Genomic DNA, 115343 nt, shown 5'->3' with positions numbered 1-115343 from the left:
CGCCTGATCCGCCGCGGCGACACCGCCGACGAGGTGATCGCCAAGCGGATGAAGACGGCGCGGGAAGAGGTCGCGCAGGCGAAACACTTCGATTTCGTGGTCATCAATGCCGTGTTCGAGACCGCGATTTTCGACTTGAAGTCGATTGTCCAGGCGCAGCGGCTAAAATACGCGACCCAACGCCGCAACCGGTCGACCGTCTTCCGCGCGCTCGACCTCATCACCGACGTTACCGAATAACCCCGACTCTCAGGAACCAGCATGGCCCGCATCACTGTCGAAGACTGCCTGACCAAGATCCCGAACCGTTTCCAGCTGGTGCTTGCCGCGACCTACCGCGCCCGCATGCTGAGCCAAGGCCACGCGCCCAAGCTGGAGTCGAAGAACAAGCCCGGCGTGACGGCGCTGCGCGAAGTCGCCAACGGCGACGTCGGCGTGGAAATGCTGCGCCGCGTGCCGGTCTGATCGTCGGTTGAACGGCGGCGGCTCCGGCCCCGCCCTCGCCCAGGAACGCCCCGCTCTGCGGGGCGTTTGCTTTTGCGGCGCTCATTTCTGGCGCCAGAACTCAGCGTCGATGACGACCTCGTTGCCGCTCTTCTCGTTGATGATCCAGAAGCGCGCGCCGTCGGGCGCGATGCGGTCCACCTCGCCGACGAGCCGCCCTGCTGCGACACGCAGCCCGCGCGTGTTGAAGGGAAAGTCCGGCGCCTTCGCCAGCGACAGCAGCGGCACGGCCTCGCGCGGATCGCCGGCCAGGCGCATGCGGTGCACGATGGGCGCGAGCACCTCGTTGGTCAGGTCCGCCGACGAGAGGCAGATCACCACCTTCGCCTGCGCACGGCTCAGCGCGACGTTGAGCAGCCGGCGCGCTTCCTCCGTCTTCAGGAAGGGCTGTGTGCCGTCGGCCGGGTCGAAGAACACCACGGGCGCCTCGCTGCCCTGCGCGCGGTGCACGGTGCTGACCTTGACGCGATCGTCGACGCCGAGCGCATCCAGCCGCTGCCGGAGCAGCGCCCGCTGCGCGCGGAACGGCGTCAGCACGATGAACTCGTGCGGCGCCCAGTCGCGGCTCGCGAGGGCCTGGGCGATCAGGGCCGCGATCGCATCGGCGGACTCGCGCCGGATCGGGCCGCGGTCCTTCGCGGACCAGAAGCCTTCGCGCGTGATGCGATGGACCTTCACGTGGACGTCCGCCGGGATGTCGCCGAGCGCGCGCTCGCGCGAGCGCCGCCAGTCCTCCGACGCCAGCGCCTCCGCGGCGACGCGCAGCGCGCCGTCGTAGAACAGGTCGCTCACCAGCGCGCCGATCGGCGCGGCCATGCGGGACTGCTCGTCGAGCATCGCCACAGCGGATCCGCCCTGCCCGCCGCGCGGCATCGCCGCGAAGGGCGAGCGCCCCAGCCAGTGGCGCGCGAGACGGTCCTCGCTGCGCAACACCGGCGAGAGCTGCTGCGGATCACCGGCGAAGAGCCGCGCGCGCCCGAGCGGCATCAGCGCGAGCGCGTGGGCCAGGCTCACCTGGCTGGCTTCGTCGAAGACGACGAGGTCGAACGGCGGCTCGCCATCGGGCGAAAGCTCGCGCAACGTCTTCAGCGTGAAGGCGGCGCGGGTCGTCGTCATCGTGGCGAGCCGGCATTGCGCCAGCACCTGCGGCGACGGCATGCCCGATGGCGGGATCAGATGCCCGCGATCTGCGTAGGCATCGGCATCGAAGCGCGAGCCGAGCCGCTGGACGGCCGGTCTGAGGTGCTCGCGGCGGCCCTTCTGCAGCGCCTTGTCGACGGCGATCGTCGCGAGGTCGACCGCATGATTCGTCGTCGACAGCAGCAGCACGCGCGCGCCGGGACGGCGGTCGAGGTACTCGGCGAGCAGCACGCCGAGCGTCGTCGTCTTGCCGGTGCCGGGTGGCCCCCAGAGGAAGGCGTCGTGAAAGCCGACGAGCTTCAGCGCCTCGCGCTGCGCCGGCCGCAGCCAGCGGAACGGCGAACCATCGAGCAGCGGCGCATCGGCCCTCGGTCTCGGCGCCGAGAGCCCCGGCCAGCAGCCGGCGGCGCGATGCGCCCAGGTGTCGTCGCCCCACGCATCGGCGACGGCATTGAGGAAACGCGGCGGGTAGATGCGGAGCAGATGGCCCTCGCCCGGCGGCGGGGCGCTCGCGTTCTGCAGCACGAGCTGGTCGTCCTCGACGACGACGGCGCGCACGCTGGCACTGCCCTTGGCCGGCGCGCCCCACCAGGCGGAGGCGCCTTCGAGGCGCTCGTCGAGCAGCGTGTGCGCGGACGCCTGCCCGGGCCGCTGGCCTTCGGCGTAGACGTAGTCGGGCTCGAGCGTCACGCGCCAGAGCGCGCCGTCGGCCGCGCTGCGGAGCACGCGGAAATCGTAGAACTCGGGCGTCGCGGCCAGCTCGGCGGCAATCGCCGCGCGGATGTCGGCCAGGGGCATGGATCGCGACGGAACAAGGCGGGAATGCGAAGGAGGCGGGACTATAGCGGCCGGCGCTGGTGCACCGCATCGGCGAGCCTGAGCGCGATGACCGGCCATTGACGCGCGGCCACGCCGCCGTCGCCGAGTCCGCAGAGAATCCGCCCCATGCTCGGCTTGCCCACCACCGCCACCGCCCCGTTCTGCCCCTCCGAGGTCCACGGCTCGATCGATCTGCGCGAGGGCGCGCCACTGTGGAAGCGGTTGTTGCGCGTGGCGGGGCCGGGCCTGCTGGTGTCGGTCGGCTACATGGACCCGGGCAACTGGGCCACGGACATCGAGGCCGGCTCGCGCTTCGGCCACGCCCTGCTGTGGGTGGTGCTGGCCTCGAGCCTGGCGGCGATGCTGCTGCAGACATTGTCACTGCGGCTGGGGCTGGTGTCAGGTCTTGACCTCGCGCAGGCCTGCCGCGAGCGCTACCGGCCCGCGGTGCGCCTGCCGCTGTGGGTGATGGCCGAGCTCGCGATCGTCGCCTGCGACGTGGCCGAGGTGCTGGGCACGGCACTGGCGCTGCACCTGCTGTTCGGGATGTCGCTGCTGGCGGGCGTCGGCATCGCGGCGCTGGACACGGTGATCGTGCTCGGGCTGAAGGGCCGGGGCTTCCGGCAGGTGGAGGCGATCATCCTCGGCCTGGTGATGACCATCGGCGTCTGCTACGCGGTGCAGCTGTTCCTGATCGGGCCGGACTGGGCGGCGGTGGCGCGGGGCTTCGTGCCCAACGGCGTCGCGGTGCAGGATCCGAAGGCGCTGCTGCTGGCCATCGGCATCCTGGGCGCGACGGTGATGCCGCACAACCTCTACCTGCACTCGTCGATCGTGCAGACGCGGCGCGTGGGGCGCACGGCGTCGGCCAAGCGCGACGCGATCAAGCTGTCGACGATCGACACGCTGGTGTCGCTGACGCTGGCCTTGATGGTGAACGCCGCGATCCTGATCCTGGCCGCGACAGCCTTCCACGCGCACGGGCACACCGAGGTAACGGAGATCCAGGACGCGTACCACCTGCTGGATCCGCTGGTGGGCGGCTCCATCGCGTCGGTGCTGTTCGGGGTGGCGCTGCTGGCGGCGGGTCAGAGCTCGACCTTCACCGGCACGATCGCGGGTCAGGTCTTGATGGAGGGTTTCCTCCGGCTGAAGATCCCGTGCTGGCAGCGCCGGCTGGCGACGCGCTTCCTGGCGCTGGTGCCGGCCTTCCTCGGGCTTCTGTGGTTCGGCGAGGCGGCGGTCGGACAGCTGCTGGTCGCCAGCCAGGTGGTGCTGAGCCTGCAGCTGCCCTTCGCGATGTGGCCGCTGATCCGGCTGACCGGCGACCGCGCGGTGATGGGCGAGTTCGCGAACGGGCCGGTGGTGCGCGTGCTGAGCTGGGGGCTCTTCGCGCTGGTGACCGGGGCGAATGCGGCGCTGCTGTGGTCGCTGGTCGGTTGAAGCGGAAGGCCGTGTCGAAAACGGCGCGGACCGATCGTCGTGGGGATGAGGTCAGGCACTGACCCGACGATCACCATCCAACAAGGAGCGAATCATGACCACCGAAGAGAAAGTCAAAGGACCCGCGTCGTACTTCCCGTCCATCGAGAAGAAGTACGGACAGCCCATCGATCACTGGATGGGCGTGCTGAAGAAGGCGGGGCCGATGAAGCACATGGAGCTGGTCGCGCTGCTGAAGTCGGAACACGAGATGGGCCACGGGCATGCGAATGCGTTGGTGGCGGTGTTTCTGGCGAAGCAGGGTTGACCTCATGCGCGCAGACACCACTGATGCGACGTGTCGGTTCTGCGCGTCACCCCTCGCGGTCGAAGGATTTGCGCCGCCCTATCCTGCTCTGCATGAACCTGACCGTCTTGATCGAACGCGACGAGCACAGCGAGATGCTCGTCGGCAGCGTGCCCGGCGTCCGCAGCGCCTACACCCAAGGCACGAGCACCGCTGAAGTGCTGGAACACATGCGCGAGGTGCTGGAGATGCTCGCGGAGGAAGGAATGATCGACGCCGAGGGTGGCTTCACGCTCAGCGTCGAGTACGCAGCAACAGTCGCGTAGCGCCGGTCACCTGGACGGCACGAGCGCGTAAGGACCACCGCGCTCCAGCGCGCGCTGATACGCGGGCCGCGCGTGGATGCGCTTCAGGAATTCCGTGATGCGCGGCTGGCGCGCCGCGGCGCCGCCGCGCTGCACGGCGGCTTCGAGCGGGAAGCTCATCTGCACGTCCGCGGCGCTGAACTCCTGCCCGGCGAACCACGGGCTCTTGCCGAGCTCGCCTTCCAGGTAGTTCATGTGGTTGTCGATCTGCGGCTGCACGAAGGTCGCCTTGGCCTTCGCGGCGATGCCCTTGGCGATCGGCTTCACGAAGAACGGCACGGGCGCGCGCTCGATGCGGTCGAAGACCAGCTTGAGCAGCAGCGGCGGCATCGCCGAGCCCTCGGCGTAGTGCATCCAGTAACGGTAGCGCAGCGCATCGGGCGTGCCGACGGCGGGCTTGAAGCGGCCCTCGCCATAGCGGTCGACGAGGTACTCCAGGATCGCGCCGGATTCGGCGATCACCAGCCCGTCGTCGCTGATCACCGGGGACTTGCCGAGCGGGTGCACGACGCGCAACTCGGGCGGCGCGAGCATCGTCTTCGGGTCGCGCTGGTAGTGCTTGATCTCGTACGGGAGACCGAGTTCTTCAAGCAGCCACAGGACCCGCTGCGAGCGGGAGTTGTTGAGGTGATGGACGGTGAGCATCGGGGGAGTCTATGCGGGGCGCTGTGATGGGACGTGTCCCCCATGCGCGTCGCGCTGGAGTGCCCACTCCAATCACTGCGCCCGCAACTCAGACGCCGCAGAACGCGCGCGTTCATTCAACAAATGCAGCAGGTCAGCGTCGCCTTTCACCCAGAATTTCTCCAACCTTGGGAAACGACTTTCATCGAATTCCGTAGAGAAATCAACGAATTTTCCAGACCAACCGTCAGGGATGTACCTCTCCATTGGCCCACCGTTCGCATAGAAAGCCGCGACGTCCTTGCGGTCGAAGTCCACCAGCATTATCGGGAAGAGATCCGAAACATCCCACCAAGACTTTGCGCCCGAAAACCGTTGTGCCAACTCAATCGAAAGTGACGTAGCCGTCACTTCGTAAATTCGCATTGCCTCCAGGAATGCAGAAGCATTTCGTTCACTGACCTGTCGAAATCCAAATCGAAACGAGGAATTGAAATCGGGCACTTCATAACCAGCGGCAATAAACTCGTTTCGCCACTTATCTACATCCAAGACCCATAGATCGCGCTCGCTTCGATACCAATGAAATTTACCATTGTGCTTGGCAACCACGACCACCGAATCGTCATTCAAATCGCTCATGGACCGCTGGCGCTCCCGCGTTGGTGAAATCGACCGAGCCTATTTCCTTGCATCTTCACTCAAAAGATGGACGCACGTCAGTTTGAGTGCCTCGCCCATGGCACGATCTGTAGCGTCAATCGGCAGCACAACGAATGACGCCCAAGCAGAGCGTTCCTCGTCATAAATCTGAAAATCTATTCGATCATCAAAAAGCTTGACATTAAAGCCAATCGAGTTCTTCTGAAAAACCTTATCAGATTCCACACCCCGATCTTCCACGGAGGCTTTTCGACGAGCAAGATATGCTTGGCGTTCCTTATACATGTGAGGCACATGATGCCCCTCATTTCGATCGAATACCCGACCTTTTAGCGCTGCGCCAATCAGTTCATCCTCCGCATCGATCGAAAGCTTCTCATACCGCCCGTGTCCGGATGCCATACCCTCCGAGCTTTTCGAAAAGCTTAGGATGAGAATATTGATTCTTTTGTAAATGAATACAAAAGCACCTTGAAAGCTAGTCTCCATGGGGCAAGAAATTTGGCCAACCCACCTTGGGCATATAGTCATACAGACCGAGGACAAGGCGAAAGGAATCCTCAGAGCCCTCCTCTGCACTGGTCCGACACTGATCCAGAACCAACTTCCACATTAGCGCAGTCTTATATTGACCGCGACCAAGCCATTCTGATTCAACACTTTTCCTAAGCACCTTCTCGCCAATACTCAAATACTCTTGAGCATTCCATGTGCCGCTTGTTTTCGGCCTACATATGGAGTACACCCAGTCGCTAGGGCCAAGCTTCGTCGCTCGCTGCAGATCATGGCCGCGGTAGAACTCATAAGTTTGCCTCCCGAAATCAAACGCACCACTCAACACGCAGTAGGCCATGAAATCATCGAGCCCCGCTCGAACGACTTCCTTCGCATCCATAGAATCCGCGACTTCCCAGTACGCCTTTAGATTAATCGCAGCTAGTCGCCAATCTTCCGGATCGAACCTCCCCTCGATCATCCATTGAGCCATTGCTTTTGATGAATAGAGCACGCTCCGATGGAATTCTTGGCTTTCTCCAAATTCCTCACCGCTCGATAGCGCCCGCTGCAACCAAGAGAAACGAAGCGCGAGGTAGGAACTAACTTCTTCAGCGTACCCAACCAACCACGCTGAAATGATCGTCCCCAAATCTAGCGAAGCAAAGTTTCCTATTGGATCAGCGGCCTCGGGCGAGACATCAAGAAACGTCGAAATCCCGCGCCGCTCAGCGCTTGCCGTTTCTTATATGGATCGAAAAGCATCTACATTTTCCTCAGCGCAACACCAGGCGCCAACTGGCGCTCCTCGGCCAAGGCCATGCAATCTGCCAACGGCCCGCGGTATTGGGCATGGCTATCTCGGCTTCACTTCGGCTCATGGTTGATCCGAAACAAATCATCCCGAAAGAGATTTCGAAGTTCACTTCGCCGGCGAGAGAAGTGAGCGAAGTCATCTTCAATGGCGAGAATATCATCAGTCACGCGCAGAAGAATTCCATCACCGAATCGCTCAATAGAAAATCCAGCATTTCGAATGGCATTCTCCTGCACCTCTTCCTTCAATCCGGGGCCAAAATAGTTCGCCCAGGCAAGATTTGCAAGACCCTTCTCTTTCAGCCTGTTCGGCGGAACACCATTCAAATGATCATTCGTTCCATACGACGCATCTGCAGCTGCCCCGAAAGAGTTTGGCACATCCTCAGTTTGAGTCACCAGATGCAGGGTTGCATAATCCGGAACGAGCACACCGCAGAATCGACCAAATAAGCCTATCCAGTCTACTGTCCTGTCGATCGAAGCTTCAAAGACAAACCATGCGGCCCGAACATCCCCATGAATGTTCCTGAACTTGTGCATCATGTGCCCATAAGACTTGATCGCACGAGCTCGCTTCCAAATAAATCCATCTGCATTGCGCTCCATACCCGGCTTGCTGGGGTCATGCAGCACTGCCCAGAAAGGCTGGCACCCCTGAACGTCGGAGACGATGTTCTTCAGCGGCTCAAACGTACCGACTTTTTCAGGTAGAAAACGAGCATCCGTATGGATCAGCGCGTTCAATAACGAACGCCCGATCTCCCAATCAGAGGTCTCCAAGGAAGATATTACTGAAATCCTAATATAAGACTTCTTAATATTCATCACTTAGGCTTCTTAGTAATCAATTTAGATTTCGACGTCGGTCAATCGTGCTCTTCAAATCGATGATGCACATATCTTGATTTCCGGCCACCGAGGTGCCGTCATGCAAGCGCTCAGACGCTATGGCTCACCTGAGGTCATCGAAAACGACGTATAGCCAAACGCCGCCGGCATCGACACGATGGGCACCCAGCGCGTCTGACATCTGGGCGCCTGTCGCTGCCCAACTCCAAACCCTCAATTCGTCGACCTTGACGATGGTCTCAATGAATTCTGGAGCTTTCCGGCCAGTTCCCCAATCGCGGAATAGCCTAGCGGTTTTCTGGAACTGTTCGGAAATCGTGTCGTCAAGTTCCTGTAATTTTCATTCTCTTAGGTTCATGGTTTATGCGAAACAATCCATTTCGAAAATATTTTCGAAGTTCGCTGCGCCGCTGGGAAAATTCATCAAAATCATCCTCCACGGTCAATATGTCTTTCGTGACATACAGTAAAACTCCGTCTTCATGACGTCGAACATTGAATCCCGCGCCTTGAATTTCATCGTCCCGGACCTCCGAAGCGAACTTGGGCCCGAAGAAATTCCCCCACGATAGATTCGACAACCCTCGAGAGTTAAGCGCGAGGGGTGCAATTCCATTTAGATAATCATTTGTCGCATACGACGCGTCTGCCTCATCACCGAATGCCTTTGGCGCATCCTCAATTGAAGTCACAAGGTTGAGCGTCGCGTATTCCGCCTGTAAAACGGAACAGAACTTCTCAAATAGACCTTGCCAATCCACCCCCCGTTGCAAAGAGGCCCGAAAAATGAACCAAGCCGGCTTCACATTCCCATGAATGCTCCTTGACTTGTGCATCATTTGCCCAGAAGACGAAATTGATTTTGAACGCTTCCACAAGAAGGCATCGGCATTCGCTTCGACTCCCGACTGAGCGGGCTCGTTCCGCACTGCCCAAAAAGGAGCGCAGTCGTCCACATTAGAAACTTGGTTTTTGAGTGGTTCAAAGGTTCCAACTTTTTCAGGAAACAGCCGAAGGTCCGTATCAAGAATTGCTTTGAGGATTGATTGACCGACGTCCCAGCGAGCAGTTTCCAGATTTGAAATCACTGATATTCGGATATAGGATTTTGCAACCTGCTTCATTTGGGCCTCACGGTGATAGGAACAGAAATCTTCTTTACCGGATCATACATAACAACCTTCCCACCAATATCTTCGATTGCTAACCAGAGACCTTCAGAGATGGATTTATTAGTTGGACTAATGACCAAGGTGTATGGAATTTCGTTTTTTAGCGCATATTTCAACTGAGCTCGAAATTGATCTGACATATCAATTTTCTGCTCATTCTTGATTTCCACAACTCCGGTTGGCTTGCCATTCGCGTCCGGGATCGTATTTACAATCTTCCCATTCCCGAGATCGACCTCCCTCATAACCGTATTTCTCTGGAGTTCCATCCCGGCGATTACTTCGTCTTGAAACTTCACGCCCTTGGCGTAGTTCTCTGCAATCTGCGCACCAGCATCGCTCACCTTATCCCATTTGATACCGCTTGACGTATCACCGCGCAGCACCGTGACCTGCGTTCCCGTGGCCTCATCGATCTTGAGGTACTCGCCACTCGCTCGTTGGAAGATCGGTTGACCGCTCTCCGTTTCCCCAACTTTCGCCAAGACGCCGCCGTTAGGGCCGACAAAAACCCCATCAGGCTTCGCGATGTAGCCGGGTGGCAGCTTGTCGGCAGCATGAGAAATATCTCCCCCAGCTTGCTGGGCCGACGAAGCAGACGTCGGAGTGCCACCACCTCCGCAGCAAGGTGCGTTGTGAACAAAGATCCCGAGGTCGCCGACGTGATAGGTGTGATGCTCCTGAACCTCGATGTTGTAGACCGTCGCTGTCCAATCGGCCTCGCTCTGCGACTGTACGGTCAGCGTCTGACCCCTGAGGTCAATCAACGCCATCCCCGCCACCAGTGACGCCGCGCGGACCCACTGCTCATGCGCCCCGGCCGGATCTATCCCGCTCGCGTCGCCCGCCACGTTGGTCACCCAGAACGGGTGCTCCGCCGTCGTGTGCAAGGTCTCGCGGTCTCCCTGGGCGTTAACGACCACCACTTCGAAGATCGGTTGATCTTCGGCAGCCGTCGTCGCCACCACAGGCCGCAGACCTGGCTCCAAGGTGAACTCGTCGCGAGAGAACACGAGCTCGCCGCCGACAAAGGTTTCGATGGGTTTGGGACCGTCCGCAGTGTGGATCAGCGTGCCCGCGACAAAACAGTTCGGCGGCGCCAGGCAAGTGGCAGCGGCGTCATCGAGAGTCTTTCCAGCCGCACTGTCGAGTGAGCCCTCGCCCTTCTCGGGGGAACCCTTGACCTCGGTAGCGCCGTCTCCCACCTTCGGCGTGGAGCCGCCGCCAGAACCCACAGACACTGCATCGGCTGACCCTGCCGCCTTGGTTGCCGCGCCGGCCTCAGACTCCAACTTGGCAATGGCCTTAGCTTCGATTTCCGCGAGAACGCTGTTGGCGAGCTTGGTGCCGACACTCACGCTCACTTCCACGGTCTTGCCGGCAAGGAATCCTCCAATCAGGAACGCCCCCTCAGTTCCCGCCGCCTTGGTCTTCTCCGGATCGTTGGAACTGACCTTCTCCAGCTGGCTGAACATAGAGCCAACTGGGGAGAAGTCGAAGAGCGCCTTTGCCACATCCCCGCTGGTGATATCCAAGGCCTTCCCGCTCATCAACCACTGCATGCTCTTGGAGTCGTACGCACTTTGCGCGTCGCCCAGAGATCCCGTGTTCCAGAGATTGGTGACGGCATTCCCGACATTCAACGCCAGGTTCACGTTCAGATCCCTGTCGAGCGCCTGCGCTTCCTTGGCCAATGCGACGGCAGCATCCTTCGCCTTGCCCGGCATCTCCTTCATGCCCTCGACGTAGTAATGCGTTTGCAGGGCGGCGAGCGTTGTCTGCTGTTCCTTGTTGGCCTGGTACGTCTGGAAGCTGCCGTCAGGCTGCGGGACCCGCACGTAGGCGACATCACTTCCCTCGATGAAGAGATACGTGCACGGCCCCGCGGGGGCGTTGCATCCCGGCACGGGGAAGGTGGTCGGCTTTCTCCAACCGTCGGACATCGGCACCGTGCCTGGCTCGGTTCCAAGCCACGTACCGTCAGCTTGCTCGATGCCACCCGACGGCGTCTGTCCCACGAGCTTGTAGCTACCGATGGTCTTGTTCAGAAGCTCGGTGTTGCCGGTGTGGTCGTCATACGCGGCCGTGTTCCGAGCATCCATGCTCACGCCGGATTCGCGCGCAAGGTCCGCCAGGATCTGCTCCGCCACGGGATCGTTGCTCTGGCCTCCAAATCTCGTCGAGTAGGCGCTGTCGTTCTGATGCAGCAACTGCTGCGTCAGCCGCTGCTCCCAGTCGGCTTCGTCCATTCCTTGCGTGCCGGCCAGCTTCTTGGCTTGCTCTTTGAGGAGGGCGAGCTGGTCTGGGTGCAATTGGCGGTTGTTGTAATCCTGATTCAACCCCGCTGCCGCACCGTCGAAACCACCTCCAGCGGTTGCACCGATCCCGGTTGCCAGAGCCCCTGTCGCGAGCTTCGAGAGCGCGGTCGACCAGTCATTCACGCCGTCCTTGCTACCCAGATCTGCCTTGTCCAGCGAGGCCTTCAGACTCTTCTGAAGCGTATTCAACTCGTCGGCCATCTTTGCACTGGCGGCCGCACCCAGCGCCCCACTGAGGTCGCCCGTGATGGCTCCAATCGCCGCGTGCATCGCCACACGGTAGTCGCCGCCTTCCTCCCACTTGGCGGCCTCTTTGCCCAGAGCCTCGGCGGCGTCCTTGTCTCCGCGCGCCTTGGCCTCCTCCTCCTGCTTGCGCAGCCCGGTGGCTTTGTCGCCGGCAAACGTACCAACCTCCTTCGCCGCCTGCGCCCCGAACTCCGCCACGATCTGCGCATTCACCTTCGCCTGCTGCGCCAGCTGCTGCCCGTCCCAACCCTGAGCCAGCTTGCCCGCCGTCGCATCGTTGGTCGCGCCGCGGTCCAGCTTCTCCATCGCGGCCTGGCTCGCCGCATCGCCAGTGGTGATCGTCGTGTTCCCCGCGCTGATCGTGCTGCGCGTCGTGCTGCGGTCATCGCCGCTGTCCTTGTACGCACCGGCCATGCCGCCGCTCGTACCCGCGCTCACGGTCACCGCGCTCGCGCTGAACTGGCTGCGATTGTCGATGTCGCTCGACGTCAGCGTCCCCGTGCTGAACGTGTTCTTGCCCGCATCGATCGCCACCTGGCTGCTCGTGATCGCGCCACCCTTGAGATCGGTGTTGCCCTTCACGTCGACCTGGAAGCCGCCATCGCCCGCGCGGATCCCCGCCTGCTCGCCGACCGCCGCGTAGTCCGCGTTGACCTTCGATTGGCTGAAGTTCGCGCTCGCGCCCGCGCCATACCCGAAGGTCGCGCTGCCGCCCGCACTCATGCTCTTGCTGTCGAACTTCGCCGTGTCCTGCAGGCTTTCGATCTTCAGGTTGCCACCGACATCCGCAGTCACCTTGGGCGCCGTCACCACCGCGCCTTGTAGCGTCGTGTCCCCGCCAGACACCAGATTCACCGAGCTGCCGCCCGTGACCTGCGTCGTGGTGTAGTTGGTATCCGTACCGTCCGAATTTCCCTTGGATACGCTGCCGCTGACGGTGACGCCCAGGTTGGTCTTCTGTCCCAGCGAGAACCCGATGCCGACCGACGCACTGCTGCTCGAGTCCTTGCTGTGCTGCTCGCTCGTGTTCTGCGCAGCCAGCAGGTTGATCGCGTTGTCCGCCTTGATCAGGACGTCCTGACCAGCAAGCGAGCTCCCCCGTACCGTGACATTGGAATCCTTGCCGCCTCCCGTGGCGATCAGGCTGAGCTTCCCGTCGGCCAGCACAGCGCTGCCTGAGGCCTGATCCGACTCGCTGTGCTGCGTGCTCTTGCTCTGCGTGCTGCCCACCGAGATGCTCACGCGGATGCTCTGGTCCTTCTCGGCGTCAGCCAGCCTGTTGAACTTCTCGATCTCTTCCATCGCCTGCTTGGCCTTGGAGATCGCCGTCGCCGCCGCCAGCGCCTTCATCCGGTCGTCCTGCGTCTGCGTGACATGCTCGCCGGCCTTGATCGCGCCCAGCGCCGCGTCGACACCCGGCGCACTCAGCGACAGCGACAAGCCGCTCTGCTTGAAGCGGGTCTCCGAGTCCTGGGCCGACTGGTTGCGGGCCTCGAGGATGTCAATCGACTTCGCCTCGATCGTCACGTCGCCCGCGGGCGCCTGGACCTGCGAACCGATCTGCACGTACTTGCCGCCCGCGGAGATGTCCACGTCGCCATTGACGCTGGCCACGGTCGATCCCTGCGAGGTCTCCTGCCGCGTCTTCGTCGCCTGCGACAGCTCCTGCTTGCCGATCGTCACGCCGATCCCGCCGCCGCTGAACAGCCCCGACTTCACCGTCTTCTTGAACTGCTCGGTGTCCACCGAGTTCGTCACCCCGTCGATGGTGATGTCGCGATCCGCGATCAGCTTCGTGCCGTTGTCCGATACCGCCTGCGCCGCGGCCAGCGTGATGTCGCGGCCCGCCACGATGTTCACCGTGTCGCCCGACACCGTCGTGCCGATCGCCGTCGTCTCGTCGGTCTTGTTGTAGGTCGTGACCGTCTTCTTCTTGAACAGGCTCTTCTTCGTCTTCTGCGTCATCTCCTCGACGACCGAGTTCGCCTCGCCCGCGAGCAGCTGCACGTCGCGCCCCGCGCCCAGCGTCACTTCGCCCTGCGCGCTCGCGATTTGCGCCGCCGTCGCCGTCAGGTCCTGCCCCGCCTTGAGCACGATCGCGCCCTCGGCTTGCACCGCCGTGCCCACGTCCTGGTGCTGGCTCTCCTTCTTGTAGTTGTTGGCGTTCTTGATCTCGTCGCGCGCGCTGGCCGTCGTCACCGTCGTCAGCGACAGATCGCGTCCGGCCTGGATCAGCACGCCGCCGTCCGCGCCCGCGCCGTCCGCCCCGCCCTGCGTGATCTGCACCGCCTGCATCGCCACGTCGCGACCGGCCTGCACCACCATCACGCCGCCCGCGCTCAGCGAGGCCACCTGATCCAGCACCGTCGCCTTCGTCGTCACGTTGCCGCGCTGCGTGCCGCCGCTCGCGGTGGTCGTCTCCATCACGATGTCGCGGCCCGCCTTCAGGCTCATGTCGCCCGTGGCGTCCAGTGCGCCGCCGATGTTGCGCAGGTCGTCCCGCGCGCTCAGCGCCAGCGACGTGCCGCGCATGTCGCCGGTGTTGGCGATGTTCTGCGCCGTGATGCTCACGTCCCCGCCGCGCACGTCACCGCCGTTGGTGAAGTCGCCGCTCAGCGCCATCTCGATGCGGCCGCCCGCGATGAGCGAGCCGCTGGGCAGCAGGTCGCCGTCGCGCGGCACCAGGTACACCTGCGGCACCAGCACGCGCTGCGTCGTGCCGTCCGCCAGCGTCACCGTCTGCTCCACCAGCCACACCAGGTCGCTGGTGAGCTGCGACATCTGCTCGGCCGACAGCGCAACACCTGGCACCAGCTGGTGCTCCTTGGCGAAGGTCGCGCCGTTGGTCAGCAGCGCGCGGTACTGGGACTCGTCGTCCGCGTAGCCCGACAGGTAGCCCGTGCCGGTCAGCTGGCCGATCTGCTCGCGCACCAGGCGCTGCTCGTAGAAGCCGTCGCCCAGCCGCTTCTGCGTCACCGCCGGGTCCAGCGCCATCGCCTCCAGCAGGAAGTCGCTGGACAGCCAGTCGCGGTAGTTGGCGAAGCGCGGGTCGGTCTCGACCAGGTACTTCGACGTCGGCTCCTTGTGCGTCTTGAACAGGCTGTTGGACGGCGGCGTCAGGTTGACCTGCACGCTCAGCGCCAGCGGCTTGCCGTTGAAGGTCGCGCCCGAGCCGCGCACCGTCACGCCCTGCGCCGCGCCCGGACGCTGCGAGGCGGAGGCCGACGCGGCGATCACCTTGCCGATCTGCGTCGTCGCCTTGCCGTCGGCCTGCGCCGAACCGTCTGCCTGTGCGGCCGCGGCCGCGCGCAAGGCCTGCGCCACGGCCGAACGGCCCGTCTGCGCGCCGCCCTGCACCAGCGTGCCGAGCTCGCTGGCCTGCGCGTCGCCGACGGAACGGATGATCGACGCATTGGCGCCGCGCAGCGTGAGTTCCGAACTGGCGACATGGCCCGCGCCGTCGCCCGCATCGACCGCCTGCGCGATCAGCTGGCCACCGCTGCGCCATTGCGCGCCGCCCTGCGCGCCGGTCTGCGCCGCATTGCCCTGGTTGATCTGCTGCGTGATGCGGTTGAACAGGCCGCTCAGCCCGTTGCCGCCGCCTGCGGTCGCGCGGCCGGAACCGCTCGCCGTCTGCTGCGAAGCGCCGCCATCGGTGCTCACGCCGCCCGCCTGCTGTCGACCGTCAGCGCCCCGCGCATCGGGAATGAACGACTGCGCCTGCGACGGCAGCACCAGCGTCGCCTGTCGCGTCACGCCTTGCGCGTCCACGACGTCCACCTTGTGCTCGACGTTGTTCACCTGCCCGCCGGAGATGGCGACCCCGGTGTACCCCACGACGCGGCTCATGTCGTTCCGGATCGAGGTCGCGCCCAGCACCGTCAACTGCCCGCCCACGATGATGTTGGCCGCGAGCGACTGCGTCACCGTCGCCGGGTCGCCACCGCCGATCTCGACCGAATTCGTCACGCGCATGTTCCGGTGGCCGTTCTGCCAGTCCCGGAGCGCCTGATCCGCCGTCTTGCCGTTGAGCTGGATGGTGGTCGTGTATTCCTCGTAGATGCCGGTGGCCGGCGAGTAGTCGATCCTCAGCGACGACGGGGCGCCCGCGTTCGGATTGGTCTGCCACGCCAGATACGGGTTGAGGTTGTCGATCGTGCCGGCCTGCAGCAGCAGGTTGCCCCGCGCCTCGATGTTGGCACCGCTGTTGAGCAGCGTCGCGCCGGTCAGGCTCATGTTGCCGCCGCTGCGGATGAAGGCCTTGGTGTCGAGGAAGCTCACGCCGCCGCCGCCCGTGCCCGCGGACACGTCGCTGCCGCCGGCGGGCTCTTCGGGCGCCGTCTCCGTCAACTCTCCGTTGCCCGGCTTGCCGCCGCTGCCGCCGCCGCTGCTTCCCCCGGCACCGCCCGACGCCGCGCCTGCGACCTGCCCCGTGCTCACGCCCGTCAGCACCGTCCGGTTGACGATGCCACCGGTCATCTGCAGGCCCAGCGCGCTGCTCGCCTCGATGATCGAGTTCTCGTTGAGCAGGTTCGCCCCCGTCATCGTCAAGGTGCCGTCTGCGAAGATCAGCGCGCCTCCGGTGTTGGCGATGTCCCTGGTCAACGCCGCGTCGATCGTGCGCCGGCCCGCGATCACCGCCGACACGCCGCCCTCCGCGCCGTTGGTCAGCTGGCCGCCGTCGATGACGATGTCGCCGCCGTAGAGGCGGCCCGTGCCGACGTTGACGATCCGGTCCGCCGTCAGCATGACGCCGTCGCCGTCGATCAGCCCGCGGTTGGTGAGCTGGCCCGCCGCCGTGAGGATCGTGTAGACACCGCTGAGTTCGCCGCTGGCGGCGTTGTCGATGTTGGCCGCCTGGATGCCCAGCGCCCCGCCGCTGCGCAGCGTGCCCTGGTTGCTGAAGTTGCCCGAGACGTTGAGCGTCATGTCGCCCGCCGCCTGGAACTGGCTGCCCGCGCCGTAGCTGAAGTCGCCCGCCAGCTTCACGGTCATGCCCGCGCCGCTGCTGATCTGTCCGCCGACACCGCCGGCGAGCTCGCGCAGGTTCAGGCCCATCGCGTCGCCCGACCAGATGCGGCCGCCCGCGTTGTTCAGCGACAGCGCCGAGGCCTGGGCCCCGTCGCCGATCGTCTGCGTGCCCGACGCGCCCAAGGCACCGCTGGCGTTGTTCAGCGCCTGCGTGATCGTCAGCCCGAGGTTGCCGCTGGCCAGCACCTGGCCGCCGACGTTGTCGAGCTGCTGCGCCTGCAGCGAGACGTTGCCGCCCTGGATGCCCTGGCCGCCGCCGGACGTGCCGGTGTTGTCGATGCGGCCGGCAGCGCTCAGCGTCAGCGTGTTGCCGCCGTAGATCAGGCCGCCCTGGTTCAGCACCTGCTGCGCGGAGGCATTCAGCGACTGCGCGCCGATCACGCGACCGCCCTGGTTGTCCAGCGTGCCGCCGACCGTCAGGCCCAGCGCCGAGGCCGACAGCTCCGCGCGGTTCGTCAGCCCGCTCACCGTCACCTGCGCGGTGGTGCCCGCGCTGATGCCGTTCTCGTTGGTCAGCGTGCCGGCGGCGATCGTCATCGCGCCCTGCGCGTGGAGGCCGGTGGGCGTCGAGACGGACCCGTCGCGCGTGTTGTTCAACGCCGCGCCGTGCGTCTGCACCGACAGCGAGCCGAGCGACTGCAGCAGGCCGCCGCGGTTCTCCAGCGTGCCGCTGTCCGTCGTCAGCGACTGCGACGCGAGCAGGCGTCCGCCGGTGTTGTCCAAGGTCTGGCCGCGCGTGTCGATCGCGACCGTCGCGCCGGAGATCTCGCCCTGACGGTTGATCAGCGAGGTCGACAGCAGGTCCGCCGTCTGCGCCGCCTGGATCGCGCCTTGCGTGTTGTCGAGCGCGCCCTGCGCGCGCACCGTCACGCCGCCCTGCAGGCTAGCGATGCGGCCCTGCTGGTTGCCGACGGAAGCCGCGTTCAGCGTCACGCCCTGTTGCGCCAGCAGGTTGCCGCTGGCGTTGAGCAACGCGCCGCCCGTGGTGACCGTCAGCGCGCCGTCGCTGCCGGCCGAGCCGCCGCGGTTGTCCACGGTGCCGGCGTTCAAGGTCATCGTCGAGCCGCTGCGCAGCCGGCCGCCCTGGTTGTCCAGGGTGCCGACGATCGTCGCCTGCAGCGTCGCGTCGCTCTGCAGCAGGCCGTTGCCGCCGTTGGCGAGGCTGGCGCCGCGCACGTCGAGCGCGCCCGCGCTGGCCAGCGTCCCGCCGGTGTTGTCGATGGCGCCGTCGATGCTCACCTGCGCCGTGCCGGTGCTCACCAGATTGCCGCCGCGGTGGTCGAGGCTGCTGCCCGTCACCGTCACGCCCGCGCCTTGCGTCTGTGCATTCGTCAGCGTCACCGCGCCGGTGGCGCCGATGGTCAGCGCGCCGTTGCTCAGGATCTGGCCGTTGGCGCCGTTCAGCGTGCCGGTCGACAGCGTCAGCGGCCCCGTCCCCGCCTGCACGAGCGCGCCACGCACGTTGTCGATCGCCTGCGCTTGCAGGCGCAACAGCGAACCGCTGGCCTGGATGCGGCCGTCGGTGTTGGTGATCTGGCCACCGACCGTTGCGGTCAGCTGGCCCGTCGAACCGATCTGCGTCAGCGAGCCGCCGACGTTGCGCCAGTCGCTCGCCGTCAGGCCGACGTTCGCGCCGCTCAGCGTCGCGCCGTCGGTGGACAGCAGACCCGCGCTCGCGAGCATCAGGTCCCCTGCACTGGCCAGCGCCGCGCGGTCAAGCCGCAGCGGACCCGCGTTCGACGTCAACGAGGCGGACGCCGCTTGCAGGCGGCTGTCCTGCAGTTGGAGCTCTCGGCCGCTGACCGTCAGGCGCCCCGCCGACAGCATCGCGCCACCGGACTGCAACGTGCCGGTCGTGCGCACCGTGAGGTCGCCCTGCGCGGCCAGCGTGTTGTCCGGACGCAGGCCCGCTGCCAAGGAGCCGGTCCCCGACAGGGACGCGGCATCGAGGGTCAGCGCGCCCTGTGCGCCGATCGAGCCTGTGTTGGCGAGCGCGTTGCCCACGTTCAGGACGGCATTGCCCTGCGCGTAGACGGCGCCGCTGTTGACCAAGACGCCGCTCACCGTCAGACGCGTGTCCGTGCCGGACTGCAGCGCGCCCGCGTTGCTCAGCTGGTTCGCGCCGATCGTCAAAGCGCCTTGCGCATTGATCAGGCCTTGCGCGCCGTTGGTCAGCGTGCCCACCGTCAGGTCGATGGCACGAGCGCCGATCTGACCGCCGGTGTTGTCGAGCACGTTGGCCTGCGCACGCAGATCGCCGCCCGCGACGATCGCGCCGCCCGCGTTGTCGAGCGCACCCGTGACGCGCAGTTGCGCGTCGCCGGTGCTCAGCAGCTCGCCGCCCCGATGGCTCAGGCTGCCCGCCTCGATCGTGACTTGCGCGCCTTGCGTCTTCGCCTGACTCAGATCGGCCGCGCCGGTCACCGCCAGCGTCACCGCGTGCGCGCCGAGGATCTCGCCGCCCACGCCGTTCAGCGAGGCCGCGTCGATCCGCATGCCGTCGGCGCCCGCGTGCACGATGCGGCCCTGCGTGTTGTCCATCGCGCCGGCAGCGATCGTCAGCGCGCGACCCGCCGCGGCGATCTCGCCGCGCGTGTTGTCGAGCGCACCTTGCAGCGTCGCGCTGAAGGCGGCGCCCTGCCCGGTCTGCGTCACCGTGCCGTCGACGTTGGACCAGCGTCGCGCAGTGACGGCAATGCCGTCGCCGGAGACCGTCGCCGCGCCGGTGTCGAGCGCGCCGCTGCTGGTCAGCGCCAGCGCTCCGGCGGCAGCCAGCATCGCGCGATTCAGTTGGAGGTCACCCGCCGTGGCCGTCAGGCCGACGGCCTGCGCCTGGAGCTTGGCGTCCTGCAGTTGCAGCGCCGCGCCGCTCAGCGACATCGCGCCTGCGGCGAGGGTCTGGCCACTCTGCTGCAGCACGCCCGCCGTGCGCAGCGTCAGGTCGCCTTGCGCGGCGAGCGTGTTGTCCGGATTCAGACCGGCGAAGAAGCCACCGCTGCTCGCGATGCTGTCGGCCTGTGCCGACAGCGCGCCTTGCGCGGCCAGCGTGCCGGTGTTGCCCAGCACGCTGCCGGTCGTGATCGTCAGCGGGCCACGCGCATACACGGTGCCGGCATTGGAGAACGCGCCGTGGACCGTCAGATCCATCGCCGCCTGCGACTGCAGGCTGCCGGCGTTGTCGAGCCGGCCGGCATCGACGGTCATCGCCTGCGTCGAGGTGATCAGGCCCTGGGCGCCGTTGTTCAGCGCGCCGGTCGTCGACAGCCGCACGGCGCGGCCGCCGATCTGGCCACCGGTGTTGTCGAGCGAGGCCGCATCGACGCGCAGGTCCTCCGCGGTCTGGATCACGCCGCGCGTGTTGTCGATCGCACCGGACACCGTCAGCGCCGCACCGGTCTGGCTGACGAGCTGACCGTCGCGGTGGCTGAGGCTGCCCGCCGTCACGTCGACGCGATGCGCCTGCGTCAGCGCGTCATCGAGCGACACCGCGCCGTCGGCGCGCAGCGCCAGCGCGCCCTTGGCGAGGATCTCGCCCTCGGCGCCGTCCAGGCGCGACACCGTCATCGCCAGCGTGCCCTCGCCCGCGTGGACGATCGATCCTTGCCGGTTGTCCAGCACGCCGGCACCGATCGCCAGATCGCGCGCGTTGCCCGCGATCGCACCGCGCTGGTTGTCCAGCGTGCGAGCAACCGAGATCTCCAGCGTGCCGTCCGAAGCGGTCTGCGCCAGGTCGCCGGCGGTGTTGCGCCAGTCGTTCGCCGTGATCGACACCGAGCCCGCGCTCACTGCCGCCGACGACGTGTCCAGCGACCCCGCCGCGGCGAGCACCAGCCGTTCGCCGCCTGACAGCGCCGCACCGTCCAGGCGCAGGTCGCCGGTCAGCGCATTCAGGGTCACGCGCTGCGCCTGGAAGCGCCCGCCCTGCAGCGCCAGCTCGGCGCCGGTCAGCGTCATCGCACCGCCCGCGAGCGTCGTACCGCTCTGGCGCAGTGTCTCCGTCGCGTTCACCGTCAGATCGCCCGCGGCGGCGACGGTGTTGTCCTCCTTCAGACCCGCGGCCAGGGCGCCGCTGCTGGTGATCGTGCGCGCCGCGACGCTGAGCGATCCCTGGGCCGCGATGGTGCCGGTGTGCGTCAGCGCATCGGCCTGCACCTGGCCGTTGCCATAGGCGCGGACCATGCCGCTGTTGTCGAACTGGCCCGTCGCACGCAGGTCGACATCGCCGCCCGCCCGCAGCGTGCCCGCGTTGCCGAGGCTGCCCACATCGACCGACAGCCGGCGCTGCGCCGCGATCAGGCCGAGCGCGCCGTTGTCCACCGTGCCGCCGGTCAGCGTCACATCGACGCCGCCGAGCTGGCCGTTGCGGTTGATCAGCGAACCCGCCGCCGCCGAGACATTCCCACCGGACTGGATCAGGCCGCCGGTGTTGTCCAGCTCACCGGCGACGCTGAGTTGCGCCGCGTTCTGCGCAAGGAGCTTCGCGTCGCGCGTGCTGAGGCTGCCGGCGGTGAGGGTCACGCGGTCCGCCTGCGTGAGCGCCTGCGCGCCGCCCAGGTCGGCATGACCGCCGATGTTGAGCGTCAAACCACCGGCCCCGGCGATCGTGCCGTTGGCACCGTTGAGCGTGGTGGCATCGAGGCGCAGTTCACCGCTCGCGCCGCCGGCATGGATCAACTGACCGGAGACGTTGTCGATGCGCTGCGCGCTCAACGACAGCGCCGAGCCGTTGCCGGCGATGCGTCCGCCCGTGTTGTCCAGCGTGCCGCTCACCGACGCCGTCAGGCGGCCGGTCGCGCCGGTCTGGCCGATGTCGCCGCCCGCGTTGCGCCAGTCGGCCGCGGCAATGTTCACCGTGCCGCCGCTCACCTGCGCGTTGTCGGTGACGAGCGCCGCCCCCGCGCGCAGGTCCAGGCCGTCGGCCGAGACCATCACCGCGCGGTCCAGGCGCAGGTCGCCGGCTTGCGACTGCGCAATGATGGTCGTGGCTTGTGTCTGGCTGCCCTGCAGCTGCAGATCGCCGCCCTCCAGACGCGCGATCCCGCCGGCCAGGGTCGTGCCCGCGTGCTTCAGCGTGCGACCGGCATTCAGCGTCAGGTCACCCGACGCGCCGATCGTGTTGTCGTCCCGCAGTCCCGCGGCCAAGGTGCCGCGGCTGTCGATCGCGCCGGCGCGCACGCCCAGCGCGCCACCGGCCGCGAGCGTGCCCGTATGCGTCAGCGTGTCCGCCTCGATCGACGCCGCGCCGGTCGCGCGGATCAGCCCGCTGTTGGTCAGCGCGCCGACGCTCGTGATCGTTGCGTCCCCCTGCGCCTGCAGCGTGCCTTCGTTCATCAGCGCGTCGGCGCGCACGTTCAAGCTGCGCGACGCGGCGATCAGGCCATGGCCGGTGTTGTCGAACTGCTGGCTCGCGACATCGACCGCCCGTCCGCTCAGTTCGCCATCGCGGTTGTCGATCCGGCGCGCGTCGACCGCCAGGTCGCCTGCCGTCGTCAAGGTGCCACCCTGGTTCGCGAGCGACTGCGCGCGCAGTGCCAGCGTGTCGCCGCCGGCGACGATCTGGCCGGCGGTGTTGTCGATGGTCTGCGCCGTCAGCGAGACGTGCTTCGCATTCGTCTGGATCACGCCCTGGCGGTTGTCCAGCCGGCCGGTCAGCGCGACGGTCAGGTCGCCGGTGCCGCTCAGCGCCAGTTGCCCGCCGGCGTGACGCCAGTCCTGCGCCTGCAGCGACAGCGACGAGGCGCTCAGTTGCGCGCCTTCGGTGACCAGCTCGCCAGCGGTCTTCACGCTCAGCGCGTTGACCGCCTGGACCTGCGCGCCGGTGAGGTCGAAGCCTGCGGCCTCGAGACTCGTGTCGACTGCCAGCAGTTGGCCGCGCAGCCTCATTTCCGAACCCGCCGTCATCGCCAGCGCGCCTTGTCCGCCGATGCGGCCGTCGGTGCCGAGGCCTGCCGCGACGGTGGTGCCACTGAAGGTCTGCAGACGCTGCGCCGCCAAGGCGCTCAATCGACCTTGCGACGCCAGGAGACCGGAGACGCTCAGGTCGCCGCCCGAGGCCGCCGTCACCTGGCCGCCATAGACCGAGCCGCCCAGCGCCGCGTTCTCCTGCGCCGACACCGTCAGCGCCCCACCCGCGCGGAGCTGGCCCTCGCTGTTGATCGTGCGAGCGTCGATGCCGAGTCCGTTCGCCGCCGACACCGTCGACGACGCGTCCTGACGGAACTCGCCCTGCAGCGTCGCCGTCACGTCCCGGCCGCCGATCGCGGCGCCCTGCTCCTGAATGAGCGAACGCGCGTGCACCGACACGCCGTCGCGCGCGGCGATCAGGCCGGCGGTGTTGGCGATGTCGGCCTGGCCGGCGATCGCGATGCTGCCCGAGGCGGCCTGCAGCTCGCCCCGGTCGTTGCGCAGCTCGGATCCGACCTGGATCGACAAGCCGCCATCGGCGGCGACGCGCGCGTCGCGGTTGTCGATGCGGGCCGCGCTCAAGGTCGCGGTGCCGGTGGTGCGCAGCGTCGCGCGCTGCTGGCTCAGCGTGCCGTCCGCCTTCAGCGCGATCGAACGCGCCTGCACGTCCGCACCGTCCAGCGTCAACTGCGCCGCGGTCGCCGACAGCGCGCCGTTGGACCACAAGGTCGCCCCATTCAGCGTCAACGACTGACCCTCGACGCTCAACGCGCCGCTGCCGTATTGCTCCAGGCTCGCGCCGATCGCGCTGAAGGCGTTCGCCGCGATCGACAGCGACGCGCCGTTGCTGGCGATGCGCGCGCCGTCGGCGGTCATCGTGCCGTCGACGCGCAGCGAGAGCGCGTCGGTGCCGACCTGCAGCCACTCCGCCTGGCGCAGGTTGGCATCGTGCGCCGCGATCGAGAGCTTCCCGCCCGCGAGGCTTGCCGCCTGCGTGCTCAGCGTGCCGTCCGCCTTCAGGCTCAGCGTGCCGCCGGCCGACAGCTGCGCGCCGTCGGCGGTCAGCGTCGGCGCGCTGGCGGCGATGGTGCCCGCCTGTGCTTGCGTGCGCGTCAGATCGACGGACGTCGTGCCGGTGACCTCGACGCCGTTGCTGGCGATGAGCAGCGCCTCGCGCGCCGCCACCGCATCGCCGCCGAGCGCGATCGTGCCGGCCTGCGCCTGCGCGCCACCGACATCGAGCGCGGGGGCCTGCACCGTCAGCCGATCCGCGGCCAGCAACTGCCCGGCCTGCTTCGCCGACTGCGACGCGGTCAACGACAGGCTGCCGCCGCCGGCCACGATCGTGCCGTCCGACGCCATGCCCGCCGCGGTCACGCTGCCCGCTTCGCCGGTCAGTTGCGGCGCGCGGACCTCCGCCGAGCCGCGCGACGCCAGCCAGCCGGCGTTGCGCACGCCGGCGTTGGATTGCACGGTCAGCGCCGGCGTGCCGTTGGCATCGGCCTCCTGCGCGTAGACGGTGCCGGTGTTGTCCAGCCAGCCGTCCGCACGCAGCGTCAGTTGCCCGCCGACGACCTGACCGGCCTGGCGCACGCCGAGGCCCGCTTCCGTCCCCACCAGCGTGATGCGCTGCGCGTAGATGCCGCCGAGCGCGGTGCTGTCCAGCGCGTAGCGCGGGCGCTCGCCAGTCGGCGCAAGCGACTCACCGCCGGCGACGCCGTTCTCGTCCACCGTCATGACCTGCGTGCCGGTCTGGATGCGGGCATCCTTGGCCCAGATCCCGGCGTTGATCTCGACCGCGCGCGCCAGCAGCGCGGTGTAGTCGGTCGACGAGCCGTCCAGGCCCTGGCCGTCCACGCGGATCAGGCCGCCCTGCACGCCGTACCCGGCGATGCTGCCATCGGCGTTGAAGCGCGGCGTGCCGGTGGTCAGCACGGCCGCGCTGGCGTTGATGAAGCCGGCGCCGTCGACCTGGATGCCAGCGGGGTTGGCGATGACGACTTCGGCGCGCTGGCCGGCCACTTCGACGTAGCCTTTCAGCTGACTGGGCGCGCTGCTGTTGACCTCGTTGAGGATCACGCGCGCGCTGCCCTTGGCCAGCCACGGGTTGCCCTGCACGTAGCCGCCGAGCTGCGTGCTGACATCGGTGCGCGAGTTGTTCAGGATCACCCCGCGCTTGTCGACGTCGAACTGGCTGTAGGTGTTGCGCGAGACGCCCGAAGCACTCGGCGTCTGGATGTTGACCTGCACCGTGCCGTTGGCGCTGTTGACCACCGTCGGCTGCTGGCCCTTGGGCGCGTTCGGGTCCGCCTTCACCTGAGCGAGCGCGTCCGGCGCCAGCGTGATCACTGCGCCCATCGCGAACGCGGCCGCCAGTGCGAGCAACGATGGCGGACCGCGCGACGCTGCGGGCACAGCTTCCGCGGAACCCAGCGCGCGGCGCGACGGCGCGTCGCTCTCTCCGCTCGTGCCGCCCTTGCTGTGGCTCAGGGCGGTTTCCGCCACGGCCATCAATTGGCCGCGTTGCTTGTTGAAGACGATTCGGTACTGAAGACGGTTCATCGTGATCTCAACGGAAAGGGTTCGGGGCCGGGCTCAATGAAGCGCTCAGCGGGAACGGGTCAACGGGAATAGGTCAGGTTGAAGCCCGCGACGACGCGGGCCTCCGGGAAGCGGGAGGGCTGCCACAGCGGCGCGCCGGCGAACACCTCGAGCGAGAAGCCCTGCGTGCGCACGCGCGAGCCGATGACGGCCCCGGTCAGGTGACGGCCGGCGAGGCGCTCGGCGCCGTAACCGCCCACCAGGCCGGCGTCGACGCCCAGGTACAGGGACACGGCCGGCGACTGCTGCGCCGCGGACAGCGGCAGCTCGGCCTCGTTGCGCCACAGCAGGCCGTTGTCGGCGGACAGCGACGCGTCGCTGCCGAAGCCGCGCACGGTGTAGCGGCCACCGATCGAGAAGCGGTCCTGGGGCGTGAGCCGGTTCAGCGCGTACTGGCCACGCAGCGAGGTGCTCAGCTGCAGTTGCCGGCTGCCGAGCGCCAGCGCGCCGTTGACGCTGTAGCTGCCCTGCAGCAGGCGCACGCGCGACTCGGCTTCACCGAAGCTTTCCTCCGGCGCCTGCAGCGCGTGGAAGGCGCCGGTGCCGCGCTTCAGGCTCAGTTCGGCCTCGCTGCCGACGCCGCCCGCGTTGCGCTTCAGGTTGATGCCGGCTTCCCAGCCGCCGGTGCGGCGGCGCTGCACCTCGACCTCGGTGTCGTCGATGTAGTTGCGCGAGCCGCGGCCGAACAGCTTCACGTAGCCGCTGAACTTGTACTGGCCGTCGCGCCAGAGCATGCGGGACAGCTTCAGCTCGCCGTTGCTGCTGGCGCCGCGGTAGACGTAGGTCTGGTTGGCGCCGATGACGACCTGGCGGTAGCCGCTGCGGCTCATCGTGATGCTGATCAGCGAATGCCCCCACGGCAGCGAGTAGTGCAGGACGTGGCCGCCGGTGCCCTTGTGCGGACCGTCGCGGTGATCGACGCGGCGCGCGAGCCAGTCGGCGTCCCGGTTCAGCGTCACGTAGAACAGGTCGTTGAGCGTCAGCGCGTGGTCCAGCGACGCGGTCAGCGCGAGCGGGTAACGGCCGGTGGCCTCGCTGCCGCTGTCGTCGAGCGACACCTGCCAGCGCCACTGGCGGCCGCCCTGGTAGCTGACGGCGAGGTCGCTGTAGCCGGGTTCGCCGGTGCCCTGCGCAGGTTCGACCTGGATGTCGGCCTGCGCGCCGGGGACGCGCTGCAGGTTCTCGAGCGCCTGCTCCATGTCGCGCAGGTTGAGCACGTCACCGGGTTTCACGGGCAATGCGTTGGCGAGCCGCACCTGCGGCGACGTGCCCTCGCGCAGGCGGATCGCATGGACGCGGCCCGGCACGACGGTGAGCACCAGCCGTCCGGTGGACAGATCCTGCGGCGCCGCCAGGACACGCGTGGTGATGAAGCCTTCCTCGATCAGCGCGTCCTGCAGACGCGTCACGAGCGTGGCGATGCTGCCGGCACCGAGACAGCGGCCGATCGGCGCGTCGTCGCCCAGGGGACCGTCGAGCGCGCCGATCTGGCGCGCCATGCGGGGCTGGTCCTCGACGCCGCGCAGCTCGATCTGCGTGATCTGGAAGCACGGGGATTCGTCGTCGCGCAGGCGGGGACGCGCCTGCGGCGCGCTGGCGCGCAGGCGGACGTCCGGCTCGCGTTCGAGCGACTGGCGCTGCTGCGCCTCGCGCTGCTGCTGGAGCTGGCGCTGCGCATCGGGGTCGACGGTGCCCGGGGGCAAGGCCTGACCCCGGGCGGTTTCGTAGCCGGCGCACAAGGCGGCGGCGATCGCGATCGTGGCGACCGTCGGCACGCCGACGGCCGGACGCCGCCGCGCGGGCGTCCGCTGTTCATACTTCTCTTGCATCCCTGCCTGCCGCTTCTCTGGCGTTGTTTTTTCAACCCAGGACGGGCCAGGCGAGCGGCGATGCGTCACGAACCGGTCGAGTCCGGTCCGGCAACCCCGCTATCTCGAGCCGTGACATCTGTCGGATGTCGGCGCCGAGACCGGAGGCTTTGCGTCGCCGGCTCGCGCCGGTTTTGCCCTGGTCAGCCCCCTGGGTGTGACATCCCTCACGGAATGCGCAGCCTCAAGGGGGACTGAGGTAAGTGACTGTATCGGACGGCAACAGCACAGATACATCGCCACCCGGGGGTGGTTGACGGGCAGTGGGCGGATGCGGTAGCCGCGTCACCCATCCGGCGGATGCGTCACCAGGCAGTCCGAGGCACCCTCCTACAATCCGCGCGCCTTGACAGGAGCCCGCATGCCCGCACCGATCGACTTCTATTTCGACTTCGCCTCGCCCTACGGCTACATCGCCGCGCAGAGCATCGACGAACTCGCGGCCAAGTACGGCCGCACCGTCAACTGGCACGCCATCGTGCTGGATGCCAACTTCCAGTCGCTCGAACGCATCCGCGTGCCCAACAGCGTCATGCGCAGCGACTACGTCCGCCGCGACGTCACCCGGCTCGCCGCGTTCATGAAGGTGCCGTACAACACGCCGACCTCGCTGGGCCTGCACACCGAGATGGCAGCGCGCCTGTTCCACTGGTTCAACGACCGCGATCCCGAGCAGGGCCGCAAGTTCGCGCAGGACGTCTACAAGGCCTACTTCGTCGGCGACCGCAACATCGCCCAGGGCGAGGTGCTCCAGGACCTCTGCGCCACGCAGCACGTCTCGCCCGACCAGCTCCAGGCCATCGCCAACGACACGGCCGCGCGCGCCCGCCTGAAGGCGGAGATCGACCTCGCCGAAGCCCGCGGCGTGTTCGGATCGCCGTTCTTCATCGTCGAGGGCGAACGCTTCTGGGGCAACGACCGTCTGCCGCAGCTCGAACACTGGCTGGCGAACGGTCCGTATTGATCGGGCTGAGCGGCCCCTACTTGCGGTTACTCCTTGTCCGCCGGGTAATGTCCGGCGCCGCCGGTCATCGACGACCTCCAGGACCGCGTTGTTGACGCATGTTGTCCCCTTCCTGGAGGTCCCACATGCGAACGCTTCGTCCCCTGCTACTCGCGCTGGTCGCGGCTCCGCTGGTCGCGACATTGACCGGCTGCGTGGTGGTCCCCGCCCATCGATATCACGGCTACGACCGCGGCTACGGCGATGGTGGCGGTGGCGGCTACGGCGCCGGCTATTCGGATGGCGGCCCGGTCGTCACCGGCACCATCTGGATCGACGGCTATTGGGACAGCCGCGGCGGCGGTCGCCGCTGGATCCCGGGCCATTACGGCCCGCGGCGCTGAGCGGGCCTCCCGACACGCCCTCGGCCCTCCCCCTCCCCTGAAACGACGAAGCCGGCCTCGGCCGGCTTCTTCGAGGGCGCGGCCGGCGCTCAGCTCGCCTGCTTGAAAGCCATCACGGCCTGGTTGCGCAGCGTGCGCAGCAGCGACAGCTGCTTCTCGTCGAGCACGACGCTGCCCGCCTCCGTCTTGTCCGCGTAGATCATCGCGAACGGCGCGCCGCGCAGCGCCATCGGCAGGATCAGGAAGCTGTGCGCCTTGGCCCCGCTGAGGAACCACGGCGGCAGCCGCTCGGCGATCTTGGGCTGCGAGGCGTCGGCGATCAGCGTGTCCACGCCCTTCGTGCAGATCGCCGTGAACAGGTCCGCCGGCATCCCCGGCATCACCCGCAGCGGCACGCGGAACAGCGGCACCACCGCCTCCACCCCGTCGCCCAGGCCGAAGCGGCCGGTGAGCGTCTCGGTCTTGGGATCACGCAGGCAGAAGATCACCCGGCGGAAGCCCAGCCCGCGGTACATCGTCTCGAGGATCATCCGCAGGATCTCGTTGAGCTTGAAGCTCTCGACCATCGCGTTGGTGATGTCCTGGATGCCAGCGGCCAGCGTCGCCGCCGCCTGCTCGGGCGGGATGACGCCGGCCGGCGGCTGCCCTTCCACCATCGTCGCCTGCAGCTGGTGCGGCGACAGCGTGTCCTCCGCCGACGGCGTCAGCGGCGCCAGCAGGCGCTGCGCCGGCGAGTTCTTCGCCAGCTTGATGTCCATCGCCTGCGCCAGCTGCGTCAGCCGCTGCCGCGCCTGGTCCGCCGCGGCCTCGAAGGCCTTGGCCTCGACGCCCAGCGCGCGCGCGTAACGCTGCGCCATCGCCCGCACTTTGGCATGCGCTTCGGCGGGATCGCTGTTCAGGATCACGTCCGCGACGTCGTTGCTCGCGCGGCCCAGCCAGCGCATGCGGTCGGTCGAGTGCTCCACCAGCCGCGCCGGCGCGTCGCCGTCGGGCCGCTGCATGCTGCGCTGCAAGGTGTCCGGGAACCCCCACTGCCGGGCCACGCCCAGGCCGAGGCTTTCATAGCTCAGCCCCAGCACCTGTGCCGATGCGGCTGCTTCGCTGAGCGGCGGCGCGGCCTGCTCGCCCATGCCGCGCTCGGGGCGCACGACGCGGCGCACCTGCTGGGCTTCCTCGGGCAGGTAGAACTCGGCCAGCAGCCTACCCAGGCCCTGGAACATGGTGGCGAGGAAGGACTCCTCGTTCTCGCGCGGCACCAGGCACAGCTCGCGCGCCAGCGAGCCCGCCATCAGCGAGCGGAGGAACTCCTCCTTCAGGCGCTGCGCGTGACTCTTGTTCTCCATGCGCTCCAGCAGCACCAGCGACAGCGCCAGGTTGCGGATGCCGCCGAAACCCACCAGCGCCACCGCGCGCGACACCGTGCTGATGTGCCCGCCGCCGGCATGGCTGAACTGCACCGTGTTGACGAGCCGCAGCAGCTTGTTGGTGAGCGCGACGTCCTTGAGGATCTCGTTGGAGAGCGAGGTGAGGCTCTCGTTCTCGGACTGCGTCATCCGCTGGATGCGCGTCACCGAATCGGCCATCGCGGGGAAGTCGCTGCGGTGCCGCATGCGGCGCAGCAGGAACTCCAACGTGGCGTTGCCGCCCTCGCCGGCCTCGGGCGCCTCGCTGGCCGGATGCAGCCACGCGGCGAGCGCGTCGTGGAAGGCCTTGGCATCGGACCAGCGCTGCGGCGACTCGCGCGACAGGCCGCGCATCAGCACCGCGCGCAAGGCGTCGTCGCTGTCCGGTCCGAGGTCCGCCGGCGGATCCAGCGTCTGCTCCATCGCGCGGCGCACCGCGCGCCACGGATCGGGGTCGTAGTTGAGGCGCTGGCCGGACAGCATCTCGCTGAGCATCACCGCGGCGGCGAAGACGTCCATCACCGGTGACGCGGCGTCGCCCTTGGCCGCCTCCGGCGAGATGTAGCCCGGCGTGCCGACGATGCGGTTGGGACGGGCGGCCGCGCCGGCCGTGCCGGCCATGCCAGGGGCAGAGGCCGCCCCGGACGGGATGCGCCCCGCGATGCCGAAGTCCATCACCTTGGGCCGGCCCGTCGAATCGATCAGGATGTTGGACGGCTTCAGGTCGCGGTGCACGACGCCCGCCTGGTGCGCCGCGTGCAGCCCGTCGAGGATGCCCAGCATCATCGCGACGGCCTCGCGCGCCGGCAGCCGGCCGCGCTGGCGCAAACGCTCGGTCAGCGTGCCGCCGGGCACGTACTCGAAGACCATGTAGGCCTGGCCGGCCTCGATGTCGGCCTCGAAGACCGGCACGATGTTCGGATGCGTCAGCCGGCTGACCGCGCGCGCCTCATGCAGCCAGGCATCGACGCTGGCGCGGTCCACCGCCTGCGTCAGCACCTTCAGCGCGACCTCGCGGTCCAGCCGCGGATCGTGGGCGAGCCACACCACCGCCTGGGCACCCTGCCCAAGACTGCGCAGCGGCTTGAATCGCCCGACGGCGGGCGGCATGGCGGTCATGGTCGGTCCTTGCCGGGCTGAGGTGCGCCGGCGGGCGACCCTGGCTGGGCGGTACTGTTCGTGTTGTTGGTGGCGGTGTTCGTCGCCATGTTCGTGGCGGGGGCCGGCGCGCCGGACTCGGCGCGCTCGCGCAGCCGGGAGCGCGGTGCCGCGGTCGCGGCCGCGCCGACGGCCGGGTCGCTCATCGCGCCGAGGCCACTGTCGCCGGCATCGGCGATCGCGCCGCTGGTGCCGAGCGCGTCGTAGATCTCGCGCAGGCCGAGCCCCAGCGCGCGCGCATACCGGCGCGTCGCCAGCTCGATCGCCGCCTGGCGCTTGCGCTCCGGCAATGCGAGCGCATCCACCAGTTCGTTGGCCAGGCTGCAGGTGAGCCGCAGCAGTTCGGTGTCGCCATCGGCGTGGCGCACCGGCGCTTCCTGCGGCTGGCGGCGCATCATGTGCTGCAGCTCGTCGCCCAGGCCCCAGTACTTCGCCACCGCCAGACCCAGGCTCTCCAGGTCGCAGCCCAGCACGGCGTAGGCGGCGGACTGCTCGTTCATGCCGCGCGGATTGGGGTTGTCCTCGGTCGCCTCCGGCGCGACCTGCAGCTGGCGGATCTGCTGCGCGTCATCCGGGAAGTGGTACTGCACCAGCAGCCGCCCCAGGTTCTGCATCAGCGAGATGAGGTAGATCACCTCGCCGTCGTAGCCGGCCGGCCGCAGCGCCTGCGCCACCTGGCCGGCGCGCTGCACCCGGCGCATCACGCTCTGCATGAACTGCGCCTGGCCTTCGTTCATCGGACCGGGCCAGGGCTTGAGCGCCCGCGCCGCGTCCTCGAGCCCGTTCAGGCCCAGCATCGCGATCGCGCGCTGCAGGTTGAGCACCGTGCCGCCGCTGGTCGGCCCCTGCTGGCGCAGCGCGTTGTTGACGCGCCGGATCAGCTCCAGCGCCAGCGCCATGTCCTTCAGCGCCATGGACGCCAGTTGGCTGCCGTGCTGCCCCGCCATCGCCGACGACGACACCGTCGTCACCAGCCGGGTCGAGGTGCTCGGCAGGTGGCCGAAGCGCTGCATCTTGTCCTTCAGCAGCGCGATCGGGCCGCCGTCGTCCTGCTCCGCCGACAGGCGCCAGCCGTCGAGCGCGCGCCAGAAGCTGCGGGCCAGGTGGTAGCGCTGGCGCGTCTGCCGGTCGCTGGCGCGGTTGACGATGGCGCGCAGCGGCTCGGGGATCGCATATGGGGTTTCCCAGCCCAGGCGCACGAGGTCGTGCCCCTGCGGCTGCATGCGTTGCAGCACGACCTGGAGGTCGGACTCCTCCAGCACCGGCTTGCCGCTGAGCAGGCGGTGCAGCACGAGGCCGACGCAGACGACGTCCTCCTCGGCGGCCTCGCGCGCGGCGCGGCGGGTGGTGGTGTTGAAGTCGGCGTTGGGCGGCACGACTTCCTGCGCGACTTCGAGCCCCAGCACGCGGACGTGGTTGGCGCCGTCGACGACGATGTGGGCGAGCTGGATGTCGCGGTGCGCGTGGCCGGCCTCGTGCGCGAAGGCCAGCCCTTCGAGCGCCTGCGCGGCCCAGCCGGCGGCGTCCAGCGGCAGCGGCGGCGCGCCGCGGGCGATGCGTTCCTCCAGCGTCTCGCCCAGCGCGCGGTCGTAGGCGACGTAGGGCCAGGGATCGACGCGGCCGGTCTCGATGACGTGCGCCAGGTTCGGGTGATGGATGCGCGACGCGCCGTCGACCGTCTTCAGCCAGTGCAGCATCGCCGCCTCGCTGTTGGGCTTCTCGCGCGGCATCATCAGGAACATCTCCTGGCCGCTCTGCGGGTCGAAGACGACCCACAGCATCGAGCGCAGGCTCTTGTGCAGCAGCGCGCGCAGCTCGAAGCGGCCGAAACGCCGCATCGGGGCGGCGGAGGATGTTGTGGTGTTGTCAGACACGAGCGATATGCGGCACCCGACGGTGCAGGGCCACGGACCTTTTGTAGCTTGGATTGGACCGAAAACCCGAAGTCCTCGCCTGAAGAACTGAGGGGGATTCTCCGCTCAGTTCTGTAACTGCGCCCACACCTTTTCCAGGCGCTTGACGCTGACGGGCTGAGGCGTCCTCAGTTCCTGCGCGAAGAGACTGACCCGCAATTCCTCGAGCTGCCAGCGGAAATCGTCGACCCGCGCGTCCGACGTGCCCTTGAGATCCGCGACCCGGCGCGACCAGCGCTGCTCCAGCGGACGGAGCTCCGAGAGCAGCTTCGCGTCGCGCGGCGCGTCGGCGCGCAGCTTGTCCAGGCGCAGCGTGATCGCCTTCAGGTAGCGCGGGAAATGCTGCAGCTGGCTCCACGGGGTCTGCAGGACGAAGCGCTTGGGCATCAGCCGTTGCAGTTGCGCCTGGAGGTCATCGACGACGTCCTTGGGGGCCGTGCGGGCGTCCTTGAGCTTGCGCAACGCGGCCTGGTACTCGATCAGCACGTTGAAGGCGAGGCGCGCCACTTCCTGCGCGATCAGGTTGAGCCGCGCGCGGCCTTCCTCGAGGCGGGTCTTGAAGCTGAACTCGTCCACCGGCAGCGGATCGGCCAGGAAGGCGCGCTCCAGCGCGACCGCGATGATCTGGTCGCGCAGTTCCTCGGCGGTGCCCAGGCTCATGTAGGCGACCGACATCTGCGTCAGGTCGGGGATGTTCTTCTCGAGGTACTTCAGCGGTTCCTTGAGCTGCAGCGCGATCAGGCGGCGCAGGCCGGCGCGGTGCTTCGCGGCGGCGAGCTCGGGCTCGTCGAAGACTTCGATCTCGACGTGCTGGCCCTTGTCGATCAGCGCGGGGAAACCGATCAGGGTCTGCGGGCCGCGCTTGATCTCCATCAGCTCGGGGAGCTCGCCGAAGGTCCAGGCGGTGTAGGTCTTCGTGGCTTCGACGGCGGGTTTCTGCGGCGGGATGACCGTCGCCTTGATGCCGCGGGAGGGCTTGCCGTCGCTTGACGTCGTCCGTCCTTCGTCGACCGCAGCCCTCACCCCTGCCCTCTCCCGCGAGCGGGAGAGGGAGTCGTCCGAGCCTTGCCGCCCGCGAGCGCCATCGGCGCCTTGTCGATCCTGGGAATCGCCCGGAGCTTGTCGGATCTGGGCGTCGTCCGAGCCGTGCAGCTTCAACGCCGCCAGCGCCTGGAAGGCAGAGCGCGCTTGCGTGCCAAGTTCTGCCTTCAGCGTTGCGAGGTTGCGGCCCTGGCCCAGTTGGCGGCCATGCTCGTCCACGACGCGGATGTTCATGAACAGGTGCGGGGGCAGCTGTTCAAGCTTGAAGTCGTTGCGCTGCACGGCGACCTGCGAGCGCTCCTTCACCGCCTTGAGCAGCACGTCGACCAGGCCGCCCTGCGCGAACGGGTTCAGCTCGACGAACTCGGCGACGAACTCGGGCAGCGGCGTCAGCCGGTTGCGCGGCTTCTGATGCAGGCTCTTGAGCAGCGCCGTGACCTTGGCCTCGAGCATGCCCGGCACCAGCCAGTCGACGCGCTCGTCGCTGACCTGGTTGAGCGCGTAGATCGGCACGGTGACCGTCAGGCCGTCGCGCGCGTCGCCGGGTTCATGCAGGTAGGTCGCGGTGCAGTCCACGCCGCCCAGGCGGATCGTCTTCGGGAACGCGTTGCTGGTGACGCCGGCAGCCTCGTGCCGCATCAGCTCGTCGCGGCTCAATTGCAGCAGGCGCGGGTTGGCCTTGCTCGCTTCGCGGAACCACTTCTCCAGCGTCACGCCGGAGTACACGTCGGCCGGCAACTGCTGGTCGTAGAAGGCGTAGATCAGCTCGTCGTCGACCAGCACGTCCTGGCGGCGCGACTTGTGCTCGAGCTCTTCGACCTTGGCGATCTGCTTCTGGTTGTGGGCCAGGAACGGGAGCCGCGTCTCCCAGTCGCCGTTGACCAGCGCCTCGCGGATGAAGATCTCGCGCGCAGCGACGGCGTCGACGCGGCCGAAGTTCACCCGCTTGTTGTTGTAGAGCACGATGCCGTAGAGCGTCGCGCGCTCCAGCGCGACGACCTCGGCGGCCTTCTTCTCCCAGTGCGGCTCCAGCAGCTGGGTCTTGATCAGGTGGCCGGCGATGCCGGGCAGCCATTGCGGCTCGATCGCCGCGATGCCGCGGCCGAACAGCCGCGTCGTGTCGACCAGTTCGGCCGCGACGATCCAGCGGCCCGGCTTCTTGCTCAGGTGCGCGCCGGGATGGCGCCAGAACTTGATGCCGCGCGCGCCCAGGTACCAGTCGTCGTCATCGGCCTTCACGCCGATGTTGCCCAGCAGGCCGGCCAGCATCGACAGGTGGACCTGCTCGTAGGTCGCGGGCGCGCCGTTCAGGCGCCAGCCGTGCTCGGCGATCACCGTGTGCAGCTGCGAGTAGATGTCGCGCCACTCGCGCACGCGGCGCGGGTTGACGAAGTTGTCGCGCAGCAGCTGTTCCTGCTTGCGGTTGGAGAGTTTGTGTTCGCCCTCCCCGCCCTTCGATTCGCCGAGCCATTTCCAGAGCTTCAAGTAGCCCATGAACTCCGACTTCTCGTCGTCGAACTTCTTGTGCTTCTCGTCGGCCTGCTGTTGCTGCTCCATCGGCCGGTCGCGCACATCCTGGCCGGACAGCGCGCTGGCAATGACCAGCACCTCGCTGAGCGCATCGCGCTGGCGGGCCTCCAGGATCATCCGGCCGACGCGCGGATCCAGTGGCAGCTTGGACAGCTCGTGACCCATGGGCGTGAGCTCGTTGCGCTCGTCGACGGCGCCCAGTTCGTTGAGCAGCTGGTAGCCGTCGGCCACCGCCTTGCGCGGCGGCGGCTCGATGAAGGGGAAGTCCTCGACCTGGCCCAGGTGCAGCGACTTCATCCGCAGGATCACGCCCGCAAGCGAGCTGCGCAGGATCTCGGGGTCCGTGAAGCGCGGCCGCGAGAGGTAGTCCTTCTCGTCGTAGAGCCGGATGCAGGTGCCGTTGCTGACACGGCCGCAGCGGCCGGCACGCTGGTTGGCGGCGGCCTGACTGATGTTCTCGATCTGCAGCTGCTCGACCTTGTTGCGGTAGCTGTAGCGCTTGACGCGTGCCAGGCCGGGGTCGATCACATAGCGGATGCCGGGCACCGTCAGCGAAGTCTCGGCGACGTTGGTCGCCAGCACGATGCGCGGCTGGCCGTGCGGCTGGAAGACGCGGTTCTGCTCCTGCTCGGACAGGCGCGCGAACAGCGGCAGCACCTCGACGCCGGGCGGGTGATGCTTGCGCAGCGCCTCGGCGGCCTCGCGGATCTCGCGCTCGCCGGGCAGGAAGACCAGCACGTCGCCGCGACCGTGGCGCCAGAGTTCGTCGACGGCGTCGCAGATGGCGTCGTTGACGTCGTACTCGCGCGATTCCTCGAAGGGCCGGTAGAGCTGCTCGACCGGGAACAGCCGGCCCGAGACCATCAGCACTGGCGCGGGTCCCTTCGCCGAGGCGAAGTGCTGCGCGAAGCGGTCGGCGTCGATGGTCGCCGAGGTCACGACGACCTTCAGGTCCGGACGGCGCGGCAGGATCTCGCGCAGGTAGCCGAGCAGGAAATCGATGTTGAGGCTGCGTTCGTGCGCCTCGTCGATGATCAGCGTGTCGTAGGCGCTGAGCAGCGGATCGGTCTGCGTCTCGGCCAGCAGGATGCCGTCCGTCATCAGCTTGACCGAGGCGCCCGGCTGCAGCCGGTCCTGGAAGCGGACCTTGTAGCCGACGACGTCGCCCAGCGGCGACTTGAGCTCCTCCGCGATGCGCTTGGCGACGCTGGAGGCGGCGATCCGGCGCGGCTGCGTGTGGCCGATCAGGCCGCCGCCGTTGCCGCGGCCCCGTCCCATCGCCAGCGCGATCTTGGGCAGCTGCGTCGTCTTGCCTGAGCCGGTCTCGCCGCAGACGATCACCACCTGGTGCTCGGCCATCGCCCGCATGATCTCCTCGCGACGGCCGGAGACCGGCAGCGATTCGGGGAACTCGATCGGCGGGATCGCGGTGGCGGGCGCGGGGGCGCGCGCTGCCTGACGCGGGGGGCGTGGCGGGCGCGGGGGACGCGGCGGGCCGGAAGGCCGAGGGGGACGCGGGGCGGGGGCGTTGGTGTCTTGACTCACGGGGCGCGGATTATCTCGCGCCCCGCGAGAGGAGGCCGGACGTCAGGTCAAGGTCACTGCCGGCTCACTTCTTCTCGTCCGGCATCTCGGCGTACGTGATCACGTTGATCACCGCCCCTTGGGGGTCCTGGAGCGTCGCCATCCGCCCGACGGTGGGCACCTCCATGATCTCCATCAGGACCTTGCCGCCCATCGCCTTGGCCTGGGCCACCGTCTCGTCGACGTTGTCCACGGTGACGTAAATGCCCCAGGCGGGCGGCATGCCCTGCTGCGGGCAGGCCATCAGGCCGCCGATGGCGTCGTCCGCGCCGCGGGTCTTGATCAGGTGGTACGGCGGCGCGTCGGCCGGGCCACCCGGCATCGGCATGACCTCGATCTGCCAACCGAACAGCTTGCCGTAAAACTCGGTGGCCTTTTTCGGGTCCGTCGTCATCAACTCCGACCAGCTGAAGGCGCCATGCGTCTTGAACACTTCCATGTCTCGCTCCGGGGGTGTTGCGGAGGCGCCATGCTCCGCTCCCGGACAGCGTCCCGCAAGTGACCTTCCCGCCACGTTGCGGGGACAGCCTGTTGCACAATCCGCGCCCATGAGCCTGGTCTTCCCCCATACCTTCGTGCCGTGGTTTCGCGCGGTGGCCCCTTATATCCATGCGTATCGCGGAGAAACCTTCGTCGTCGGCATGACCGGGGAAATGATCGCCGCCGGCAAGCTCAACAGCTTCGTCCAGGATCTGGCCATCATGCATGCGATGGGCATCAAGATCGTGTTGGTCCACGGTTTCCGCCCGCAGGTCAACGAGCAGCTCGCGCTCAAGGGCCATCAGCCGCAATACAGCCACGGCATGCGCATCACCGACGGCATCGCGCTGGACAGCGCCCAGGAAGCCGCCGGCCAATTGCGTTTCGAAATCGAGGCGGCGTTTTCGCAAGGCCTGCCGAACACGCCGATGGCCAATTCCACGGTGCGCGTCGTGTCGGGCAATTTCCTGACCGCGCGGCCGGTCGGCATCGTCGACGGCGTCGATTTCAAGCACTCCGGCGTGGTGCGCCGCGTCGACGCCGCCGCGATCCAGCGCGCCATCGATATCGGCGCCATCGTGCTGATGTCGCCCTTCGGTTTTTCGCCCACCGGCGACGCCTTCAATCTGATGATGGAAGACGTCGCGACGGAAACCGCGATCGCGCTGCAAGCCGACAAGCTGCTGTTCATGACCGAAGTCGAGGGCGTGCGCGAAAACCCCGAAGACCCGGAAAGCGCGATCGACACGGAACTGGCGCTGGCCGACGCGAAACGGCTGATCGCCAAACTCCCGCCGCCGACCCAGCCGACCGACGTCGGTTTTTATCTGAAGTACTGCGTGACGGCCTGCGAATCGGGCGTCGAGCGGTCCCACATCCTGCCTTTCGCCGTCGACGGCGCGATCCTGCAGGAGGTCTATACCCACGACGGCATCGGCACGATGGTCGTGGACGAAAAACTCGAAAGCCTGCGCGAGGCAACCCACGACGATATCGGCAGCCTGATCGCGCTGATCGAACCCTTCGAGCGCGACGGCACGCTGGTCAAACGCGAGCGCAGCGAAATCGAACGCGACATCGAGTCCTATACCGTCATCGAACACGACGGCGTGATATTCGGCTGCGCCGCGCTGCATCCCTACCAGGAAGCGCGCACCGCCGAAATGGCGGCACTCACCGTGTCCAGCGCCGTGCAGGGCCAGGGCGACGGCGAACGCATCCTCAAGCGCATCGAGCAGCGCGCCAAGGCCATGGGCCTGACCAGCGTCTTCGTGCTGACCACGCGCACCATGCACTGGTTCATCAAGCGCGGTTTCCAGCCGGTCGATCCGAACTGGCTGCCCGAGGAACGCAAGCGCAAATACAACTGGGACCGGCGTTCGCAGGTCCTCGTCAAGAAACTCACCTGATCCCCGGTCCCGGCATTCCACGGATCCGGGATAGCTCCCGAGGCAGCGGCCATCGTCGGCCGGCTGCCGCACTCCCCCACGCCGGACTAGCGTCCGTCTCTTTTTGAACACCGAGGTTTGATATGGCCCGCACCGTCCAATGCGTTTATCTGAAGAAGGAAGCCGAGGGCATGGACTTTCCCATCTATCCCGGCGAACTCGGCAAGCGCATCTATGAGAACGTGTCCAAGGAAGCCTGGGCCGCGTGGATGAAGCACCAGACCATGCTGGTCAACGAAAACCGCCTGAATCTGGCCGACCAGCGCGCGCGCCAATACCTCGCGCGGCAGATGGAACAGTTCTTCTTCGGCGGCGGCGCGGAACAGCCCGCCGGATATGTCCCGCCGACGGAGTGATTTCCGGGGATTTACCCCCTTGCGGTGATACTCGATTCCCTGCCTATAATGCGGCATTCCCTTTCGAGGGAGCCGTTGAACTACGCGAGGAATTGCATAAATGGCATCGCTCAAAGACCTCCTGGCCCAACGGGCCGCCCTCGAAGCGCAAATTGCGGAAACCCAGGACCGGGAACGGTCCGACGCGATCGGCAAAGTCAAGTCGCTGATGCAGGAATACGGCCTGACGGTCGCCGACCTGACCGCCCGCGCCGCCAAGACCGGCACGCCGAAGTCCTCCAAGGTGGCCGCGAAGTATCGCAATCAGGCCACCGGCGAAACCTGGAGCGGCCGCGGCCTGCAACCGAAATGGCTGAAGGCGGCCATTTCCGGCGGCGCCAAGCTGGAAGATTTCGTGATCTGACCGCAATGTTCTGAAGGCCATTCGCCTTCGGACACCAGTTCTTACATCGGTTTCAACACCGGGAAAGCCGCCTTCGGGTGGCTTTCTGCATTTTTCGATCCCCCCTTTCGGTGCTACCTCCCGCGGGGGACCCCCATTCCGGGGGGAGTGCCGCGCTCGGCAGGGATAGCGCTGACCGGCCGCCGTCGGCGCGCGGCTAGCATGCCCGCCGGTCCCCTCCGCGCCTCGCGCGGATCCGCTCTTTTCCTCCTACGCCCCTCCGCACCTTGAAGTCCGAGTTGTCCGCCCCTGCCGGCTGGGCCCCGCCCGCCCTGCCCCGACGCCTGCCCGCCGCGGCGCCGGCCGCGCTGCTGGTGGCCGCCACGGCCCTGCTGCTGATCGCTGGCGCCCTCTGGCCGGCGTGGCGCGCGGTGGCCTGGTGGCTGCTGCCGCTGCTCGGACTCGGCGCGGTCCTGCACGCCCGGGCGCTGCGGCAGCGCGCGCTCGACGAGCGCCGCGAATGGCGCACCAAGATCGACGACGCCGGCCTGTCCCTCGCGCAGTGGGTCCCCGGCGAATCGGTCGCGATGTCGCCCGGCTGGCAGTCGCGGCTGGGGCCGCTCGATGTCGAGGACCCGCTGGCGTGGCTGGCGCAGGTGCACGCCGTCGACCGGATGAAGCTCGAGGAGCGGCTGCCCGCGCTGCTGCAAGGCGGACAGGCGGCGGCCAGGCCGCGGGACGCCGACGACCGGGATTTGTCGGCGCCCGAACCCGACACGCTGCACCACGCCCTGCGCCTGCCCGACGAGGACGGCGGCTGGGTCTGGCACGAACTGCGGCTGCGTGTCGCGCGCCGCGATCCCCGCGGCCGCGCCCGTCAGGTGCTGGCCAGCCTGCAGGACATCCAGTGGCGCCGGACCGCCGAGGAGCGCCAGCGCATGAGCAGCGGGCTGTTCCAGCATTTGCACGAAGGCCTGGCGATCACCGACCTCGAACACCGGCTGCTCGACGCCAATCCCGCCTACTGGACGCTGATGGCGGCGCTGCTGGAGCCGCCCGCGGGCCTGGTCCTCGAGAACGACGGCCAGACGCCCGACACCGCCGAGGCGCTGCGCCGCCGGATGCTGGGTCAGCCGGCGCTGCCGATGGACGAGGCGCAACTGCGCCGGGCCGGACACGATCCCGAGGCGATCGCCGAAGCGCTGGCTGACCCCGCCGGCCACTGGCACGGCCTCGTCAAGGTCCGCGCCGCCGGCGGTCAGCCCCGCACGCTGCGGCTGACCGTGTCGTCGATCCCCGAACCGGACGGTCCGCCCCGCTATCGCGTGCTGGCGCTCAGCGACCTGACGCAGGAACTGCAGCGGCAGCAGGCGCTGGAGCGGATCGGCCGTTTCGACCTGCTGACCGGATTGCCCAACGAGCAGGAGTTCCATCGACGGCTGCAGGCCGCGCTCCACACCAGCCGCCAGGTGGGGCCGGGCTTCATGCTGTGCGTCGCGCGCGTGGACCTGGACGGCTTCGCCGCGTTCAACCGGCGGCATGGCATCGTCCGCGCGGACCAGGCGATGCGGGAACTCGCGCGGCGCCTGACGCTCGCGCTGCGCCAGGCGCCGCAGTGGTCGGACGAGGTCGCCCGGCTCGGCGGCGACGAATTCGGGCTGCTGCTGCGCGTGCAGAGCGTCGAGGAAGCCCAGCAGGCGCTGGACCGGCTCGTGCAGGTGCTGCGCCGGCCGATCGATCCGGAAGACGAGAGCGGCGATGACCAGGCGGGCAGCGGCCCCGCCAGCCCAGGCAACGCGGACATCTCGAGCGACGGCACGGACCCGGAGGACGCCCCCGGCGGCGCGCTGCGGCTGAGCGCCAGCGTCGGTGCGACGCTGTTCCCGCAGGACGGCGGCGAGGCCGAGACGCTGATGCGCCACGCCGCGCACGCGCTGTATCGCGTCAAGCGCAGCGGCCGCGACGGCGTGCAGTTCTTCGACGTCGAGAAGCGCCGCAGCCGCGAGGCGCAGGCGCAGGCCGCGCTGCGCGTGCAGCAGGCGCTGGAGGCGGGGGAACTCTGCCTCTACTACCAGCCGAAGCTGGACCTGGTCAGCGGCGAACTGCTCGGCGCCGAGGCGCTGCTGCGCTGGCGCCATCCGCAGCGCGGGCTGCTGGCGCCCGCCACCTTCCTGCCGACCGTCGAGCACAGCGGCATGGCCGCGCAGCTCGGCCACTGGGTGCTGGAACAGGCGCTGGAGCAGAACCGGCTCTGGCGCGCCGCAGGGCTGGACCTGGAACTCAGCGTCAACATCAGCCCGCGCCACCTGGCGGCGCCGGCCTTCGTGCCACGGCTCGAGGCCCTGCTCGCCCGCCATCCCGACGTGCCGCCGCACCGGCTGGTGCTGGAACTGCTGGAGTCCAGCGCGCTCGACGACGTCGCGCACGCGCGCCGCCTGCTGACCGACTGCAAACGCCTCGGCCTGCGCCTGGCGATGGACGACTTCGGCACCGGTTATGCGACGCTGTCGGTGCTCAAGCAGTTGCCGCTGGACCAGCTCAAGATCGACCGCTCGTTCGTGCAGACCATGCTCGTCGATCCGCAGGACCGCGCGCTGGTGCAGGGCGTGATCGCGCTGGCGGGACAGTTCGGCTGTGAACTGGTGGCCGAGGGCGTCGAGTCGCCGGCCCACGCCCAGGCGCTGATCGCGCTGGGCTGCCAGGTCGGCCAGGGCAGCGGCCTGTGCGAGCCGCTGCCGCCGCAGGCGCTGCTCGACTGGGCGCTGCGCCGCACGCCGCCACCCTCGCCGGCCCGGCCGCGCGCGCCGCAGGCCATCACTTAAAATCCCGAGGTGATCCCACCCGGCTTTATTCAGGACCTCCTGGCCCGCGTCGACATCGTCGACATCGTGGGCCGCCATGTCGACCTCAAGAAGGCCGGCATCAACCACAAGGGGCTGTGTCCGTTCCACGGCGAGAAGTCGCCGAGCTTCACGGTCAGCCCGTCGCGCCAGACCTACCACTGCTTCGGCTGCGGCCAGCATGGCAACGCCGTCGGCTTCCTGATGGAGCACCTGGGCATCGGCTTCATCGACGCGGTGCGCGACCTCGCCCAGCAGGCCGGCATGCAGGTGCCCGAGGACGACCGCAGCCCGCAGGAGCGCGAGCGCGAGAAGGCACAGAAGCAGCGCCAGGCGACGCTCACCGAGGTCCTCGCCAAGGCCGGCCAGCACTACCGCCAGCAGCTCAAGGGCAACCCGCGCGCGATCGAGTACCTGAAAGGCAGAGGCCTGACCGGCCAGATCGCGCTGCAGTTCGGCCTCGGTTACGCGCCGGACGGCTGGCGCTCGCTGGCCAACGCCTTTCCGTCCTACGACGACCCGCTGCTGGTCGAGACCGGCATGGTCATCCTGCAGGACGATCCCGGCAAGAGCGAGGCCGAACAGCGCCGCTACGACCGCTTCCGCGATCGCGTGATGTTCCCCATCCGCAACGTGCTGGGCGAGGTGATCGGCTTCGGCGGCCGCGTGCTGGACAAGGGCGAGCCCAAGTACCTGAACTCGCCGGAGACGCCGGTCTTCCACAAGGGCCGCGAACTCTACGGCCTCTACGAGGCCCGCCCCGCGATGCGCCGGCGTGGGTACGCGCTGGTCGTCGAGGGCTACATGGACGTCGTCGCGCTGGCGCAGCACGGCTTCGGCAACGCGGTCGCGACGCTGGGCACGGCCTGCACGGCGGAGCACGTGCAGAAGCTGTTCCGCTTCACGGAGTCGGTGGTGTTCAGCTTCGACGGCGACGCCGCCGGCCGCCGTGCGGCGGGACGCGCGCTCGAGGCCGCCCTGCCCCACGCGAACGAGACGCGCACGATCAAGTTCCTGTTCCTGCCGACCGAGCACGACCCCGATTCGTATGTGCGCGAGCTCGGCGCCGATGCGTTCGAACGTTGCGTCGAAGGCGCCGTGCCGCTGTCGCGCCAGTTGATGGAGACCGCCGCTGACGGCTGCGATCTCGGCACGCCGGAAGGCCGCGCGAAGATGTTGAGCGTCGCCAAGCCGCTGTGGGCCGCGCTGCCTGACGGGCTGCTGAAGCGGCAGTTGCTGGGCGAACTCGCCCGCCGCGCGCAGTTGCCGGACGCGGAACTGCAGGTCCTGTGGGCGAACGCGCAACCGCCGGCGGCACCGGGCTCGCGTCCGCGCGCGGAACGGCCCGCCGCCCCGCCGAAGGCGGCGCCAAGAGCGCCCGCCCCGTCTTCCGACGGCCCCCACGACGAGCCCTACTTCGACATCCCCGCCTCCGCCTATGGCGACGAGGCCCATGCCGGCGCGGACGACATCCACATTCCCCCGGATGCTTACGGAGCGGGCGCTGGCGCCGCTCCGGCGCCCCAGGCGCAAGGCCAGGGCGAGCGCAAGAAATGGGTACCCAAGGGCGAATACAAAGGCAAGGGCGGCAAGGGCGACTGGCGCAAGCGCGACCAGGATCCGACCATCGGCATGCCGATGCCACCACCACCCGCTCGAACCGTCCAGGCGATGCGCCTTCTGCTCTTGCATTCGGACCTGTGGAACGCACTAAGCGATCAGGATCTTCAGTTGTTGCATGAGCTTGATGGCGAGCATGGCCAAATGGTTGCGTGGCTCGAACGTTTTGTCGTCGATCACGGGACGGCCCCGTGGGCAGTCATACAAGTCGCGCTGGAAGAGTCCGGCTTGACTGAGCTAGCTCAACGCGTGTGCGGCGGTTCGCTTAGCACCCCTCCGTCGAACGAATCCGTTGAGAGCGAATTCAGACAAGTGATGCGCAATTTGTGGAAGCTCCGCCTTCAAGACGAGGCGGAGCAACTCGCAAAGAGCCCCAACCCCGACGTTCGGAAATACATGGACCTCCAGCGCCAAATCAAGGACTTGGAGTCGTCTTGACCCAAGCTTTTTGACCGAATGGGAAAATTCGCAGATAATCTATGGTTTTCGCGCGTCAAGAGTGACCGCAGCGCCAACCGGTCCCCGGCCCCCCACTGACCCTGGGTTCATACACAAAGTGGCCAACTTACACCGCCTGGGCTGCAACAACAAAGGTTCACGCTAACCTTCACGCGCAAAGCCTTGAATGGCAGTCGGTTTGCCCCGATCTGCCATCCGAGGCCTGAGTTCGAGCCGCCTGGCTCGCTCGCGCCGCATAGCCCGCAGGAGTCGGGAGTTTGCGGGCGCCAGCGGGGCAGGTGGCTGTTTGCATTGCCTGCACCCACTGCGATTTCCCCGCATTCACCTACTGGCCCCTGAGCCACCGAGGAACTGCATGACCGCCAAAAAGACCGCGTCCAAGGCCGCCGCCGCAGAAACCGAAGAAGTCAAGAAGCCGGCCGTCAAGGCCGCCGCGAAGACCACCAAAGCCGCCACCGCTGCCGCGTCCGACGACGACGCGAAGCCCAAGCGCGGCCGCAAGCCCAAGGCCGAGACCGAGTCGAAGAAGCCGGCCGCCAAGGCCAAGGTCGAAGTGGAGGAAGAGGACTTCGCCGATGTCGACGCCGATGGCGAGACCGAGGGCGAGGTCGACGCGGAAGTCGAGACCGCCGAGGCCGTCGAGGTCGAGGAAGTCGGCGAGGACAAGCCCAAGGCCAAGCCGCTGCGCATGAAGGTCAGCCGCGCCAAGGAGCGCGCGCTGATGCGCGAGTTCGGCCTGGACGAGACCGCGCTGACCGAAGAGGAAGTCGCCAAGCGCCGCCAGGAGCTGAAGACCCTCATCAAGATGGGCAAGACGCGGGGTTTCCTGACGCATCAGGAAATCAACGACCACCTGCCCGAGAAACTGATCAACGAGGAAATCCTCGAGGCGATCGTGTCGATGCTCAACGACATGGGCATCGCCGTGTACGAGCAGGCGCCCGACGCCGCCACGCTGCTGATCCAGGGCTCGACCTCGCCGACCGCCACCGAAGAGGAAGCGGAAGAAGCGGCCGAGGCCGCGCTGTCGACCGTCGACTCGGAGTTCGGCCGCACGACCGACCCGGTGCGCATGTACATGCGCGAGATGGGCACCGTCGAGCTGCTGACCCGCGAGGGCGAGATCGAGATCGCCAAGCGCATCGAAGGCGGCCTGCAGGCCATGATGCTGGCCATCTCGGCCTCCCCGACGACCATCGCCGAGATCCTGGCCATCGCCGCCAAGATCCGCGCCGGCGAGATGCAGATCTCCGAATCGGTGGACGGCTTCGTCTCCGATGACGAGGCGGACGACTACGTCGCGGAAGAAGACTTCGACGAGTTCGACGAAGAGGACGACGACGACGGCGCCGGCGGCTCCAAGGCCCTGACCAAGAAGCTCGAGGAGCTGAAGAACGCCGCCCTGGTGAAGCTGGATTCGCTCGCGACCAACTTCGACAAGATGCGCAAGGCCTTCGAGAAGGACGGCTACAAGTCGGCCAACTACAACAAGGCCCAGTCCGCGATCAGCCAGGAGCTGATGACGATCCGCTTCACGGTCAAGACCATCGAGAAGCTGTGCGACATCCTGCGCTCGCAGGTGGACGACGTGCGCCGCTTCGAACGCGAGATCCGCAAGATCGTCGTGGACAAGTGCGGCATGCCGCAGGAGCACTTCATCAAGACCTTCCCGCCCAACGTGCTGAACCTGCAGTGGGCGGAGAAGGAAGTGGCCTCGGGCAAGTCGTACGCGAACATCATGTCGCGCAACCTGCCCGCGATCCAGGAACTGCAGCAGAAGCTGATCGACATCCAGGGCAAGGCCGTGGTGCCGCTGGACGACCTCAAGGGCATCAACAAGCGGATGAACGAGGGCGAGAAGGCCTCGCGCGACGCGAAGAAGGAAATGATCGAGGCCAACCTGCGCCTGGTCATCTCGATCGCCAAGAAGTACACCAACCGCGGCCTGCAGTTCCTGGACCTGATCCAGGAAGGCAACATCGGCCTGATGAAGGCGGTGGACAAGTTCGAGTACCGCCGCGGCTACAAGTTCTCGACCTACGCGACGTGGTGGATCCGCCAGGCCATCACCCGCTCGATCGCGGACCAGGCCCGCACCATCCGCATCCCGGTTCACATGATCGAGACGATCAACAAGATGAACCGGATCTCGCGTCAGCATCTGCAGGAGTTCGGCTTCGAGCCGGACGCGCCGACGCTGGCCGAGAAGATGGAGATGCCCGAGGACAAGATCCGCAAGATCATGAAGATCGCCAAGGAGCCGATCTCCATGGAAACGCCGATCGGGGACGACGACGACAGCCACCTGGGCGACTTCATCGAGGACACCAACAACACCGCGCCGATCGAGGCCGCCATGCAGGCCGGCCTGCGCGAGGTGGTGAAGGACATCCTCGACAGCCTGACCCCGCGCGAAGCCAAGGTGCTGCGCATGCGCTTCGGCATCGAGATGAGCACGGACCACACGCTGGAGGAAGTCGGCAAGCAGTTCGACGTCACCCGCGAGCGCATCCGCCAGATCGAAGCCAAGGCGATCCGCAAGCTGAAGCATCCGTCGCGGAGCGACAAGCTGCGCACCTACCTGGACAACCTTTGATCCAGACCCAGACCCGGGGCCCAGCGATGGGCACCGGGTTTGCCAGAAAGACCGGCCACGTCCTCGGACGCTGGCCGGTTTTTTCATTGGGGCCGCCCCCTTCGGACCCCCGCCGTCCCGGAGCACGTACGGCATTCGCCCGCCCGTTGGGGGGAGGTGTCGCACCGGGGCCGACATGCCCCCGAGGCGAGGGCTTATCACCACGTGACGCCCGGGGTGGCGCAGCTACACTGAGACTTCCATCACATCTTGTCCCCTGTCAGGCCGATGACCCAGATCCGCGAGCGCACCGTCCTGTTTGCCGACTTGCGCGGCAGCACGGCGCTGTTCGAGACGCTGGGGAACGCGGAAGCCTCGGGGCTGGTGACGCAGACGGTCGCCCTGACCGGCCAGGCGGTCGAAGAGAACCGCGGCAACATCATCAAGACGCTGGGCGACGGCCTGATGGCGGCCTTCGACAATCCGCGCGACGGCATCAAGGCCGCGATGCGGATGCAGGAGCTGCTGCTGAAGTCGTCGGCGCGCAGCGAGCGGCTGCGCCACACCCACCTGCAGATCGCGCTGGCGCGCGGCGAGGTCGTCGAGATCCACGGCGACTGCTTCGGCGACGCGGTCAACGTCGCGGCCCGGCTGCTCGACCACGCGGGCGACGGCGAGACCGTCGTGACGGCCGAGGTCGTGAACGGCCTGACCAACGCGCAGAAGGCGCGCTTCCGCAGCCTCGACCACATCAGCGTGCGCGGCCGCGCCGAGCCGGTCCACATCTACGTGCTGGACCAGGGCACCGGCGATCCGGGCGCGACCCAGTTCGGCGAGATCGCCCGCAGCGTGGCGCCGGAAGGCATCCGCCTGGTCTGGCAGGACCTGGACCGCGTCTTCGACATCGAACAGATGCCGGTCGTGCTGGGCCGCAGCACGCAGGCCACCTACTGCATCACCGACGTCCGCGTCAGCCGGTCGCATGCGCGCATCGACTGGCAGGGCAGCAGCTTCAGCTTGACCGACCTCAGCTACAACGGCACCTTCGTGCGCTTCGGCGCCGGCGGCCAGACGCTGAGCCTGCGCCGCGGTTCCTGCACGCTGCACGGCGCGGGCGCGATCGGTCTCGGCGGCGCGGCCTCGGAGTCGCAGGCCCCGACCGTGCGCTTCGAGGTGCTGCACCTGGCCGAAGCCGCCTCGCCGGCGCTGCTGCGACGCGGGCTCTGAGTCGCCGGTCCCTCGCGCGCCCCGTCCCTCCCCTTCCTTCCTCCCTCTTTTCGCGGCCTTCGCCCCCACGCCGGATGAGCTTCCGTCCCGAACCCGATCACGTGCACGGACGCGCGCCGACCATCGGCGTGCTGCTGGTCAACCTCGGCACGCCCGACGCGCCGACGCCCGAGGCCACGCGCCGCTACCTGGCGCAGTTCCTGTCCGACCCGCGCGTCATCGAGATCCCCAAGGCCGCGTGGTGGCCCATCCTGCACGGCGTGATCCTGCGGACGCGGCCGGCGAAGTCGGCGAAGAAGTACGCCAGCATCTGGACGAAGGACGGCTCGCCGCTGATGGTCTGGACGACGAAGCAGGCCAAGCTGCTGCAAGGTCAGCTCGGTGAACAGGGCCACCGCGTCAAGGTGCTGCACGCGATGCGCTACGGCAACCCGTCGATCGCCTCGCAGCTCGACGTGCTGCGCGCCGAGGGCGCCACCCGCGTGCTGGTGCTGCCGGCGTATCCGCAGTACTCGGGCGCGACGACCGCCAGCGTCGTCGACGACGTGGCGCGCTGGGCGCTGACGCACCGGCATGTGCCGGAGTTCCGCTTCGTCAACCGGTACCACGACGACAAGCGCTACATCGCCGCGCTCGCCGACAGCGTCCGGGCCCACTGGAAGACCGAAGGCCGCGGTGAACTGCTGGTGATGAGCTTTCACGGCATGCCCGCGCGCACGCTGGCGCTGGGCGATCCCTACCACTGTGAATGCCTGAAGACCGGCCGGCTGCTGGCCGAGGCGCTGGGCCTCTCCGACGCGCAGTACAAGGTGACCTTCCAGAGCCGCTTCGGCAAGGCGCGCTGGCTGGAGCCCTACACCGAGCCGACGCTGCGCGAGCTCGCCAGCCGCGGGCTGAAGTCGGTCGACCTGATCTGCCCGGGCTTCTCCTCCGACTGCATCGAGACGCTGGAAGAGATCGACATGGAAGCGCGCGAGGCCTTCCTGCACAGCGGCGGGCAGCGCTTCAGCTACATCCCCTGCCTGAACGACCGCCCCGGCCACATCCGCGCGCTGGCGGCGATCGCCGAGCAGCACCTGCAGGGCTGGCCGACGACGGCAGTGCCCGATGAGGCGCAGGCTGCCGCCCTCGCCCGTCAGCGCGACTCGGCGCTGACCGCCGGCGCGGCGCGCTGATCAGCCGATCGCCGCCGCGTGCTGACGCGCCTTGCGGGCGCTCATCCACTTCATCACCCGCGGCAGCAGCAGCACGATGAGCACAACCCCCATCAGCGTGGCCGACATCGGACGCTCGAAGAAGACGGTGAAGCTGCCGCCGCCGATCGCGACGCCGTTGCGCAGGTGCGCTTCGGCGAGCGGGCCCAGGATCATGCCGACGACCACCGGCGCGGTCGGGAAGTCGAAGCGCCGCATCACCACGCCCAGCAGGCCGATGGCCAGCATCACGTAGAGGTCGAAGGCGCTCTGGCGCATGCCGTAGACGCCGACGGTCGCGAAGATCAGGATGCCGGCGTACAGCGGCGCGCGCGGGATGCGCAGCAGCTTCACCCACAGTCCCACCAGCGGCAGGTTGAGCACCAGCAGCATCACGTTGCCGATGTACAGCGACGCGATCAGCGCCCACACCAGGCCCGACGAGGTCTCGAACAGCTGCGGCCCGGCCTGGATGCCGTAGTTCTGCAGCGCAGACAGCAGGATGGCCGCGGTGACCGAGGTCGGGATGCCCAGCGTCAGCAGCGGCACCAGCGTGCCGGTCACGGCCGCGTTGTTGGCGGCTTCCGGCCCGGCCACGCCCTCGATGGCGCCGACGGTGCCGAACTCCTCCTTGTGCTTGGACAGCTTGCGCTCGGTCGCGTAGCTGAGGAAGGTCGGGATCTCGGTGCCGCCGGCGGGGATCACGCCGAACGGGAAACCGAGCGCGGTGCCGCGCATCCACGCGGGGATCGAGCGCTTCCATTCCTGGCGCGTCATGTGCACGCGGCCCATGGTGTTCATCGTCAGGTTGCTGCGGCCTTCATAGAGCGCCACGTAGAGCGTCTCCCCCACCGCGAACAGGCCCACCGCGACCAGCACCGTCTCGATGCCGTCCATGAACTCGGGCACGCCCGCCGTGTAGCGGATCTGGCCGGTCAACTGGTCCTGGCCGATCACGCCCATCGCCAAGCCGATGAACAGCGCGGTGAGTCCGCGCAACGTGCTCTGGCCGAGCACCGCGCTGACGGTGGTGAAGGCCAGCAGCATCAGGCAGAAGTACTCCGGCGGACCGAGCCGCACGGCGAAGTCGGCCAGCACCGGCGCGAACAGCGTCACCAGCACGGTCGCGAACGTGCCGGCGAAGAACGAGCCGATCGCCGCCGTCGCCAGTGCCGCGCCGGCGCGGCCGTGGCGGGCCATCTTGAAGCCCTCGAGCGCGGTCACCATGGTGCCGGTCTCGCCCGGGGTGTTGAGCAGGATGGACGTGGTCGAGCCGCCGTACATCGCGCCGTAGTAGATGCCGGCGAAGAAGATCATCGACGCGGTCGGGTCGACCTGCGCGGTGATCGGCAGCAGCATCGCGACGGTCACGGCCGGGCCGAGGCCGGGCAGCACGCCGATCGCGGTCCCGAGCGCGCAGCCGACGAAGGCCCACATCAGGTTGACGCCCGAGGCGGCCGTGGCGAAACCGCCCATCAGGTGGGTCCAGAGGTCTTGCATGTCGGAACTCCGGTGAGGCTTACAGCCAGCCGCCGGCCGTGATGGCGGGCAGGTTGAGCGCGAGCAGCTTGTTGAACAGCCAGAACACCGGGGCCGCGATCAGCAGGCCGGTGACGGTGTCGATGACGATCTGGCGCACGCCGCCGTGGCCCTTGCCCTCGGCGCGGCGCAGGCCGCGCACGGCCAGCACGAAGCACAGGGTGCAGGCGAGGACGAAACCGATCGTCGTGATCAGCGACGCGTTGGCGATCACGGCGCCGACGACCCAGGCGGCGGACAGCCAGTCGGCCTTCGGCGCGCCGGACGGCGGCTCCATCGAGCGGAAGCCGCCGCTGCGCGACTCCCAGATCAGCCAGGCGCCACAGACCAGCAGCGCGACGGCGATGAACCAGGGCAGCGCATTCGGGCCGACGCCCGAATAGCCCGCGTCGGCCGGGATCGCGACGGCGCCGAAGGCCATCACGCCGCCGACGACCATCGCCGCAGCACCGACCAAGGTTTGATAGAACGGGCCGGGTGTGGCCTGCTCGGTGGAGTCAGTCATGGGGACCTCCCGGTCCAGAGTCAAGTCGATAGCGGCCGCGCCGTTTCTACCAAGCGGAGCCCGTGGAACTGGCTTCGCCAGGCCACCGGGCTCGCCCCCTTGAGGGGGCCGGCGAAGCCGGTAGGGGGTGGGTGGATCAGACCATGCCTGACTTGTGCATGATGGCGCGCAGCGAGGCGAACTCGTTGTCGACGAAGGTCTCGAAGTCCTTGCCGGTCAGCACGGCCGGCGTCCAGCCGTTCTTCTCGAGCGCTTCCGTCCAGGCCTTGGACTTCGTCGCCTTCACGACCAGGTCGATCAGCGTCTGACGCTGCGCCGGCGTGATGCCGGGCGCGCCGTACACGCCGCGCCAGTTGCCGATCTCGACGTTGTAGCCGAGCTCCTTCATCGTCGGAATGTCCAGGCCCTTGATGCGCTGCGGCGCCGTGATCGCGATCGGGCGCATCTTGCCGCTCTCGATGTAGGCCTGGAACTCGCTGTAGCCGCTGCCGCCGATGCTGACGTTGCCGCCCAGGATCGCGGCCACGGCCTCGCCGCCTCCACGGAAGGCGACGTAGTTGATCTTGGTCGCGTCGACGCCCACCTCGCGCGCGAGCATGGCCGCGGCGATGTGCTCCGTGGCGCCGCGCGAACCGCCGCCCCACTTCACCGAACCCGGATCCTTCTTCAGCGCCTCGACGACATCCTTCATCGTCTTGAACGGCGAGTTGGCCGGCAGCACGAAGACGTTGTACTCGCTCGTCAGGCGCGCGATCGGCGTGGCCTGCGTCAGCGTGACGGGCTGCTTGCTGGTGATCAGGCCGCCCAGCATCACGGCGCCCATCACCATCATGGCGTTCGGGTCGCCCTTGGCGGCGTTGACGAACTGCGCCAGGCCGATCGCGCCAGCGGCGCCGCCCTTGTTCTCGAAGGTCACCGCGCCCGCGGCGCCCGCGTCCTGCAGGGCCTTGCCCAGCGCGCGGCCGGTGATGTCCCAGCCGCCGCCCGGGTTGGCGGGCACCAGGATCTTCAGGGCCGCCGCAGCGGCCTGCGCGCTCAGCGGCAGCGCGCCGGTGGCGCCCAGCGCGGCGAAGGCGGCCGCGGACTTCAGGAATTGGTCTCGACGCATGCTCATGTCTCCTGTTGTAGATCTCGTCACCGGGGCAGAGCGCGCACCCGGTCGTCGTTGTAGGCGTGAATCCTGCACACGGCGGCTTTCATTCGGCTGTCGGGAAGCTCAGGGTTGACCCTGAGCGGCTGCCGATCAGTGCGTGGCGGACACTGCCGGGCATGAGGCTGTTTTTCGTCGAGGACAACGCCGCGCTGCAGACCACGGTGGCGCGGTCGTTCGAACGCCGCGGCATCCAGGTGCACGTGTTCGCCGAGGGCCGCGTGGCGCTCGAACGCTGGCGCGCGCTGCCGCCGGACGTCGTGCTGCTGGACCTGTCGCTGCCCGACATCGACGGACTGGAGCTGCTGTCGGCCGCGCGTGCCGAACAGCTCACGACGCCGGTGATCATCCTGACCGCGCGCGGCACGGTGGGCGACCGCATCCTGGGATTGAACATCGGCGCCGACGACTACCTGCCCAAGCCCTTCGACCTCGACGAACTCGAGGCCCGCGTGCGCGCCCTCGCCCGTCGCAGCCGCGGCGCGGCGGGATCGACGGGCGGCGCCGCGGGGCACGAGGACGAGTCCTTCCACGGCCTGCGCGTGGATGCCGACAGCGGCGCGATCTACCACCTCGGGCTACCGCTGGACCTGCCCCCGCGCGAGGCCGCGCTGCTGCGCGCCCTGCTGGCGCGCCCGGGCCAGGCGGTGGCGAAGGAGCGGCTGACGGAGATCGTCTTCGCCGACGACCTCGACGTGCAACCGGACGCGGTCGAAGTCGTCGCCTACCGGCTGCGCAAGCGGCTGCCCGCGGACGGCGCGCGGCTGGTGACGCTGCGCGGCCTGGGCTACCTGCTCAAGGCGCCGGACTGAGTGGACGAAGTGATCCAAGGGCCGGACCGCGCGACGCCCGCAGGGACGCAATCGCAGACGCAGTCCTCGCCGCGGCCGCGCCGGCGCTGGCTCTCCTCGATGCGCAGCCGCCTGCTGGTGGGCATCCTGGTGCCCGTCGGCCTGCTGATCGCCGCGAACGCGCACCGGCTCTACGAAGACGCGCTCAAGGCCATCGACACGGCCTACGACCGCACGCTGCTCGCGTCCGCGAAGACCATCGGCGAACAGCTCGACGTGCACGGCACGCGCGAGGATCCGCAACTCGTCTCCGAGGTCCCCTACGCGGCGCTTGAGGCCTTCGAAGCGGACAACCGCAGCCGCATGTTCTATCGCGTCACCGGCTTCCAGGGCGAATGGGTGTCGGGCTTCGACGACCTGCCCGCGTGGCACGGCAAGCTGCCCGACCGCGGCGCCTATGCGGCGCTGGTCGATTTCTACGACGATGTCTACCAGGGCGAGGAAGTGCGCGTCGCGGTGCTGAAGCAGCCCGTCTCGGGCGAGGCGGGCCTGGGCGTGGCGACGATCCAGGTCGCGGAGACGCTGGAGATCCGGCGCACGCTGGCGCGCCAGGTGCTGATCTCCACGCTGTGGCGGCAGGCGGCGCTGCTGGCGGTGATCGCCATCGTCGTCTGGGGGGTGGTGCTCTTCGCGACCTGGCCGGTGCGTGAGTTGAGCCGCTCCATCGGGGAGCGCGCGGACGACGACCTCAGTCCCGTGCCCATGCCGGGCGTGCCCGCGGAACTCGCACCGCTGGTGATCGCGATCAACGAGGCCTGGCATCGGCAGGCCGGCCTGTTCGCCCACCAGCAGCGCTTCGTGCGCGACACCTCGCATCAGCTGCGCACGCCGCTGGCGGTGCTCAAGGCGCAGGTGCAATCGGCACGGCGCGGCGACCTGCCGCTGGCGCAGGCGATCGACGAGATCGGCGCCACCGTCGACGGCGCCACCGCGCTCGCCAACCAGATGCTGGCACTGGCCAAGGTCGAGCAGTTGCGGCAGCAGGGCGATCCGCCGCGGCTGGACCTGGCGGAGGCGGTGCGCGAGGTGGCGCTCGACCTCGCGCCGTTGATCGCCGACGCGGAACTCGATTTCGAGCTCTTCACCGAACCCGCGCCGGTGCGCGGCCATGCGTGGGCGCTGCGGGAACTCGTGCGCAACCTGCTGCACAACGCCCTGCGGCACTGCCCGCGCGGCGGACGGCTGGAACTGCGGGTGACGAAGGTCGCGGGCCTGGACGGCGGCGTCGAACTGCGCATCGCCGACAGCGGCCCCGGCATCGCGACGGCGCTGCGGCCCAAGCTCGGACAACCGTTCGCGACCGGTGCCGGCGGCGGCTCGGGCCTCGGGCTTGCCATCTGCCGCGAGATCGTCGGCTCGCTCGGCGGCACGCTGGCGCTGGACAACCGCGAACGGGACGGGGTCATCGCCGGCCTGGACGCCGTGGTCCGGTTGCCGGCGGCACCATCGCCCGAAACGACCTCGTCATGACTCGCCGCAACTCGCCATAGGACAATCGACGCTGATGTCTTCCTCCGCCCGCTCCTCTTCCGCCGGCACCGCAGCCCCTTCCGGCCCCGCCGGCGTGCGCCTCGACAAATGGCTCTGGGCCGCGCGCTTCTTCAAGACCCGCTCGATCGCGGTCGACGAGATCGGCAAGGGCCGCGTGACCGTCAACGGGCAGGCGGTGAAGGCTTCGCGCGAGGTGCGCGTCGGCGACCTCGTGAAGCTGCGCCAGGGTCAGGTCGATCGCGAGGTGAAGGTGGCCGGGCTCAGCCACGTGCGCGGCCCGGCGCCGGTGGCACAGGCGCTGTACGAGGAGACGCCCGACAGCATCGCCGCGCGCGAGCGCGCCGCCGAGGCCCGTCGCCTCGCGCCTGAACCGGCCGAAGCCATCGAGCAGGGCCGCCCCACCAAGCAGGACCGGCGCCGCCTCGCGGACTGGAACCGCTGGTCCGCCAGCCTGGACTGACGCCGCGTTCCGCCGATCCCATGCGGCCTGCGCCGCCCGGTGGGGCACCGGCGCGGCCGACCGGCCCGCCGTGGCGTGATCAGCGGGGGCGACATGATCGGTGTCCAGGGGCAGCAGGCCTATCGCGGCCTTTCGTCGTCGGATGAGGACGACATCGACGACGCCGGCAGCGCCGCCGGGGACAGGACTCCGGCAGCGCAGCGGATGCCCGACCCCGGTCCTCACGACACGCCCCCTCCCGACATCCGCACAGGAGGTCGCGGCTTCGTCCCCGCGAGCTGCCGGTCCAGGATCCTGGACCTCGCGAGCCGGCCCGACCCCGTGTCGCGCTTCAACGCGATCCGTCTCGGCGACACGACGATGTCGCCCGGCAACCCCGAGGTGCTGAGGGCCATCGTCGCGCTCGCGGTGTCCATCGGCGGCGCCGCCGCGTTCGGCTTCGGACTGGGCCGGGGGATGGGCGGCGCGCTGGCCGAGCTCGGCGTCCGCCGCCTCTTCGACACGGAGCAGCCGCTGGGCATCGGCGAGGACCGCAACTACGTCGACCAGGACACCGATCACAACCTGGCGCAGATCGCCGCGATCGCCACCGGCCGATGGCTGGGCGCCACGATCTGCGGCGGCCTCTGCGCGACGCTGGCCAGCGTCGTCGCGCCGAGGATCGCGGCGTTGACCAGCCGGCAACTGGTGGCCATCCCGCCCGAGGAACTCATCCCCGACCGTGTGGCCGGGTTGCGGGATGAGACTGGCACGCCGTATGGGATGGCCGGCGTGGTCCGGCTCCGCCGGGAGCTTGAGCACGCCCAGAGGGAGACCGGCCACATCGACGGGACCACGCACGTGCGCAGCGGTGCCGCGGCCTTCGGCGTGCTGAACGCCGTGAGGGGCACCGCGCTCGGGATGTCACCGATCGGCGTCCTGCCGGACATCGGCATCTCCGCCGCGGTGTCCTTGACGGCCGGCGCCTCCACCGGCCTGGCCGCCGGCACGCTCATGGCCGGAAAACGCCATCGGGTTCCGGACGCGGCCCACGCCGGCGACGGTCCGGCGCCCCTCGTGCGGGTGCCCCTGTTCGAGGTGAAGAAGACCGCGCCGCTGCCGCCCCGCTTCACCGGGACCGGCAGGCGGAACGGCCTGGGCAACGTCTGCCGGGGCGCCGCGGACCGCATCCGGCTGTTCGTCGCGTCGACCTGGCTGCTGGGCCTGCTGGGCCTGCTGGTCAACCTGGCGGGTGCCGGCACCCGCCGCGAGCCCCTGAACTGGGTCCATCGCGCGGGCAAGGCGATCGAACTGGGCGTGGGCGTCGGCGCGGCGGTCGGTCCCTACTTCCGCGGACTGCCGGCCGTCAACGCACGCGATCGCGCCCGGCTGGAGCGCCAGCAGGCGCCCCTCGAGCGCCGGCCTGACCGGCCCTCCCCCATCGAAACGCTCGCACTTCGCCAGCTCCGTTAGCAGGCCTGGGGTTTGCCCGTTCCCGGATGCGAAAATCACCCTCTTGAAGTTCCGGCCATGGGCCTCAGATGCGGCGGGTCGCCCGACGCAAGCTGGCTCGTCCAGAGGCCGGCCGCGCTCCCCCAGAGGAGCCCGGGCATCCGCATTTGGGCATTCCAACCATGACGACCGACCATCAACAACCTGATCCGACGCTGGACGAACTGACCCAGCAAGCCGCCGCCGCGGCCGCTGCCGCCGTTCCCGAGACCCTCGAAGCCCGGCTGGCCGACACCGAGCGCCGCCTGGCCGAGATGTCCGACGCCTATCTGCGCGCCAAGGCCGAAGTCGAGAACACCCGCCGCCGCGGCGAGGAGGACACGACCAAGGCCCGCAAGTTCGCCGTCGAGGGCTTCGCCGAGGCGATGCTCCCGGTGATGGACAGCCTGTCCGCCGCCATCGCCCTGCCCGACGCCAGCGTCGAGCAGGTCCTCCAGGGCGTGCACGCCACGCTGCGCCAGCTGCAGGCGGCGCTGGAGCGCAACAAGGTGGTGGAGATCAATCCCGCCGCCGGCACGAAGTTCGACCCGCACCAGCACCAGGCGATCTCGGTGGTGCCGGCCGAGCAGGACCCCAACACGGTCGTGGCCGTGCTGCAGAAGGGTTTCCTGATCGCCGACCGCGTGCTGCGTCCGGCGCTGGTCACCGTGACCGCGCCGAAATAACCCTCCAAAAGAACAACCGGGCCCTTGAACCCGGACAAGTTATCCACAGATCAGAAGCATCCCGGAACGTTGTTTCAGCCGCTCATCCGATGAGCCGCCAAGGAGGCGCTTGAAGCGCCCCCCGCTGACCGTTCCGCCAGTTTTCAAATTCAGGAGCACCACATGGCTAAGAAGAAGATCATCGGCATCGACCTGGGCACGACCAACTCGTGCGTCGCGGTCATGGAAGGCAACACCACCCGCGTCATCGAGAACGCGGAAGGTGCCCGCACCACCCCGTCCATCATTGCGTACCAGGAAGACGGCGAAGTGCTGGTCGGCGCCTCGGCCAAGCGCCAGGCCGTCACCAACCCCCGGAACACGCTGTACGCGGTGAAGCGCCTGATCGGCCGCAAGTTCCAGGAGAAGGAAGTCCAGAAGGACATCGACCTGATGCCGTACACCATCGCCGCCGCCGACAACGGCGACGCGTGGGTGGAAGTGCGCGGCAAGAAGCTGGCGCCCCCGCAGGTCTCCGCGGAAGTCCTGCGCAAGATGAAGAAGACGGCCGAGGACTACCTCGGCGAGGAAGTGACCGAGGCCGTCATCACGGTGCCGGCTTACTTCAACGACGCGCAGCGCCAGGCGACCAAGGACGCCGGCCGCATCGCGGGCCTGGACGTCAAGCGCATCATCAACGAGCCCACCGCCGCGGCCCTGGCCTTCGGCCTGGACAAGCACGGCGCGGGTGACCGCAAGATCGCGGTCTTCGACCTGGGCGGCGGCACCTTCGACATCTCGATCATCGAGATCGCGGACGTGGACGGCGAGAAGCAGTTCGAAGTGCTGTCGACCAACGGCGACACCTTCCTCGGCGGCGAGGACTTCGACCAGCGCATCATCGACTACATCATCGCCGAGTTCAAAAAGGAACAGGGCGTCGACCTGACCAAGGACGTGCTGGCCCTGCAGCGCCTGAAGGAAGCCGCCGAGAAGGCCAAGATCGAGCTGTCGAACTCGTCGCAGACCGACGTGAACCTGCCGTACATCACGGCCGACGCCACCGGTCCGAAGCACCTGAACATCAAGCTGACCCGCGCCAAGCTGGAGTCGCTGGTGGACGAGCTGATCGAGCGCACGATGGCCCCCTGCCGCACGGCGATCAAGGACGCCGGCGTGTCGGTCGGCGAGATCGACGACGTCATCCTGGTCGGCGGCATGTCGCGCATGCCCAAGGTGCAGGAGAAGGTCAAGGAGTTCTTCGGCAAGGACCCGCGCAAGGACGTGAACCCCGATGAGGCCGTGGCCGTCGGCGCCGCGATCCAGGGCCAGGTCCTGGGCGGCGAACGCACCGACGTGCTGCTGCTGGACGTCACCCCGCTGAGCCTGGGCATCGAGACCCTGGGCGGCGTGATGACGAAGATGATCAAGAAGAACACGACCATCCCGACCAAGTTCAGCCAGACCTTCTCGACCGCCGAGGACAGCCAGCCCGCCGTGACCATCAAGGTCTACCAGGGCGAGCGCGAACTGGCGCAGGCCAACAAGAGCCTGGGCGAGTTCAACCTCGAAGGCATCCCGCCGGCGCCGCGCGGCCTGCCGCAGATCGAGGTGAGCTTCGACATCGACGCCAACGGCATCCTGCACGTCGGCGCCAAGGACAAGGGCACCGGCAAGGAAAACAAGATCACCATCAAGGCGAACTCCGGCCTGTCCGAGGGCGAGATCGAGAAGATGGTCAAGGACGCCGAAGCCAACGCCGCCGAGGACAAGAAGAAGGTCGAACTGGTGCAGGCGAAGAACCAGGCCGACGGCCTGGTGCATTCGGTGCAGAAGTCGCTGACCGAGCACGGCGACAAGCTGGACGCCGGCGAGAAGGAAAAGATCGAAGCCTCGATCAAGGACCTGGAAGAAGCCATCAAGGGCGAGGACAAGGCCGACATCGACGCCAAGACCGAAGCGCTGATGACCGCCAGCCAGAAGCTGGGCGAGAAGGTCTACGCCGAGGCGCAGGCGGCCCAGGCGGCAGCAGGTGCTGGCGCGGCCGGTGCCGCGGGCGCGGCGGGTGCCGAGCACGCGGAAGCTGCTGGCGCACAGGCCTCGGCCAAGCCGGCCGACGACAACGTCGTGGACGCCGAGTTCAAGGAAGTCAAGGACTCGAAGTAAGTGCCGCGCATGCCGACTTCCAGTCGGCATCGCGAACGGCTCATGCTGTCGATTGACAGCCGCCGCGCGGGGCCGCCAGCCTCGCGCGGCGTTTTGGTTTGAGGCCCGCAGGAAGATCCATGGCAAAGCGTGACTATTACGAAGTCCTGGGCGTCGCGAAGAACGCCAGCGAAGAGGACATCAAGAAGGCGTATCGCAAGCTCGCGATGAAGTACCACCCTGACCGCAATCAGGGCGACGGTGCCAAGGAAGCCGAGGACAAGTTCAAGGAGACCAAGGAAGCCTACGAGATGCTCTCGGACGGGCAGAAGCGGGCTGCCTACGACCAGTACGGCCATGCGGGCGTGGACCCGAACCAGGGCTTCCGCGGTGCGCAGGGCGGGGAAGGTTTCGGCGGCTTCGCGGAGGCCTTCGGCGACATCTTCGGCGACCTCTTCGGCCAGCAGGGCGGCGGCGGTGGCCGGCGCCAGGGCGGCGGCCAGCAGGTCTACCGCGGCAGCGACCTGAGCTACGCGATGGAGATCACGCTGGAGGAAGCCGCGCGCGGCAAGGAGACGCAGATCCGCATCCCGTCGTGGGAAGGCTGCGAGACCTGCCACGGCAGCGGGGCAAAACCCGGCACCAGCGCCAAGACCTGCGGCTCCTGCGGCGGCAGCGGCACGGTGCACATGCGCCAGGGCTTCTTCAGCATCCAGCAGACCTGCCCGCACTGCCACGGCACCGGCAAGATCATTCCGGAGCCCTGCACCACCTGCAACGGCGCCGGCAAGATCAAGAAGACCAAGACGCTGGAAGTCAAGATCCCGGCCGGCATCAACGAAGGCATGCGCATCCGCTCGGCCGGCAACGGCGAGCCGGGGGTGAACGGCGGACCGTCGGGCGATCTCTACATCGAGATCCGCATCAAGCAGCACGACATCTTCGAGCGCGACGGCGACGACCTGCACTGCACGATGCCGGTGTCGATCACGACGTCGGCGCTGGGCGGCACGATCGAAGTGCCGACGCTGGGCGGCAAGGCCGAGATCGAACTGCCCGAAGGCACGCAGCACGGCAAGACCTTCCGCCTGCGCGGCAAGGGCATCAAGGGCGTGCGCTCCAGCTATCCGGGCGACCTGTACTGCCACATCAGCATCGAGACACCGGTCAAGCTGACCGAGCATCAGCGCAAGTTGCTGAAGGAGCTCGACAAGAGCCTGAAGGACGGCGGCGAGCGCCACTCGCCGAACGCGAAGAGCTGGACCGACCGGGTCAAGGATCTCTTCAAGTAAATCGCCAACAGCGACACCCAAACCCCCGTCGCGATTCACGAATCAGGCCGGTCCACCCACGCAAACCCTGGGGGTCGGCCACAGTCGCCGGGCGGACAATCGGTCCGTGGTTGACGACATTCGCACAATTCGTTGGGGTGCTGCCGGCCCGCTCTCTTCGGAGGCGGGCTTTTTCACATGCGCGCGCGGTCTTGCGAGGCTTCGGCCATGACGCTCGCCAGCACGCTCGGCAAGACGCAGGCGCTGGTCATCGACAGCAACGCGAACTCGCGCAGCCTGATGACGGCGCAGTTGCGCGAGCTCGGTGTCGGCCACGTGCGGCAGGCCACGCGGGTGCGCGACGCCCGCGTGATCCTGGAGACGCAGCCCTACGACATCGTCCTGTGCGACTACTACTTCGACGGCTCCGAGCTGTCGGGGCAGGATCTGCTGGACGAACTGCGGCGCGAGCAGTTGCTGCCCTACTCCACCGTCTTCGTCATGGTCACCGGCGAGGCCTCGTACGCGAAGGTCGCCGAAGCCGCCGAGGCGGCGCTGGACGCCTACCTCGTCAAGCCCTACACCAGCGCGGCGCTGGCCGACCGGCTGGCCAACGCGCGGCATCGCAAGCTGGAACTGAAGGGCATCTTCGACGCGATCGACGCGCGGGACTTCGACCGCGCCGCGGACCTCTGCCTGGAGCGCTTCCAGCGCAAGGCGACCTACTGGCTGTACGCCGCCCGCATCGGCGCCGAGCTGCTGCTGCGCCTCGAGCGCCACACCGAGGCGCGAGAACTCTATGAAGCCATCATCGCCGCGCGCACCGTGCCCTGGGCGCGGCTGGGCGTGGCGCGGACCGAGGTCGCGAGCGGCAACCTGAGCGCCGCGCGCCGCACGCTGGAGACGCTGATCGGCGACATGCCCGACCAGGCCGACAGCTACGACCTGATGGGCCGCGTGCAGATGGAACAAGGCGAGATCGAGGCCGCGCTCGCGACCTACCGCACCGCCGCGACGCTGACGCCGGGCTGCCTGCTGCGCCAGCAGCATTGCGGCACGCTGGCCTTCTACGCGGGGCAGCGCGATGAGGCGCTCAAGATGCTCGAACGCAGCGTGGCGCAGGGCTTGCGCTCCAAGCTGTTCGATGCACACAGTCTGGCGCTGATTGCGCTGATGCGTTTCGACGCCAAGGACAGCAAGGGCCTCAAATACGCGATGGATGCGCTGGCGCAGGCCATGGAGCGCGCCCCGCGCGATCAGCGCCTGCAAGGTTTCGACGTGCTGATGCAGGGCCTGCGGCTGCTGATGGAACGCAAGCTGGCGGACGCGCTGCTGCTCGCCCGCAGGTTCGCGCGACGCGTCGCCGACGAGGACTTCGACCTCGAGGCCGCCAGCCTGCTGGTCGCGCTGTGGGTGCGCATGGCGCGGCAGGACATCGAGCTCAGCGAAATGGAGACGCTGATGAACCAGCTCGGCCTGCGCTTCTGCAGCTCGAAGTCGGCGACCGAGGTGATGATCAGCATGGCCGAAGGGCATGAACCCAGTGCGCAACTGCTGCGCGACGCGAATGCGCGGGTGTTCGCGATCTCCGAGGCGGCGATGCGCCATGCCATGCGCGGCGACGCGCAGACCGGGGTGCAGTTGCTGGTCGACCAGGGGGCGCTGACGCTGAACGCCAAGCTGATCGACATGGCGGCGCTGGTGCTCAAGCGTTACCGGGAACGGATGACCGACCCGGCGGCGCTGGAGCCGCGGATCGAGGATTTGCAGCGCCGCTACGTGCAGGCCAGCGGCCAGGGGCTGAAGGCCGCCCGAGGGGGCGGCATGGCCTTGAGAGGATGAAAGGGGCCTCCGGGGCTAAGCTGCGGCGAAGCTCAGGAATGCGCCAAGGGGGCTTCAGGGGAGCTTCAGGTACGACAACTACAAGGGCCGGTTTCTTTTTGCCGGCCTGACACAACACGATGCCGTTTTCCGATTCTTCGACCTCGCAGACCCGCGAGGCCGGCACCGCGCGCGCTCGTTCGCCGCTGGTCTTGACGTGGCTGACCGCACTGTGGGTAGGTGTGCTCGGCAACTGGCCGCTGTGGCAGCGGATGTGGGCCATGCCGGACTACGCCGGTGCGTCAGGCAAGCTGTTCATCATCGTCTTCGCCGGCATCGTGATCATGGTGCTGGCCGCGGCCTTCAGCCTGCTGGCCTGGCGCATCGCGGTGAAGCCGCTGCTGACGCTGATGCTGCTGATGACGGCGCCGCTGGCCTACTTCATCGGCAGCTACGGCGTGATCATCGACAGCACGATGATCACCAACGCGCTGCAGACGGACGTGCGCGAGACGCGCGACCTGATCGGCTGGGGATTGGCGGCCCATGTGGTGGTGATCGCGCTGATCCCATTGATCTGGATCTGGCGGCAACGTCTGACCGACAAGCGATGGTTCAAGCGGCTGGGATGGAACCTCGCCAGCGTGGCGCTGGCGCTGGCCTTGGGCGTCGGGCTCGCGGCGACACGCACGGCGGATCTCGCCTCCACGCTGCGCAACAACAAGGCATTGACCAAGATGGTCAGCCCGATCAACGCGATCTGGGCGAGCGCTGCGCTGGCGGCTCAGAAGCAGAAGAAGCCCAGAGGCCCGCTCGAGGTCGTCGCCGCCGATGCGAAGCTCACACCGCGCGCCGCGGGCGCCCGGCCGCCCCTGGTGCTGCTGGTGGTCGGCGAAACGGCGCGCTCCGAGAACTTCCAGCTCAACGGTTATGACAAGCCGACCAATCCGGAGCTGTCGACGAAGCCGGTGCTGAGCTACCGCGAGGTCGCCTCCTGCGGCACGTCGACGGCGGCGTCGCTGCCGTGCATGTTCTCGCAGCTCGGCCGCGAGGTGTACGTCGATCACCCCGGCAACCAGCAGACGCTGATGGATGTGCTGCAGCGCGCCGGCCTGGCGGTGCTGTGGCTGGATAACCAGTCAGGTTGCAAAGGCATCTGCGACCGTGTGCCCAACGCGCAGGCCATCAATCCCGCCCGGCCGGACCATCCGATTCCCGCGGGCCTGTGCCGCGCGGACGGCGAGTGCCTCGACGAAGTGATGCTGCACGACCTCGACGCGCGCATCGCCGCGCTGGATCCGCAGCGCGTCGCGCGTGGCGTGGTGCTGGTGCTGCACCAGATGGGCAGCCATGGTCCTGCCTACTACCTGCGCACGCCCGACGATCGCAAGCCCTTCCAGCCGGAGTGCCGCAGCAACGCGCTGCAGCAGTGCGAACTGGACCAGGTCCGCAATGCCTACGACAACACGATCGCCTACACCGATCACGTGCTGGCGAAGGCGATCGACTGGCTGGGCACGCAGGAGCAGCGTTTCGATCCGAGCTTGCTCTACGTGTCGGACCACGGCGAATCGCTGGGCGAGAACAACCTGTTCCTGCACGGCATGCCCTACGCGCTGGCGCCCAAGCAGCAGAAGCACGTGCCGCTGATCCTGTGGCTGCCGGAGCAGACGCGGCAATCGCAGAAGCTCGACAGCACGTGCCTGACGCAGCGTCGCGATACGCCGATGTCGCACGACGGGCTGTATCACACGGTGCTGAGCCTCAGCGGCGTGGAGACCTCGGTCTATCGCAAGGACTGGGATTGGGTGGGCGCCTGCCGGCGTGGATGATCACACCAGAGGCTTGGTCCGAGCCAACGCCGGCAGCGGCTCATCGCAACGCCGGAGCAGCTGTCGAACCTGACTCAGTTGGTCATGCATGACCGCAGGCCTCACGTCCTCCTCCAAATCGTAGTCCGCCAACTGGCGTCGATCACGTTGCACCTCCAGTTGGATGCCGTTGGTCCGCGAACGCCCACCCAGGACTTCGCCACATTTCCAGGACGGATTCTTCAGGCGATTGATCAGTTCCTGATGCGATCCACCTGGAGCTCCTTCGTTGCTACCGAGTTCCGGGAGAGACTGCTCCCAGGCACGGCAACGATGAAAGGCCGCGTAATACGCGCGGCTGATGGCGTCACGCGTCGCCACCTCCGATCCATCGCGGCTCAAGGCCTGCGCGAAGACAAACAACTCACTGCTACCAATGGCCATCTGCGCCTCCGAATCGGCTCAAGCCGCAGGTTCGTCGATGAAAGACAAGATGAAGCCGGACTGGAGCATGTCGATGTAAGAAAGTTCGCCCCAGAATGCCATGGTCCACGCCTGAGCTTCGTCGTGGGTGACCTGGATCGGCATCTCGTACTGGATGCTGACGACCTTGTCGTGATCGAAACGCGTCAACACGGCAGAGCCGCCTCGACGAAGACCATGCCGCCCCATGAAGTGCGCAGCCAGATGCAACAGGTGCCTGATATGCGTCACCGAGACGCGCCTCCGCGCCAGTTGATCAAAGGCGTCGCCAAGCGTTTCCCAACAGCAGCGTCGGCAGCGCGCGTCCGTCGCGCCTTGCAGATGCGGAGGACCAAAGATCAGCGACGGTCCTTTCAGGAGCTCGATCACGGCGTCCCCCTCGGACAGCTCCGCCGGAGTCGGGACCGGACGCACCATGATCGTGACCAGTCCGTCTGGCGTGCTGAACGGATTCACGTAGTTGATCTGCACTGTCATCACACTTCCTGCATTGCGAGTCCTCGACTCAATGGCAACCAGTCTCTGCGTGATGCGCTCGAAAGACATTCCCTCCGAAGGGCGTTTCATCGGGGGGCATTGATCTCGGTAGGTCACTCCCCCTGCGCATACTGAGGAAGGTCATTGCCAGATCGCCTGGCGACGGATCGGCCGACGCGGGGCCAGGTCTTGCCGCCGTTCAGAACAAGGACTGCTGCCCCACCACCTTGGACGGCGGGCGGAACTCGCTGAAGTCGAACTGGTGCCGCTCGCGTCCCAGGCCCAATCGCTTCGAGGCCTTTCGCAACCGCTGCTGCAGCAGCTCGGCCCAGATCCCTTCGCCGGTGAAGCGCGTGCCGAAGCGCGGATCGTTGTCCTTGCCGCCGCGCATGTCGTGCAGCCGCGCCATGATGCGCGCCGCCTTGTCCGGCTGATGCAGCCGCAGCCAGTCGTGGAACAGCGGCGCCACCTCCCACGGCAGCCGCAGCGGGATGCTGAACGCTTTTGTCGCACCGGCTTCCGCGGCGGCTTCGAGGATGCGCTCCAGCTCCGGCTCGTTGAGGAACGGGATCACGGGCGACACGCTCACGCCCACCGGCACGCCCGCCTCCGCCAGCGTCTTGATGGTCTGCAGCCGCCGCTGCGGCGAGGCCGCGCGCGGCTCCAGGATGCGCGACAGCGCCGGGTCCAGCGAGGTCACCGACAGGTAGACCGACACCTGCCGCTTGAGCGCCATCGGCACGATCAGGTCCAGGTCGCGCTCGATGCCGCTGGACTTCGTCACCACCGAGAACGGATGCCGCGCCTCGGTCAGCACTTCCACGACGGCGCGCGTGATCCCGAGCTTGCGCTCGATCGGCTGGTAGGCGTCGGTCGCCGTGCCCAGCACCAGCGGCGCGGGCCTGTACGCGGGCGACGCCAGCGTCTCCCGCAGCCGCTCGGCGGCATTGACCTTCGCGATGATCTTGGTCTCGAAGTCCAGGCCCGGCGACAGGTTCAGGTAGCTGTGCGTCGGCCGCGCGAAGCAGTAGATGCAGCCGTGCTCGCAACCCCGGTAGGGGTTGATCGACAGGTCGAAGCCGATGTCCGGCGACTGGTTGCCGCTGACGATCTTCTTCGCATGCTCCTCGATGATCTGGGTCTTGGGCGCGACGTGCTCCTCGAGCGCCTCCTGGTCCAGCGTGCCCCAGCCATCGTCGTACTGCTCGCGCCCGCGCGATTCGAAGCGGTGAGGCATCGCCCAGGCGCTGCCCCGGCCCTTCAGTGCGTCGGCCTGGATGTACAGCGGCGGCGATGCGATCTTGGTGTCTTGCGGCATACTGTCAATTTATACAGTATTGCCGACGAATGCCAGTGCCCATCGGCATCCACCGGCATTCATGCAAGTTCGCGCCTCGATCCTCCTGCCGATTTCTCCTGCTTCACGGCGCCCCCCGCATCGCCTCCTCCAGGCGCCTCTTCCAGACACCTCCTCGAGGCACCTCCTCAAATGCGGCTGACGCCCGGTGATGACCAGCACAGCACCCAGCAGCGCCGCCACCGCGCCCAGCGCGTAGACCGCCGCGAAACCGAAACGCCCGGCGACCAACCCCGCAACCGGACCGGCCAGGCCGTAGGCGATGTCGAGGAAGGCCGCGAACGCGCCGATTGCGCTGCCGCGGCTGGCGGGCGGCACACGCTTGAGCGCCTCGACACCGAGCGCCGGATAGATCAGCGCGCAGCCCAGGCCGCTCACGAAGGCGCCGGCCAGCGCGACCGCTTCGTGCGGCGCGCCCCAGACCAGGCCTTGCCCGATCGCCTCGACGACCAGCGACCACAGCGCCACACGCCGGCCACCGATCTGGTCGGGCAGATGCCCGAGCAGCAGCCGCACGGCGATGAACCCGACGCCGAAGCAGGTCATCACGACGCCGGCCTGCGACCACCCGCGCGCCGCGAAGTACAGCGACGCGAAGGCGGTCAGGCCCGCCAGCCCGACGCCCTGCAGCGTCAACGCGGCACCTTGGCGCCAGATCTGCCCCACCACGCGCCGGAACGGCAGGCGCAGGCCGCCGGCCATGCGCCAGGCCGGCGTCGCCAGCGCGATCGCCCAGGCGGCCAGCGGTGCAGCGATGCACGCGACCATGACGGCGGTCAGGCCGTGGGAGCGATACAGCCACATCCCCACCGGCGCGCCGATGGAGAGCGCGCCGAACATCGCGATGCCGGTCCACGACATCGACAGGCCCGCGCGCTGCGGTCCCACCGACGCGATGGACCACGACACGCAGCCAGTGACGAACTGGCTTTCGCCGAAGCCGGCCACCAGCCGGCCCGCGACCACGACGGCCAGCACCGCGGCCGGCGACATCACGGACGCCCCATGCGACCACCCCAGCGCCGCGGCCAGGTACAGCAGCCCCGCTGCGGCACAGCCGAGCGCGCCTTGCATCGCCGGGCGTCGTCCGCCCTGTCCGTCGACGAGGCGACCCGCGTAGCCGCGCGTGATCACCGTGGCGAGGAACTGCAGCCCGATGACGAGACCGACGGTCAAGGTATCGAAACCGAGTTGCTCATGGATGAACAGCGGCAGCACCGGCAGCGGCAGGCCGACGGCGAGGTAACCGCAGAACAGCGCCGCGATGACGCCGGGCGCGGGACGGGCCCGCGTCGGGGTGGAGTCGGGGGCGCTCATGCCGCCGTCTTGAACAGGTCGACGCGATGCCCGCTGGCATCGAGGAGGAAATCGCGCGAGGCAGCCGCTTCGTCGGCGAGCTTCGACAGATCGACGTCGACCAGCCGGCCGCCGCGCTTGCGGAAGCGCCCGCCGACCACGACGGTGTCGACGTCGGCGCGCTCCACCGCCTGCACGATCGTAGCGATCGCGTTCGTCACCGGGAACACGGCCGCGCCCTGCGTGCGGACCATGATCAGGTCGGCCGCCTTGCCGGGCGTCAGCGTGCCGACGCGGTCCTCGAGTCCCGCCGCCCTCGCCCCGTTGACCGTGGCGGCGCGCAGCACGTCCTCGACGCCGATCGGCGCGGGCACATCGGCCTCGCCGCGGAAACGGCGATAACGCATTGCCGCGCGCTGCTGGTGGAACAGCGCATGCATCTCACCGAAGAGGTCGCTGCCGAAGGCGGTGTCCAGATCGATGCCCAGCGCTGGCTTCAGGCCGTGATCGACGGCCACCTGGTAGGCGAAGGTCTCATCGTCGAAGCCGAACAGCGCGTCCGAGCGCGGATTCACCGTGATGTTCACGCCAGCGTCCGCGAACAGCTTCCACGTCGCCGCCGGCACGCGCGTGCAATGGTTGAAGAGGTTGTGCGGGCCGAGCACGCCGGGGGTCGCGAATTCGGGGCCGAGCTGCGCGAGGTCGCCGATGAACTCCGTCAGGATGCGCATGTCCAGGCCGCGCGCGACCTCCCACCAGTCCAGCTTCAACTGGCCGAACAGGCCGACCTTCACGCGGCTGTCGGCTCCGTTCCAGCGCGCGGCCAGACGGGCCAGATCGCCTGGCAGGTGCGCCGAGGACGCGCCCTGGTCCATCGCCGGGCCCACCATGTGCAACGCGCGGATGCCCGAAGCGCTCAGCGCGTCCAGCGCCGCGTCGGTGTGCTCGGGGCTGCGCGAGCTGTGGCACGCATCGACGATCGTCGTGATGCCGGCGTCCAGCGAGGCGGCGGCCGTCAGCATCGTGCTCGTGTACATGTCCTGTGGACGGAAATGCGCGCCGAGCTTGCTCGCGACCACGTCGATGTAGGCGAAGAGATCGTCGACATCGGGCATCAGCCGGCGCATCACGCCGAGCCAGGCGTGGTGGTGGGCGTCGATCAGCCCGGGCATGACGATGCAGCCGGCGGCATCGACGAGCTCGGCGTCGCCGGCCGGCAGGTCCGCGCCGACGGCGGCGATGCGGCCGTCGCGCACCAGCACGTCACCGACGGCCAGGTTGGGCAGTGCGGGATCCATCGTGATGACGGTGCCGGCCTTGAAGAGGATGTCGCGATCGGTCATGGGGAACTCCGTTGGGGAAGCGTTGAGGACGTCGGGGATGGCCTCTGGATCGAGGCAACGGAGCGCATGATGCGGAGCGGAGGATCTTTGATAAAGGTAGAGTCACTCAAATGATCTTTGCTGAAATTCAAAGATGAACTCACCGACGATGAGCTCGACGATGAAGCGCTCGACGAAGCGCTCGACGGCGAAACCCTCGCCAAAGGCGGGCGACGACGGTTCAACGATGGGGAGCGACGCATGAGCATCGATGGACGCCTGCTGGCCGGCATGAGCGTGCTGGCCGCGGTGGTGGAGTCGGGCAGCTTCAGCAAGGCCGGCGACGTGCTGGGGATGTCGGCCTCGGGCGTGAGCCGCGCGGTGTCGCGGCTGGAGGAACGCCTGGGCGTGCGGCTGCTCGATCGCACCACGCGCTCGCTGCACCTCACCGGCGAGGGCGCACGGCTCTATGAGCACGCGGTGCCGCATCTGGAAGGCATCGAGGAGGCGGCGAACGTCGTCTCCGGCGCGGCGGTCAGCGTGCGCGGCGCGCTGCGGGTGAGCCTGAACCCGCTGTTCGCGCGCTACGTGCTCGCGCCCGCCCTGCCCCGGCTGCAGGCGCTCTATCCCGACCTCACGCTGACGATGGTGCAGTTCCCGGGCAGCGGCGACCTGGTCGCGGAGGGCGTCGACCTGGCGGTGCGCTTCGGCCCGCAGCCGGCGTCGACGATGACCTCGCGCAAGCTGCTGGAGAACCGCGTGCTGACGGTCGCGGCGCCGTCCTACCTCGACCGGCGCGGACGCCCGCGCAAGCCGGCGGACCTGGCGAAGCACGACTGCCTCCAGTACATCGATCCGCAGCGCGGGCGGCCGTTCGAATGGATCTTCGTCCGCGGCAAGGGACGCGCGAAGGAACAGCTGACGGTGGCCACGTCGGGCTCGCTGACGATGACCGATGCCGACGCGATGGTGCAGGCCTGCGTCGCGGGCGCCGGCGTGGCGCAGGTGCTGGCGCTCAGCGTCGAGCACCTGCTCGCGGACGGCACACTGGTGGAGCTGTTCCCGGACTGGCCGGGCGAGACCTTCCCGCTCCACATCGTGCGGCCGTCGCGGCGGCTGCCGCCGGCCTCGGTCGAGGCATTCATGGCGTTCTGCATCCAGCTCTGCGCCACGTCGACCAGCGCTGCGTGACCCTGCGCCGCTCTGCCCGGCTCTTCCCGGCTCTGCGCAGCTCTCATAATCGCCGCCCATGGACGCCCTCAAAGAACTGCTGCGCAACGCCCTCGACGAGATGGGCCGCGGCCGCTATGCGGAAGCGGTCGCGCTGCTGGAGCCCCATGCGCAGGTCGCGTCCAACGAATTGCAGCGCTACCTCGGCGAGTCGCTGCGGCGCAGCGGCCGCGTGCAGGACGCGGTCGGCCCGCTGATGCAGGCGTTGGCACTGAAGATCGACGATGTCGATGCCTACTTGCAACTGGCCTTCGCGCTGCAGTCGCTGCAGATGAAGGCGGAGGCGGCCGAGTGCTTCCGCACGGTCGCCGCGCTGCGGCCCGACAGCGTGATGGCGCAGGCTTACCAGGCCCATGGCGACCAGCAGTGCGCGCGCTGGTCGGACTTCGACGAGAACCTGCGGGCGCTGCACGCCGTCATCCGGGCCAAGCCCGACGACGCCGGCGATGAATTCGGCGTGCCCTTCGCGCTGGTCACGCTGCCGCACGCGGCGGCGGATCTGCTGAAGGTCGCCCGGCTGAGCACGCGCTTCCTGAGCCGCGGCATCGCACCCCTGCCCCCGGTGAAGGCCGTCGCCAAGCGAAAGCTGCGCATCGGTTATCTCTCCTCCGACTTCCACGCCCATGCGACCGCCGCGCTGATGGTCGAGGTCCTGGAGCGCCACGATCGTGAGCGCTTCGAGGTCCTGCTGTTCTCGCACGGCCCGGACGACGGATCCCCGCTGCAGCAGCGCATCCGCGCAGCCTGTGAACGCTTCATCGACGTCGGCGATCTCGCTCCCGCGGGCATCGCCGCGCGCATGCGCGCCGAAGGCGTCGACATCGCCGTCGACCTGAAAGGCCACACCGCCGGCAGCCGCTTCACCGCGCTGGCCGCGCGACCAGCGCCGGTGCAGGTGGCGTGGCTCGGTTTTCCGGGCACCTGCGGCGCGGACTTCATCGATTACGTCATCGGCGACGAGGTCGTCACGCCGCTCGTCGATGCGCCGTTCTATTCCGAACACATCGCCCAGTTGCCGCGCTGCTACCAACCCGGCGACGCGACGCGGCGCATCGAACCGACGCCGCGCGCCGAGCTCGGCCTGCCGCACGACGCGATCGTGCTGCTCTCGGCGAACGTGGTGCTGAAGATCACGCCCGCCGTCTTCGACGCGTGGATGGAGATCCTGCATCGGCAGCCGCAGGCGCTGTTGTGGCAGCTCAGCGGCGGCGAACAGGCCGATGCGCAACTGCGCGCCGAAGCCGCGTCGCGCGGCATCGCGCCGGAGCGGATCGTGTTCATGCCGCCGGTGGGCATGGCCGAGCACTGGAACCGGCTTGCGGCGGCGGATGTCGCCCTCGACACCTGGCCGTGCAACGGGCACACGACGACCAGCGATGCCCTCGCGGCCGGTGTGCCGGTAGTGACGCTGCGCGGGGACGGCTTCGCGTCACGCGTGGCGGAGAGCCTCCTCGCGCAGGCCGGCTTGTCCGGGCTGGTCTGCGACACGCCAGACGCGTACATCGAGAAAGTCTGCGCGCTCGCCGGCCGAGCGGATCCAGCGGATCCGGCGGATCCAGCCGAACGGGCGAAGCCGGCGACTCCCGCATGGATCGACTCGCCGGCCTTCGCGCGCGATCTGGAGGCGCTCTATGAGCGCATGTGGGCACGTGCGGTGGCGGGTCTGCCGCCGGAAGCGCTGCCTGCGGTGTCCGACACCCCAAGCGCATGGGCGGCCCGGCCTAACGCCTGAGTGCCACGGGCGCCACACTCCTGGCGTTGACCCGTGCGCCCACCCGTGCGTTGACGCCGCCTCCCCTCACGTCGAGTCCCTCGCGCGTGCCTGCCGGCGCACCTCGTCGGCGACCGGGTGCAGCGTCGTCGGACTCTCCGTGCCGACGACGCTGTAGCCCAGCCCGCGCATGGCCCAGCTGTAGCCCCCGACCGCGCCGATCGACTGCACCATCATCGGCGCCTCCTTCTCGACCGCCATCGGACGCAGCATCACGGCCATCCGGGTGCCGTCCGCGCGGTCGTAGAAGAACAGGCCGGCGGGTCCGTGGACCGTGGCGACCAGACGGCCGCCCGCGAATCGATACCCGGCCGCGCTGAGGTCCGGGATCTCCACCGGCCGCCGGAGCTTGTCCGAGACCACGCGCAGCAGCCGCTCGCGATCGAGGTTCTCGGGCGCCTCGGACGCATCGGAGGCATAGGCGAGGTAGCTGCTGCGTGCCTCGCCGGCGAGCGCCGCGACGCCATTCGCGACACCGTTCATCGACTCCCACCGGTCCCGGACCTGCCAGCCTCCGACGCTGCCCGCGCCGAGCGCGATGAGCACGGCCGCAGCCCAGCGCCAATGACGCGTCGGCGGCTCCTGCCGCTGCGCGAGCAGGGTCCGCAGTTGCAGGCGCTCGGGCACCGGCTCGTCGACGACAGGCGCGAACGCCGACCGGAGCAGTTGCCGCTGCGCGATCAGCCGGGTCACCGCGGCGGCGGCCCCCGGATCGCGATCCAGATGGTCCTGCACCGCCTTGCGTCGCTCGGTGTCCAGCAACCCGTCGACGTAGGCATGGAGGTCGTCTTCGACGATGGGCGCCGATGGCGTGGGTCGGGTCATTTACTTCATCCTCCGCAAATGCGAGCCCGCGGGTGTCGTCCCCGTCACGGGAACTTCGCCATCGAGCGCACGCTGCAACCGCTCGCGTCCTCGCGCCAGGCGCGACATGACCGTGCCGATCGGAATGTCGAGCGCCGTCGCCGCCTCCGCGTAGGACAGGTCTTCGACGGACACCAGCAGGACCACGCTGCGCTGCTCCTGCGGCAACGCCTCCAGCGCTGCCATCAGCTCGCCGACCTGCACGCGGTGCTCCTGCGACGCCGGCACCGTCAGGACGGACTCGGCCACGTCCGCGATGTCCACGTGCTCGCCGCGGCGGGCCTGCTGCCGCAAGCGGTTGACGATCAGGTTGTGCGCGATCGCGAAGACCCACTGGCGGGTGCTCTCCTTCTGCCGGCGCGCGTCCCATTGACCGATCGCACGCTCCAGGCAGTCCTGGACCAGGTCGTCCGCAAGGTCACGATCGCGCAGCATCGCGCTGGCATAGCGGCGCAGGGCCGGGATCAGCGGCTCGATCGCCTCGATCATCGCCATGCCAGCGCTTCGGTTCATCGCGCGGCCGCCTGCACCTGGACGGGATGCCCGGGCTTGCCGTCGACCACGGGCGCGACGACCAGGTAGCGCCGGGTCGCGGGTGCCTCAGCCTGCACGATCTGCCGGATCGGTCCGATGGCATTGACGATCGCCGAGCCGGCCGGGTTCGTCATGAAGTTGGCCAGTGGCTGCAGCGCGCCGGAACCGTCCGCCTGCTCGGCCAGCGCCACGACATACGGCTGCTTCGGTTTCAAGCCGGTCACGGACGCCTGGAACACCTGCAGCAGCCCTTGATCGAAGAGCGCCACGCTGGTGGGCGCCGTGTCCGGATTCCCTTCGACCGCGCGCAGCGTCAACGAGGCCACCTGCCCCGCCACGCCGAGCGGCTGCAGGCCCTGCAGGCCGTCGCCCTCCGGCACGGCGTCGGGCACGTAGGCGATGGCCTGCGGCGCCTGCCCGACGGGCACATGGCCGATGACGGTGTTCGAGGCCGTGTCGATCGCCGCCAGCGCGTCGGCGTTCTCCAGGCCCACGTAGATCCGGCTGCCGTCGCCCGACGGCCAGACGCCGTGCGGCAGCTTGCCCACCGGGATGGTGGCGACGGGGGAGAAATCGTCGGTGCGGAACACCTTCACCTGATTCAGGCCGCCCACGGTCACGTAGGCGAAGGTGCCCTTGGCGGTCTTGGCGAAGTTCACGTGGTTCGTGATCGGGCCGGTGTCGAAGGACGTGATGACGCCGAACGGCGGGCGGGCGTCGAAGACGGTCGTGCGGCCGATGTCCTTCAGCGTGAACCACACCTGCCGGCCGTCCGGCGACGCGGCGATGTTGGGGCAGAACGGGCTGTCCTGCTTCACCGTGGCGATGATCTTGTGGCTCGCCACCTCGACGATCGCCGTCTCCGGATTGAAGGACGAGCAGACATAGCCGTACTTGCCGTCCGGCGAGAAGATCTGCATGCCCGGTCCGGCCGCGGTGACGATGCGGGTCTTCTCCTGGAAGGTCGCGGCGTCGATCACCGACACGTAGTTCTCGCCGCGGACCGTGACCCAGACCTCCTGGCCGTCGGGCGTGAAGAAGGCTTCATGCGGCGAGCGGCCGACATAGGTCGTGTGCTTGACCGCGTTGGTCCGCGTGTCGATGAAGCTCACCGAGTTCGAGCCGATGGACACGACCGCCAGCGTGCGATGGTCCGGCGAGAAGCCGAGCCCGTGCACCAGCACCTGTCCGCGATAGAGCGGGCTGAAATTGCCCGGCGACGGATCGCCCAGGCGGATGACGCCGAGCAGGCGGTGATCCACCGGATCGGTGACGGACAGCGTGTTGGAGAACTGCTCGGCGGCGTAGATGCGGTCGCGGTGGCTGACGGGGATGTCGGCGTCCGAGGCCCGGCCCGGCGCCTGGCCGGCCATGGCGGCGCCGCCGCAAGTGGCCAGGAACAGCAGTGACGAACGCAAGAGAGGCTTCAGCATGAGAGGTCCTACTTCGAATGGTGATGGACGGAAGCGGGCGCGGATGCCGCGCGCCCGACCTGCGTGGGCGCGGGCGCCGAGGGCGGCAGCGCGCCGCCGACCGCGAGCTGCATCGCCGCGATCTCCTGCTGCTGCTCGACGATGATTTCCTGCGCGATGCGCCGCAGCTGCTCGTTGGAGCCATGGCGCAACTCCGCCAGTGCCATGTCGATGGCGCCCTGGTGGTGGGGAATCATCATGGCCGCGAAGTCGCGGTCGATGTCGCCCGAGGGCTGGATGTCCATCGCGGCCATCATGCGATCCATCGCGACGGCGTTCTCCGCATGGAAGGCGTCCGTCGACGTGGCGGCGCCCGCCCAGGCGGCGGCCGAAGCCACGGCGATCCACGGCAGCAACCGCAGCGACACGCGTAGCGATGTCCGCGGCAGTCGGCGCAGCCACGGCGCTCCGGGTCGCGTTCTGTGTGAGGTCATGTCCGGCTCCAGATTGAAAGGCAACAGGCCTTCCCCTCTGTAGACACCCGGGCGCCATGCTTATTCCCGACGCGCGGGCGACATCCGCCCATCGACGAGATCCGTCGAGGACATCCCTCGCGGACGACGACGGGATCGGACCATCGAGCAATGGATCCGGATCCTGCGGCATGGCCGTCCGCGCGGTGACGGCGGATCATGAACACCAGCTCCCGCCTCGCTTCCCCGCCTGGCTACCCTGCCTCGTTCCCCCTCGTTCTTGCGGACGCCCACGATGAACACCCACCAGCATCCCCTGCCCTCCGGCTTCGGCCCCGCGACCACCGCGGCGGAGGTCCTGCGCGACGTCGACCTCACCGGCAAGCGCGCGGTCGTGACCGGCGGTTATGCGGGCCTCGGCCTGGAAACCGTGCGCGGACTCACCGCCGCCGGCGCGCGGGTCGTCGTGCCGGCGCGCAGTCCGGACAAGGCGCGCGCGGCGCTCGAGGGCCTCCCGAACGTCGAGCAGGCCACGATGGATCTGCTGGACCCGGCCTCGATCGCACGCTTCGCGGACGAGCTCGTGAGCCGCGGCGACGCGATCGATCTGCTGATCCTCAACGCCGGCATCATGGCGCCGCCGCTGCGTCGCGACGCGCGCGGACACGAGAGCCAGTTCGCGGCCAACCATCTCGGCCATTTCGAGCTCACTCTTCGGCTGTGGCCCGCGCTGCTGCGTGCGGGCGCGGCGCGTGTCGTGGTCCTGACCTCGCTCGGCCACCGTTTCGCGCCGGTCGACTTCGACGATCCCGACTTCGCGCAACGCCCCTACGACAAGTGGAAAGCCTACGGTCAGTCCAAGTCGGCGAATGCGCTCTTCGCCGTCGGGCTCGATCGGCGAGGCGCATCGCGCAACGTCCGCGGCTTCGCGGTGCATCCGGGCGCCATCCTCACGGACCTGACGCGAGACCTCACGGCGGAGGACTTCGCCGCCTTCGGCCTCCCGCCGGACAACGCTCATGGCGTCGCGCCGAAGGGCCTGTCCGTCGAGGAAGGCGGCCGTTACAAGAATCTGACGCAGGGCGCCGCGACCACGCTGTGGTGCGCGACCAGCCGCCAGCTGGATGGCCTCGGCGGCCTGTACTGCGAGAACGGCGACGTCGCGCGCATCGTGGCGGACGGCGAAGTGTTCGATGGCGGCGTGCGACCCTGGGCGATCGACCCGGTGCAGGCCGAGCGACTCTGGACGCTCAGCGAGCGGCTGACGGGTGTGACGCTCGGCGCGTGATCTCCCAAGCGCTGCAGGCGATCGTCGATGGACTCGGAGAGCTGGCGCATCGGGCCAGCTCAAACAGGCCGCGTGAGCTTCGCGATCGCCGGCGTCACGACCGCCTCGAACGCGGTGGTGTCGTCCGTGGCGCGCGCCACGAGCATCGCGCCATGCACGATGGCCATGAGGGCCCGCGCCGACACGAGGGGGTCGCCGTCGAGGTGGAACTGCCCCGCCGCCACACCCCGTCGCAGCACGGACGCCAGCCATTCGCTCAGGTCCTGGAAATGCCCGCGCACCTCCGCGGCGAGGCCCTCCGGGATGATGGGCATCTCCGTGGCGAGCATGGCGCAGATGCAGAACGGCGAGTCCCCGCTGCGGATGCACTGCGCCCAATGGCCCGTGTAGGCCGTGAGCTCCGCCAGCGGGTCGTCGATGTGCCGGACCAGTTGGGCCAGTCCTTCCCGCGCTTCCCTGCGGAAGAGGATCAGCAGCGTCGTCACCAGCATCTCCTTGCTGGGGAAATGATGGTGGATGGTGGCCTTCGAGATGTCGACGCGCTCCGCGAGGTCCGCGTAGCTGAAACTGTTGTACCCGCCGGAAGCCAGGATCCGGCGCGTGTGGGCCAGGATCTCTGCGGCCTTGGGGGACAGGGCGTCCTTCATCTCGCTCATCGCGCCCCGCTCAGGCGGCGGCCTTCTTCTCGCGGCGCGAGAGGCTGACGGTCAGCCAGATGCCGGAGATGAGGAAGTACAGCGCGCCGACGCCGGCATAACCCGCGACGTTCACGATGGAGGGAACGTCGGCCTTCTGCGCCTGCGCGATGAAGAAGCCGCCGGCCAACGCGGATTGCGCGCCGCTCAGGACCATCACCCATTGCGCGCCGTGCGTCTTCCAACGACGCAGCGCCGTGCCGAGCTGGAGCAGACCCGAGGCGATCGCCCAGGCGCCGAACACGCCGAGCACGGCGTTCATGCCCGCGGTCAGCGCCAGGCACACGGCCAGCGTCGTGATGCCGCTCGCCCACACGTTGATGCGCTGTGTGCGATTGGCCTGCAGGCCGCCGCTCGCGTTGCCGTCCACCCAGTTCGCGGCGGCATCCCAGGCGGGATAGAGGACCAGCAGCACCGCGGCGATGACGGGGGACTTGCTGCCGATCACGATCGCGGCGGCGACCCAGACGATGGAGAACAGCGCGCGGGTGAAGTAGTAGCGCTTGAGCCAGTGGTCCTGCTTGAGGACGGAGGAGTCGATGGGATGGGTCATGATGAGTTGAGCTCCAGGTGTTCCAGTTGATGATTCAGATGCCGGCGTACCACTCGTAGCCGCGGTCTTCCCAGTAGCCGCCCTTGCCGCCCCAGATCCGGTCGAAGCCCGACACCACCTCCAGGCGCATCAGGTACTTCGCGTGCTTGTAGCCGAGCTGCCGCTCGACACGCAGCCGCAGCGGGGCGCCGTGCTCGACGGGCAGCGGGCGGTTGTTCATGGCATACGCGAGGAGGGTCTGCGGATGCCAGGCGTCGAAGAGATCGATGCTCTCGTAGTAGCGGCCGCTGCCGTCCAGCGTCTGCTCGAGCTCGTCCGCGCAATGGAAGACGACGTACCGCGCGCCGGGTGCCAGCCCTGCCGCGGTGAGCACGCGGCTCAGTTGAACGCCCTGCCATTTCGCAATCGCGCTCCAGCCTTCGACGCAGTCGTGCCGCGTGATCTGCGTGCGCGACGGCAGGCTCATGAGGTCCGCCAGCGACAGGCTCAAGGGCTGCTGCACCAGGCCGTCGACGCGCAGGCGCCATTCGGAGAACTTCCCCTCCAGCAGCTTCGCGTACTCGTCGGAGTCCGGCATGCGCGTGCCGTTGGCCCGGAAGACCGGCGAGAGGTCCGCCTCGGTGAACTCAGCGGCCAGGCGCTCGCGTTGAAGCGCGCGCTGGGCCTGCATCGTCAATCGCTCGGTGCTGCGCAGCACGCGATCGACGCCGGCATCCTGGATCACGCGGTCGCAACCGGACAGCGCGATGGCGCCCGCACCGGCCATGGCGCCGCCGAGGAACCGGCGTCTCGAGAACTCGTTCATGGCTGGGGACTCCGCTCGATCTGTGTCTCTGGATGGGGCCGGGTCTCCGCCCAGGGATCCGGTTCCGCCTCGGGCTCGGCCTCGGGCGTGATCTCGATCGCGTAGCGGCCCGTGACCATGGCCCGCAGGTTGTTCCACGCGCCCGACGCCACGACCATCACCAGGTGAACCGCCACGAACGCCACCAGTGAGAACGCCGTCAGGAAGTGCAGCGTCCGCGCCGTCGCCCGGCCGCCCAGCGCGTCGAGCAGCCATGGCGCCGCCGCGTTGATGCCCGGCGACATGGTCAGGCCCGTCACCACCATCAGCGGCAACAGTCCGAAGATCACGACCAGGTAGGTGAGCTTCTGCAGCGCGTTGTAGCGGCGGGCCGCTTCGCCCTTGGCGAACCGGAGCCGGGCGTGATCCTTGATCTCCTGCCAGAGATGGCGGCGGGAAAGTTCAGCGCCGGTCGGCAGGAGATCGCGCCGAAAGTGAGCGCGCCAGAGACCGTGGCCGAGGTAGGCCAGCCCGTTGAGAACGAGCAACCACGCGAAGGTGAAGTGGATCCGCCGCCCCGCGCCGAGGTCGTGATACGAGGGCAGTGTCGCCCAGCCCGGCAGCGTGGGGAGTTCCAGCACCGCCACATCGTGGTCGGCGCCGGCCTTGCCCAGGTAGAAGCGCGGATGGGCATTGAGGATCTGCAGGCCGCTGGCGAGCAGCAGGACGAAGCAGAGCACGTTCAGCCAATGCGTCAGGCGCACCGCCACGCTGTGACGGGGCACGAGGCGTCGCCGCACGGGTTCGGCGTCGGACTCCAGCTCAGGCTTGAAGTCGGGCTCGAGGTCGGAGATCGAGGTTTCCATGGCGGGGCCTGCAGGAGAGACCGGCCGGCGTTTTGCCGGCCGGCTGGGCCTTACATCGGCGGGACGACGCCGTTCTTGCCGACCACCAGGCGACCCGACGACAGCTTGCCGTCGGCATCCTTCTCCGCGACCACGAAGACGACCGCGCCGGCCTTCACGTCATCGGCCGTGGCCTGCGTGAGCGTCACCACGGGCGTGCCGGTGGGGATGGCGATCTTCTTCTCCTGGCCGTGGTACGTGACGGTCACCGTGCTGCCTTCGACCGACTTCACGGCGTTGGACACGGTGGCGTTGGTCATCGTGCTGTTGGGCTTCAGGTCCCAGCCGAAGCTGCCTTCCGCGGCGCCCCTCATCGCGGGCGGGAAGATGACCACTTCGAGCGCGCCGTCGCCGCCCTGCGCCTTCGGCAACGAGGCGATGCCCACGTAGTCGCCCGGCTTGATGTCGCCGATCGAGGCCGCCGCGACGCCGGAGGCCATCCAGCCCTCCTTCAGCTTGATCGTCACGACACCGCCTTCACGCGACTTCACGTCGAGCTGGTCGCCGCTCCGGGAGATGACGGTGCCGCGGACTCGCACGCCGGCGTCGGCCGCGGACGAGAGCGACGGGGCCGCGGCGCTGAACGCGATGAGGGCGACGGCGAACAGCGAATGGAGGCGTTGAAGGCGCATCTGGGTACTCCTGGCGACGAGGGTCGCGGTTGATGTGCTCCGCAGTTTACCTACTAGTTGGTAGACGTCAATGCTGAAGACTTAGGCGGGCCTGAAAGGCTGCGGTTTTCAGGCGGGTGGTTGGAACGCGGGGGCGATCAGGCGATCAAGCGCTGACAGCGCGCTTGCGCGGCGCGCGCTTCGGCGTTGCGCAGTCGGCGCAGCGCCCATACAACGTGAGCTCGTGACGCGCCACGGTGAAGCCGGCCGGCACGAGTTGCGCCATGTCGCCAGGGCAGGCGTGCACGTCGAAGACGCGGCCGCACTCCGTGCATTGGAAGTGGTGGTGGTGATCGTGATGTGCCGACTCGTAGCGCGGGCTGTCGCCCGGCAGCGAGACCGCCTGGATCTCACCCGCCTCCAGCAACTGCTTCAGGTTGCGATAGACGGTCGCCAGCGACAGGCCCGGCACTTCGCCTTGCGCGGCGTCCAGCACTTCCTGCGGCGAGAGCGGGCGACCCGCGTCGTCGATCACGGTCCGGATGGCACTGCGCTGTCGGGTCGAACGTTCCATGGGTGTGAAGCAGCGGGCGATCAGAGCACCGCAAGAGCAGGTCGAAGAAGGTCGAAAGAGGTCGAAGGGGGCCTGCGCATTCTGTCATGCTGCTATATTGCGAATGCGTTCGCATTAGCATCAAAGCCAGGCGGACGGAAATTCTTCGCCCTGGAGACGTTCATGTCCATTGCCGCCGCTGTCGACGCCATCGACATCGATACCGCCTTCGCCGATACCGCCGCCCTTCCCCACCGTCTGCCCGCCACGGTGCTCTCCGGCTTTCTCGGCGCCGGCAAGACGACCTTGCTCAATCAGGTGTTGCGCCACCGAGGACCGCTGCGCGTCGCGGTGATCGTCAACGACATGAGCGAGCTCAACATCGACGCCGACCTCGTCCGCGACGGCGCCGAGCGCGCCGGCGTGGGACTGTCCCGCACCGACGAGGCGATGGTCGAGATGAGCAACGGCTGCATCTGCTGCACCTTGCGCGACGATCTGCTGAAGGAGGTCGGCCGGCTCGCCCGCGAGGGCCGCTTCGACTACCTGCTGATCGAATCGACCGGCATCTCGGAGCCGATGCCGATCGCGGCGACCTTCGATTTCATCGATGAACACGGCCAGGGACTGCGCGAGCTCGCGCGCATCGACACCATGGTCACGGTCGTCGATGCGCTCAATCTGCTGAACGACTACGCGAGCGAGGACTTTCTGGCGCAGCGCGACGGCGGCGTCGACCCGCAGGACGGGCGTCGCCTGGTCGAACTGCTGGTGGAGCAGATCGAGTTCGCCAACGTCGTGGTCGTCAGCAAGACGGATCTGGTCGATGCCGACCGCCTCGCGCAGGTCCACGCCGTGATCAAAGCGTTGAATCCGGGGGCGCGGATCGTCGATGCCCGTCACGGCGACGTGCCGATCGGCGAGCTGCTCGGCACCGGTCTCTTCGAAATGGAGCAGGCCGAGTCACAAACCCGATGGATCCAGGCCCTGGAGGGCCATGACCATTCCGAAGCCGATGCCTACGGACTTTCCAGCTTCGTCTACCGCGCCGACCGGCCCTTCGATGCCGGGCGCCTGCACGCGCTGATCGCGCATCCCTGGCCGGGACTGCTGCGCTTCAAGGGCTACGTGTGGCTGGCCAGCCGGCTGGACTGGCTCGCGTGCCTGTCCGGCGCGGCTCGTGGCCATCAGCTCGATCCCGTCGGGCGATGGAGCGTTCCATTGGGGGAGCGCGGCCAGGAGCTGGTGCTCATCGGACAGGACCTCGACATCCCCGCCCTCACCCGCGCGCTCGACGCCTGCCTGACCTCGCCCGCCTCGGTCGGCACCGATCCCTGGCCGACGTGGGACATCACCTCTCCCGAAGAAGGAACCCATTGAGATGAACACGAACAAGAGCCCGAAGAAGAACTCGCGCCCGTCCTTGAGGGCGGCCGCGGCCGCCTTGCTCGCCACCGGACTGACGATGACCGGCGCCGCGCACGCCCATGGCGACAAGCACGAACACGGCGTCGTGCATCTGGACGTCGCGATCGAGGGCGACACGCTGGCGATCCAGCTGGAGTCGCCGCTCGACAGCGTGCTCGGTTTCGAGCGCCAGCCCCGCACGCCGGCAGAACGTCAGTCCGTGGAGCGGATGCTGGCGACGCTGCGTGGCGGCGCGGTACTCTTCACGCCGGATGCGCGCGGCCAATGCCGCTTCGAGGACGCGCAGCTCGAGTCCGGACTGATCCCGACGTCGGCGACCGACAGTGCGCCGCCCAAGTCGGAACACCTGGACGTCGACGTCGGTTATCGATTCCGTTGCACTGCGCCGGCGGAGCTGACGACCCTGTCGCACCAGCTGTTCGCGCTGTTCCCGCGCATCCAGCGCATCGACGCCCAGGTCGCGACGCCCAAGGGGCAATCCCGCCAGGTGCTCCAGCGCCCGGCCGCGACGCTGCGTCTCGGCGGCTGATGATGATGACGGTGCCTGTTCTCGAGGCCAGGGACCTGAGCTTCCGCTGGCCCCGCGCCACGCGGGACTGCCTGGACATCGCCGCCCTGCGCATCGAGCCGGGCGAGGCCGTGTTCCTGCGCGGCCCCAGCGGTTCGGGCAAGAGCACCCTGCTGTCCTTGATCGCCGGCGTGCTGACGCCGCGCGCGGGCCGGCTGAAGCTGCTCGGCCACGACCTGGCGGCCTGCTCCGGGCGGCAGCGCGACCGGTTGCGCGCCGACCATGTCGGCTTCATCTTTCAGCAGTTCAACCTGCTGCCCTACCGGTCCGCGCTGGACAACGTGCTGCTGACCTGCGAGTTCTCAAGCCGTCGCGCCACGCTCGCCGGCCGGCCGCGGGAGCGCGCACACGAGCTGCTCCACCGCATGGGCCTGGGATCCGACTTGATCGGGCGGCGGGCGAGCGAACTCTCCGTCGGTCAGCAGCAGCGCGTGGCCGCGGCGCGCGCGCTCATCGGACATCCGGACCTCGTGATCGCCGACGAACCCACCTCCGCGCTCGACGACGCGCACCGGGACGCGTTCATGCTGATCCTGCGCGAGGTCTGCGCTGAGTCCGGCAGCGCCCTGCTCTTCGTCAGCCACGACACGCGGCTCGCCGCAAGGTTCCCGCGTTGCCTGGATCTGCCGGCGCTGCAGCGCGGCTCGGCGCGCGTCGAGGAGTCCGTCGCATGAGGGCCCTCACCCGCCTCGCGGCGCAGAGCGCCTGGAACCGCCGCTTCGTGCTGTCGCTCGTCGTGCTGTCGATCGCGCTGTCGACGCTGCTGCTGCTCGGCATCGCCCGGCTGCGCGACGACGTCCGCAAGAACTTCGCGCAATCGGTCTCGGGCACGGACCTGATCGTCGGCGCCCGCACGGGCTCGGTCCAGCTGCTGCTGTATTCGGTCTTCCGCATCGGCGGCGCGACCAACAACATCCAATGGTCCAGCGTGCAATCGCTGGCCAGGCTGCCCGGCGTCGAGTGGGTCGTGCCGATCTCGCTCGGCGACTCGCACCGCGGGTTTCCGGTCGTCGCGACCACGGGGGACTACTTCCGCCGCTTCCGATACGGGGAGGCGCAGCCGCTGGCGCTGGCCGAAGGGCGCGCCTTCGACCAGGCGCCCGCCCAGCAGCCCGTCGGTCAGAACGGCTTGCCAGGGCTGCCTCCCGATCTCTTCGGCGTGGTGCTTGGCGCCGACGTCGCGGCCTCGCTGGACTACCGGATCGGCGACAAGGTCGTGCTGAGCCATGGCGACGGTGCGCTGGCGGCCAACGATCACGCGGACAAGCCCTTCCACGTCATCGGCGTGCTGAAGCGCACCGGCACGCCGGTGGATCGCTCGCTCCACATCAGCCTGGCGGCGATGGAAGCCATCCACCTCGACTGGGTCGCCGGCGCGCCGATTCCCGGTCAGGCCGTGAGCCTCGATGCGTTGTCCGGGCAAGACCTGACCCCGCATCAAGTGACCGCCGCGCTGGTCGGTCTGAAGCGGCGCACGGCGGTGTTCTCGACGCAGCGTCGCATCAACGACTTCGCCGGCGAACCGCTGATGGCCATCCTGCCCGGCGTCGCGCTGGACGAGCTGTGGGACGTGGTCGCGCTCGGTGAGCGCAGCCTGACGCTGATGAGCGCGCTGGTCGCGGCAGTGAGCCTGTGCGGGCTGGTCGCGGTCATCCTGGCCGGCCTCAACGAGCGTCGCCGCGAACTCGCGATCTTGCGCGCCGTCGGCGCCAATCCCGTGCGCATCTTCAGCCTGCTGGCGGTCGAGGGCATGCTGGTCACGGTCTGCGGCGTCGTGCTCGGCGCGGCGCTTTGCCTGCTGCTGATCGCGGGGCTCGGGCCCTGGGTGCAGTTGCGCTTCGGCATCGGACTGAGCGCCGGGCTGCCGTCTGCGGCCGAATGGCAACTGCTGGGCCTCGTCATCGCGCTCGGCTGGGCGGCAAGCCTGCTGCCCGGATTGCGCGCCTATGCGCTGTCGCTCAGCGACGGCCTCTCTCCGAAGGTCTGACATGACATCCCTTGCGCTTCATGCTGTCGCCCTCGCGCTCGCGGCCGCAATTCCGATCGCCACCGCCTGCGCCGCACCGGCCGCGCAGTCCGTCGCCCAAGCGGCCAGCGCGCCGACCTCGGGCTATCGCGAGCTCACCTGGATCCAGCTCGTCCCGCCGGGCTGGGATCCGATGAAGCGCTTCCGCGACGTCGGCATCGGACGCCTGAGCGACAACAGCCCGCGCACCGCAGCGCTGATGGCGGACCTGCGCGACGAGCTGGATAACGCGCCGCTCGTGGAATCGCTGCAGGACGCGCCGGTGCGGCTGCCCGGCTACGTCGTGCCCTTGCAGACCGATCGCGACGGGGTGCGCGAGTTCCTGCTCGTGCCCTACTTCGGCGCCTGCATCCACATGCCGCCGCCGCCCGCGAACCAGATCATCCTGGTGAAGCTCGCGCAGCCGGCGAAGCAGCTTCGGTCCATGGACACGGTCTGGGCCAGCGGCGTGATGCGGCTGGACCGTCAGCCCAGCGACATGGGCGTGAGCGGATATCGCCTCGATGCCGCGAGCGTCGAGCCCTACCGGAACAAGCCGCGTTGATCGCACGGAACATGCGGTCCTGGCAATCCTGGCGTCACCTGCGGATCCTGCTCGCGGTGATCGCGGTCGTCGCCGTCGGCGTTCCTGCAGGCATCGTGCTGAACCGGACCGACCCGTCGCACGCGATCGCCTCCACACCGCTCGCGAGCGATCCGCCGGCGGACGTGAAGACGATCGAATGGACGGAACTCATGCCGCCGGGATGGGATCCGCGACCTAAGGCGGGACCGGCCGGCAGGACCGACGTCGCCCAGCTTTCGGACGACGATCCCATCGCGCGCCAGATGATGAAGGATCTGCGGGACGCCTTCGACAACGCCCCCGTGCGTCCGGAGCTCGACGGCCGCCGCGTGCGGCTGCGCGGCTACGCGGTGCCCGTGGGCGTCGGCTGGGGCGGTACCGACGAGTTCCTGCTGGTGCCCACCTTCGGCGCCTGCATCCACAGCCCGCCGCCACCGCCCAACCAGATCGTCCATGTGAAAACGCCCTCGAAGATCGAGGGCGTTCGCGCTATGTCCATCGTGACGGTCACCGGCACGCTCGAGGTTCACGCCATCAATTCGGCGCTCGCGACCAGCGGCTATCGGCTCGTGCCGGAATCGGTGCGCGTGGAGCGTTGAGACCGGCGAACTGGCCGTCGATCAATACTCGTCGCCGCCCGGGCCGACGTACCCCGGCGCCAGGTTCTCGAACTTGGTGTTCTGTCTCACGAAGGCCAGCTTCACCGTGCCCACCGGACCGTTACGCTGCTTGGCGATGATGATCTCCGCGACCCCCGGTTCCTTGCACTCGTCCTTGGTGTAGTACTCGTCGCGGTAGATGAACATGATGATGTCCGCATCCTGCTCGATGGCGCCCGACTCGCGCAGGTCGGACATCATCGGCCGCTTGTCCGGTCTCGTTTCGACCGAACGGTTCAGCTGCGACAGCGCGATCACCGGGCAGCGCAGCTCCTTGGCCAGGGCCTTCAGGCCCCGCGAGATTTCGCCGACCACCGTCGCGCGGTTCTCTTCGCTGCCGCCGCCGTTGCCGCTCATCAGCTGCAGGTAGTCGATGATGATCAGGCCGATCTGGCCCGAGATGCGTGCCTGGCGCCGGGCTCTGGAGCGCACTTCGCTGGGCGACAGGCCCGGGCTCTCGTCGATGTAGATCGGCGCGTTGCCGAGCTTGTCGACGGCTTCGGCCAGCCGGCCCCATTCGTCGTCCTTCAGGCGGCCCGTGCGCAGGTTGCTCTGGTCGATGCGGCCGATCGAACCGACCATCCGCAAGGCCAGCTGCGCGGCGCCCATTTCCATCGAGTAGATGATGACCGGCAGGCCTTCGTTGATCGCCACGGCCTCGCCGATGTTGATCGCGAACGCGGTCTTGCCCATGGACGGGCGCGCCGCCAGGACGATCAGGTCGCCGCGCTGCAGGCCCGCCGTCATGCGGTCCAGGTCGAAGAAGCCGGTGCGCACGCCGGTGACGTCCTCGGCGCCCTGCTCCGCCAGCTCGTTGACGCGGTCCATCAGCTCGACCATCAGCCGGTCCATGCTCTGGAAACCGGTGCCGCCGCGCGAACCTTCCTCGTTGATGCGGAAGATCTTGCCTTCGGCCTCGTCCAGGATCTCGTTGACCGCGCGGCCCGCAGGATTCAGCGCGGCGGTCGCGATCTCGTCCGAGGTCGCGACCAGCTTGCGAAGGATCGCGCGCTCGCGAACGATCTCGGCGTAGCGGCGCAGGTTGGCCGCGCTCGGCACGCCCTGCGCCAGCGCGTTCAGGTAGGCCAGTCCGCCGCATTCCTCGGCCTTGCCGAGCGAGGTCAGTTCCTCGAACACCGTCACCACGTCCGCCGGCTTGCCGCCGTTGATCAGCTTGCCGATCGCGGCGTAGACCTGCTTGTGCTCGTAGCGGTAGAAATCGGAGTCGCTGAGCGTGTCCGCCGCCTTGTCCCAGGCGGTGTTGTCGATCAGCAGACCCCCGAGCACGCTCTGCTCGGCTTCCACCGAGTTGGGCGGCACGCGCAGTCTTGCGATTTCGCTGTCGCTGGCACTGGATCCGGGCGTGGTGAAGATCGCGGACATTGTGGACAAGCCTGTGGATGAGCTTTTGATAGCTTGTGGAGCGAGCGGGATAACTCAACCCCCGGAAAAGCAGAAAGCCGACGGCTTCTCAGCTGTCGGCTTTCTTGATGTTGCCCCGATCTTTGCAGGCCGTGTGACCCGCAAGTCCTAGGACAACCCCGATGGACGCGCAGAGCGCCCAACGGGTGTGTCGAGCAATCACTCGACTTCGGCGACGACCTTCACGGTCACTTCCACCACCACGTCGGTGTGCGGAGCAACGTTGATCGGGAATTCGCCGACGGTCTTCAGCGGACCGTTGGGCAGACGCACTTGCGACTTGACGATGGCCGTGCCGGCCTTGGTCAGCGCTTCGGCGATGTCGGCGTTGGTCACGGAACCGAACAGGCGGCCGTCGACGCCAGCCTTCTGCGAGATCGTCACGGTGTTGCCGTTGATCTTCTCGCCCAGGGCTTGCGCAACGGACAGCTTCTCGGCGGCGACCTTTTCCAGTTCGGCGCGCTTGGCTTCGAATTCCTTGATGGCCGATTCCGTGGCGCGGCGCGCCTGGCGGGTCGGGATCAGGAAGTTGCGGGCGTAGCCGTCCTTGACCTTGACGACGTCGCCGAGGTTACCCAGGTTGGCCACTTTTTCCAGCAGGATGACTTGCATGGGGTGGACTCCTTAGACCTTGTGCTGGTCGCTGTACGGCAGCAGGGCCAGGAAGCGGGCGCGCTTGATGCACACCGACAGCTGACGCTGGAAGAAGGCGCGCGTGCCGGTCAGGCGGGCGGGCACGATCTTGCCGTTTTCGCCGACGAAGTCGCGCAGGACATCGACGTCCTTGTAGTCGATCTGCTCGACACCGGCGACGGTGAAGCGGCAGAAACGCTTGCGACGGAACAGCAGCGATTGTTGATTGCGCTTGGGCTTGCGGTCCTTCGAGAACCGACCTTTACCACGTGGCGGGGGCATAGTGAACTCCTGCTATCTATCCAGATTTAAACGATCTGCGCGACCTGTCCGTCCCGTTCAGTCCGCGAAGCCGGTGATGTGAAACACCGTGCCTCGCCCCTGTCGCTGTGCCGAGAGAAATCCGGTGAACACCGTCTTCTCCGTCAGGCCCAGCGCCTGGACCCGCTTCACGACTTCACCGATCGCCACCGCCTTGATCTCCATCGCGACTTTGCGCGTGGAGCCGGCTTCGTCGACCATGGACTCATGCTTGAGCATCAGGTCCAGGGCCGGCAGCCCGGCGGGGGTGTATCGGATCGCCGCGATCTCGAGGATCTGCGCCTGCAGTACCAGTCGGTTCATGCGAGCGGAGAAGACCTTCGAGTCAGCGGATCAAAAATTCGGGAACGTCAGCGATCGCGCTTGTCAGCTCAGGCGGACGCTTCTTGCGGGGCCTTGCGGGCTTCTTCGCGCTCGACGGCCTTCATCATCACCGACGGGTTCGTCTCGGCCTTGTCCTTGACGACGGTCAGGTGACGCAGCACGGCGTCGTTGAAGCGGAAACCGGTCTCGATTTCAGCCAGGATTTCCTTGCTGCACTCGATGTTCAGGCACAGGTAGTGCGCCTTGGCCAGTTTCTGGATCATGTAGGCCAGCTGACGGCGGCCCCAGTCTTCCACGCGATGAACCTTGCCACCACCGTTGGTGACCAGGCCCTTGTAGCGCTCCAGCATCGCCGGAACTTGTTCGCTTTGATCCGGATGGATCAGCAGAACGATCTCATAGTGACGCATGTGAACTCCTTGTGGGTTTCAACGACCGACTGCAGAACTTCTGCCCCCGGCCTGAAAGCCGGACCCCAGCGTCTACTCCTGGGCCCGGCAAGGGGAATCGCGGATTCTAGACGACTTTGGCACCTCCCGTCCACCGGACGTCCGTCCTCCGCCTGAAAGGGGTGCGGGAACAGCGGGACTCAGGGCGTGGCGCCGGTGACCCGGGCCTGGAGCGCGCGGGCCGTCGCCGACGGCGGCGGGGTCAGCAGGCTCACCACGACCAGCGCGGCGATGCCGGCCGGCAAGCCGAACAGCGCCGCCGCCATCGGCTGGATGCCCCACCAGAGCTGCGGGTCGCCGCCGATGCCGAGCGCCTGGCGCAGGCCCGCGTGCGCGTTCACCATGTAGTACAGCGTCATGCCCAGCCCCGCGAGCATGCCGGCCGCGGCGCCCTGCTTGTTGGCGCGCTTCCAGAAGATGCCCGCGACCAGCGCCGGCACCAGCGTCGAGCCCGACAGCGAGAACGCCGACGACACCAGCAGCAGGATGTCCGCGGGCTTCTGCGCGGCCACGGCGGCGGCGGTCAGCGCGGTCGCCAGCAGCAGCGCCTTGGAGATGGTCACCCGCTGCGTCATCGAGGCCCGCGGGTTCATGACGCGGTAGTAGACGTCGTGGGAGAGCGCGCTGGAGATCGTCAGCAGCAGCCCGTCCGCCGTCGACAGCGCGGCGGCGAGCGCGCCCGCCGCCACCATCGCGGAGAGCACATACGGCAGGCCGGCGAGTTCGGGCGTCATCAGCATGACGATGTCGCCGCCCAGGCGCAGCTCGCCGAGCTGCAGGATGCCGTCCTGGTTGATGTCCTGGATGTTCAGCAGGCTGGGGTCGACGCGCATCCATTGCTTCATCCATCCCGGGAGTTCAGCGATCGGCGAGCCGACCAGGTGATGCAGCACCTCGTGCTTGAGCATCACTGCCAGCGCCGGCGCGAACAGGTAGAGCAACGCGATGAAGAACAGCGTCCACGCGACCGAGGTGCGCGCCTCCGCCACCGTCGTCACCGTGTAGTACCGGGTCAGGATGTGCGGCAGCCCGGCAGTGCCCACCATCAGCACGAGCACCAGCGCCAGGAAGTTGCGGCGCGCCAGCGTGTAGGCCTCCTGCTCGGCCGGCGTGCCCTCGGGATCGCCGGCGAAAGGCTGCGCGTGCAGCGGCATGCCGGCGAGCGGCTCGGCGCGCTGGCGATTCGCGGCGACGGCGCGCTGCCACAGGTCGCGGGCCTCGGCCTCGGTGCGCGGGAGCGCGGCGCGGACCTTCTCCGCCGCCTGGATCTGTGCGAGCGGCGCCTCCTCGAACTTCAACTGCGCGATCACCTGCGAGACGCGCTGGCGCTCCTCGTCGAGCGAGTGCGGCAGTCCGGCGATCAGGTGCTCGAAGTCCTTGGCGCGCTGCTCATAGAGCCCACGCACCTGCAGTTCCTTCGGGTCGTGCAGCAGCTGCTGCTCGCGGTCGGTGATCTCGCGGATCTCAGTGCCCGCAGTGAACTGCGGCAGCGGCGAGCCGGTCTGGATCGTCGACAGCCACATCACCGGGACCACGTAGGCCACGATCATGATGATGTACTGCGCCACCTGGGTCCACGTGACGGCCCGCATGCCGCCAAGGAAAGAACACACCAGCACGCCGCCGAGGCCGACGAACAGGCCGATCTCGAAGGTCAGCCCCGTCAGCCGCGTCGTGATCAGGCCGATCGCGTAGATCTGCGCGACGAGGTAGATGAAGGACACCAGCACCGCGGCGGCGGCGCCCATCACGCGCAGGCCGCGGCTTTCAAACCGGGCACCCAGGAAGTCCGGCACCGTGAAACCACCGAAGCGGCGCAGGTACGGCGCCAGCAGCAGCGCCACCAGGCAGAACCCGCCGGTCCATCCGAGCACGAACGCCAGCCCGCCATATCCCGCGAGGTACAGGCTGCCCGCCATGCCGAGGAAACTCGCCGCGCTCATCCAGTCGGCGCCCGCGGCCATGCCGTTGTAGAACGCCGGGACGCGACGGCCGGCCACGTAGTACTCGACCGGGTCGGTGGTGCGACTGAACACGCCAATGCCGGCGTAGATCAGCACCGTCAGCAGCAGGAACGAGAACCCCAGCCACTGCTTGGGCATCCCCATCCGCTCGAGCACGCCCAGCAAGCCCACCAGCAGCACGAAGCCGATCGTGTAGGCACCGTAGATGCGATGGAGCCGGCGGCGGAATGCGGCGTCTGGCGGGGGAGTCGACATGGGGAAGGATCATCGCCCGCTTGCGGTGCAGGCGCATCCACAACTTCCCCCGGAGGGCGTGCAGCGACCGCCCACCTGCTGATGCCGGGGCGTTGGCCGCCAGGTCGCAGGGCCCTGGCGTCAAGCGCCAGAACCCCGCGACCAGCCGTCCCCAACCACTGTCGTCCTTCATCGGTTTTGCGACCGAGTACCGCCATGAAAAACGGCCCCGAAGGGCCGTTGGGTGTGGTGCAGTGCGAAGAGCTCAGCGCTTCGCGAGGCGCTGCCAGGTCTCGATCACCGTGTCCGGGTTCAGGGACAACGAGGCAATGCCCTCGGCCGCCAGCCATTCGGCGAAGTCCGCATGGTCGCTGGGGCCCTGGCCGCAGATGCCGATGTACTTGCCCGTGGCGCGGCAGGCCGCGATGGCACGCGAGATGAGCGCCTTGACCGCCGGATCACGTTCGTCGAAGTCGCCCGAGAGCAGCTCCAGGCCAGAGTCACGGTCCAGACCCAGCGTCAGCTGCGTCAGATCGTTGGAGCCAATCGACATGCCGTCGAAATGCTCCAGGAACTGCTCGGCCAGGATGGCGTTGCTCGGGACCTCGCACATCATGATGACGCGCAGGCCGTCCTGGCCGCCGTTGGCCGCGCGCTTCAGGCCGCGCTCCGCCAGCATCTCCACGACCTTCTGCGCCTGCTTCACCGTCCGCACGAAGGGGACCATGATCTCGACGTTGGTCAGGCCCATGTCGTTGCGCACGCGCTTGAGCGCCTCGCATTCCATCGCGAACGCGTCCTGGAACTCGCCCGAGATGTAGCGCGACGCGCCGCGGAAGCCCAGCATCGGGTTCTCTTCGTCCGGCTCGTAGCGCGAGCCGCCGATCAGCTTGCGGTACTCGTTGCTCTTGAAGTCGGACAGCCGCACGATGACCGGCTGCGGCCAGAAAGCCGCGGCGATCGTGGCAATGCCTTCGGCCAGCTTGTCGACGTAGAAGGCGCGCGGCGAGGCATGGCCGCGGGCCACCGACTCGACGGCCTTCTTCAGGTCGTTGTCGATGTTCGGATAGTCCAGGATGGCCTTCGGGTGGACACCGATGTTGTTGTTGATGATGAACTCGAGCCGCGCCAGGCCGACGCCGCTGTTGGGCATCTGCGCGAAGTTGAACGCCAGCTGCGGATTGCCGACGTTCATCATGATCTTCACCGGGCTGTAAGGCATCTCGCCGCGGTGGACTTCGCTGACTTCGGTCTCGAGCAGGCCGTCGTAGATGTAGCCGGTATCGCCTTCGGAACAGACCACCGTCACCAGTTGGCCGTCATTGAGCTTGTCGGTCGCGTCGCCGCAGCCGACCACCGCCGGGATGCCGAGTTCACGCGCAATGATCGCCGCGTGGCAGGTGCGGCCGCCGCGGTTGGTCACGATGGCGCTGGCGCGCTTCATGACCGGCTCCCAGTTCGGGTCGGTCATGTCGGTGACCAGCACGTCGCCGGGCTGCACGCGCTCCATCTCGGCCACGCTGTCGACCAGGCGCACCGGACCCGTGCCGATCTTCTGGCCGATCGCGCGACCCTCGACAACCACCGTGCCGGTGCCCTTGAGCTTGAAGCGCTGCTCGACCTGGCCCTCGGCCTGGCTCTTCACCGTCTCGGGACGCGCCTGCAGGATGTAGAGCTGGCCGTCGTTGCCGTCCTTGCCCCACTCGATGTCCATCGGACGGCCGTAATGCTGCTCGATGATCACGGCGTACTTGGCCAGTTGCACGACGTCCTCGTCGGTCAGCGAGTAGCGGTTGCGCTGCTCGACCTCGACGTCGACGGTCTTGACCAGCTTGCCGCTGGCGGCCTTCTCCTCGGGCGTGGAGAAGGTCATCTGGATCAGCTTGGAGCCCAGGTTGCGGCGGATCAGCGCGAACTTGCCGCGCTGCAGCGCCGGCTTGTGGACGTAGAACTCGTCGGGGTTGACGGCCCCCTGCACCACCGTCTCGCCCAGGCCGTAGCTGGAAGTGATGAAGACGACGTCCTTGAAGCCGGACTCGGTGTCGATGGTGAACATGACGCCGGCGGCGCCGAGGTCGGAACGCACCATGCGTTGCACACCCGCCGACAGGGCCACGTCGCTGTGCGCGAAGCCCTTGTGCACGCGGTAGCTGATCGCGCGGTCGTTGTAGAGCGACGCGAAGACTTCCTTCATCTTGTGCAGCACGTCCTCGATGCCGACGACGTTCAGGAAGGTCTCCTGCTGGCCGGCGAAGGAGGCATCGGGCAGGTCTTCCGCGGTCGCGGAAGAGCGCACGGCGAAGGACGCGTCCGGGTTGTCCGCGGTCAGGGCGGCGAAGGAGGCGCGGATCGCCGCTTCCAGATCGGCGGGGAACGGCTGCGCTTCCAGCCAGCCGCGGATCTCGGCACCGGCCACGGCCAGCGCGCGGACGTCGTCGGTGTTGAGGTCGGCCAGGCGCTTCTGGATGCGGACATCCAGGCCTTCATGCTTGAGGAAGTCGCGGAAGGCATGGGCCGTGGTGGCGAAGCCGCCAGGCACACGCACGCCGGTTTCGGCCAGCTGCGAGATCATTTCGCCGAGCGAGGCGTTCTTGCCGCCCACCGACTCGACGTCGGTCATCCTCAGTTTCTCGAAGGGTACGACCAGGGCGGTCGCCTCGAAGCGTGCATCAGACATGGGAAAACTCCGTGATGTTGAGAAACCGGGGCTCCCCGCGCGCTCCCGAGCAGGCCGATCACGTCGGCGGCTTCGAGGGAGACGGGCATGACGCGGCGCACGACAGGTCTTGTCGATTCTTGTAGGCGACCTGATGCAGCGTTCATGCGGCGTTCATGCGATGGGCAGGGGCAAGTTGCGGACGATTCTAGTGGGTCGCCGATCTATGATGTAAGCCCCCGTTCGGGGCCGGGCCGAGGCAAAACAACGGCCGATCTTCCCGCTTCGGCATGTGGCATGCCCGGTCCGGCGAAGGCTCCCGGACCTCGCGCGGTTCGGTTCCGGCACGATTCAAAGGCCCCCATGACCCAGCACACCGTCTACTTCGTCTCGGATGGCACCGGCATCACCGCCGAAACCTTCGGTAACTCCATCCTCGCGCAGTTCCCGGTGAAAGCCCGCCACGTCCGCCGCCCGTTCATCGACAGCGGCGAGAAGGCCCGCCAACTGGTCCAGGAGATCAACGAGACCGGCGAACGCGAAGGCGTGCGCCCCATCGTGTTCGCGACGCTGGTGAACCGCGAGGTGCTCAACGTGGTGCGCCAGGAGTGTCAAGGCCTCGTGATGGACATGTTCGGCACCTTCATCGCGCCGCTGGAGGACGAGTTCCGGATCAAGTCCAGCCATCGCGTCGGCCGCTTCTCGGACGTCGCGAAGAGCCAGGAGTACCACGACCGGATCGAGGCGATCAACTTCTCGCTGGCGCATGACGACGGACAGTCGGCGCGCAACCTCGACTCGGCGGACGTGATCCTCGTGGGGGTCAGTCGTTGCGGCAAGACGCCGACCTCGCTGTACCTCGCGATGCAGCACGGCATCAAGGCCGCCAACTACCCGCTGATCCCCGAGGACTTCGATCGCGGCCACCTGCCGTCGCTGCTGATCCCGCACAAGAAGAAGTGCTTCGGCCTGACGATCGATCCGGAGCGGCTGGCGCAGGTCCGCAACGAGCGCCGCCCCGGCAGCAAGTACGCCGACCTCATGAACTGCCACTACGAAGTCCGCGAAGCCGAGACCATGATGAAGAAGGCCGGCATCAACTGGCTGTCGTCGACGCACAAGTCGATCGAAGAGATCGCGACGACGATCCTCCGGGACATCCGCCCAGATCGTTTGATGTACTGAGCCCGTCCGCGACCGATGCCGGCGAGCGCGCTCGCCCTGGTCATCGCGGCCGCGCTGATCCACGCGCTGTGGAACTTCGCGGCCAAGAAGGCGCAGGGCAACCACCACTTCTCCTGCATGACCGCGCTGGGCATCAGCCTGCTTTGGCTGCCGGCCGCGCTCGTCGCGGGCTTCGACGAGCTGCCCGACTGGGGCTGGCAGGCCTGGACCGCCGTGATCGCCAGCGCGATCGTCCATCTGGCCTATTTCAACGCCCTGCTCGCTGGCTACCGCGCCGCGGACATGACGGTGGTCTATCCGGTAGCGCGCGGCAGCGGACCGCTGTTGTCGTCGCTGGTCGCGGTGGTGCTGCTGGGCGAGCACCTCGGGTTGGGCGGCGGGCTGGGCCTGGCAGGCGTGGTTGGCGGCATCCTGCTGATGGCGGCAGGACCGACGTTCTTCGCCAAGGGCGCGAACCGCGATCCCGAACTGCATCGCAAGCGCAAGCTCGGCATCGCGTGGGGCGTGCTGACCGGCGCCACGATCGCGACCTACAGCGTGATCGACGGTTATGCGGTGAAGGTGCTGGCCCTGTCGCCGATCCTCTACGAGTACCTGTGCAACGCGCTGCGCCTGCCCATGATCCTGCCGGCGGTGCTGCGCGACCGCGCCGGTTTCGCGAACGCACTGCGCCGGCAGTGGAAACACGCGCTGGTCGTCATTGTCGGCGCGCCGACCGCCTACATCCTGGTGCTGTACGCGATGAAGCTGGCGCCGCTGTCGCGCGTCGCGCCGGCGCGGGAACTGTCGATGCTGTTCGCCGCGCTGATCGGCGGGCAGTTGCTCGGCGAAGGCGAGCGCGGGTGGCGCATCGCGGGCGCGGTGTTCATTGCGCTCGGAGTGGCGGCGCTCGCGATGGCGCGATGAATGATGCGTCGACGCATCGAGCGCGTCAGACAGCCCTCAGGTCAGTCTGCGACGAGCCGATTCGTAGAGACAGATCGATGCCGCGCTCGCCACGTTGAGCGACTCCTCGCCGCCCGGCTGCGGGATGCCGACACGCAGCGCGCAGCGCTGCATCAGTGCCTCGGCGACGCCCTGCCCTTCGTGGCCCATGACCCAGGCGCAGGGATTCGGAAGATCGGCCTCGTGCAGCAACGCATCGGCGTGTGAGCTCGTCGCCAGCAGCGGCACCTTCAGCGCGTCGAGGTCCTCGACGCTCAGGCCTTCCACCAGAGTCAGACCGAAGTGCGCGCCCATGCCGGCCCGCAGCACCTTCGGCGACCACAGCGCCGCCGTGCCCTTGAGCGCCAGCACCTGACGGAAGCCCAGCGCCCCGGCGCTGCGCAGGATCGTGCCGACGTTGCCGGCATCCTGCAGGCGGTCCAGCACGACGGAGTCGGCCTTTGCCTCGATGCGGGGCTGTGTCGGCAGCGGCAGCTCGAAGCCGATCTGCGCCGGTGACTCCAGTCCCGACACGGTCTTGAACAGCTCGGGCGACACGACCAGCACCTTGGGCGCGACGTCGGCGAGCGCATGCAGCGCCTCGTCCGCCGCGGCCACGTCCGTGATCAGCGCCAGCGTCGGCTTCACGCCGCGCTGCACCGCCGCGCGCGCGAGGTGGTCGCCTTCCAGCCAGACGCCGCCCAGCTTGCGATAGGCGCCGCCGTCCTGCGCCAGCTTGCGCAGACGCTGCAGGTTCGGATTGTCACGCGCGGTGATTGACTGCCAGCTCATCCGGTGCTCATTCCTCGCTCATCGCTCATTCCTCGCTCAATCCGCGCTCAGCGCGGATTCGACATGGGTCATGTTCAGACCGCTGAGGTCGAGCGTGCGCACCGGCGCGAAGCTCTGCCGGTGCCAGACGGTCGCGCCGTGCACCCGCAGCGCGTCCAGGTGTTCCTTCGTGCCGTAGCCCTTGTGGCTGTCGAAGCCGTACTCCGGGTGCTGCTCGTGCATCTGCAGGCAGAAACGGTCGCGGTGCACCTTGGCCAGGATAGACGCGGCGGAGATCGCCGGCACCAGCGCATCGCCCTTGACGATGGCCTCGGCGGGGATGCGCAGCACCGGCAGCCGGTTGCCGTCGACCTGCACGTGCGCGGGCTTGAGCCGCAGGCCCTCGACCGCGCGGCGCATGGCCAGCATCGTCGCCTGCAGGATGTTGATGCGGTCGATCTCCTCGACCGTGGCCTCCGCGATGCAGAAGCACAGCGCCTTGGCGCGGATTTCGTCGAACAGCTGCTCGCGCTTCTTCTCGCTGAGCACCTTCGAATCGTTCAGCCCCTTGATCGGGTTCTGGTCGTCGAGGATCACCGCCGCCGCAACCACCGGGCCCGCCAACGGACCGCGGCCCGCTTCGTCCACACCGCACAGCAGGCCCTCGCGGACCCATTCGAGGCCCAGTTGCGTCGGGAGCTCAGGCGCCGAGGATTTTCGCGATCGCATCGCCGGCCCTTTGCGCGGTGTTGCAGCGCAGCTGTTGGTGGATCTCGAGGAAACGCTCGCGCAGCCGCTCCCGGCGCGGGGCGTCGTCCAGCCAGGCCAGGCCCTCGCGGGCGATGCGCTCGCCGGTGCATTCGTCCTGCAGGCATTCGGGCACCAGCGTCTCGCGCGCGAGCACGTTCGGCAACCCCACCCACGGCAGCAGCGCCTTGCCCTTCATCCGCCACGCGTTGAACCAGTGCAGCTTGTAGGCGATCACCATCGGGCGCTTCAGGAGCGCCGCTTCCAGCGTCGCGGTGCCGCTGGCGACCAGCGTCAGGTCGCAGGCGGCGAGCGCCTCCTGCGCGCGGCCGTCGACCAGCGTCATCGGCAGGCCCTCGCCGTGCTGCGCCATCAGCGCTTCGACCATCGGACGCAGTCCCGGCGCGATCGGGATGACGAAGCGCAGCGTCGGCCGCGCCTGATGCATCCGCCGGGCCGCGTCCAGCAGCGGTGGGCCGATGTAGTCCAGCTCGCTGCGACGGCTGCCGGGGAGGATGGCGACGAGCGTGTCGTCCTCCGTGAAGCCCAGGTCGCGTCGCGCGTCCTCGCGCGGCGGCTCGAACGGGATCTGGTCGGCCAGCGGGTGCCCGACGTAGGTCGAGGGAATGCCGGCCTTCTCCAGGATCGCGGGTTCGAACGGGAACAGGCACAGGACGTGGTCCGCGCTTCGCTTGATCGTCTGCACGCGTTCCGCGCGCCAGGCCCAGATCGACGGGCAGACGAAGTGGACCGTCTTGATGCCGGCCTCGCGCAGACGCTGCTCCAGGCCGAAATTGAAGTCAGGCGCGTCCACGCCGACGAAGACCGACGGCCGCTCGGCGATCAGGCGGTCGCCGAGCTGACGCCGGATCGAAAGCAGTTCGCGGATGTTCTTGATCGCGTCCCAGTAGCCGAAGATCGACAGCTTGTGGCTGGGCCACCAGGCGTCGAAGCCCTGCGCCTGCATCTTCGGGCCGCCGATGCCGGCCGAACTCAGCTCAGGCCAGCGCGCCTTCAGGCCTTGCAGCAGCAGGCTGGCGAGCAGATCTCCGGAGGCCTCGCCGGCCACCAGGCCCAGTCGAGGATCCGTGGCGCTCATGTCGGTCGTCCGGGGCTGTCAGCGGACGAGGCCGCGCTTGGCGCCCGCCAGGAAGTCCAGCATCGCCTGGATGTCGCGGATCGACTCGGCATCCTGGCCCTGCTTGAGCGCCTCGATGTTCGCGACGGACTGCTCCAGCGTCGTGCCGTCGCGGAACAGCAGCTTGTGGATCTGACGGATCACGCCGATGCGGTCGTTGCTGAAGCCGCGGCGACGCAGGCCGGTCAGGTTGACCGCGCGCACTTCCAGCGGATTGCCGTCGACCGTCATGTAGGGCGCGACGTCCTGCGCCACATGGCCCTGGAAACCGATCATCGCGTGCGCGCCGACGTGCACGAACTGGTGGACGCCGGTCAGGCCGCCGATCGTCGCCCAGTCGCCGACATGCACGTGGCCGGCCAGCGTCGCGTTGTTGGCCAGCACGCAGTGGTCGCCGACCACCACGTCATGCGCCAGGTGCACGTAGGCCATGATCCAGTTGTCGGAGCCGACGCGCGTGACGCCCTGCTCCTTGAACGTGCCGGTGTTGAAGGTGCAGAACTCGCGGATCGTGTTGCGGTCGCCGATGACGAGCTCCGTCACCTCGCCGCCGTGGCTCATGTCCTGCGGCATCGCGCCGATGGACGCGAACTGGTAGATGGCGTTGTCGCGACCGATCGTGGTCCTGCCTTCGATCACGGTGTGCGGACCGACGCGGGTCCCCGCGCCGATGCGCACCTCGGGGCCGATCACCGCGTACGGGCCGACCTGGACGGTGTCGTCGAGCTGTGCCTGCGGGTCGATGATCGCGGTGGGATGGATTCGGGCCATGGGCATCCGGATTCAGCGGCTGTTCAGCGGGTGTTCAGCGATTGTTCTGCGAGGACTCAGCAGTCGAGCTTGCGCATCGTGCACATCAGGCCGGCTTCGGCCACGATGTCGGTGCCGACCAGCGCCTTGGCGCCGAACTTGTAGATGCCGGCCTTCGCGCGATCCAGCGTGACCTCGAGGATCAGTTGATCGCCCGGCTCGACCGGACGCTTGAAGCGCGCGTTGTCGATGCCGGCGAAGTAGACGACGTGGTTCTCGTCCAGCGTGAAGTTGTAGCTCTCGACCGCCAGCAGCGTGGCGGCCTGCGCCAGCGCTTCGAGGATCAGCACGCCCGGCATCACCGGACGGTGCGGGAAGTGACCGTTGAAGAACGGCTCGTTGATGCTGACGTTCTTGATCGCGCGGATGCGCACGCCCTTCTCCACTTCCAGGACGCGGTCGACCAGCAGGATGGGGTAACGGTGCGGCAGCTTCTCGAGGATGCCGTGGATGTCGATGCGGGTCTCAGTCATGTCGTCTTCTTTTCCAGGGCTCGCACGCGCTGGCGCAGCTCATAGAGCCCGCGCAGGGCGGCGGCGTTCTTCTGCCACGATGCGGCGTCCTCGAAGGGCCACATGCCGGCGTAGGCGCCGGGCTTGTCGATGCTGTTGCTGATGTTGGCCGTCGGGCCGATCTGCACGCCGTCCGTGATGCGGATGTGGCCGTTGATGCGCGCCGCGCCGGCCACGATGCAGTTGGCGCCGATCTCGGCGCTGCCGGCGATGGCCGTGGCGCCGGCGATCGCCGTGCCCTTGCCGATCTTCACGTTGTGCGCGATCTGGACCAGATTGTCGATGATGACGCCGTCGGCGATCACCGTGTCGCCCAGCGCGCCGCGGTCCACGCAGGTGTTGGCGCCGATCTCGACGCCGTCGCCGATGCGCACCGCGCCGAGCTGCTCGATCTTGACCCACTCGACACCGGGCGAGCCGTCCGCGCGCTTGGTCGGCGCGAAGCCGAAGCCGTCCGCGCCGATGACGACGCCGCTGTGCAGCATCGAGCGCTCGCCGATCACGCAGTCATGGCCGAACACGACGTGCGGCGCCAGCCGCGTGTGTGCGCCGACGCGGGCGTCCTGCTCGACGATGGTGTGCGCGCCGATGCGCACGCCGTCGCCCAGCACCGCGCCGGATTCGATCACCGCATGAGGTCCGACCTCGACGCCTTGGCCGATCACCGCATCCGCCGCGACGGTCGCGGTCGGATGGATGGCCGGCGTGGCGCGCGGCTTGCGCATGTTCGCGGCCCACCACTGGGTCAGCCGTGCGAAGTAGAGGTAGGGATCCGGCGCCACGATGCAGCACGCGGTCGTGCCGGCGCCCTGACGGGCCGCGGCGGCGTCCGCCAGCTTGGTCGACACGATCACGCAGGCGGCCTGCGTCGTCGTGAGCTGCGCTTCGTACTTCGGATTCGAGAGGAAGGAGATCGCGTCCGCGCCGGCATCCTCCAGCGGCGCGATCGCGCGGATCGCCGTGGTGGAGGCACCAACAAGATCGCCGCCCAAGGCGGCGATCAGATCAGAGACCAAGACCTGTTTCGTGGTCACGTCGCGGTCACTTCTGATTGTTGAGCGCGTCGATCACCTTCTTCGTGATGTCCACGCGGGGGCTGGCATGAATCGCGTCCTGAACGATCAGATCGTACTTCTCCTGCTCGAAGATCTGCTTGATGACCTTGTTGGCCTTCTCGACCACGGCGGAGAGCTCCTCGTTCTTGCGCTGGGAGACGTCCTCGTTGAACTCGCGGCGCTTGCGCTGCAGGTCGCGGTCCTGCTCGATCAGCTCGCGCTGACGACGGCCGCGTTCCGCCTCGCTCAGCGCCGGGCTGTCCTTGTCGAGCTTCTCGGCCGCGCCACGCAGCTTGGTCTCCAGGTCGACCAGCGCCTTCTCGCGACGGCTGAACTCCGCCTGCAGCTTGGTTTCCGCGGCCTTGGCCAAATTGGTTTCGCGCAGGATCCGCTCGCTGTTGACGTAGCCGATCTTGACTTCCTGGGCTTGCGCGCCCAGGGTCGCCGCGCCCGTCAGGAGGACGGTGGCGACGATCTGCGACAGCTTGCTCTTCATCAGAATGCAGTCCCGATCTGGAATTGGAATCGCTCGATTCTATCCGTGGGCTTCTTGCGGATCGGCGAGCCGTAGCTGAGCCGCAGCGGGCCCATCGGCGACAGCCAGCTGATACCCGCGCCAGCCGAGGCACGCACATCACCGAACTTGAGCTTCTCGTCCTGGCCCCACACGTTGCCCGCGTCCAGGAACGCGAACAGACGGAAGCTCTTGTCGTTGCCCGAACCCGGCACCGGCACGTAGAACTCGGTGTTCAGGTTGAACTTGCGGTTGCCGCCGGTGTACGAACCGGTGACGTCGACCGGACCCAGCGTGCCGGGCTCGAACACCCGCACCGACCCCAGGCCACCGCCGTAGAAGTTCTTGAAGATCGGATACGGCCGGCCGCTCAGGCCCTTGCCGTAGGCGAACTCGCCATTGACCATCAGCGAGAACTTGCGGCCCAGCGGGAAGAACTCCTGGTACTGCAGGTTGGCGATCGTGTAGCGCGAGTCGCCGACCGGGCTCAGTTCCAGGTTCACCCGCTTCATCGCGCCGGCGGTCGGCGTGATCACGGAGTCGCGGTTGTCCTTCTTCCAGCCGATCGTCAGCGGGATCGCGATCGCCGACGAGCCGAACTGCTCACGGAACAGCCAGTAGCTGTTGGGCAGACCGGTGCGGGTCGTGATGCGCGTCGTTTCGTAGCCGATGCCGAAGAACACGGTGTCGTCCTCGGAGAACGGCACGCCGAACTTGACCGAGCCGCCGTACGAGGCGAACTCGTATTCCTCGCCGAGGTTGTTGATCGGCTTGACGGTCCGGTAGAACACGTCGATCGCGCGGGACACGCCGTCGACCGTGAAGTACGGGTCCACCGTCGTGACGCCCAGCGAGCGGCCGGTGCTGGCGGTGTTCACCTGGATGCCCAGGTAGTTGCCGGAGCCGAACACGTTCTCCTGCGAGATCGAGCCGGACAGCGACAGCTTGCTCGCGCTCGAGTAGCCGGCGCCGATCTGGATGTTGCCGGTCGGGCGTTCGGTCACGGTCAGCGTGACGTCGACCTGGTCGGGCGATCCCGGCACCTCGTTCGTGTCGATCGTGACGTCCTTGAAGTAGCCCAGACGCTCGACGCGGTCGCGCGAGGCCTTGATGCGGGCACCGTCGTACCAGGACGATTCGAACTGGCGGAACTCGCGACGGATGACTTCGTCCCGCGTGCGGGTGTTGCCCGAGATCAGCACGCGGCGCACGTAGACGCGGCGCTGCGGTTCGCCGACCAGCGTCACCGTCACCTGGCCGGTCGCGCGGTCGATCTCCGGACGGCTCTCGACGCGCGCGAAGGCGTAGCCGAAGGTGCCGTAGAGATCCTGGAAGTTGCGCGTCGTCTGCGCCACCGCCTCGCCGTTGTACGGCTGGCCGGGCTTGAGCGCGACCAGGCGGCGGAACTCTTCGTCGCGACCCATGAAGTCGCCTTCGAGCTTGATCCCGTTGACCGTGTACGGCTGGCCTTCGTTGATCGTGATCGCGATGCTGATGCTCTGCTTGTCCGGCGAGATCGTGACCTGCGTCGACTCGACGTTGAACTCGAGGTAGCCGCGGTTCAGGTAGTACGAGCGGATCGTTTCCAGGTCCGCGTTCAGCTTGGCGCGCGAGTAGCGGTCGGTCTTCGTGTACCAGGTCAGCCAGCCGGACGTGGTCTGCTCGAGCAGCCCCGTCAGCGTGCCTTCGCTGAAGACCTTGTTGCCCAGGATGCGGATCTCGGCGATCTTGGCCGGCTCGCCTTCCGTCACCGAGAAGCTGACGTTGACGCGGTTGCGCTCGATCGGGGTGATGGTCGTCGTGACCTCGGCGCCGTACAGCGAGCGGGTCAGGTATTGACGCTTCAGCTCCTGTTCGGCGCGGTCGGCCAGGGCCTTGTCGAAAGGCTTGCCTTCGCCGATGCCGACGTCCTTCAGCGACTTGGTCAGCGCTTCGGTGTCGAACTCCTTCAGACCGACGAAGCCGACGTTGGCGATGATCGGACGTTCCTCGATCACGATGACGACGGCGTCCGTGTCGAGGTTGATGCGCACGTCCTTGAACAGGCCGGTCGCGAACAGCGCGCGCAGCGCGGCGGCGCCCTTCTCATCGTTGTACGTGTCGCCGATGCGGAACGGCAGCGCCGCGAACACCGTGCCCGGGTCGGTCCGCTGCAGGCCCTCGACGCGGATGTCCTTGAGTACGAACGGTTCGGCGGCCCAGGCGGAACCGGCTTGCAGCGCGGTGGCCAGCACCGCCAGTTGGATCACGTGGGGGCGCAAGGCGTCGGGCAGGAATCGGGGCATGCGGAAGCTTCAGTGCAGACCCAGCGTGCGGGTCAGATCGTTGAAAAGGGCCAGGCTCATCATCAGCAGCACGACGGCAATGCCTGCGCGTTGCAGCTGCTTGTGCCACCACTCAGAGACAGGGCGGCCGCTCAAACCCTCGAAAAGATAATACATCAGGTGTCCGCCATCGAGCATCGGCAGCGGCAGCAGGTTCAGCACGCCGAGGCTCACGCTGACGGCGGCGAGGAAGCTCAGGAAGGCGGTCAGTCCGAGGCTCGCCGACTGGTCCGCCGCCTTGGCGATCGTGATCGGTCCGCTGAGGTTCTTTACCGAAGCTTCACCGACCAGCATCCGCCCCAAAGTCTTCACCGTCAGCGCGCTGAGTTCCCAGGTGCGGGTCAGGCCTTGCCTGACCGATTCGATGGGACCGTAGTGCACCATGACGCTCGCCGGCCGGGCGTCGAAGCCCGCGCCGATGCGGGCCACGCGCTGGTCGCCGTTGATCTCGACGCGCGGCGTGACCACGCGCTCCAGCTGCTGGCCATCGCGACGCACGACCACGCGCAGCGGTTCCGGCTGGCCATCGACGATGGCGCGGCGCACGCGCTGGATGAACCACGCGACGTCCGGCACGGCCTCGTCGTTGACGCGCAGCACGCGGTCGCCGGGCAGCAGCCCCGCGGCCTGCGCGGGTTCACCGTCGACCATGCGGCCCAGCACCGGCTCGACGAACACGCCGCCCAGGCCGATCCGGCTCATCGTCTTCTCGTCGAAGTCGCGGCTCTCCAGCGTGTCGGTCTCCAGACGGACTGTTCGGCGACCGTGGCCCGCCGCGTCGCTGACGCTGATCAGCAGCGGCTGCCTGTCCGCGACGGCCTGCGCCAGCTGCCAGCCGAAGTCCGGCATCGAACGGACGTCTTCCCAGTCCTGCCCGTCGTTGGACCAGGCCTGCACCCAGTCGCCGGCGCGCAGGCCGGCGCGCTCGGCCAGTCCGCCCGCCGTCGGGGAACCGAGCAGCGCTTTCGGTTCTTCACGGCCGATCCAGCCGACGGCCGCGAACAGCAGCACCGCCAGGATCAGGTTGGCCGCCGGGCCCGCCGCGACGATCGCCGCGCGCTGCCACAGCGTTTTGCGGTTGAAGGCCTGCGACTGCTGGTCGGGCGCCACCGGACCGTCGCTCTCGTCGAGCATGCGGACATAACCGCCGAGCGGGATCGCGCTGAGCGTGAACTCGGTGCTGTCCGGCGACTTGCGGCGGCGCAGCAGCACGCGGCCGAAGCCCACCGAGAATCGCAGCACCTTGACGCCGCAGGCCCGTGCCACGCGGTAGTGGCCCCATTCGTGGATCACGATGAGGATGCCCAGCGTGACGAGGAAATAGAGGACTTGGGAAAGCATCGCGGGCGTCCTGGATCGAAGGCTGGGGCTGAGCGGCGGCGGTCGTCGACCGGAGGATCAGACCGCCGCGGCGAGCGCCGCGATCTGCTGTCGCGCATGCCGGCGGGCGCGCCCGTCGAGCGCCAGCAGGCCCTCGACGCTGTCGATCTCGCCGGCTTCGGGATTCACGGATTCAAGCACCTCGCGGTTGACACGGCAGATGTGATCGAAGCGCAGCTGGCGATCGAGGAAGGCGGCGACCGCCTCCTCGTTCGCGGCGTTCAGCACCGCGGTGCTGCCTTCGGCCGCGCGCAGCGCCTGCCACGACAGGTGCAGGCCGGGGAAGCGGCGCGCGTCGGCCTCCTCGAAGGCGAGGCTGGGCGTCTTCAGCAGGTCCAGCACCTCGGCGCCGGTCGCGATGCGTTCGGGGAAGGCCAGCGCGTAGGCGATGGGCACGCGCATGTCGGGCGTGCCCAGCTGGGCCAGCACCGAGTGGTCGCGGCAGACCACCATCGAATGCACGATGCTCTGCGGGTGGATCAGCACCTTGATCTGCTCGGGCTTCAGGTCGAAGAGCCAGCGCGCCTCGATGACCTCGAGGGCCTTGTTCATCATCGTCGCCGAGTCGACCGAGATCTTGCGGCCCATGACCCAGTTCGGGTGGGCGCAAGCCTGCTCCGGCGTGACGTCGGCGAGCGAGGCCGGATCGCGCTGGCGGAACGGTCCACCGGACGCGGTCAGCACGATGTGATCGATGCGTTGCGCCCAGGTCGAGCGGTCCTCGGGCAGGCACTGGAAGATCGCCGAGTGCTCCGAGTCCACCGGCAACAGCGTCGCGCCGCCCTCCGCGACCGCACGCATGAACAGCGCACCGCCGAGCACGATGGCTTCCTTGTTCGCGAGCAGCAGGCGCTTGCCCGCGCGCGCCGCGGCCATCGCCGGCGGCAGGCCGGCGGCGCCGACGATCGCGGCCATCACCGCGTCGACGTCGGGATGCGCGGCGATCTCGCTCAGCGCAGCCATGCTGTCGAGCACCTCGGTGCGGGATCCCGCCTCGCGCAGCTTCGCGCGCAGCTGGGCGGCGAGCGCCACGTCGGGCAGCACGGCGAAGCGCGGCTGGAACTGCACGCACTGCGCGGCGAGTTCGTCCACGCGGCTCATCGCCGACAGGGCGAAGACGCGATAACGGTCCGGATGGCGCGCGATCACGTCCAGCGTACTGGTCCCGATGGATCCGGTGGAACCCAGCACGCAGACCTGCTGCGGGCGGTGGAAGTGGTCGGTCATCGCAGGAGGTCTCGCGGGGAGATCCGGAGGATCAGAGGGAAGTCAGCGCCAGGGCCAGCGGCAGCACCGGCAGCAGCGCGTCGACACGGTCCAGGACACCGCCGTGACCGGGCAGCAGCTGACTGCTGTCCTTGGCGCCGGCGGCGCGTTTGACCAGGGATTCGAAGAGATCGCCGACGACGCTCATCGCCGACAGGAAGACCAGCGCCAGCAGCGACACGACACCGATGCGCTTCACCAGCACCGTGTACAGCGAGGCCGAATCCACCGGCACGCGCACGTCGATCACATGGACCCAGACAAAGCCCAGCACGATCACGCCGACGAGGCCGCCAATCGCGCCCTCCCAGCTCTTGCCCGGGCTGATCGCCGGGGCGAGTTTGCGCCTGCCGAAGGCCTTGCCGGAGAAGTACGCGGCAATGTCGGCCATCCAGACCAGGCACATCGCCGACAGCAGGAAATTGATGCCGCGCTGGCGCGCGACGATCAGCGCGAGCCAGGCGGCCCACAGCAGCACCGCGCCGAGCACGAGTCTCAGCACCGGCGACAGCGTCGGCCATCCGGCGACGCCGGCCGCGAGCGCGCGCACGCCGCCGAGCACCCAGATGCCGCCGGCCAGCCACCAGCACCAGGCCGGCACGTCGAAGCCGACAAAGTACAGCGTCGCCGCGCACACTGCCCCGAGCGCGCCGCCGAAGGCCAGCGCGGCCACCCCTGGCTTGCCGTTCAGCCGGGACCACTCCCAGCCCGCCGCCGCGATCATCACCAGCGTCAGCAGCGCGAACCATGTCGGATTCGACGAGAACAGCGCCGGCAGCAGGATCGCCAACAACACCAGGGCCGTGATCACGCGCTGAAGCAGCATCTCAAGCCTCCTGGGCGACGCCCGGAACGTTCACCCCGCCGAAGCGGCGGTCGCGCGCCCGGAACGCGGCGATGGCCTCGTCCAGTTGCGCCTCGCCGAACTCGGGCCACAGGCAATCGGAGAACACGAACTCGGTGTACGCGGTCTGCCACAGCATGAAGTTGCTGATGCGCAGTTCGCCGCCGGTGCGGATGAAGAGGTCCGGGTCCGGCGCATAACTCATCGCCATGAACTCGGACAGCCTGGCCTCGGTCAGCTCGGCAGGCGGCACGCCTGCCTCCATCGCCTTGCGGCAGGCCTGGACGATGTCCCAGCGGCCGCCGTAGTTGAACGCGACGTTCAGCGTCAGCTTGGAATTGTGGGCGGTGGAGCCCTCGGCCTCGGCCCAGGCGGCGCGCAGCTTGTCGGACACCGCCTCGCGGTCGCCGACGATGCGGATGCGCACACCCATCGCGCCCATGCGGGCCAGGTAGCGCGACACCGCCGCCAGCACCAGGCCCATCAGGCCGGACACCTCGTCGCTGGGGCGCTTCCAGTTCTCGCTGGAGAAGGCGAAGACGGTGAGGTACTCGATCTCGCGATCGATGCAGGCCTGGACCACCCGCACCAGGGCATCGACGCCCTGCTTGTGGCCGAAGAAGCGCGGAAGGAAGCGCTTCTTCGCCCAACGACCGTTGCCATCCATGACGATGGCCACATGGCGGGGCACTCCCGCCTTGCTGTCGGCGCTCACGAGGATGCGACGATCAGACGGCCATGATCTCGGCTTCCTTGGCCGAGAGCAGCTTGTCGATGTCCGACACGACGCGGTCCGTCAGCTTCTGGACTTCGTCCTGGCTGCGACGCTCGTCGTCCTCGGTGATGACCTTGTCCTTGGCCATCTTCTTCGCCTGTTCGTTGGCGTCGCGGCGCAGGTTGCGCACGGCCACCTTCGCATCTTCGGCGGCACCCTTGGAGACCTTGACCAGGTCGCGGCGGCGCTCTTCCGACAGCGGCGGCATCGGCACGCGGATCAGGTCGCCCATCGACGACGGGTTCAGGCCCAGGTCCGATTCGCGGATGGCCTTCTCGATCTTCTGGCTCATGCCCTTTTCCCAGGGCTGCACGCTGACCGTGCGGGCGTCCAGCAGGGTGACGTTGGCCACCTGCGAGATGGGGACCATCGAGCCGTAGTAGTCCACGTGCACCTGGTCCAGCAGGCCCGGGTGGGCGCGGCCGGTGCGGATCTTCTGCAGTTCGTTCTTGAACGCCTCGACGGACTTGGCCATCTTGGCTTCGACGTTCTTCTTGATGTCGGCGATGCTCATGTTCTATTCCTCGATCAGGGGTCGGCGTGGTCTCTAACGCGCCAACCCGGTCAGACGTGCACCAGCGTGCCCTCGTCCTCACCCAACACGACGCGCTTCAGCGCGCCCGGCTTGAAGATCGAGAACACCCGGATGGGCAGCTTCTGGTCGCGGCACAGCGCGAACGCGGTCGCGTCCAGCACCTGCAGGTTCTTGCCGATGGCCTCGTCGAAGCTGATGCGCGAATAGCGCGTGGCCGTCGGATCCTTCTTCGGGTCGGCGGTGTAGACGCCGTCGACCTTGGTCGCCTTCAGCACGATCTCGGCGCCGATCTCGGCGCCGCGCAGCGCGGCGGCCGTGTCGGTGGTGAAGAAGGGGTTGCCGGTGCCGGCGGCGAAGACGACGACCTTGCCCTCTTCCAGGTACTGCAGCGCCTTGGGACGCACGTAGGGTTCGACGACCTGCTCGATCGCGATCGCCGACATGACGCGCGCGGTCATGCCCTCCTGGCGCATCGTGTCGGCCAGGGCCAGCGAGTTCATCACCGTCGCCAGCATGCCCATGTAGTCGGCCGTCGCGCGGTCCATGCCGACCGCGCCGCCCGCCACGCCGCGGAAGATGTTGCCGCCGCCGATGACGACCGCGACCTCGACGCCGAGCTTCGTCACTTCCTGGATCTCTTGGACCATGCGCACGATCGTTGCGCGGTTGATGCCGTAGGAGTCGTCGCCCATCAGGGCTTCACCGGAAAGCTTGAGCAGGATGCGTTTGTGGGCGGGCATTGTTACCTCGTCAGTACAGCCGATGGAGGGAGTGTCGTGCGTGCGCCTCCATGCGCAAGCGCACAAGTGTAAAGGGCGCCAGAGGCGCCCTTTTTGAGTCGCGACGCTTATTGCTGCTTGCTTGCAGCCGCCACCTGGGCAGCCACTTCGGCGGCGAAGTCGTCGACCTTCTTCTCGATGCCTTCGCCCACCACGTACAGGGTGAACGACTTCACCGTCGTGGCCTTGTCCTTCAGCATCTGCGCGACGGTCTGCTTGCCGTCGGCGGCCTTCACGAAGACCTGGTCCTGCAGCGAGACTTCCTTCAGGAACTTCTGCACCGAGCCCTCGACCATCTTGGCGACGATCTCGGCCGGCTTGCCGGACTCGGCGGCCTTCTCGGCGGCGATCTTGCGTTCCTTCTCGACCAGCTCGGCCGGGACTTCGGCGGACGACAGCGCGGCCGGCTTCATCGCGGCGACGTGCATCGCGACGTCCTTGGCGGCGACTTCGTCACCGTCGAACTCGACCATCACGCCGATGCGAGTGCCGTGCAGGTAGGAAGCCAGCTTGGCGCCTTCATAGCGCTTGAAGCGGCGGATCGTCATGTTCTCGCCGATCTTGCCGATCAGGCCGGCACGCACGTCCTCGACCGTCGGGCCGAAGCCTTCCTGCGACAGCGGCAGGGCGGACAGGGCGGCGATGTCGGCGGGGTTGCTGTCGACGATCAGGCCGGCCAGCGCGTTCACGAACGCCAGGAAGGCGTCGTTCTTCGACACGAAGTCGGTTTCGCAGTTGACTTCGATCAGCGCGCCGGCGTTGCCCTTCACGGCCGCGGCGACGACGCCTTCGGCGGTGACGCGCGAGGCGGCCTTGCCGGCCTTGCTGCCCAGCTTGACGCGCAGGATCTCTTCAGCGCGGGTCATGTCGCCGTCGGCCTCGGTCAGCGCCTTCTTGCACTCCATCATCGGGGAGTCGGTGCGGGCGCGCAGCTCGGCGACCATGCTTGCGGTAATTGCTGCCATTTCAATCTCCGTATGTCGCGGCCCGGAACGCTCCGGCGCCGCTGAAATCTGAATCTGCTTGGACTTTACTTGGACGAAGGGGGCTGAATCAGCCCCCTTGTCAGAACCCGTCGCGGGTCAGGGCCTGGATCAGGCGCCTTCGTTCACTTCGACGAATTCGTCGCCTTCAGCGGCGACAGCCGTGACGACGTCGTTCGACGAGTTGGCGCGGCCTTCCAGCACGGCGTCGGCGACAGCCTTGGCGTACAGGGCGACAGCCTTGGCCGAGTCGTCGTTGCCCGGGATGACGTAGTCGATGCCTTCGGGCGAGTGGTTGGTGTCCACGATGCCGATGACCGGGATGCCCAGCTTCTTGGCTTCCAGGACGGCGATCTTGTGGTAGCCGACGTCGATGACGAACAGGGCGTCCGGCAGCGCGGCCATGTCCTGGATGCCGCCGATGTTCTTCTCGAGCTTGTTGATGTCGCGCGTGAACATCAGGGCTTCCTTCTTGATCGCGGGCTGGGTGCCGGCGTCGATCTGGGCCTGCATGTCCTTGAGGCGCTTCAGCGAGGTCTTGACCGTCTTGAAGTTGGTCAGCGTGCCGCCCAGCCAACGCTGGTTGACGCTCGGGACGCCGGCGCGCTCGGCTTCGGCGGCGACGATGTCGCGGGCCTGGCGCTTGGTGCCGACCATCAGGATCGTGCCGCGCTTGGAGGCGAGCTGGCGCACGAACTTCAGGGCTTCCTCGAACGCGGGCAGCGTCTTCTCGAGGTTGATGATGTGGATCTTGTTGCGATGGCCGTAGATATACGGGGCCATCTTGGGATTCCAGAAGCGGGTCTGGTGGCCGAAATGGACGCCGGCTTCCAGCATCTCACGCATCGTGACGGACATAAGTAACTCCGAAGGTTGGTTCTAGAATCCGGCACGAATTGCGACATCTGAAAGACGTCGCAACACCTTGATTCGCCGGACTCGCGAATTTGCGATGTGTGGCCGAGACCACAGACCGCGTCTCTCACCGGACTCCAGCCCCAACGGCTGGCTTATCCGGGAAAAACCCAACGAGTATAACCCGATTTCGCATGCCGATCGACCTGACCGAGGCGCTCGCCTCTCTGCGCCTGGGCCGGCAATCGGCGCGCACCCTGCTGTCCGAGAACCTGGCACGCGCCGACGACGCGGCGTGCGAGCACGTCTTCCTGCGCCGTTTCAATGACGGCGCCCGCGCGGCCGCAGAGGCTTCAGATGCCGCAGCGGCACGCGGCGAACCCCGCCCGACGCTCGGCGGCCTGGCGGTGTCCGTCAAGGACCTGTTCGACGTCGCCGGACACCCGACGACCGCCGCCTCCGCCGCGATGGACGATGCGCCGGCCGCTGTGCACGACGCCCCCGCCGTCGCCCGGCTGCGCGCCGCAGGCGCCGCGCTGATCGGCCACACGAACCTGAGCGAGTTCGCCTTCTCCGGCGTCGGCATCAATCCGCATCACGGCACGCCCCGGAATCCGGTGACACGCGCCATCGACGGCCTGGACCGCATTCCCGGCGGATCGACCTCCGGCGGCGCGGTCAGCGTTGCCACCGGCGCTGCATGGGCGGCGCTCGGCTCGGACACCGGCGGGTCGCTGCGCATCCCGGCCGCGCTGCAGGGGCTGGTCGGCTTCAAGAGCACGGCGCAACTGGTCCCGCTCGACGGCTGCGTGCCGCTCGCGCCCTCGTTGGACACCGCCGGCGCGATCACCCGCTCGGTGCGGGACGCGGCGCTGCTGCACGGGGTGCTGAGCGGCACTCCGGTTGAGCTGGACGAAGGCCCCTTGTCGGCATGGCGCTTCGCGATCACGCCGACCTTCATGCAGGACGAGCTCGATCCCGCCGTGACCGCCGCGTTCGAACGCGCGCTCGCGACGCTGCGCGCCGCCGGCGCCCGCATCGAGGAGCGCGCGCTGCCCGCCCTGCCCCGTGTGGCGGAACTGCAAACGCAGGGCGGCATCACGGCGGCCGAGGCCTGGACGTGGCACCATGCGCGCCTCGCCGAACGCGGCGGCCGCTACGACCCGCGCGTCGCACTGCGCATCCGCCGCGGCGAAGCCATCCTTCCCGCCGCCTATCAGGCGCTGCTCGATGCCCGCCGACGCTGGATCGCCGACATGACGGCGGAGATGTCCGGCATCGACGTCTTCCTCAGCCCCACCGTTCCCCTCCAAGCCCCGGAGATCGCCCCCTTGCTGTCCAGCGACGACCTGTTTTTCGCCACCAACGCGCGCCTGCTGCGCAACACCGCCGTCGTGAACCTGCTCGACGGCTGCGCGATCTCGATCCCGTGCGAGCAGCCCGGCGAGCTGCCAGTGGGCCTGATGCTGTGGGCGCCTGCGATGCACGATCGCACGGTGCTGAGCGCCGCGTCGCGCGTCGAGGCGACGCTGGCCGCACCGGCCGCGGGGATCCGCTGAGATGCGCGTCGCCATCATCGGAGCCGGCCTGGCCGGCGTCACCAGCGCCTACGAACTCGCGCTGCAAGGCCACGAGGTTCACGTCTTCGAACGCGACACCAGCGTCGCCACCGGCGCGAGCTTCGCGCCGCCAGGGCTGATCGCGCCGGGCCTGATGGCCGCGCGGCCGGATGCACCGCTGACATGGCGCGGCAAGCCGGGCCAGCTCGGCTGGAAGTTCGCGCACTGGCGAGCCGGCCGCGCGCGCGGCGCCCACGCGATGCCCGAAGCGCTGCATGCGCTGGCCCAGCGCGGACAAGCCGTGATGGCCGTGTGGCGACGCGAGCTGAAGATGGACGTCGAGCGCGAAGCCGGCGTGCTGCTGCTGTGGCGCACCGCGAAGGACTACAAGGGCGCGGCGCCGCTGCTGGCGCGGCTGCAGGAGCGGCAGGTGCCGCATCGCGAGCTGGACGCCGACGGCTGTCGCGCACAGGAGCCCGGACTCAACGCCGAGACCGCGCTGCACGGCGGCATCCTGCTGACGCAGGACGAGGCGGCCAACGCCCGCCAGTTCAGCCAGGCGCTGAAGCTGGAAACGCAACGGCTCGGCGTGCAGTGGAACTTCAACACCGACGTGCTGCGCATCGAGCCCGGCAGCCAGCCCGCCGTGCACATGGCCGCCGGCGAGCCGCTGCGCGTGGACGCGGTGCTGGTCTGCGCCGGCAAGGGCGCGGCGGCGCTGCTCGCCGCGCAGGGGCTGAAGCTGCCGTGGGGAACAGTCCACACGCACACGCTGACGGCACCGCTGCGCATGCTGGAGGCACACCCGGACCTGGGACCTCGCGCCACCGTCATCGACGTGGCGCTGGGCGTCAGCCTCACCCGACTCGGCCAGCGCGTGCGCGTCGGCGGAGCGAACGAGCTGGGCGGCTCGTCATCACAGCCGGACGGCCAGTCGATGGGCGCGTTGCATCAGGCCGCGCATGACTGGTTCCCGGGCGCCCTGCTCGCCGGCGGTCAGCAGCGCTGGAAGACCTCACGCCTGCTGCTGCCGGACGAACTGCCGCTGATCGGCGAGTCCGGCCTGCCCGGCGTGTGGCTGAACATCGGTCACGGCGAACACGGCTGGACCATGGCCGGCGCCGCCGCGCAACTGCTGGCGGCCCGGCTCGCGAAGAAGGACCCCGGCATCGATGCCGCGCTGCTGGAGCCGGGTCGGTTCAAGTGACCGGACGGGGATAGAGTCGGCGCCATGCTGCCGGTACTGCCCACGACCCACGATCTATCCCTGCACGACGTGCCATCGAGCCGGCGCATCGAATCTGCAGCGCTGTCGCTGCACCCGCCGCACACGTTGATCGAGCGCGCCGGGCTGGCGGTGGCAAGACTCGCACTGGCGCTCAAGCCTTTCGGCCAGTACGCCGCGGTTTTCGCCGGCCCCGGCAACAACGGCGGCGACGGCCTCATCGCGGCCCGCCATCTGGCCGCCCGTGGATGGACGGTGGACGTGCTGCGGGTCGGGCCTGAGCCCCAGCCGGGCAGCGATGCCGCGCATGCGCTGGACACCGCCAGGCAAGCCGGCCTGCGCTTGCACACCGACGCCCGGCACATGCCCCGGCGGGCCGATGTCGCCATCGACGCCCTCCTCGGCCTCGGCGCCAGCCGCGCG

Annotated in this window: 91 protein-coding genes and 1 riboswitch (2 of these 92 cut by a window edge); of the genes, 38 read left to right on the top strand and 53 right to left on the bottom strand. The window is 68.2% G+C overall.

The window, feature by feature from the left end; translation table 11 throughout:
- Both gmk and rpoZ read left to right on the top strand, forming a co-directional pair.
- Positions 1-240, top strand: the 3' portion of a protein-coding gene (gene gmk / locus AC07OZ_RS25680) for a guanylate kinase (RefSeq protein ID WP_495469877.1). The gene continues 396 nt to the left of window position 1, outside the view; the window shows 240 of its 636 coding nt (coding positions 397-636); the start codon falls outside the window, past its left edge; it ends in the stop codon at positions 238-240.
- 21 nt (positions 241-261) lie between these two features.
- On the top strand, positions 262-465 hold the full coding sequence (gene rpoZ, locus AC07OZ_RS25675; protein ID WP_058936171.1) for a DNA-directed RNA polymerase subunit omega: 204 nt from the start codon (positions 262-264) through the stop codon (positions 463-465).
- A gap of 81 nt (positions 466-546) precedes the next feature.
- On the opposite strand, the gene AC07OZ_RS25670 is transcribed toward rpoZ, so the two are convergent.
- Positions 547-2442 carry a DEAD/DEAH box helicase gene (locus tag AC07OZ_RS25670; protein WP_495469876.1) on the bottom strand — a complete coding sequence of 632 codons (1896 nt, stop codon included), beginning with the start codon at positions 2440-2442 and terminating at the stop codon, positions 547-549.
- Between the two features lie 147 nt (positions 2443-2589).
- Between AC07OZ_RS25670 and AC07OZ_RS25665 the strand changes: the two genes are divergently transcribed.
- From AC07OZ_RS25665 to AC07OZ_RS25655, 3 genes are all read left to right on the top strand, one after another.
- Positions 2590-3906, top strand: coding sequence for an Nramp family divalent metal transporter (locus tag AC07OZ_RS25665; protein ID WP_495469875.1), 1317 nt, complete (start codon positions 2590-2592; stop codon positions 3904-3906).
- A 94-nt stretch (positions 3907-4000) separates the two neighbouring features.
- Positions 4001-4213: a DUF4287 domain-containing protein gene (locus AC07OZ_RS25660; RefSeq protein WP_495469874.1), complete on the top strand. Its 213-nt coding sequence runs from the start codon at positions 4001-4003 to the stop codon at positions 4211-4213.
- Positions 4214-4305: 92 nt separating this feature from the next.
- Positions 4306-4518, top strand: a complete 213-nt coding sequence (locus AC07OZ_RS25655; RefSeq protein WP_495469873.1) for a type II toxin-antitoxin system HicB family antitoxin — start codon at positions 4306-4308, stop codon at positions 4516-4518.
- 6 nt (positions 4519-4524) lie between these two features.
- On the opposite strand, the gene AC07OZ_RS25650 is transcribed toward AC07OZ_RS25655, so the two are convergent.
- The 7 genes from AC07OZ_RS25650 to AC07OZ_RS25620 form a co-directional block, all read right to left on the bottom strand.
- A complete protein-coding gene (locus AC07OZ_RS25650; protein WP_495469872.1) occupies positions 4525-5202 on the bottom strand; it encodes a glutathione S-transferase family protein in 678 nt (225 codons plus the stop codon).
- A gap of 72 nt (positions 5203-5274) precedes the next feature.
- Entirely contained in the window at positions 5275-5823 is a 549-nt protein-coding gene (locus AC07OZ_RS25645; protein WP_495469871.1) for a hypothetical protein, read from the bottom strand.
- Positions 5824-5862: 39 nt separating this feature from the next.
- Positions 5863-6246 (bottom strand): hypothetical protein, encoded by a 384-nt coding sequence (locus AC07OZ_RS25640; RefSeq protein WP_495469870.1) that lies wholly within the window; start codon positions 6244-6246, stop codon positions 5863-5865.
- 960 nt (positions 6247-7206) lie between these two features.
- Positions 7207-7983 (bottom strand): hypothetical protein, encoded by a 777-nt coding sequence (locus AC07OZ_RS25635; protein WP_495469869.1) that lies wholly within the window; start codon positions 7981-7983, stop codon positions 7207-7209.
- A gap of 347 nt (positions 7984-8330) precedes the next feature.
- On the bottom strand, positions 8331-9131 hold the full coding sequence (locus tag AC07OZ_RS25630) for a hypothetical protein (RefSeq protein WP_495469868.1): 801 nt from the start codon (positions 9129-9131) through the stop codon (positions 8331-8333).
- Positions 9128-25240: a two-partner secretion domain-containing protein gene (locus tag AC07OZ_RS25625; RefSeq protein WP_495469867.1), complete on the bottom strand. Its 16113-nt coding sequence runs from the start codon at positions 25238-25240 to the stop codon at positions 9128-9130. Before AC07OZ_RS25625 ends, AC07OZ_RS25630 begins: the two co-directional genes overlap by 4 nt.
- 59 nt (positions 25241-25299) lie before the next feature.
- Positions 25300-27108, bottom strand: coding sequence for a ShlB/FhaC/HecB family hemolysin secretion/activation protein (locus tag AC07OZ_RS25620; protein WP_495469866.1), 1809 nt, complete (start codon positions 27106-27108; stop codon positions 25300-25302).
- Between the two features lie 86 nt (positions 27109-27194).
- Positions 27195-27296, bottom strand: a riboswitch (cyclic di-GMP riboswitch).
- A gap of 212 nt (positions 27297-27508) precedes the next feature.
- On the opposite strand from AC07OZ_RS25620, the gene AC07OZ_RS25615 reads away from it, so the two are divergent.
- The gene (locus tag AC07OZ_RS25615; RefSeq protein ID WP_495469865.1) at positions 27509-28111 is read left to right on the top strand and encodes a 2-hydroxychromene-2-carboxylate isomerase; all 603 of its coding nucleotides are present in this window, start codon (positions 27509-27511) and stop codon (positions 28109-28111) included.
- 125 nt (positions 28112-28236) lie between these two features.
- Entirely contained in the window at positions 28237-28494 is a 258-nt protein-coding gene (locus tag AC07OZ_RS25610) for a hypothetical protein (protein ID WP_495469864.1), read from the top strand.
- 89 nt (positions 28495-28583) lie between these two features.
- Here AC07OZ_RS25610 and AC07OZ_RS25605 read toward each other — a convergent pair whose 3' ends face one another.
- From AC07OZ_RS25605 to AC07OZ_RS25590, 4 genes are all read right to left on the bottom strand, one after another.
- A complete protein-coding gene (locus AC07OZ_RS25605) occupies positions 28584-31016 on the bottom strand; it encodes a protein kinase domain-containing protein (protein WP_495469863.1) in 2433 nt (810 codons plus the stop codon).
- The gene (locus AC07OZ_RS25600) at positions 31013-32929 is read right to left on the bottom strand and encodes an HDOD domain-containing protein (RefSeq protein WP_495469862.1); all 1917 of its coding nucleotides are present in this window, start codon (positions 32927-32929) and stop codon (positions 31013-31015) included. The genes AC07OZ_RS25605 and AC07OZ_RS25600 overlap by 4 nt, the downstream gene beginning before the upstream one ends.
- Positions 32930-33034: 105 nt before the next feature.
- A complete protein-coding gene (hrpA, locus tag AC07OZ_RS25595; protein WP_495469861.1) occupies positions 33035-37084 on the bottom strand; it encodes an ATP-dependent RNA helicase HrpA in 4050 nt (1349 codons plus the stop codon).
- Positions 37085-37148: 64 nt separating this feature from the next.
- The gene (locus AC07OZ_RS25590; RefSeq protein ID WP_495469860.1) at positions 37149-37517 is read right to left on the bottom strand and encodes a VOC family protein; all 369 of its coding nucleotides are present in this window, start codon (positions 37515-37517) and stop codon (positions 37149-37151) included.
- A 154-nt stretch (positions 37518-37671) separates the two neighbouring features.
- Here AC07OZ_RS25590 and argA point away from each other — a divergent pair, with 154 nt between their 5' ends.
- The 8 genes from argA to hemH all read left to right on the top strand — a co-directional run bounded on the left by argA (position 37672) and on the right by hemH (position 49685).
- Positions 37672-39012 (top strand): amino-acid N-acetyltransferase, encoded by a 1341-nt coding sequence (gene argA / locus AC07OZ_RS25585; RefSeq protein ID WP_421037901.1) that lies wholly within the window; start codon positions 37672-37674, stop codon positions 39010-39012.
- Positions 39013-39134: 122 nt separating this feature from the next.
- Complete coding sequence (locus AC07OZ_RS25580) at positions 39135-39407, top strand: oxidative damage protection protein (RefSeq protein ID WP_088403658.1); 273 nt, start codon at positions 39135-39137, stop codon at positions 39405-39407.
- A 100-nt stretch (positions 39408-39507) separates the two neighbouring features.
- Positions 39508-39810 (top strand): H-NS histone family protein, encoded by a 303-nt coding sequence (locus tag AC07OZ_RS25575; RefSeq protein ID WP_067275254.1) that lies wholly within the window; start codon positions 39508-39510, stop codon positions 39808-39810.
- A gap of 278 nt (positions 39811-40088) precedes the next feature.
- The gene (locus AC07OZ_RS25570; RefSeq protein WP_495469859.1) at positions 40089-42611 is read left to right on the top strand and encodes a putative bifunctional diguanylate cyclase/phosphodiesterase; all 2523 of its coding nucleotides are present in this window, start codon (positions 40089-40091) and stop codon (positions 42609-42611) included.
- A gap of 9 nt (positions 42612-42620) precedes the next feature.
- Complete coding sequence (gene dnaG, locus AC07OZ_RS25565; RefSeq protein ID WP_495469858.1) at positions 42621-44687, top strand: DNA primase; 2067 nt, start codon at positions 42621-42623, stop codon at positions 44685-44687.
- 376 nt (positions 44688-45063) lie between these two features.
- The gene (gene rpoD, locus AC07OZ_RS25560) at positions 45064-47304 is read left to right on the top strand and encodes an RNA polymerase sigma factor RpoD (RefSeq protein WP_495469857.1); all 2241 of its coding nucleotides are present in this window, start codon (positions 45064-45066) and stop codon (positions 47302-47304) included.
- 267 nt (positions 47305-47571) lie between these two features.
- Positions 47572-48510, top strand: coding sequence for an adenylate/guanylate cyclase domain-containing protein (locus AC07OZ_RS25555; RefSeq protein WP_495469856.1), 939 nt, complete (start codon positions 47572-47574; stop codon positions 48508-48510).
- Between the two features lie 74 nt (positions 48511-48584).
- A complete protein-coding gene (hemH, locus tag AC07OZ_RS25550; RefSeq protein ID WP_495469855.1) occupies positions 48585-49685 on the top strand; it encodes a ferrochelatase in 1101 nt (366 codons plus the stop codon).
- Here hemH and AC07OZ_RS25545 read toward each other — a convergent pair whose 3' ends face one another.
- From AC07OZ_RS25545 to AC07OZ_RS25535, 3 genes are all read right to left on the bottom strand, one after another.
- Positions 49686-51203: a tripartite tricarboxylate transporter permease gene (locus AC07OZ_RS25545; protein WP_495469854.1), complete on the bottom strand. Its 1518-nt coding sequence runs from the start codon at positions 51201-51203 to the stop codon at positions 49686-49688.
- Positions 51204-51222: 19 nt separating this feature from the next.
- Positions 51223-51747, bottom strand: a complete 525-nt coding sequence (locus tag AC07OZ_RS25540) for a tripartite tricarboxylate transporter TctB family protein (RefSeq protein ID WP_495469853.1) — start codon at positions 51745-51747, stop codon at positions 51223-51225.
- 136 nt (positions 51748-51883) lie between these two features.
- On the bottom strand, positions 51884-52855 hold the full coding sequence (locus AC07OZ_RS25535; RefSeq protein ID WP_495469852.1) for a Bug family tripartite tricarboxylate transporter substrate binding protein: 972 nt from the start codon (positions 52853-52855) through the stop codon (positions 51884-51886).
- A gap of 161 nt (positions 52856-53016) precedes the next feature.
- Between AC07OZ_RS25535 and AC07OZ_RS25530 the strand changes: the two genes are divergently transcribed.
- From AC07OZ_RS25530 to AC07OZ_RS25490, 9 genes are all read left to right on the top strand, one after another.
- Positions 53017-53709: a response regulator transcription factor gene (locus tag AC07OZ_RS25530; RefSeq protein ID WP_495469851.1), complete on the top strand. Its 693-nt coding sequence runs from the start codon at positions 53017-53019 to the stop codon at positions 53707-53709.
- Positions 53710-53808: 99 nt separating this feature from the next.
- Entirely contained in the window at positions 53809-55218 is a 1410-nt protein-coding gene (locus AC07OZ_RS25525; RefSeq protein WP_495469888.1) for a sensor histidine kinase, read from the top strand.
- Between the two features lie 34 nt (positions 55219-55252).
- Positions 55253-55699: an RNA-binding S4 domain-containing protein gene (locus tag AC07OZ_RS25520; RefSeq protein ID WP_495469850.1), complete on the top strand. Its 447-nt coding sequence runs from the start codon at positions 55253-55255 to the stop codon at positions 55697-55699.
- 93 nt (positions 55700-55792) lie between these two features.
- Positions 55793-57151, top strand: coding sequence for a hypothetical protein (locus tag AC07OZ_RS25515; protein ID WP_495469849.1), 1359 nt, complete (start codon positions 55793-55795; stop codon positions 57149-57151).
- A gap of 161 nt (positions 57152-57312) precedes the next feature.
- Complete coding sequence (grpE, locus tag AC07OZ_RS25510; protein ID WP_495469848.1) at positions 57313-57855, top strand: nucleotide exchange factor GrpE; 543 nt, start codon at positions 57313-57315, stop codon at positions 57853-57855.
- 162 nt (positions 57856-58017) lie between these two features.
- Positions 58018-60000, top strand: a complete 1983-nt coding sequence (gene dnaK, locus AC07OZ_RS25505) for a molecular chaperone DnaK (protein WP_067275313.1) — start codon at positions 58018-58020, stop codon at positions 59998-60000.
- 119 nt (positions 60001-60119) lie between these two features.
- Complete coding sequence (dnaJ, locus tag AC07OZ_RS25500; RefSeq protein WP_495469847.1) at positions 60120-61271, top strand: molecular chaperone DnaJ; 1152 nt, start codon at positions 60120-60122, stop codon at positions 61269-61271.
- Between the two features lie 207 nt (positions 61272-61478).
- Positions 61479-63092, top strand: coding sequence for a response regulator (locus AC07OZ_RS25495; protein WP_495469846.1), 1614 nt, complete (start codon positions 61479-61481; stop codon positions 63090-63092).
- 119 nt (positions 63093-63211) lie between these two features.
- The gene (locus AC07OZ_RS25490) at positions 63212-64903 is read left to right on the top strand and encodes a phosphoethanolamine transferase (RefSeq protein WP_495469845.1); all 1692 of its coding nucleotides are present in this window, start codon (positions 63212-63214) and stop codon (positions 64901-64903) included.
- Here AC07OZ_RS25490 and AC07OZ_RS25485 read toward each other — a convergent pair whose 3' ends face one another.
- From AC07OZ_RS25485 to AC07OZ_RS25465, 5 genes are all read right to left on the bottom strand, one after another.
- Positions 64904-65326: a hypothetical protein gene (locus tag AC07OZ_RS25485; RefSeq protein ID WP_495469844.1), complete on the bottom strand. Its 423-nt coding sequence runs from the start codon at positions 65324-65326 to the stop codon at positions 64904-64906. It abuts the gene before it with no gap.
- Positions 65327-65344: 18 nt separating this feature from the next.
- Positions 65345-65842, bottom strand: coding sequence for a hypothetical protein (locus tag AC07OZ_RS25480; RefSeq protein WP_495469843.1), 498 nt, complete (start codon positions 65840-65842; stop codon positions 65345-65347).
- 199 nt (positions 65843-66041) lie between these two features.
- On the bottom strand, positions 66042-67160 hold the full coding sequence (locus AC07OZ_RS25475; protein ID WP_495469842.1) for a PA0069 family radical SAM protein: 1119 nt from the start codon (positions 67158-67160) through the stop codon (positions 66042-66044).
- Between the two features lie 9 nt (positions 67161-67169).
- A complete protein-coding gene (locus tag AC07OZ_RS25470; RefSeq protein WP_495469841.1) occupies positions 67170-68516 on the bottom strand; it encodes an arabinose transporter in 1347 nt (448 codons plus the stop codon).
- Positions 68513-69838, bottom strand: coding sequence for an amidohydrolase family protein (locus AC07OZ_RS25465; RefSeq protein ID WP_495469840.1), 1326 nt, complete (start codon positions 69836-69838; stop codon positions 68513-68515). Before AC07OZ_RS25465 ends, AC07OZ_RS25470 begins: the two co-directional genes overlap by 4 nt.
- 240 nt (positions 69839-70078) lie before the next feature.
- On the opposite strand from AC07OZ_RS25465, the gene AC07OZ_RS25460 reads away from it, so the two are divergent.
- Positions 70079-71008 carry a LysR family transcriptional regulator gene (locus AC07OZ_RS25460; protein WP_495469839.1) on the top strand — a complete coding sequence of 310 codons (930 nt, stop codon included), beginning with the start codon at positions 70079-70081 and terminating at the stop codon, positions 71006-71008.
- Between the two features lie 58 nt (positions 71009-71066).
- Positions 71067-72779 (top strand): O-linked N-acetylglucosamine transferase, SPINDLY family protein, encoded by a 1713-nt coding sequence (locus AC07OZ_RS25455; RefSeq protein ID WP_495469838.1) that lies wholly within the window; start codon positions 71067-71069, stop codon positions 72777-72779.
- A gap of 66 nt (positions 72780-72845) precedes the next feature.
- Here AC07OZ_RS25455 and AC07OZ_RS25450 read toward each other — a convergent pair whose 3' ends face one another.
- Genes AC07OZ_RS25450 through AC07OZ_RS25435 form a run of 4 tightly spaced genes read right to left on the bottom strand, consistent with a single transcriptional unit; the run spans position 72846 to position 76122 of the window.
- Positions 72846-73643: an anti-sigma factor family protein gene (locus AC07OZ_RS25450; RefSeq protein WP_495469837.1), complete on the bottom strand. Its 798-nt coding sequence runs from the start codon at positions 73641-73643 to the stop codon at positions 72846-72848.
- A complete protein-coding gene (locus AC07OZ_RS25445; protein ID WP_495469836.1) occupies positions 73644-74195 on the bottom strand; it encodes an RNA polymerase sigma factor in 552 nt (183 codons plus the stop codon).
- A complete protein-coding gene (locus tag AC07OZ_RS25440) occupies positions 74192-75649 on the bottom strand; it encodes a YncE family protein (protein ID WP_495469835.1) in 1458 nt (485 codons plus the stop codon). The genes AC07OZ_RS25445 and AC07OZ_RS25440 overlap by 4 nt, the downstream gene beginning before the upstream one ends.
- An 8-nt stretch (positions 75650-75657) precedes the next feature.
- The gene (locus tag AC07OZ_RS25435; RefSeq protein ID WP_495469834.1) at positions 75658-76122 is read right to left on the bottom strand and encodes a DUF305 domain-containing protein; all 465 of its coding nucleotides are present in this window, start codon (positions 76120-76122) and stop codon (positions 75658-75660) included.
- Between the two features lie 274 nt (positions 76123-76396).
- On the opposite strand from AC07OZ_RS25435, the gene AC07OZ_RS25430 reads away from it, so the two are divergent.
- Entirely contained in the window at positions 76397-77389 is a 993-nt protein-coding gene (locus tag AC07OZ_RS25430) for an SDR family NAD(P)-dependent oxidoreductase (RefSeq protein WP_495469833.1), read from the top strand.
- Between the two features lie 59 nt (positions 77390-77448).
- Here AC07OZ_RS25430 and AC07OZ_RS25425 read toward each other — a convergent pair whose 3' ends face one another.
- The 6 genes from AC07OZ_RS25425 to AC07OZ_RS25400 all read right to left on the bottom strand — a co-directional run bounded on the left by AC07OZ_RS25425 (position 77449) and on the right by AC07OZ_RS25400 (position 81511).
- A complete protein-coding gene (locus AC07OZ_RS25425; RefSeq protein ID WP_495469832.1) occupies positions 77449-78045 on the bottom strand; it encodes a TetR/AcrR family transcriptional regulator in 597 nt (198 codons plus the stop codon).
- A gap of 10 nt (positions 78046-78055) precedes the next feature.
- Positions 78056-78637, bottom strand: coding sequence for a DUF308 domain-containing protein (locus tag AC07OZ_RS25420; RefSeq protein WP_495469831.1), 582 nt, complete (start codon positions 78635-78637; stop codon positions 78056-78058).
- A gap of 34 nt (positions 78638-78671) precedes the next feature.
- On the bottom strand, positions 78672-79442 hold the full coding sequence (locus tag AC07OZ_RS25415) for a molybdopterin-binding protein (protein ID WP_495469830.1): 771 nt from the start codon (positions 79440-79442) through the stop codon (positions 78672-78674).
- Complete coding sequence (locus tag AC07OZ_RS25410) at positions 79439-80287, bottom strand: cytochrome b/b6 domain-containing protein (protein WP_495469829.1); 849 nt, start codon at positions 80285-80287, stop codon at positions 79439-79441. The genes AC07OZ_RS25415 and AC07OZ_RS25410 overlap by 4 nt, the downstream gene beginning before the upstream one ends.
- Before the next feature lie 50 nt (positions 80288-80337).
- Positions 80338-80958, bottom strand: coding sequence for a hypothetical protein (locus tag AC07OZ_RS25405; RefSeq protein WP_495469828.1), 621 nt, complete (start codon positions 80956-80958; stop codon positions 80338-80340).
- A gap of 145 nt (positions 80959-81103) precedes the next feature.
- Positions 81104-81511 (bottom strand): Fur family transcriptional regulator, encoded by a 408-nt coding sequence (locus tag AC07OZ_RS25400; protein ID WP_495469827.1) that lies wholly within the window; start codon positions 81509-81511, stop codon positions 81104-81106.
- 162 nt (positions 81512-81673) lie between these two features.
- Between AC07OZ_RS25400 and AC07OZ_RS25395 the strand changes: the two genes are divergently transcribed.
- The 6 genes from AC07OZ_RS25395 to AC07OZ_RS25370 are packed head-to-tail and all read left to right on the top strand — an operon-like array spanning position 81674 to position 86676.
- Complete coding sequence (locus AC07OZ_RS25395; protein WP_495469826.1) at positions 81674-82870, top strand: GTP-binding protein; 1197 nt, start codon at positions 81674-81676, stop codon at positions 82868-82870.
- A gap of 1 nt (position 82871) precedes the next feature.
- Positions 82872-83447, top strand: a complete 576-nt coding sequence (locus AC07OZ_RS25390; RefSeq protein ID WP_495469825.1) for a DUF2796 domain-containing protein — start codon at positions 82872-82874, stop codon at positions 83445-83447.
- A 5-nt stretch (positions 83448-83452) separates the two neighbouring features.
- Positions 83453-84160, top strand: coding sequence for an ABC transporter ATP-binding protein (locus tag AC07OZ_RS25385; RefSeq protein WP_495469824.1), 708 nt, complete (start codon positions 83453-83455; stop codon positions 84158-84160).
- Positions 84157-85473 (top strand): ABC transporter permease, encoded by a 1317-nt coding sequence (locus AC07OZ_RS25380; RefSeq protein WP_495469823.1) that lies wholly within the window; start codon positions 84157-84159, stop codon positions 85471-85473. Before AC07OZ_RS25385 ends, AC07OZ_RS25380 begins: the two co-directional genes overlap by 4 nt.
- Position 85474: 1 nt before the next feature.
- Positions 85475-86056, top strand: coding sequence for a DUF3299 domain-containing protein (locus tag AC07OZ_RS25375; RefSeq protein WP_495469822.1), 582 nt, complete (start codon positions 85475-85477; stop codon positions 86054-86056).
- 56 nt (positions 86057-86112) lie between these two features.
- Positions 86113-86676, top strand: a complete 564-nt coding sequence (locus AC07OZ_RS25370) for a DUF3299 domain-containing protein (protein WP_495469821.1) — start codon at positions 86113-86115, stop codon at positions 86674-86676.
- A 21-nt stretch (positions 86677-86697) separates the two neighbouring features.
- Here the strand turns inward: AC07OZ_RS25370 and dnaB are convergent, their stop codons facing one another.
- The 7 genes from dnaB to ppsA all read right to left on the bottom strand — a co-directional run bounded on the left by dnaB (position 86698) and on the right by ppsA (position 94760).
- Positions 86698-88119, bottom strand: a complete 1422-nt coding sequence (dnaB, locus tag AC07OZ_RS25365) for a replicative DNA helicase (RefSeq protein WP_088403617.1) — start codon at positions 88117-88119, stop codon at positions 86698-86700.
- Between the two features lie 198 nt (positions 88120-88317).
- Entirely contained in the window at positions 88318-88770 is a 453-nt protein-coding gene (rplI, locus tag AC07OZ_RS25360; RefSeq protein WP_495469820.1) for a 50S ribosomal protein L9, read from the bottom strand.
- A gap of 12 nt (positions 88771-88782) precedes the next feature.
- Positions 88783-89073, bottom strand: a complete 291-nt coding sequence (gene rpsR, locus AC07OZ_RS25355) for a 30S ribosomal protein S18 (RefSeq protein ID WP_067275431.1) — start codon at positions 89071-89073, stop codon at positions 88783-88785.
- A gap of 57 nt (positions 89074-89130) precedes the next feature.
- Positions 89131-89415 carry a primosomal replication protein N gene (gene priB, locus AC07OZ_RS25350; protein ID WP_067275440.1) on the bottom strand — a complete coding sequence of 95 codons (285 nt, stop codon included), beginning with the start codon at positions 89413-89415 and terminating at the stop codon, positions 89131-89133.
- A gap of 68 nt (positions 89416-89483) precedes the next feature.
- Positions 89484-89846 (bottom strand): 30S ribosomal protein S6, encoded by a 363-nt coding sequence (gene rpsF / locus AC07OZ_RS25345; RefSeq protein WP_067062529.1) that lies wholly within the window; start codon positions 89844-89846, stop codon positions 89484-89486.
- 179 nt (positions 89847-90025) lie between these two features.
- Positions 90026-92104, bottom strand: a complete 2079-nt coding sequence (locus AC07OZ_RS25340; protein WP_495469819.1) for a sodium:solute symporter family protein — start codon at positions 92102-92104, stop codon at positions 90026-90028.
- 244 nt (positions 92105-92348) lie between these two features.
- Positions 92349-94760, bottom strand: coding sequence for a phosphoenolpyruvate synthase (ppsA, locus tag AC07OZ_RS25335; RefSeq protein ID WP_495469818.1), 2412 nt, complete (start codon positions 94758-94760; stop codon positions 92349-92351).
- A 342-nt stretch (positions 94761-95102) separates the two neighbouring features.
- On the opposite strand from ppsA, the gene ppsR reads away from it, so the two are divergent.
- Both ppsR and AC07OZ_RS25325 read left to right on the top strand, forming a co-directional pair.
- On the top strand, positions 95103-95924 hold the full coding sequence (gene ppsR, locus AC07OZ_RS25330; protein ID WP_377152706.1) for a posphoenolpyruvate synthetase regulatory kinase/phosphorylase PpsR: 822 nt from the start codon (positions 95103-95105) through the stop codon (positions 95922-95924).
- A gap of 15 nt (positions 95925-95939) precedes the next feature.
- Positions 95940-96830, top strand: a complete 891-nt coding sequence (locus tag AC07OZ_RS25325) for an EamA family transporter (RefSeq protein WP_495469817.1) — start codon at positions 95940-95942, stop codon at positions 96828-96830.
- Between the two features lie 36 nt (positions 96831-96866).
- On the opposite strand, the gene AC07OZ_RS25320 is transcribed toward AC07OZ_RS25325, so the two are convergent.
- The 16 genes from AC07OZ_RS25320 to rpsB form a co-directional block, all read right to left on the bottom strand.
- Positions 96867-97640 (bottom strand): TrmH family RNA methyltransferase, encoded by a 774-nt coding sequence (locus AC07OZ_RS25320; RefSeq protein ID WP_495469816.1) that lies wholly within the window; start codon positions 97638-97640, stop codon positions 96867-96869.
- Positions 97641-97676: 36 nt separating this feature from the next.
- Entirely contained in the window at positions 97677-98348 is a 672-nt protein-coding gene (gene rnhB / locus AC07OZ_RS25315) for a ribonuclease HII (RefSeq protein WP_495469815.1), read from the bottom strand.
- On the bottom strand, positions 98320-99465 hold the full coding sequence (gene lpxB / locus AC07OZ_RS25310; RefSeq protein WP_495469814.1) for a lipid-A-disaccharide synthase: 1146 nt from the start codon (positions 99463-99465) through the stop codon (positions 98320-98322). Before lpxB ends, rnhB begins: the two co-directional genes overlap by 29 nt.
- 18 nt (positions 99466-99483) lie before the next feature.
- Entirely contained in the window at positions 99484-100275 is a 792-nt protein-coding gene (lpxA, locus tag AC07OZ_RS25305; RefSeq protein ID WP_495469813.1) for an acyl-ACP--UDP-N-acetylglucosamine O-acyltransferase, read from the bottom strand.
- Between the two features lie 56 nt (positions 100276-100331).
- The gene (fabZ, locus tag AC07OZ_RS25300; RefSeq protein WP_377152692.1) at positions 100332-100787 is read right to left on the bottom strand and encodes a 3-hydroxyacyl-ACP dehydratase FabZ; all 456 of its coding nucleotides are present in this window, start codon (positions 100785-100787) and stop codon (positions 100332-100334) included.
- Positions 100784-101860 carry a UDP-3-O-(3-hydroxymyristoyl)glucosamine N-acyltransferase gene (gene lpxD, locus AC07OZ_RS25295; protein WP_495469812.1) on the bottom strand — a complete coding sequence of 359 codons (1077 nt, stop codon included), beginning with the start codon at positions 101858-101860 and terminating at the stop codon, positions 100784-100786. The genes fabZ and lpxD overlap by 4 nt, the downstream gene beginning before the upstream one ends.
- A 7-nt stretch (positions 101861-101867) precedes the next feature.
- A complete protein-coding gene (locus tag AC07OZ_RS25290) occupies positions 101868-102377 on the bottom strand; it encodes an OmpH/Skp family outer membrane protein (protein ID WP_495469811.1) in 510 nt (169 codons plus the stop codon).
- Positions 102377-104680: an outer membrane protein assembly factor BamA gene (gene bamA, locus AC07OZ_RS25285; RefSeq protein WP_495469810.1), complete on the bottom strand. Its 2304-nt coding sequence runs from the start codon at positions 104678-104680 to the stop codon at positions 102377-102379. Before bamA ends, AC07OZ_RS25290 begins: the two co-directional genes overlap by 1 nt.
- Before the next feature lie 9 nt (positions 104681-104689).
- Positions 104690-106060 carry an RIP metalloprotease RseP gene (gene rseP, locus AC07OZ_RS25280; protein WP_495469809.1) on the bottom strand — a complete coding sequence of 457 codons (1371 nt, stop codon included), beginning with the start codon at positions 106058-106060 and terminating at the stop codon, positions 104690-104692.
- A gap of 57 nt (positions 106061-106117) precedes the next feature.
- Entirely contained in the window at positions 106118-107326 is a 1209-nt protein-coding gene (gene ispC / locus AC07OZ_RS25275; RefSeq protein ID WP_495469808.1) for a 1-deoxy-D-xylulose-5-phosphate reductoisomerase, read from the bottom strand.
- Between the two features lie 31 nt (positions 107327-107357).
- Positions 107358-108191 (bottom strand): phosphatidate cytidylyltransferase, encoded by an 834-nt coding sequence (locus AC07OZ_RS25270; RefSeq protein ID WP_495469807.1) that lies wholly within the window; start codon positions 108189-108191, stop codon positions 107358-107360.
- Position 108192: 1 nt separating this feature from the next.
- The gene (uppS, locus tag AC07OZ_RS25265) at positions 108193-108924 is read right to left on the bottom strand and encodes a polyprenyl diphosphate synthase (protein ID WP_255362421.1); all 732 of its coding nucleotides are present in this window, start codon (positions 108922-108924) and stop codon (positions 108193-108195) included.
- A 13-nt stretch (positions 108925-108937) separates the two neighbouring features.
- Positions 108938-109498 carry a ribosome recycling factor gene (gene frr / locus AC07OZ_RS25260; RefSeq protein ID WP_421037958.1) on the bottom strand — a complete coding sequence of 187 codons (561 nt, stop codon included), beginning with the start codon at positions 109496-109498 and terminating at the stop codon, positions 108938-108940.
- A 50-nt stretch (positions 109499-109548) separates the two neighbouring features.
- Positions 109549-110259 carry a UMP kinase gene (pyrH, locus tag AC07OZ_RS25255; RefSeq protein ID WP_297525920.1) on the bottom strand — a complete coding sequence of 237 codons (711 nt, stop codon included), beginning with the start codon at positions 110257-110259 and terminating at the stop codon, positions 109549-109551.
- A gap of 107 nt (positions 110260-110366) precedes the next feature.
- On the bottom strand, positions 110367-111263 hold the full coding sequence (gene tsf / locus AC07OZ_RS25250; protein ID WP_331614127.1) for a translation elongation factor Ts: 897 nt from the start codon (positions 111261-111263) through the stop codon (positions 110367-110369).
- 129 nt (positions 111264-111392) lie between these two features.
- The gene (gene rpsB, locus AC07OZ_RS25245; RefSeq protein WP_495469806.1) at positions 111393-112139 is read right to left on the bottom strand and encodes a 30S ribosomal protein S2; all 747 of its coding nucleotides are present in this window, start codon (positions 112137-112139) and stop codon (positions 111393-111395) included.
- Between the two features lie 191 nt (positions 112140-112330).
- Between rpsB and AC07OZ_RS25240 the strand changes: the two genes are divergently transcribed.
- The 3 genes in view from AC07OZ_RS25240 to AC07OZ_RS25230 are tightly spaced (at most 24 nt apart) and all read left to right on the top strand, a layout consistent with a single transcriptional unit that may run on beyond the window.
- Positions 112331-113695 carry an amidase gene (locus tag AC07OZ_RS25240; RefSeq protein WP_495469805.1) on the top strand — a complete coding sequence of 455 codons (1365 nt, stop codon included), beginning with the start codon at positions 112331-112333 and terminating at the stop codon, positions 113693-113695.
- 1 nt (position 113696) lies between these two features.
- A complete protein-coding gene (locus AC07OZ_RS25235; RefSeq protein ID WP_495469804.1) occupies positions 113697-114902 on the top strand; it encodes an FAD-dependent oxidoreductase in 1206 nt (401 codons plus the stop codon).
- A 24-nt stretch (positions 114903-114926) separates the two neighbouring features.
- Positions 114927-115343: the 5' end (the start) of an NAD(P)H-hydrate dehydratase gene (locus tag AC07OZ_RS25230; protein ID WP_495469803.1), read on the top strand. The gene runs 1098 nt beyond the window's last position; 417 of the gene's 1515 nt are visible here — the first part of the coding sequence; its start codon is at positions 114927-114929; the stop codon falls past the right edge of the window.

The sequence above is a fragment of the Roseateles sp. GW821-FHT09G03 genome, assembly GCF_059416045.1.
The sequence above is the reverse complement of the archived record's forward strand: the minus strand, read 5'-3'. Positions and strand labels throughout refer to the sequence as shown.

Excerpts from the sequence above, each read along its gene's own strand:
- rpoZ (WP_058936171.1), top strand. The coding sequence starts at position 262 with ATGGCCCGCATCACTGTCGAAGACTGCCTGACCAAGATCCCGAACCGT.
- AC07OZ_RS25670 (WP_495469876.1), bottom strand. The coding sequence starts at position 2,442 with ATGCCCCTGGCCGACATCCGCGCGGCGATTGCCGCCGAGCTGGCCGCG.
- AC07OZ_RS25665 (WP_495469875.1), top strand. The coding sequence starts at position 2,590 with ATGCTCGGCTTGCCCACCACCGCCACCGCCCCGTTCTGCCCCTCCGAG.
- AC07OZ_RS25660 (WP_495469874.1), top strand. The coding sequence starts at position 4,001 with ATGACCACCGAAGAGAAAGTCAAAGGACCCGCGTCGTACTTCCCGTCC.
- AC07OZ_RS25655 (WP_495469873.1), top strand. The coding sequence starts at position 4,306 with ATGAACCTGACCGTCTTGATCGAACGCGACGAGCACAGCGAGATGCTC.
- AC07OZ_RS25650 (WP_495469872.1), bottom strand. The coding sequence starts at position 5,202 with ATGCTCACCGTCCATCACCTCAACAACTCCCGCTCGCAGCGGGTCCTG.
- AC07OZ_RS25645 (WP_495469871.1), bottom strand. The coding sequence starts at position 5,823 with ATGAGCGATTTGAATGACGATTCGGTGGTCGTGGTTGCCAAGCACAAT.
- AC07OZ_RS25640 (WP_495469870.1), bottom strand. The coding sequence starts at position 6,246 with ATGGCATCCGGACACGGGCGGTATGAGAAGCTTTCGATCGATGCGGAG.
- AC07OZ_RS25635 (WP_495469869.1), bottom strand. The coding sequence starts at position 7,983 with ATGAATATTAAGAAGTCTTATATTAGGATTTCAGTAATATCTTCCTTG.
- AC07OZ_RS25630 (WP_495469868.1), bottom strand. The coding sequence starts at position 9,131 with ATGAAGCAGGTTGCAAAATCCTATATCCGAATATCAGTGATTTCAAAT.
- AC07OZ_RS25625 (WP_495469867.1), bottom strand. The coding sequence starts at position 25,240 with ATGAACCGTCTTCAGTACCGAATCGTCTTCAACAAGCAACGCGGCCAA.
- AC07OZ_RS25620 (WP_495469866.1), bottom strand. The coding sequence starts at position 27,108 with ATGCAAGAGAAGTATGAACAGCGGACGCCCGCGCGGCGGCGTCCGGCC.
- AC07OZ_RS25615 (WP_495469865.1), top strand. The coding sequence starts at position 27,509 with ATGCCCGCACCGATCGACTTCTATTTCGACTTCGCCTCGCCCTACGGC.
- AC07OZ_RS25610 (WP_495469864.1), top strand. The coding sequence starts at position 28,237 with ATGCGAACGCTTCGTCCCCTGCTACTCGCGCTGGTCGCGGCTCCGCTG.
- AC07OZ_RS25605 (WP_495469863.1), bottom strand. The coding sequence starts at position 31,016 with ATGACCGCCATGCCGCCCGCCGTCGGGCGATTCAAGCCGCTGCGCAGT.
- AC07OZ_RS25590 (WP_495469860.1), bottom strand. The coding sequence starts at position 37,517 with ATGACGACGGACCCGAAAAAGGCCACCGAGTTTTACGGCAAGCTGTTC.
- argA (WP_421037901.1), top strand. The coding sequence starts at position 37,672 with ATGAGCCTGGTCTTCCCCCATACCTTCGTGCCGTGGTTTCGCGCGGTG.
- AC07OZ_RS25580 (WP_088403658.1), top strand. The coding sequence starts at position 39,135 with ATGGCCCGCACCGTCCAATGCGTTTATCTGAAGAAGGAAGCCGAGGGC.
- AC07OZ_RS25575 (WP_067275254.1), top strand. The coding sequence starts at position 39,508 with ATGGCATCGCTCAAAGACCTCCTGGCCCAACGGGCCGCCCTCGAAGCG.
- rpoD (WP_495469857.1), top strand. The coding sequence starts at position 45,064 with ATGACCGCCAAAAAGACCGCGTCCAAGGCCGCCGCCGCAGAAACCGAA.
- AC07OZ_RS25555 (WP_495469856.1), top strand. The coding sequence starts at position 47,572 with ATGACCCAGATCCGCGAGCGCACCGTCCTGTTTGCCGACTTGCGCGGC.
- hemH (WP_495469855.1), top strand. The coding sequence starts at position 48,585 with ATGAGCTTCCGTCCCGAACCCGATCACGTGCACGGACGCGCGCCGACC.
- AC07OZ_RS25545 (WP_495469854.1), bottom strand. The coding sequence starts at position 51,203 with ATGCAAGACCTCTGGACCCACCTGATGGGCGGTTTCGCCACGGCCGCC.
- AC07OZ_RS25540 (WP_495469853.1), bottom strand. The coding sequence starts at position 51,747 with ATGACTGACTCCACCGAGCAGGCCACACCCGGCCCGTTCTATCAAACC.
- AC07OZ_RS25535 (WP_495469852.1), bottom strand. The coding sequence starts at position 52,855 with ATGCGTCGAGACCAATTCCTGAAGTCCGCGGCCGCCTTCGCCGCGCTG.
- AC07OZ_RS25530 (WP_495469851.1), top strand. The coding sequence starts at position 53,017 with ATGAGGCTGTTTTTCGTCGAGGACAACGCCGCGCTGCAGACCACGGTG.
- AC07OZ_RS25525 (WP_495469888.1), top strand. The coding sequence starts at position 53,809 with ATGCGCAGCCGCCTGCTGGTGGGCATCCTGGTGCCCGTCGGCCTGCTG.
- AC07OZ_RS25520 (WP_495469850.1), top strand. The coding sequence starts at position 55,253 with ATGTCTTCCTCCGCCCGCTCCTCTTCCGCCGGCACCGCAGCCCCTTCC.
- AC07OZ_RS25515 (WP_495469849.1), top strand. The coding sequence starts at position 55,793 with ATGATCGGTGTCCAGGGGCAGCAGGCCTATCGCGGCCTTTCGTCGTCG.
- grpE (WP_495469848.1), top strand. The coding sequence starts at position 57,313 with ATGACGACCGACCATCAACAACCTGATCCGACGCTGGACGAACTGACC.
- dnaK (WP_067275313.1), top strand. The coding sequence starts at position 58,018 with ATGGCTAAGAAGAAGATCATCGGCATCGACCTGGGCACGACCAACTCG.
- dnaJ (WP_495469847.1), top strand. The coding sequence starts at position 60,120 with ATGGCAAAGCGTGACTATTACGAAGTCCTGGGCGTCGCGAAGAACGCC.
- AC07OZ_RS25495 (WP_495469846.1), top strand. The coding sequence starts at position 61,479 with ATGACGCTCGCCAGCACGCTCGGCAAGACGCAGGCGCTGGTCATCGAC.
- AC07OZ_RS25490 (WP_495469845.1), top strand. The coding sequence starts at position 63,212 with ATGCCGTTTTCCGATTCTTCGACCTCGCAGACCCGCGAGGCCGGCACC.
- AC07OZ_RS25485 (WP_495469844.1), bottom strand. The coding sequence starts at position 65,326 with ATGGCCATTGGTAGCAGTGAGTTGTTTGTCTTCGCGCAGGCCTTGAGC.
- AC07OZ_RS25480 (WP_495469843.1), bottom strand. The coding sequence starts at position 65,842 with ATGACAGTGCAGATCAACTACGTGAATCCGTTCAGCACGCCAGACGGA.
- AC07OZ_RS25475 (WP_495469842.1), bottom strand. The coding sequence starts at position 67,160 with ATGCCGCAAGACACCAAGATCGCATCGCCGCCGCTGTACATCCAGGCC.
- AC07OZ_RS25470 (WP_495469841.1), bottom strand. The coding sequence starts at position 68,516 with ATGAGCGCCCCCGACTCCACCCCGACGCGGGCCCGTCCCGCGCCCGGC.
- AC07OZ_RS25465 (WP_495469840.1), bottom strand. The coding sequence starts at position 69,838 with ATGACCGATCGCGACATCCTCTTCAAGGCCGGCACCGTCATCACGATG.
- AC07OZ_RS25460 (WP_495469839.1), top strand. The coding sequence starts at position 70,079 with ATGAGCATCGATGGACGCCTGCTGGCCGGCATGAGCGTGCTGGCCGCG.
- AC07OZ_RS25455 (WP_495469838.1), top strand. The coding sequence starts at position 71,067 with ATGGACGCCCTCAAAGAACTGCTGCGCAACGCCCTCGACGAGATGGGC.
- AC07OZ_RS25450 (WP_495469837.1), bottom strand. The coding sequence starts at position 73,643 with ATGACCCGACCCACGCCATCGGCGCCCATCGTCGAAGACGACCTCCAT.
- AC07OZ_RS25445 (WP_495469836.1), bottom strand. The coding sequence starts at position 74,195 with ATGAACCGAAGCGCTGGCATGGCGATGATCGAGGCGATCGAGCCGCTG.
- AC07OZ_RS25440 (WP_495469835.1), bottom strand. The coding sequence starts at position 75,649 with ATGCTGAAGCCTCTCTTGCGTTCGTCACTGCTGTTCCTGGCCACTTGC.
- AC07OZ_RS25435 (WP_495469834.1), bottom strand. The coding sequence starts at position 76,122 with ATGACCTCACACAGAACGCGACCCGGAGCGCCGTGGCTGCGCCGACTG.
- AC07OZ_RS25430 (WP_495469833.1), top strand. The coding sequence starts at position 76,397 with ATGAACACCCACCAGCATCCCCTGCCCTCCGGCTTCGGCCCCGCGACC.
- AC07OZ_RS25425 (WP_495469832.1), bottom strand. The coding sequence starts at position 78,045 with ATGAGCGAGATGAAGGACGCCCTGTCCCCCAAGGCCGCAGAGATCCTG.
- AC07OZ_RS25420 (WP_495469831.1), bottom strand. The coding sequence starts at position 78,637 with ATGACCCATCCCATCGACTCCTCCGTCCTCAAGCAGGACCACTGGCTC.
- AC07OZ_RS25415 (WP_495469830.1), bottom strand. The coding sequence starts at position 79,442 with ATGAACGAGTTCTCGAGACGCCGGTTCCTCGGCGGCGCCATGGCCGGT.
- AC07OZ_RS25410 (WP_495469829.1), bottom strand. The coding sequence starts at position 80,287 with ATGGAAACCTCGATCTCCGACCTCGAGCCCGACTTCAAGCCTGAGCTG.
- AC07OZ_RS25405 (WP_495469828.1), bottom strand. The coding sequence starts at position 80,958 with ATGCGCCTTCAACGCCTCCATTCGCTGTTCGCCGTCGCCCTCATCGCG.
- AC07OZ_RS25400 (WP_495469827.1), bottom strand. The coding sequence starts at position 81,511 with ATGGAACGTTCGACCCGACAGCGCAGTGCCATCCGGACCGTGATCGAC.
- AC07OZ_RS25395 (WP_495469826.1), top strand. The coding sequence starts at position 81,674 with ATGTCCATTGCCGCCGCTGTCGACGCCATCGACATCGATACCGCCTTC.
- AC07OZ_RS25390 (WP_495469825.1), top strand. The coding sequence starts at position 82,872 with ATGAACACGAACAAGAGCCCGAAGAAGAACTCGCGCCCGTCCTTGAGG.
- AC07OZ_RS25385 (WP_495469824.1), top strand. The coding sequence starts at position 83,453 with ATGACGGTGCCTGTTCTCGAGGCCAGGGACCTGAGCTTCCGCTGGCCC.
- AC07OZ_RS25380 (WP_495469823.1), top strand. The coding sequence starts at position 84,157 with ATGAGGGCCCTCACCCGCCTCGCGGCGCAGAGCGCCTGGAACCGCCGC.
- AC07OZ_RS25375 (WP_495469822.1), top strand. The coding sequence starts at position 85,475 with ATGACATCCCTTGCGCTTCATGCTGTCGCCCTCGCGCTCGCGGCCGCA.
- dnaB (WP_088403617.1), bottom strand. The coding sequence starts at position 88,119 with ATGTCCGCGATCTTCACCACGCCCGGATCCAGTGCCAGCGACAGCGAA.
- rplI (WP_495469820.1), bottom strand. The coding sequence starts at position 88,770 with ATGCAAGTCATCCTGCTGGAAAAAGTGGCCAACCTGGGTAACCTCGGC.
- rpsR (WP_067275431.1), bottom strand. The coding sequence starts at position 89,073 with ATGCCCCCGCCACGTGGTAAAGGTCGGTTCTCGAAGGACCGCAAGCCC.
- priB (WP_067275440.1), bottom strand. The coding sequence starts at position 89,415 with ATGAACCGACTGGTACTGCAGGCGCAGATCCTCGAGATCGCGGCGATC.
- rpsF (WP_067062529.1), bottom strand. The coding sequence starts at position 89,846 with ATGCGTCACTATGAGATCGTTCTGCTGATCCATCCGGATCAAAGCGAA.
- AC07OZ_RS25340 (WP_495469819.1), bottom strand. The coding sequence starts at position 92,104 with ATGTCGACTCCCCCGCCAGACGCCGCATTCCGCCGCCGGCTCCATCGC.
- ppsA (WP_495469818.1), bottom strand. The coding sequence starts at position 94,760 with ATGTCTGATGCACGCTTCGAGGCGACCGCCCTGGTCGTACCCTTCGAG.
- ppsR (WP_377152706.1), top strand. The coding sequence starts at position 95,103 with ATGACCCAGCACACCGTCTACTTCGTCTCGGATGGCACCGGCATCACC.
- AC07OZ_RS25325 (WP_495469817.1), top strand. The coding sequence starts at position 95,940 with ATGCCGGCGAGCGCGCTCGCCCTGGTCATCGCGGCCGCGCTGATCCAC.
- AC07OZ_RS25320 (WP_495469816.1), bottom strand. The coding sequence starts at position 97,640 with ATGAGCTGGCAGTCAATCACCGCGCGTGACAATCCGAACCTGCAGCGT.
- rnhB (WP_495469815.1), bottom strand. The coding sequence starts at position 98,348 with ATGCGATCGCGAAAATCCTCGGCGCCTGAGCTCCCGACGCAACTGGGC.
- lpxB (WP_495469814.1), bottom strand. The coding sequence starts at position 99,465 with ATGAGCGCCACGGATCCTCGACTGGGCCTGGTGGCCGGCGAGGCCTCC.
- lpxA (WP_495469813.1), bottom strand. The coding sequence starts at position 100,275 with ATGGCCCGAATCCATCCCACCGCGATCATCGACCCGCAGGCACAGCTC.
- fabZ (WP_377152692.1), bottom strand. The coding sequence starts at position 100,787 with ATGACTGAGACCCGCATCGACATCCACGGCATCCTCGAGAAGCTGCCG.
- AC07OZ_RS25290 (WP_495469811.1), bottom strand. The coding sequence starts at position 102,377 with ATGAAGAGCAAGCTGTCGCAGATCGTCGCCACCGTCCTCCTGACGGGC.
- bamA (WP_495469810.1), bottom strand. The coding sequence starts at position 104,680 with ATGCCCCGATTCCTGCCCGACGCCTTGCGCCCCCACGTGATCCAACTG.
- rseP (WP_495469809.1), bottom strand. The coding sequence starts at position 106,060 with ATGCTTTCCCAAGTCCTCTATTTCCTCGTCACGCTGGGCATCCTCATC.
- ispC (WP_495469808.1), bottom strand. The coding sequence starts at position 107,326 with ATGACCGACCACTTCCACCGCCCGCAGCAGGTCTGCGTGCTGGGTTCC.
- AC07OZ_RS25270 (WP_495469807.1), bottom strand. The coding sequence starts at position 108,191 with ATGCTGCTTCAGCGCGTGATCACGGCCCTGGTGTTGTTGGCGATCCTG.
- frr (WP_421037958.1), bottom strand. The coding sequence starts at position 109,498 with ATGAGCATCGCCGACATCAAGAAGAACGTCGAAGCCAAGATGGCCAAG.
- pyrH (WP_297525920.1), bottom strand. The coding sequence starts at position 110,259 with ATGCCCGCCCACAAACGCATCCTGCTCAAGCTTTCCGGTGAAGCCCTG.
- tsf (WP_331614127.1), bottom strand. The coding sequence starts at position 111,263 with ATGGCAGCAATTACCGCAAGCATGGTCGCCGAGCTGCGCGCCCGCACC.
- rpsB (WP_495469806.1), bottom strand. The coding sequence starts at position 112,139 with ATGTCCGTCACGATGCGTGAGATGCTGGAAGCCGGCGTCCATTTCGGC.
- AC07OZ_RS25240 (WP_495469805.1), top strand. The coding sequence starts at position 112,331 with ATGCCGATCGACCTGACCGAGGCGCTCGCCTCTCTGCGCCTGGGCCGG.
- AC07OZ_RS25235 (WP_495469804.1), top strand. The coding sequence starts at position 113,697 with ATGCGCGTCGCCATCATCGGAGCCGGCCTGGCCGGCGTCACCAGCGCC.